The organism is Aromatoleum toluolicum (genome assembly GCF_012911005.2).
In the GTDB taxonomy this organism is placed as follows: Bacteria; Pseudomonadota; Gammaproteobacteria; order Burkholderiales; family Rhodocyclaceae; genus Aromatoleum; species Aromatoleum toluolicum.
Genome location: NZ_WTVS01000020.1, coordinates 1 through 89,211, shown reverse-complemented (window position 1 = coordinate 89,211; position 89,211 = coordinate 1). Strand labels below are relative to the sequence as shown.

78 protein-coding genes are annotated in these 89,211 nt (G+C 65.8%); 50 read left to right on the top strand and 28 right to left on the bottom strand.

All coding sequences use genetic code 11. The annotated features are described in order from the left end of the window. The first annotated feature begins 146 nt into the window (after positions 1-146). The 7 genes from GPA27_RS11365 to GPA27_RS11340 all read left to right on the top strand — a co-directional run bounded on the left by GPA27_RS11365 (position 147) and on the right by GPA27_RS11340 (position 7,796). The gene (locus GPA27_RS11365; RefSeq protein ID WP_169140511.1) at positions 147-1,256 is read left to right on the top strand and encodes a polysaccharide pyruvyl transferase family protein; all 1,110 of its coding nucleotides are present in this window, start codon (positions 147-149) and stop codon (positions 1,254-1,256) included. An 86-nt stretch (positions 1,257-1,342) separates the two neighbouring features. Beyond that, positions 1,343-2,323 carry a glycosyltransferase family 4 protein gene (locus GPA27_RS11360; RefSeq protein ID WP_169140509.1) on the top strand — a complete coding sequence of 327 codons (981 nt, stop codon included), beginning with the start codon at positions 1,343-1,345 and terminating at the stop codon, positions 2,321-2,323. Positions 2,324-2,384: 61 nt separating this feature from the next. Further along, positions 2,385-2,777 (top strand): glycosyltransferase family protein, encoded by a 393-nt coding sequence (locus GPA27_RS11355; protein WP_211164944.1) that lies wholly within the window; start codon positions 2,385-2,387, stop codon positions 2,775-2,777. Further along, complete coding sequence (locus tag GPA27_RS29475) at positions 2,774-3,256, top strand: glycosyltransferase (protein WP_169140505.1); 483 nt, start codon at positions 2,774-2,776, stop codon at positions 3,254-3,256. Before GPA27_RS11355 ends, GPA27_RS29475 begins: the two co-directional genes overlap by 4 nt. 35 nt (positions 3,257-3,291) lie before the next feature. After that, a complete protein-coding gene (locus GPA27_RS11350; RefSeq protein WP_169140503.1) occupies positions 3,292-4,356 on the top strand; it encodes a hypothetical protein in 1,065 nt (354 codons plus the stop codon). Positions 4,357-4,429: 73 nt separating this feature from the next. Then, entirely contained in the window at positions 4,430-5,752 is a 1,323-nt protein-coding gene (locus GPA27_RS11345; RefSeq protein WP_169140501.1) for a UDP-glucose dehydrogenase family protein, read from the top strand. A 145-nt stretch (positions 5,753-5,897) separates the two neighbouring features. Then, on the top strand, positions 5,898-7,796 hold the full coding sequence (locus tag GPA27_RS11340; protein ID WP_169140523.1) for a SurA N-terminal domain-containing protein: 1,899 nt from the start codon (positions 5,898-5,900) through the stop codon (positions 7,794-7,796). 134 nt (positions 7,797-7,930) lie between these two features. Here GPA27_RS11340 and GPA27_RS11335 read toward each other — a convergent pair whose 3' ends face one another. Continuing rightward, a complete protein-coding gene (locus GPA27_RS11335) occupies positions 7,931-8,722 on the bottom strand; it encodes an enoyl-ACP reductase FabI (RefSeq protein WP_169140499.1) in 792 nt (263 codons plus the stop codon). Positions 8,723-8,851: 129 nt separating this feature from the next. Between GPA27_RS11335 and GPA27_RS11330 the strand changes: the two genes are divergently transcribed. The 4 genes from GPA27_RS11330 to GPA27_RS11315 all read left to right on the top strand — a co-directional run bounded on the left by GPA27_RS11330 (position 8,852) and on the right by GPA27_RS11315 (position 15,066). Continuing rightward, positions 8,852-11,023 (top strand): ABC transporter substrate-binding protein, encoded by a 2,172-nt coding sequence (locus GPA27_RS11330; protein WP_169140497.1) that lies wholly within the window; start codon positions 8,852-8,854, stop codon positions 11,021-11,023. Then, a complete protein-coding gene (locus tag GPA27_RS11325) occupies positions 11,023-12,000 on the top strand; it encodes an ABC transporter permease (RefSeq protein ID WP_169140495.1) in 978 nt (325 codons plus the stop codon). The genes GPA27_RS11330 and GPA27_RS11325 overlap by 1 nt, the downstream gene beginning before the upstream one ends. A gap of 3 nt (positions 12,001-12,003) precedes the next feature. Continuing rightward, the gene (locus GPA27_RS11320) at positions 12,004-13,425 is read left to right on the top strand and encodes an ABC transporter permease (RefSeq protein WP_169140493.1); all 1,422 of its coding nucleotides are present in this window, start codon (positions 12,004-12,006) and stop codon (positions 13,423-13,425) included. An 81-nt stretch (positions 13,426-13,506) separates the two neighbouring features. Continuing rightward, on the top strand, positions 13,507-15,066 hold the full coding sequence (locus GPA27_RS11315; protein WP_169140491.1) for a protein adenylyltransferase SelO: 1,560 nt from the start codon (positions 13,507-13,509) through the stop codon (positions 15,064-15,066). 1 nt (position 15,067) lies between these two features. Here the strand turns inward: GPA27_RS11315 and smpB are convergent, their stop codons facing one another. Then, the gene (gene smpB / locus GPA27_RS11310; protein ID WP_169140489.1) at positions 15,068-15,514 is read right to left on the bottom strand and encodes an SsrA-binding protein SmpB; all 447 of its coding nucleotides are present in this window, start codon (positions 15,512-15,514) and stop codon (positions 15,068-15,070) included. Positions 15,515-15,627: 113 nt separating this feature from the next. On the opposite strand from smpB, the gene GPA27_RS11305 reads away from it, so the two are divergent. Both GPA27_RS11305 and GPA27_RS11300 read left to right on the top strand, forming a co-directional pair. Next, positions 15,628-16,065 (top strand): type II toxin-antitoxin system RatA family toxin, encoded by a 438-nt coding sequence (locus GPA27_RS11305; RefSeq protein ID WP_169140488.1) that lies wholly within the window; start codon positions 15,628-15,630, stop codon positions 16,063-16,065. 2 nt (positions 16,066-16,067) lie between these two features. Next, the gene (locus GPA27_RS11300; protein WP_169140521.1) at positions 16,068-16,388 is read left to right on the top strand and encodes an RnfH family protein; all 321 of its coding nucleotides are present in this window, start codon (positions 16,068-16,070) and stop codon (positions 16,386-16,388) included. A 39-nt stretch (positions 16,389-16,427) separates the two neighbouring features. Here GPA27_RS11300 and GPA27_RS11295 read toward each other — a convergent pair whose 3' ends face one another. Next, entirely contained in the window at positions 16,428-16,976 is a 549-nt protein-coding gene (locus GPA27_RS11295; protein ID WP_169140487.1) for a DUF4124 domain-containing protein, read from the bottom strand. Between the two features lie 83 nt (positions 16,977-17,059). Here GPA27_RS11295 and guaB point away from each other — a divergent pair, with 83 nt between their 5' ends. Both guaB and guaA read left to right on the top strand, forming a co-directional pair. Further along, positions 17,060-18,520, top strand: coding sequence for an IMP dehydrogenase (gene guaB / locus GPA27_RS11290; protein ID WP_169140486.1), 1,461 nt, complete (start codon positions 17,060-17,062; stop codon positions 18,518-18,520). A gap of 71 nt (positions 18,521-18,591) precedes the next feature. Next, complete coding sequence (gene guaA, locus GPA27_RS11285) at positions 18,592-20,157, top strand: glutamine-hydrolyzing GMP synthase (protein WP_169140485.1); 1,566 nt, start codon at positions 18,592-18,594, stop codon at positions 20,155-20,157. Positions 20,158-20,533: 376 nt separating this feature from the next. On the opposite strand, the gene GPA27_RS11280 is transcribed toward guaA, so the two are convergent. The 3 genes from GPA27_RS11280 to GPA27_RS11270 all read right to left on the bottom strand — a co-directional run bounded on the left by GPA27_RS11280 (position 20,534) and on the right by GPA27_RS11270 (position 22,490). Then, on the bottom strand, positions 20,534-21,796 hold the full coding sequence (locus GPA27_RS11280; RefSeq protein WP_169140484.1) for a cysteine desulfurase: 1,263 nt from the start codon (positions 21,794-21,796) through the stop codon (positions 20,534-20,536). A gap of 83 nt (positions 21,797-21,879) precedes the next feature. Then, complete coding sequence (locus GPA27_RS11275; RefSeq protein ID WP_211164943.1) at positions 21,880-22,221, bottom strand: hypothetical protein; 342 nt, start codon at positions 22,219-22,221, stop codon at positions 21,880-21,882. A 56-nt stretch (positions 22,222-22,277) separates the two neighbouring features. Then, on the bottom strand, positions 22,278-22,490 hold the full coding sequence (locus GPA27_RS11270; protein ID WP_169140483.1) for a hypothetical protein: 213 nt from the start codon (positions 22,488-22,490) through the stop codon (positions 22,278-22,280). A 272-nt stretch (positions 22,491-22,762) separates the two neighbouring features. Here GPA27_RS11270 and GPA27_RS11265 point away from each other — a divergent pair, with 272 nt between their 5' ends. The 25 genes from GPA27_RS11265 (at position 22,763) to GPA27_RS11145 (ending at position 52,870) form a co-directional block, all read left to right on the top strand. Continuing rightward, the gene (locus tag GPA27_RS11265) at positions 22,763-23,632 is read left to right on the top strand and encodes an FAD binding domain-containing protein (protein WP_246261041.1); all 870 of its coding nucleotides are present in this window, start codon (positions 22,763-22,765) and stop codon (positions 23,630-23,632) included. A gap of 32 nt (positions 23,633-23,664) precedes the next feature. Continuing rightward, on the top strand, positions 23,665-24,177 hold the full coding sequence (locus tag GPA27_RS11260) for a (2Fe-2S)-binding protein (RefSeq protein ID WP_169140482.1): 513 nt from the start codon (positions 23,665-23,667) through the stop codon (positions 24,175-24,177). Beyond that, on the top strand, positions 24,174-26,552 hold the full coding sequence (locus GPA27_RS11255; protein ID WP_169140481.1) for a xanthine dehydrogenase family protein molybdopterin-binding subunit: 2,379 nt from the start codon (positions 24,174-24,176) through the stop codon (positions 26,550-26,552). The genes GPA27_RS11260 and GPA27_RS11255 overlap by 4 nt, the downstream gene beginning before the upstream one ends. 346 nt (positions 26,553-26,898) lie before the next feature. After that, complete coding sequence (locus tag GPA27_RS11250; protein WP_169140479.1) at positions 26,899-27,864, top strand: WD40/YVTN/BNR-like repeat-containing protein; 966 nt, start codon at positions 26,899-26,901, stop codon at positions 27,862-27,864. Between the two features lie 9 nt (positions 27,865-27,873). Next, entirely contained in the window at positions 27,874-30,249 is a 2,376-nt protein-coding gene (locus GPA27_RS11245; protein ID WP_169140477.1) for an efflux RND transporter permease subunit, read from the top strand. A 34-nt stretch (positions 30,250-30,283) separates the two neighbouring features. Next, the gene (locus GPA27_RS11240; protein ID WP_256222902.1) at positions 30,284-32,290 is read left to right on the top strand and encodes a DUF1302 family protein; all 2,007 of its coding nucleotides are present in this window, start codon (positions 30,284-30,286) and stop codon (positions 32,288-32,290) included. 19 nt (positions 32,291-32,309) lie between these two features. After that, positions 32,310-33,608 (top strand): DUF1329 domain-containing protein, encoded by a 1,299-nt coding sequence (locus GPA27_RS11235; protein WP_169140475.1) that lies wholly within the window; start codon positions 32,310-32,312, stop codon positions 33,606-33,608. A 187-nt stretch (positions 33,609-33,795) separates the two neighbouring features. Further along, positions 33,796-36,411 (top strand): molybdopterin-dependent oxidoreductase, encoded by a 2,616-nt coding sequence (locus tag GPA27_RS11230; protein WP_169140473.1) that lies wholly within the window; start codon positions 33,796-33,798, stop codon positions 36,409-36,411. Continuing rightward, positions 36,411-37,025: a 4Fe-4S dicluster domain-containing protein gene (locus tag GPA27_RS11225; RefSeq protein WP_076600583.1), complete on the top strand. Its 615-nt coding sequence runs from the start codon at positions 36,411-36,413 to the stop codon at positions 37,023-37,025. The genes GPA27_RS11230 and GPA27_RS11225 overlap by 1 nt, the downstream gene beginning before the upstream one ends. An 11-nt stretch (positions 37,026-37,036) precedes the next feature. Then, entirely contained in the window at positions 37,037-37,936 is a 900-nt protein-coding gene (locus GPA27_RS11220; RefSeq protein WP_169140471.1) for a DmsC/YnfH family molybdoenzyme membrane anchor subunit, read from the top strand. Between the two features lie 22 nt (positions 37,937-37,958). Next, positions 37,959-38,921, top strand: coding sequence for a formate dehydrogenase accessory sulfurtransferase FdhD (gene fdhD, locus GPA27_RS11215; protein WP_169140469.1), 963 nt, complete (start codon positions 37,959-37,961; stop codon positions 38,919-38,921). 10 nt (positions 38,922-38,931) lie between these two features. Next, entirely contained in the window at positions 38,932-39,720 is a 789-nt protein-coding gene (locus tag GPA27_RS11210; RefSeq protein WP_169140467.1) for a cyclase family protein, read from the top strand. Between the two features lie 10 nt (positions 39,721-39,730). After that, positions 39,731-40,303: an NADH-dependent phenylglyoxylate dehydrogenase subunit gamma gene (gene padE / locus GPA27_RS11205; RefSeq protein WP_169140465.1), complete on the top strand. Its 573-nt coding sequence runs from the start codon at positions 39,731-39,733 to the stop codon at positions 40,301-40,303. Further along, positions 40,300-40,602, top strand: coding sequence for an NADH-dependent phenylglyoxylate dehydrogenase subunit delta (gene padF / locus GPA27_RS11200; protein ID WP_169140463.1), 303 nt, complete (start codon positions 40,300-40,302; stop codon positions 40,600-40,602). The genes padE and padF overlap by 4 nt, the downstream gene beginning before the upstream one ends. Then, a complete protein-coding gene (gene padG, locus GPA27_RS11195) occupies positions 40,599-41,894 on the top strand; it encodes an NADH-dependent phenylglyoxylate dehydrogenase subunit alpha (protein ID WP_211164942.1) in 1,296 nt (431 codons plus the stop codon). The genes padF and padG overlap by 4 nt, the downstream gene beginning before the upstream one ends. Beyond that, entirely contained in the window at positions 41,895-43,157 is a 1,263-nt protein-coding gene (gene padH / locus GPA27_RS11190; protein WP_169140461.1) for an NADH-dependent phenylglyoxylate dehydrogenase subunit epsilon, read from the top strand. 4 nt (positions 43,158-43,161) lie between these two features. Continuing rightward, complete coding sequence (gene padI, locus GPA27_RS11185) at positions 43,162-44,544, top strand: NADH-dependent phenylglyoxylate dehydrogenase subunit beta (protein WP_169140459.1); 1,383 nt, start codon at positions 43,162-43,164, stop codon at positions 44,542-44,544. 241 nt (positions 44,545-44,785) lie between these two features. Further along, positions 44,786-45,796 (top strand): AraC family transcriptional regulator, encoded by a 1,011-nt coding sequence (locus GPA27_RS11180; RefSeq protein ID WP_076600590.1) that lies wholly within the window; start codon positions 44,786-44,788, stop codon positions 45,794-45,796. Positions 45,797-46,053: 257 nt separating this feature from the next. Next, positions 46,054-46,293, top strand: coding sequence for a hypothetical protein (locus GPA27_RS11175; RefSeq protein WP_139335884.1), 240 nt, complete (start codon positions 46,054-46,056; stop codon positions 46,291-46,293). Between the two features lie 60 nt (positions 46,294-46,353). After that, positions 46,354-48,324, top strand: a complete 1,971-nt coding sequence (locus tag GPA27_RS11170) for an oxidoreductase (RefSeq protein WP_169140457.1) — start codon at positions 46,354-46,356, stop codon at positions 48,322-48,324. Positions 48,325-48,473: 149 nt separating this feature from the next. Continuing rightward, positions 48,474-48,866: a RidA family protein gene (locus GPA27_RS11165; protein WP_169140455.1), complete on the top strand. Its 393-nt coding sequence runs from the start codon at positions 48,474-48,476 to the stop codon at positions 48,864-48,866. Positions 48,867-48,875: 9 nt separating this feature from the next. After that, on the top strand, positions 48,876-49,268 hold the full coding sequence (locus tag GPA27_RS11160) for a hypothetical protein (RefSeq protein ID WP_169140453.1): 393 nt from the start codon (positions 48,876-48,878) through the stop codon (positions 49,266-49,268). Positions 49,269-49,366: 98 nt separating this feature from the next. Then, positions 49,367-51,166 carry a methylmalonyl Co-A mutase-associated GTPase MeaB gene (gene meaB / locus GPA27_RS11155; protein ID WP_211164941.1) on the top strand — a complete coding sequence of 600 codons (1,800 nt, stop codon included), beginning with the start codon at positions 49,367-49,369 and terminating at the stop codon, positions 51,164-51,166. Between the two features lie 202 nt (positions 51,167-51,368). Further along, positions 51,369-52,451, top strand: a complete 1,083-nt coding sequence (locus GPA27_RS11150; RefSeq protein WP_169140451.1) for a molybdopterin-binding protein — start codon at positions 51,369-51,371, stop codon at positions 52,449-52,451. Continuing rightward, a complete protein-coding gene (locus tag GPA27_RS11145; protein ID WP_169140449.1) occupies positions 52,448-52,870 on the top strand; it encodes an iron-sulfur cluster assembly scaffold protein in 423 nt (140 codons plus the stop codon). The genes GPA27_RS11150 and GPA27_RS11145 overlap by 4 nt, the downstream gene beginning before the upstream one ends. Positions 52,871-53,179: 309 nt before the next feature. Here GPA27_RS11145 and nucC read toward each other — a convergent pair whose 3' ends face one another. The 4 genes from nucC to GPA27_RS11125 are packed head-to-tail and all read right to left on the bottom strand — an operon-like array spanning position 53,180 to position 56,339. Then, positions 53,180-53,905, bottom strand: a complete 726-nt coding sequence (gene nucC, locus GPA27_RS11140) for a CBASS effector endonuclease NucC (protein ID WP_169140447.1) — start codon at positions 53,903-53,905, stop codon at positions 53,180-53,182. Beyond that, on the bottom strand, positions 53,906-54,853 hold the full coding sequence (locus tag GPA27_RS11135) for an AAA family ATPase (protein ID WP_169140445.1): 948 nt from the start codon (positions 54,851-54,853) through the stop codon (positions 53,906-53,908). Beyond that, positions 54,853-55,368 carry an HORMA-1 domain-containing protein gene (locus tag GPA27_RS11130; RefSeq protein WP_169140443.1) on the bottom strand — a complete coding sequence of 172 codons (516 nt, stop codon included), beginning with the start codon at positions 55,366-55,368 and terminating at the stop codon, positions 54,853-54,855. The genes GPA27_RS11135 and GPA27_RS11130 overlap by 1 nt, the downstream gene beginning before the upstream one ends. Before the next feature lie 5 nt (positions 55,369-55,373). Then, positions 55,374-56,339: a CBASS oligonucleotide cyclase gene (locus GPA27_RS11125; RefSeq protein WP_169140441.1), complete on the bottom strand. Its 966-nt coding sequence runs from the start codon at positions 56,337-56,339 to the stop codon at positions 55,374-55,376. A 199-nt stretch (positions 56,340-56,538) separates the two neighbouring features. Here GPA27_RS11125 and GPA27_RS11120 point away from each other — a divergent pair, with 199 nt between their 5' ends. Both GPA27_RS11120 and GPA27_RS11115 read left to right on the top strand, forming a co-directional pair. Continuing rightward, on the top strand, positions 56,539-56,862 hold the full coding sequence (locus GPA27_RS11120) for a helix-turn-helix domain-containing protein (protein WP_096453112.1): 324 nt from the start codon (positions 56,539-56,541) through the stop codon (positions 56,860-56,862). Beyond that, complete coding sequence (locus GPA27_RS11115) at positions 56,859-57,728, top strand: ImmA/IrrE family metallo-endopeptidase (RefSeq protein ID WP_169140439.1); 870 nt, start codon at positions 56,859-56,861, stop codon at positions 57,726-57,728. The genes GPA27_RS11120 and GPA27_RS11115 overlap by 4 nt, the downstream gene beginning before the upstream one ends. 305 nt (positions 57,729-58,033) lie before the next feature. On the opposite strand, the gene GPA27_RS11110 is transcribed toward GPA27_RS11115, so the two are convergent. From GPA27_RS11110 to GPA27_RS11045, 14 genes are all read right to left on the bottom strand, one after another. Further along, positions 58,034-59,239: an NnrS family protein gene (locus GPA27_RS11110; RefSeq protein WP_169140437.1), complete on the bottom strand. Its 1,206-nt coding sequence runs from the start codon at positions 59,237-59,239 to the stop codon at positions 58,034-58,036. 253 nt (positions 59,240-59,492) lie between these two features. Next, on the bottom strand, positions 59,493-60,641 hold the full coding sequence (locus tag GPA27_RS11105) for an ABC transporter substrate-binding protein (RefSeq protein ID WP_211164940.1): 1,149 nt from the start codon (positions 60,639-60,641) through the stop codon (positions 59,493-59,495). A 157-nt stretch (positions 60,642-60,798) separates the two neighbouring features. Continuing rightward, positions 60,799-61,995 (bottom strand): phenylsuccinyl-CoA transferase, encoded by a 1,197-nt coding sequence (iaaL, locus tag GPA27_RS11100; protein WP_169140435.1) that lies wholly within the window; start codon positions 61,993-61,995, stop codon positions 60,799-60,801. Further along, the gene (locus GPA27_RS11095; RefSeq protein WP_169140433.1) at positions 61,992-64,400 is read right to left on the bottom strand and encodes a xanthine dehydrogenase family protein molybdopterin-binding subunit; all 2,409 of its coding nucleotides are present in this window, start codon (positions 64,398-64,400) and stop codon (positions 61,992-61,994) included. The genes iaaL and GPA27_RS11095 overlap by 4 nt, the downstream gene beginning before the upstream one ends. Positions 64,401-64,410: 10 nt before the next feature. After that, positions 64,411-64,884 (bottom strand): (2Fe-2S)-binding protein, encoded by a 474-nt coding sequence (locus tag GPA27_RS11090; RefSeq protein WP_169140431.1) that lies wholly within the window; start codon positions 64,882-64,884, stop codon positions 64,411-64,413. Next, entirely contained in the window at positions 64,868-65,731 is an 864-nt protein-coding gene (locus GPA27_RS11085; RefSeq protein ID WP_169140429.1) for an FAD binding domain-containing protein, read from the bottom strand. The genes GPA27_RS11090 and GPA27_RS11085 overlap by 17 nt, the downstream gene beginning before the upstream one ends. 189 nt (positions 65,732-65,920) lie before the next feature. Beyond that, positions 65,921-67,534, bottom strand: a complete 1,614-nt coding sequence (locus tag GPA27_RS11080) for an acyl-CoA mutase large subunit family protein (protein ID WP_169140427.1) — start codon at positions 67,532-67,534, stop codon at positions 65,921-65,923. Beyond that, the gene (locus GPA27_RS11075) at positions 67,531-67,947 is read right to left on the bottom strand and encodes a cobalamin B12-binding domain-containing protein (RefSeq protein WP_076600605.1); all 417 of its coding nucleotides are present in this window, start codon (positions 67,945-67,947) and stop codon (positions 67,531-67,533) included. Before GPA27_RS11075 ends, GPA27_RS11080 begins: the two co-directional genes overlap by 4 nt. Continuing rightward, positions 67,944-69,077 carry a benzylmalonyl-CoA dehydrogenase gene (gene iaaF / locus GPA27_RS11070; RefSeq protein WP_169140425.1) on the bottom strand — a complete coding sequence of 378 codons (1,134 nt, stop codon included), beginning with the start codon at positions 69,075-69,077 and terminating at the stop codon, positions 67,944-67,946. Before iaaF ends, GPA27_RS11075 begins: the two co-directional genes overlap by 4 nt. Then, the gene (locus GPA27_RS11065; RefSeq protein WP_169140423.1) at positions 69,074-70,771 is read right to left on the bottom strand and encodes a hydantoinase B/oxoprolinase family protein; all 1,698 of its coding nucleotides are present in this window, start codon (positions 70,769-70,771) and stop codon (positions 69,074-69,076) included. Before GPA27_RS11065 ends, iaaF begins: the two co-directional genes overlap by 4 nt. Continuing rightward, the gene (locus GPA27_RS11060; protein ID WP_169140421.1) at positions 70,768-72,894 is read right to left on the bottom strand and encodes a hydantoinase/oxoprolinase family protein; all 2,127 of its coding nucleotides are present in this window, start codon (positions 72,892-72,894) and stop codon (positions 70,768-70,770) included. The genes GPA27_RS11065 and GPA27_RS11060 overlap by 4 nt, the downstream gene beginning before the upstream one ends. Next, the gene (locus GPA27_RS11055) at positions 72,894-74,426 is read right to left on the bottom strand and encodes an acyl-CoA synthetase (protein WP_169140419.1); all 1,533 of its coding nucleotides are present in this window, start codon (positions 74,424-74,426) and stop codon (positions 72,894-72,896) included. The genes GPA27_RS11060 and GPA27_RS11055 overlap by 1 nt, the downstream gene beginning before the upstream one ends. A gap of 187 nt (positions 74,427-74,613) precedes the next feature. Further along, the gene (locus GPA27_RS11050; RefSeq protein WP_076600610.1) at positions 74,614-75,822 is read right to left on the bottom strand and encodes a thiolase family protein; all 1,209 of its coding nucleotides are present in this window, start codon (positions 75,820-75,822) and stop codon (positions 74,614-74,616) included. A gap of 55 nt (positions 75,823-75,877) precedes the next feature. After that, the gene (locus tag GPA27_RS11045; RefSeq protein WP_076600611.1) at positions 75,878-76,561 is read right to left on the bottom strand and encodes a GntR family transcriptional regulator; all 684 of its coding nucleotides are present in this window, start codon (positions 76,559-76,561) and stop codon (positions 75,878-75,880) included. A gap of 234 nt (positions 76,562-76,795) precedes the next feature. Between GPA27_RS11045 and GPA27_RS11040 the strand changes: the two genes are divergently transcribed. From GPA27_RS11040 to GPA27_RS11015, 6 genes are all read left to right on the top strand, one after another. Next, entirely contained in the window at positions 76,796-77,710 is a 915-nt protein-coding gene (locus GPA27_RS11040) for a TetR/AcrR family transcriptional regulator (protein ID WP_076600612.1), read from the top strand. Positions 77,711-77,945: 235 nt separating this feature from the next. Further along, positions 77,946-79,961 (top strand): 3-hydroxyacyl-CoA dehydrogenase/enoyl-CoA hydratase family protein, encoded by a 2,016-nt coding sequence (locus tag GPA27_RS11035; protein ID WP_169140417.1) that lies wholly within the window; start codon positions 77,946-77,948, stop codon positions 79,959-79,961. 87 nt (positions 79,962-80,048) lie between these two features. Then, complete coding sequence (locus GPA27_RS11030) at positions 80,049-80,612, top strand: acyl-CoA thioesterase (RefSeq protein WP_244551589.1); 564 nt, start codon at positions 80,049-80,051, stop codon at positions 80,610-80,612. Beyond that, positions 80,602-81,093, top strand: a complete 492-nt coding sequence (locus tag GPA27_RS11025) for a hypothetical protein (protein WP_076600614.1) — start codon at positions 80,602-80,604, stop codon at positions 81,091-81,093. Before GPA27_RS11030 ends, GPA27_RS11025 begins: the two co-directional genes overlap by 11 nt. Further along, positions 81,090-81,305, top strand: coding sequence for a cysteine protease (locus GPA27_RS11020; protein ID WP_169140415.1), 216 nt, complete (start codon positions 81,090-81,092; stop codon positions 81,303-81,305). Before GPA27_RS11025 ends, GPA27_RS11020 begins: the two co-directional genes overlap by 4 nt. Positions 81,306-81,334: 29 nt before the next feature. Further along, positions 81,335-84,013, top strand: coding sequence for a LuxR C-terminal-related transcriptional regulator (locus tag GPA27_RS11015; protein WP_169140413.1), 2,679 nt, complete (start codon positions 81,335-81,337; stop codon positions 84,011-84,013). Positions 84,014-84,199: 186 nt separating this feature from the next. Here the strand turns inward: GPA27_RS11015 and GPA27_RS11010 are convergent, their stop codons facing one another. Genes GPA27_RS11010 through GPA27_RS10995 form a run of 4 tightly spaced genes read right to left on the bottom strand, consistent with a single transcriptional unit; the run spans position 84,200 to position 87,463 of the window. Then, positions 84,200-84,757 (bottom strand): PaaI family thioesterase, encoded by a 558-nt coding sequence (locus GPA27_RS11010; RefSeq protein WP_169140411.1) that lies wholly within the window; start codon positions 84,755-84,757, stop codon positions 84,200-84,202. A gap of 40 nt (positions 84,758-84,797) precedes the next feature. Then, the gene (locus GPA27_RS11005; RefSeq protein WP_169140409.1) at positions 84,798-85,121 is read right to left on the bottom strand and encodes a hypothetical protein; all 324 of its coding nucleotides are present in this window, start codon (positions 85,119-85,121) and stop codon (positions 84,798-84,800) included. A gap of 45 nt (positions 85,122-85,166) precedes the next feature. After that, positions 85,167-85,928: an SDR family NAD(P)-dependent oxidoreductase gene (locus GPA27_RS11000; RefSeq protein WP_256222899.1), complete on the bottom strand. Its 762-nt coding sequence runs from the start codon at positions 85,926-85,928 to the stop codon at positions 85,167-85,169. A gap of 29 nt (positions 85,929-85,957) precedes the next feature. Beyond that, positions 85,958-87,463: an efflux transporter outer membrane subunit gene (locus tag GPA27_RS10995; protein WP_169140405.1), complete on the bottom strand. Its 1,506-nt coding sequence runs from the start codon at positions 87,461-87,463 to the stop codon at positions 85,958-85,960. Positions 87,464-87,581: 118 nt separating this feature from the next. Here GPA27_RS10995 and GPA27_RS10990 point away from each other — a divergent pair, with 118 nt between their 5' ends. Continuing rightward, a complete protein-coding gene (locus GPA27_RS10990; protein WP_169140403.1) occupies positions 87,582-88,199 on the top strand; it encodes a TetR/AcrR family transcriptional regulator in 618 nt (205 codons plus the stop codon). Positions 88,200-88,283: 84 nt separating this feature from the next. Continuing rightward, positions 88,284-89,211, top strand: a 928-nt coding sequence (locus GPA27_RS10985) for an efflux RND transporter periplasmic adaptor subunit (protein WP_169140401.1), incomplete at its 3' end; no start/stop codon positions are given.

Here is an 89,211-nt window from a genome sequence, read left to right as displayed (position 1 = left end):
AGGCGTTCGAGGTCGGAATGGCCTCGGAAATCAGCGGGAAAATCGGAAAAATCGATCATCGGAGTCGGCTCAGACAGTAGGCTTGGGTGCGATTGCTCGAAACGTCAATTGATCAGGGATTCCTTAGATATTATCTGGACAGACCGATGGATATACGCGCTGCATCGATATTTATTCCAATGATTGGGCAGTACGAGAATATTGGCGACATTATTCTCAGGCGCCCGCTGCTGGACTGGCTTCGGCCGCTGGGAACTTTACATATCTACGTGGGACACGCGCCCGAAGGGTACGAGAAGGGGCTTGGTGTGCAACCGGGCGATCATGTGTATCGATCGTTTGGCCGTTGGTACTTAGCGGGTTTGAAGTCGGCTGCGTCGGGCTCCGCGCACTATGCATTCAAGCCTGGCGAGATTCAGTTGAGTGTGAAGGGGCTTAAGGAGCATTTGAGCGTTCTGCCCTTGATTTCGATGATGCGGATTCGTGGCGGAAAGGTTGTTCGCGTTGGCTCCGGTGCGCGTAATTTCTCGCCTTTACCTCGGGCGTTGATGACGCCATCGGTTCTGCTGTCACATCTCGTTATGTGGCGGGATGCGCGCACAGCGGCCTATATGGGAGTTGGCGAGGTGATGCCGGATCTTGCCTTTGCCGAAGGTGATTGCGTATCAGCGCACGCGCCATGGGCGACCCGCGATGTATTGGTTGTTTCCATGCGCGGCGACCGTGATCACAGTTCTGATAATTGGCAGAGAGCCGTGCGCGCTTATGCGAGCGCGAGAGGGCTGAAGGTCTGGGTTGTTACGCAGGTTCGGCGCGACGCTGGGTTATCGAAAGCACTGGCGGTGAGTTTGGACGCGGAGTTGCTTGACTGGGATGGTGCGGCGCACGACCAACATGAGGCTAAGTTGCGCGCCCTTTATCGCCGCGCTCATGGGGTCGTGAGCGATCGCCTTCACGTCCTTATTTCTGCCTACAGCCATGGCGCCTTGCCGGTCGGACTGATGGCGTATCCCTCCGACAAGATTGAGCGACATTTTGCGGCGGTAGGCGTTAAGGGCATTGCACTAGAGGTTTCGGGTTTGGGGGTGGAGGTAATTCTTGAGCACATGATAGGCGTTGAATCGAAGCGCGATGAAATCCTTGCTGCGCTCCCGATCGCGCGCCAAAGGTTGATCGAGATTCGCAGGCGTTTGGAAAATGTTGTCGTGCCAGGGTACGTCGGGGCATATCGGGTAGCGGGGAGGATTCGGGCGTGATCAATATCGAAGCTTCACCTAAGTCCGTTGGGTCTTGCCGGCCTGTCGCATGGCAGGTGGGGCGTCATGGGGAGGTTGCGGGGGGTATGACTCAGGTCGTCAACGGCTATCTGGGTTGGCAGTTTTCGAACTTTGAAGTGGGCGTGATTACGTCTCGCGATGGCTCTAAAGGGTTGCGTTCAGTAGTCCTGTTCCTCCGGGCTTTTGCCACTATCTTCAAGTTACGCGATGCGAAGAAGAACGTATTTGTGGTGCACTTATCGCAAGGCGGTTCGTTTGTTCGCGAGGGGTTATTGCTTCTTCTTGCCCGAGCCAGAGGGTTTGGGACAGTTGCACATATGCACGGCAGCAGTTTTGTTGATTTTTCCAGTCGACGTCCTTGGCTGGTCGAGAAGGTGTTGTCGGCTGCTACAAAGGTAGTCGTGCTTAGCCGAGCCACCCAGGATGCAGTTTGCCGGTTTGTTCCTGCGATGCGTGTGGAGTTGATTCCCAATGCGGTGCCGGAAGGGCTGCCAAAGGAAAAGGAACGATTGGTGGTTTTCGGTGGGGGCGTGTCCAATCGGAAAGGCGTGGATGTGCTTGCGGAAGCGTGGCGACGAGTTGGGGTAGGCCGCGGCTGGAAACTGGTTATCGCGGGGCCGGTAATTGATCGGGAGGTTGTACCCGATTCGCTTGATGATGCGGAATTCGTTGGTTCCATCGACCATCGGTCCTTGATGCACCTTCTTGAACGCTCCTCTATCGCCGTTTTGCCCTCCCGTGATGAGGCAATGCCCATGTTCATTCTGGAAGCGATGGGGCGGAATAATTGCGTTATTTCTACTAGGGTCGGGGGTATTCCCGCCGTTTTGGCGGATGGCCGTGGCTTACTCGTTGATGCTGGTGACCCCGCACAACTTGCAAGTGTGCTCTCGAAGGCGATGGCTGACGATGCATATCGCGAGGCTACTGCACGTGTCGGACGCGCGGCGTTTGATCAAGGGTTTTCGGCCAAGACTATTTACCCGCGGGTCGAGCATCTGTGGTGGGATGTCTTGAATACACCTCTACCGGCCACCGACCATTGAGGCTGAAATCGTGACGAGAGTTCTTGCGGTGGCTTCTGGTGGGGGGCATTGGGTGCAACTCATGCGACTGCGCGGGGCGTTTGCGCGTTCCGATGTTGTTTGGATTTCCACCCAAAAGGACTATGTTAAAGACGTGGAAGGAGAGTTGCACGTCGTTCAGGATGCGAATTTATGGAACAAAATGGCGCTTGCGAGGATGTTCCTGCAAGTGGCCTGGCTAATGGTCAGGATTCGTCCTGACGTGGTGGTAACGACTGGTGCAGCTCCTGGATTTGCGGCCATCTTATTTGGTCGGCTGTTTGGTGCGCGAACCGTTTGGATCGACAGCATCGCAAATTCGGAGACACTCTCTACCTCCGGGGCCAAGGTGGGGCGGTGGGCTCATGTGTGGCTTACTCAGTGGGAGCACTTGGCTAAGCCTGAGGGGCCACATTATTGGGGGGCGGTGCTGTGATCTTCGTAACTGTTGGAACCCAGCTGGCCTTCAATCGATTGGTTGAAGCAGTCGATAAGTGGGCTGAAGCAAACTCGGACGTTGAAGTGTTTGGACAAATCGGTCCAAGTGGCCTGCAGCCTCGAGCCATGACTCATGCCGATTTCTTGCCGCCCGCTAAAGCGGATGAGCTTATGCGTCAAGCTGACCTGATTGTGTCTCACGCGGGGATGGGTTCGATTCTTACGGCGCTACGCTACCAGCGTCCCATTCTGATCATGCCGCGAAAAGCCGGGTTGGGGGAACACCGCAATGACCATCAGTTCGCGACAGCGCGCTGGTTGGATGGCCGTCCGGGCGTTAGTGTCGCCTGGAGCGAGGACGAGGTTGCAGCTAGGTTGGATGAGCGGCACCGATTGTCTGTGGGGCCTCAGCTAGCGGAGTTCGCAAGTGGGCAGTTGATTGAAAGGCTCGACGCGTATATTCGTGCATCTAGATGACAGGTCGGTATACGTTATATTTCGGCAGCTTGGTCGTGGCAGACAGGCATTATCTCAGACGTTTTAGAAATTCGATCTATATCGCAATTTTATTTCTGTTAAGTGGCTTTGCGCCAGCGATAGCTAATGATGGAGGCGCGCATCGGGACGCATGGTTTGCTCCTTGTATCGAACGGGCGAGTTCTCGGTTTCGAACCGGGTTTGATGGTTCTGTTCGAGTTCGCGACGACGTGGCGGGGAAACGGGGCACATTCGAAGGCTGGGCGGGTGAGCAGTTGTGCGCACAGACCGCAGAGGTTAAAGGTACTTCAGCCACTAAGTTTGGTCGCGCCATAATTGAGTTTGAAGGCGGAAGCGAGGACGAACGTGGTGCTGACATCGTGCAATCACCTGCTGAGGCTTCTAATCGGGTGTTGCGGTTCTGGATTGCGAAACCAAATGTAATTACGGCTGCTAATCGTCCTGTGAAGGGGCGGGTGCAAATGAGCGTGCATGGGAGCAAAGGAGTACGGGAACTGGGGGTGTCGGTCCGCATGTTTCTGCATTCCGATTTCAATATTGTTCGCTCATTCCCGGGGACTTTTGATTGGCTGACCGTATCGGAGTGGTGGAACAATGCCAGTTGGACTGGTGAAGGATTTCCGTTTCGGATTACCGTTAATCTTATCAAGGATATGCCAGGCTCCAATGGGGTAATTTATTTTCAGGCTCATGCGCAGACCTTGAATGTCGATAATAACCGCTGGAAATCAGCGATTTGGTCAGAGATAAACCGGGAATTTGTTGTTCCTGTTGGAAAATGGGTGACTCTCGATTATGGATTTGTGGAAGGGGATGAAGAGAAAGGTCGCTTTCTTTTGACTGCTACCGTTGAGGGTGAAAAGAAGAAAATCATTTTCGATGTTAAGGGTCATACCCATCACCCCGACGACCCAAAGCCTGGCGGGCTTTCTGAGTTCAACCCAATAAAGCTTTACACGTCGAGTCGGTTAATCGATTTCGTTCGTGAGAGGGGCGGAACCATGCAAATCATGTGGGACGACCTTGAACTCGCCGCCTGTCCTGGGTGTGCAGCACGTTTTGTGGAACGCGCACAATAATCGCAATAGTCACGTGGAGTTTCGCGTGTTTCGGCGCGTTATTATGAATACGGTCTAATTGTGTAGGAAGAAAATGAAGGTCACAGTAATTGGCACGGGCTACGTAGGCTTGGTAACCGGCGCCTGTCTCTCTGAAATGGGCAACGATGTGGTGTGCCTCGATGTGAATGCTGACAAGATTCGGGTGCTCAACGAGGGGGACATTCCGATCTACGAGCCCGGCCTGAAGGAGATTGTTCAGCGCAACGTGGGGGCGGGGCGCCTCAAGTTCACGACGGACGCTGAACAGGCTTGTTCGCACGGCACGATCATGTTCATCGCGGTGGGTACGCCACCCGATGAGGATGGTTCGGCGGATCTGCAGTATGTGGTGAGCGCAGCGCGCGACATCGGTCGACGAATGACGGACTACAAGGTCGTGGTCGATAAGTCGACCGTGCCGGTGGGTACGGCTGACAGGGTGAGGGCGGCGATTCTGGAGGAACTGGCGAACCGTGGGGTGAGCGTGCCGTTTGCGGTGGCCTCGAATCCGGAGTTTCTCAAGGAAGGGGCTGCGGTCGAGGATTTCATGCGACCGGATCGGATCATCGTCGGTGCGGACGATGAGCAGGCGATTTTCCTGATGCGTGCGCTGTATGCGCCATTTGTCCGAAACCACGACCGGATGCTGGTAATGGATGTTCGCTCGGCGGAACTGACGAAGTACGCGGCGAACGCCATGCTCGCAACCCGGATCAGTTTCATGAACGAGCTGGCGAATCTGGCCGAGACGGTCGGGGCGGACATTGAATCCGTGCGAGTCGGTATCGGATCGGACGCTCGCATCGGCTATTCCTTCTTGTATGCGGGCTGCGGCTATGGCGGCTCGTGCTTTCCGAAGGACGTCAAGGCGCTCGTAAAGACGGCGAGCGAGCATGGAAGGGAGTTGCAGGTGCTGACTGCGGTGGAGCGTGCGAACGAGGCGCAGAAGCGCGTGCTGGCCGAGAAGGTGAAACGGAGGTTTGGCGAGGATCTCCGTGGCAAGCACTTTGCCCTTTGGGGGCTGGCCTTCAAGCCTGATACGGACGACATGCGGGATGCGCCGAGCCGGGAGCTTGTGATGGAGCTTGTCGAGGCGGGCGCTACCGTCGGCGCGCATGACCCGGTTGCAATGGAGGAATCGCGGCGTGTGTTCGCGGGGCTCGGTGGCGTGTCGTACGCACCGACGCCACTCGCGGCGTGCGAAGGCGCCGACGCGCTGATCGTCGTGACGGAGTGGAAAGCGTTCCGGAGCCCTGACTTCGCGGCGATTCGGACCCAACTGCGTCAGGCAGTGATCTTTGACGGCCGGAACGTATTCGGGGCGGAGCTGCCGCGGCGACATGGATTCGAGTACCACGGCATCGGACGTTGTTGACGGGTTAGCTGCGCCGGCTAGGGCGGAGTTGTTCCGCATCGCGTGGCGCGTTTGGCCAGCAAGCCTGCGCAATGCGATAATCCTACGCCTATGTCCGCGGCGCACGCCGCCTTGCCATCCTCCAGGGAACTCACGGAACTCAACGATGCTGGAATCAGTTCGCAACAACAAACGCGTGGCGCAGATCATCCTTGCGCTGCTGATCGTCCCCTTCGCTTTCTTCGGGCTGGATTCGTATTTTCAGGATGGGCCCACCGGGATGGACGTCGCGACGGTCGGCAAGTCGAAGATTTCCACTGCGGAGTTCGATCAGGCCTTGCGCGAGCAGCAGGATCGGCTGCGGGAGTCGATGGGTGGGGAGGTCGATAGGGCATTGCTCGATTCGGAGCCGATCCGTCGTTCGGTCGTGGAGAACCTCGTGAATCAGCGTCTGCTGGCGCTGCATGCGGCCGACAGTCGGCTCATCGTGACGCCGCAGCAGTTGCAGCAGGTGATCGCTGGAGTGGACGCGTTCCAGCAGGACGGGCGCTTTTCGATCGAGCGCTACGAGGCGGCGGTGCGGGCGCAGGGCATGACTCCGGCCATGTTCGAGTCCCGACTCGCGCAGGATCTGCGTATGCAGCAGGTGGCCCAGGCCGTCGGCGACTCGGCGTTCACTTCGCGTGAGTCGATCAGGCGCTTTCTGACGGCGCAACTCGAGGAGCGGAAGATCAGTGAACTGCAGTTTCCCGCGAACCGTTTTGTCGAGGAGGTGAAGCTGGCCGACGACGCGGCAAAGCAGTACTACGACGCGAACGGGGAACGCTTCGAGCGGCCGGCCCGGTTGCGTGCGGAGTATGTGGTCTTCAACCAGGACGCGGTTCTCGATCAGGTAAGCGTGTCGGACGATGCTGCCCGCAAGTTCTATGACGCGAATGCGGAACGTTTCAGCCAACCCGAGGAACGCAGTGCACGGCATATCCTGATCGGGGCCGCGGCGGACGTGTCGGCGGATGCAGTTGCGAAGGCGGGTGAAAAGGCTGCCGGGATCCTGAAGCAATTGCGCGCCGATCCGAAGCGGTTCGCAGAGCTGGCGAAGTCGGAATCGGATGATCCGGGTTCTGCTTCGCGCGGGGGAGACCTCGGATTCTTCGGGCGGGGTGCGATGGTGAAGCCGTTCGAGGATGCCGTGTTCGGCCTCGACAAGGGACAGATCAGCGACGTCGTGCGGTCGGACTTCGGATTCCACATCATCGAAGTCACGGACATCAAGTCGGCTCACGCCCGGCCGTTCGATGAGGTGAAGGGCGAGATCGTCGAAGAACTCAAGCGTCAGGAAGCGAGCAAGAAGTTCGCGGAGCAGGCCGAGGTGTTCTCGAACACGGTGTACGAGCAGTCGGACAGCCTGAAACCGGTGGCGGACGCGCTGAAGCTCCAGATTCGCACGACCGACTGGATTCAGCGGGTTGGCGGTGCAGTGGGCGACTACACCAACGAGAAGCTGTTGAATGCCCTGTTCTCGGATGAGGCGGTGACGAAGCAGCGTAACGTCGAGGCCGTCGAGGTATCGCGTGGAACGCTCGTGTCCGCGCGCGTAGTGGAGCATCAGGCGGCACAACGGACACCTTTCGAGCAGGTAAAGGGTGCCATCGAACAGCAGCTCAAGACGGAGCAGGCGGCAAAGCTCGCGGCCGAACGCGGGGAGGCTGCACTCGCGTTGCTGCAGAAGGGCGAATCGGTGCCGGGCGACTGGAGCGCGGCGCGCACTGTGCAGCGGGCGAAACCGGAGTTGCCGCAGGCAGCGATTTCTGCGGTATTCGGAGCACCGGGAACGAAGCTGCCGGCTTACGTCGGGGCGCCGATGCAGGGGGGCGGATATTCCGTCTACCGCATCGAGAGCGTGAATCGGATCGAAATCGCGAAGGACGATCAACGCCTCAAGGCGCTGGAGGGGCAGTACCAGCGCCTGGTTGCGGAACGCGATTTCAACGCATTCCTCACGTCGCTGCGCGGTCGTTACGCCGTGAACATCAATACCGCTGCGGTTCGGCCGCAACAGCAGTAAGCGACGACACAGGGGCGCGCCAAGGCGTTGCCCCCTTGTCGCTCGCACAAACAAGAACGCCCGATGCTGACGCATCGGGCGTTCTTGTTTTGACTAACGGCCGCGCGCCGAGCGGCTCGCCGAGAGGCTTGGCGTCAGGGCTGTTCCGAGTTGCCGAGCGCGGTGGTGTTGAAGCCGCCGTCAACGTACATGATCTCGCCGGTGACGCCGCTTGCGAGATCCGAGCAGAGGAAGGCCGCAGCGTTGCCGACTTCCTCGATGGTGACGTTGCGACGCAGCGGGGCGTTGTGCTCGTTGAACGACAGCAGCTTGCTGAAGCTGCCGATGCCCGAAGCTGCCAGCGTCTTGATCGGGCCCGCGGAGACCGCATTCACACGGGTGCCTTCCGGGCCGAGGCAGACGGCCATATAGCGCACCGCGCTCTCGAGGCTTGCCTTGGCCAGGCCCATGATGTTGTAGTTGGGCATCGTGCGCACGGCGCCGAGGTAGGACATCGTCAGGAGTGCGCCCCTGCGGCCCTTCATCATCGGGCGTGCTGCCTTGGCGAGCAGCGGGAAGCTGCCGGCACTGATTTCCTGGGAGATGCGGAACGCTTCCCGCGAGAAGCCTTCGAGGAAGTCGCCTTCCAGGGCATCGCCAGGTGCAAAGGCGATCGAATGGACGAGGCCGTCGAGGCCATCCCATTTCTGCGCCAACTGGTCGAACAGCGCGGTGATTTCCTCGTCGTTCTGCACGTCGCACGAGAAGATGAGGTCCGAATCGAATTCGGCAGCCATCTTGGCTACGCGGTCCTGGAAGCGTTCGTTCTGGTACGTGAAGGCGAGTTCCGCACCTTCACGGTGCATGGCTTTGGCGATGCCGTACGAAATCGAGCGATTGCTGAGCAGTCCGGTGATCAGAATGCGTTTTCCGGCGAGAAAGCCCATTTTCGGTAATGCTCCGTCTTGATGGTCGGCGGATTATAGCCGATGGGCGCCGATGGTCGACGTGCGCAACCACGATCGTATCGCTTCGAGGCGCGAAGCGTGCCGGCTTGCAGGTAGAATCCTGCTGCCATGTTGCGCCGTTTCCCGCTCCTGTTGGTGTTTTGCACCTTTCTCGCTGCCTGCGGGCCGGTGTGGAACGACCCCTATCCGGCGTCGGAGCAGGGACGCAACATCATGTACTCGGCATTCACGGACCGCCCGAAGCACCTCGATCCGGTACAGTCGTACAGCGAGGATGAGGCCACTTTCCTGTATCAGATCTATGAGCCACCGCTTCAGTATCACTACCTGAAACGGCCGTACACGCTGGTTCCGGGCAGCGCGGCGGCGATGCCGGTGGTGCGGCGCTATGACGAAGGCGGGCGCGAACTGCCGGTGAGCGCCCCGGCGTCGCAGGTGGCGATGAGCGTCTATGAGATCCGCATCCGGCCGGGGATCCTTTACCAGCCGCACCCGGCGCTCGCCCGGCGGGCGGACGGCACTCTGCGCTATGCGGCCCTGTCGGCGGCCGATCTCGAAGACGTGCGCGTCCTCGCCGATTTTGCCGAGACGGGCACGCGCGAGCTGGAGGCCGGCGATTTCGTTCATCAGATCAAGCGGCTCGCGCATCCGCGGCTGCACTCGCCGATCTTCGAGCTGATCGCCGAGTACCTGCCAGGGCTCAAGACCTTGCAGAAGGCGCTCGCCGCGGAGGCTGCCCGGACATCCGGTGCGCTGGATCTGGAGCGCCATACCGTTCCGGGCATCGAGATCGTCGATCGCCACACCTATCGGATCACGCTGAAGGGCGCTTATCCGCAGTTTCTGTACTGGCTGTCGATGCCGTTCTTCGCCCCGGTGCCGCCGGAGGCCGACCGCTTCTTCGGCCAGCCGGGCATGGCCGAACGCAACCTGACCCTCGATTGGTGGCCGATCGGTACCGGCCCGTACATGCTGTCGGAGAACAATCCGAATGCGCGCATGGTGCTCGCGCGCAATCCCAATTTCCGCGGCGAGGGTTTTCCGTGCGAAGGCGAGCCGGGCGATCGGGAGGCGGGCCTGCTTGCGGATTGCGGCAAGACGATGCCCTTCATCGACAAGGTGGTGTTCACGCGCGAACGGGAGGGCATCCCGTACTGGAACAAGTTCCTGCAGGGCTATTACGACGCGTCCGGCGTTTCGTCGGACAACTTCGATCAGGCCGTGACGATGACCAGTCAGGGCGAAGTGTCGCTTTCGGACGACATGCGTGACCAAGGCATTCAGCTGCTCACCTCGGTCTCGCCGTCGATCTTCTATCTCGGCTTCAACATGCTCGACAGCGTCGTCGGGGGTGGTCCCGATGCGGAGGCGCAGGCACGGGCGCGCAAGCTGCGGCAGGCGATCTCGGTCGCGCTGGATATGGACGAATTCGTGTCGATCTTCCTGAACGGGCGCGGGGTGACGGCGATGCATCCGATTCCGCCGGGCATCTTCGGCGCGCGCGAAGGCGAGGCCGGGATCAATCCGGTGGTGTATGAATGGCGCGACGGGCATGCCGTGCGGCGCAGCAAGGACGTGGCGCGCCGCCTGCTGGCCGAGGCGGGGTACCCGGACGGGCGCGATGCGAGGACCGGGGAGCCGCTGATCCTGAATCTCGACACGACGCCCGGCGGTCTTGGCGACAAGGCGCGCTCCGACTGGCTGGCCAAGCAGTTCCGCGAGCTCGGCGTGCAGTTCGTCGTGCGCGCGACCGACTACAACCGTTTCCAGGACAAGATCCGCGAGGGCAATGCGCAGTTGTTCTTTTTCGGCTGGAATGCGGACTATCCGGATCCGGAGAACATGCTCTTCCTGCTGCACGGCGCCCAGGCGAAGGTGAAGGAATCGGGCCAGAACGCGGCCAACTACGTGAACGCGGAGTACGACCGTCTGTTCGAGAAGATGAAGAGCATGCCCGATGGCGCCGAGCGGCAGGCGGTCATCGATCGCATGGTCGCCATCCTGCAGCAGGATGCCCCGTGGATCTTCGGCTTCCATCCGAAGGCGTATTCGCTGCAGCACGGCTGGGTGCTCAATCGCAAGACCGGGAGCATGGTGCGCAATACGCTGAAGTACCAGCGCATCGACATCGAACGGCGCGACGCCGCACGGGGGCAATGGAATCGGCCGATCGTGTGGCCGCTGATGCTGCTGGCTGCGCTCGCGGCCGCGGCGATTGCGCCGGCGTTCGTCCATTACCGGCGGCGCGAACGCGCGACGGCATTAGGAGGCGGCCGCTGATGTTCGCCTACGTGCTGCGCCGGTTGCTGTATGCGCTGCCCATCCTGATCGGCGTCAATCTCGTGACCTTCGCGCTGTTCTTCGTCGTCAATTCGCCCGACGACATGGCGCGCATGCAGCTTGGCGTGAAGCGCGTGACGCCGGAAGCGATCGAGCGCTGGAAGGTCGAACGCGGCTACGACCGGCCGCTCTTCTTCAATGCCGCGGCGCAGGGGAGTGGGCAGGTCACGGAGACGATCTTCTTCCAGAAGTCCCTGCGGATGTTCACGTTCGATTTCGGGCGTGCCGATGACGGACGCGACATCGCGCAGGAGATGCGCGACCGGATGGGGCCCTCGCTTGCCCTGGCGTTGCCGACTTTCATCCTGGGCCTGTTCACATCCGTCACGTTCGCGCTGATCCTGGTGTTCTTCCGGGCGAGCTACCTGGATTTCTGGGGCGTCGTGCTGTGCGTGGCGATGATGTCGATCTCGAGCCTCTTCTACATCATCGGCGGGCAGTGGCTGGTCTCCAAGCTGTGGGCGCTAGTGCCGATCTCCGGCTACGCGCCGGGTCTCGACGCCGCGCGCTTCCTCGTGCTGCCGGTGGCGATCAGCGTGATCGCCGGGGTGGGTTCCAATGCGCGCTGGTACCGGACGATCTTCCTCGAGGAGATTTCGCGCGATTACGTACGGACTGCACGTGCGAAGGGGCTCTCCGAGCGCGTCGTGCTGTTCCGGCACGTGCTGAAGAACGCGATGATCCCGATCCTCACGGGTGTCGTCGTGGTCATTCCGCTGCTATTCATGGGCAGCCTGCTGGTCGAGTCGTTCTTCGGCATCCCGGGCCTGGGCAGCTACACGATCGACGCCATCAACGCACAGGACTTCGCCGTCGTGCGGGCGATGGTGTTCATTGGTTCGGTGCTGTATATCGTCGGCCTGATCCTGACCGACATTTCCTATACGCTGGTCGATCCGCGCGTGAGGCTGGAGTAGGCGATGGGATTCCTGCCCGTTCTGCTGTGGACCGATGTCCTGTTCTTCCTGCTGCTCGCGATCGGGGCTGCAACGATCGTCCATGTCCGCCGCGAGGCCCCGCTGCGCGCCGCCTGGCGCCGGGTGGGGAGCCGTCCCAGCGGCATGGCTTCGGCGGTGATCCTGCTCGCTTTTCTCGCCGTCGGCATCATCGACAGCTTCCATTTCCGTCCGCAGCTGCCGGTTGCCAATGGCGCGGCGGAGAATGCGCCGGCTGCCTACTCGTCCGAGGTGCTGAGCGCACTGGATGTCCTCCTCGCTCCCTTGCGTACGCGCGTCGAGAAAACGTATTCGGCCCCCTTCGCGACGGAGCTGTATGCGCGCGAGACCGTCGAACTGCCCGGGGGAGGGCAGGCGCGCATCTATCCGCGGCTTGCGTGGGGCGGATCTCATCTGGGTGAAGCGACCGGCGAGCGCGATGCCGACGTCGCAAGACGCATCGCGACCGGCGTTGCCGGCGCGATGGAGGCCTGGCTCGCAGTGGTGGCAATCCTCGTCGTCATTCTGGCGCGCAGGCGCAGGCGCGGGAGCGGGATGCTGGAGGCCGCTCGCGCCCTGTGGCGGGGCGAGACGCATCTGGCGTGGCGGGCTGCGCTCGTCACGTTTGCCTGCGTGCTGGTGGTGACGATTCTGGCGATCAAGCTCGCGCCGCACTACCACGTCTTCGGCACCGACAAGGTCGGGCAGGACGTGTTTTACCTGTCGCTCAAGAGTGTGCGCACCGCCCTGATCATCGGGACGCTGACGACGCTCGTGATGCTGCCGTTCGCGGTCGCGCTTGGCATCATGGCGGGGTATCTCGGAGGCTGGGTCGACGACGTGATCCAGTACGTCTATACGGTTCTCAATGCCATTCCCGGTGTGCTGCTGATCGCCGCCGCGGTGCTGATGATGCAGGTGGTGATCGACACCCATCCGCAGTGGTTCTCGACCGCTGCCGAGCGCGCCGACGCACGGCTGCTGGCCTTGTGCCTGATCCTCGGCATCACGAGCTGGACCGGGCTGTGCCGGCTGCTGCGTGGCGAGACGCTGAAGCTGCGCGAACTGGAATACGTGCAGGCGGCGCGCGCGTTCGGCGTAGGCACCTCGGCCATCCTGCGTCGTCACGTGTTGCCCAACGTAATGCACATCGTGCTGATCGCGCTGGTCATGGATTTTTCCGGTCTCGTGCTCGCCGAAGCGGTGCTGTCCTATGTCGGGATCGGTGTCGACCCCACCACGATCAGTTTTGGCACGATGATCAACATGGCGCGGGCGGAGCTCGCGCGCGAGCCCATGGTGTGGTGGTCGCTGATGGCCGCCTTCGCCTTCATGTTCGTGCTCGTGCTGTCGGCGAACCTGTTCGCCGACGTCGTGCGCGACGCATTCGATCCGCGCCGCTCCTGAGCGCAACTGACGGCGTCAGCGAACCAAGCACGGCCGCTGTCGTCTCATACGGGCAGCCCCCAACCCCAGGCATCGCCCATAATGAAAACCCTTGATTTCGATAACCGCTTCGTGCGTGAACTGCCGGGCGACCCGGAAGCGTCTCCGCATATCCGCCAGGTGCATGGCGCCTGCTACTCGCGCGTGATGCCGACCCCGGTCGCGGCTCCCCGCCTGCTCGCCTGGTCGCCCGAGGTCGCACGGCTGGTCGGCTTCGACGAGGCCGACGTCCGCTCGCCGGAGTTCGCACAGGTCTTCGGCGGCAACATGCTGTTGCCGGGGATGGAACCCTATGCCGCATGCTACGGTGGCCACCAGTTCGGCAACTGGGCGGGGCAGCTTGGTGACGGACGGGCGATCACGCTCGCCGAAACCGTCAACCCGCGCGGCGAGCGATGGGAGCTCCAGCTGAAGGGAGCCGGACCGACGCCTTACTCGCGCCGGGCGGACGGCCGCGCGGTGCTGCGTTCGTCGATCCGCGAGTTCCTGTGCAGCGAGGCCATGCATCACCTGGGCATCCCGACCACCCGTGCCCTGAGCATCGTCGCCACGGGCGAGGAGGTCGTCCGCGACATGTTCTACGACGGGCGGCCACAGGCCGAACCGGGTGCGGTCGTGTGCCGCGTGGCCCCGTCGTTCATCCGTTTCGGCAACTTCGAGATCTTCACCGCACGCGGCGACCAGGACGTCCTGGAACGGCTGATCGACTTCACGATCGCGCGCGATTTTCCCGAGACGGGCGGCGACACGGCGACGCGGCGGGTCGATTGGTTCCATGCCGTGTGCGAACGCACGGCACGGCTCGTCGCCCACTGGATGCGCGTGGGGTTTGTGCATGGTGTGATGAACACCGACAACATGTCGATCCTCGGACTGACGATCGACTATGGTCCCTACGGCTGGATCGACAACTTCGATCCCGGATGGACGCCGAACACAACCGACGCGCAGGGTCGCCGCTATCGATTCGGCAACCAGCCGCAAATCGCACAGTGGAACCTGCTCCAGCTGGCAAACGCGCTGTTTCCCGCCTTCGGTGCCGTCGAACCATTGCAGGACGGCCTGTCACGCTACGCGGCCGTGTACGAAGCTGAAAGTCGCGGCATGCTTGCCGCAAAGCTCGGCCTCGAGGAGCTGCGCGAGGAGGACGATGGCCTCGTCGAAACCCTGCACGAGCTCATGACCGGGGCGGAAGTCGATATGACGATCCTGTTCCGCGAACTCGCCCGTGTCGACGTGGAGTCGCCGAGCCTCGCGCCGCTGCGCGAAGCGTTCTACGCGGAGGACAAGTTTCGCGAGCACGAGGCGGCATTCGCGGAGTGGCTGGGGCGCTACGCCGCGCGGGTTCGCGCGGAAGGATTGCCCGCGGATCGGCGGCGGGCACGCATGAACGCGGTCAATCCGCGCTTCGTCCTGCGCAACTACCTCGCGCAGGAGGCGATCGACGCGGCGGAGCAGGGCGACGATTCGCTTGTCTTCGAACTGCTGGACGTGATGCGCCGTCCATACGACGAGCAGCCCGGCCGCGAACGTTTCGCGGCGCGCCGCCCGGACTGGGCGCGCAATCGCGCAGGGTGCTCGATGCTGTCGTGCAGCTCGTAGCTCAGACCCTGGTCTTCATCAGGCGCGCCTTGTCGCGTTCCCAGTCGCGCTCCTTCGCGTCCTCGCGCTTGTCGTACTGCTTCTTGCCTTTCGCAAGGCCGATCAGCGCCTTGATGCGCCCCTTCGTATAGTGAAGGTCGAGCGGCACGAGCGCGTAGCCGGCGCGTTCGACCTTGCCGATCAGCTTGGAGATCTCGCTGGCATGGAGAAGAAGCTTGCGCGTGCGCACGGGGTCCGGCGTGATGTGCGATGAAGCCGCGGCCAAGGCCGTGATGTGCATGCCGACGATGAAGATTTCCGCATTGCGGATGACCACGTAGGCTTCCTTGATGTTCGCGCGTCCAGCCCGGATCGCCTTGACTTCCCAGCCCTCGAGCACGAGCCCGGCTTCGTACTTCTCCTCGATGAAGTAGTCGTGATAGGCCTTGCGGTTGTCGATGATGCTCATGCGGTGTCAGGATCCTGTGCTCGCGCCGGCTCCGCGGGAAGCGGCCGTTGGCGGTGCGTTGCGGTAGAATCGCGCATTTTAGCAGGTCGGCAAAGCGCCGGTCCCACACGCACATGGCAGAAGTCAGGAAGCAGGTTCTGATCGAGTTCACTCCCGCGCAGATGTTCGAGCTCGTCGACCGTTGCGAAGAATATCCGCAATTCCTCCCTTGGTGCGGAGGGGCGGAGGTGCAGGAGCGCACGGAAAACAAGGCGATTGCGACCCTGCACATCAGCTACCACGGCATCAAGGCGAATTTCACGACCGAGAACGTGAAGGAATTTCCGCGCCAGATGAAGATCGGGCTGCGTGAAGGTCCATTTACGCACCTCGACGGCTTGTGGCGATTCACGCCCCTCGGCGATACCGCGTGCAAGGTCGAGTTCAATCTGCACTACCAGTTTTCGAGCAAACTGCTCGAAAAGGCGCTCGGCCCGGTGTTCAGCCACATCGCGAACACATTCGTGGAATCGTTCATCAAACGCGCGCAGCAGGTGTACCCGAAGGGATGACAATGACCGCATTCATCGACGTGGAAGTCTCCTACGCATTGCCTGCGAAGCAGGAGCTGATCAAGGTCCGGGTAGCCGAGGGCGCGACGGTGCGCGATGCGATCGAGGCGTCCGGGCTTCTCGTGAAGCATCCCGACATCGAACTCGATGGACGCAACAAGGTCGGCGTGTTCGCCAAGCTGACCCGTCTCGATACCGCACTGCGCGACCGCGACCGGGTGGAGATCTACCGGCCGCTCATCGCCGATCCGAAGGCGGTGCGGAAGAAACGTGCCGAGGAAGGCAAGGTGATGAAGAAGGGTGGCGGTCCGGCCGAGGAATGAGGGCCGCGCGTCTGACCCGGACGAATCCGGGCATGGCGCTTACTTGCAGTTCTCGTCGATGTAGCGCTGCGAGCGCTCGATCTCGGCCGTGCGTGCGGCATCGTCCATCAGTTCGCGCTGACCTTCGCTGTTGAAGCGCGAGACGCGGCGGCTGTTCTTGAGTCCGACGATCTGGCTGCGCGCCTGGTCGCAGTAGCGCGCGAGTTCGGCCGCCTTCTGGCGTTCCTTTTCGGCCTTGGCTTCGGCCTCCGTGGCGGCCACTTTGCGCTGGCGGAATTCGGTTTCCTTCTCTGCCATGGTCTTCGGCTTGGCCGGATCGGCCTTTTCCTTGGCCTGCTTGCCCGCTTCGCCCGTGGCGCCGTCAGTCGCGGGCGTCTGCGCCGCCGCCTCTGAGGATTCATCCGGGACAGCTTCATCGGCTGCAGGCGTCTTGGGCGGGCTCGCCGGCTTGACGGTCTTCACGGCGCCGGTAGGCGGGGGCGAATCCGAGTAGTTGATCCGCCCCTGCGCGTCGCGCCATTGATACACCTGAGCTGCTGCAGGCAGTGCAAGGATCAGGCTTAGAACGAGCAGGCTAAGACGACGCATCAGTCGGACTCCATCGAAAAGCGCCGCTTACCATGATTCCGCGGCATCTGTATAATACGGATTTGGCCGAAAGGATAGAAGCCATGCGAGTGATTCAGAAGGCGCTGACGTTCGATGACGTCCTTCTCATCCCCGCCCACTCAACAGTTCTCCCCCGCGATGTCAGCCTGCGGGCACAGCTGACTCGCAACATCCGCATCAATATTCCGCTGGTATCCGCCGCAATGGATACGGTGACGGAATCCCGCCTGGCGATCGCGCTGGCGCAGGAAGGCGGCATCGGCATCATCCACAAGAACCTTCCCGTCAAGCAACAGGCGGGCATGGTCGCAAAGGTGAAGCGCTTCGAATCGGGCGTCCTGAAGGACCCGATCACCATTCCGCCGACGATGAGCGTCCGCGAGGTCATGGCGTTGACGCGTCTGCACAAGTTCTCGGGCCTGCCTGTTGTCGAGGGCAAGCGCGTGGTCGGTATCGTGACGAACCGTGATGTTCGCTTCGAGACGAATCTCGATCAGCCGGTTTCCGCGATCATGACGCCGTTCGAGCGTCTGGTTACGGTGAAGGAAGGCGACAGCCTCGAGGAGGCACGCCGCCTGATGCACAAGCACCGCCTCGAGCGGGTGTTGGTGCTGAACGACGCGCGCGAGCTGCGCGGGCTGATCACCGTGAAGGACATGATGAAGTCCACCGAGCATCCGCTGGCCGCCAAGGACGACTTGGGCCGGTTGCGCGTTGGTGCGGCACTCGGGGTTGGCGCCGGCACGGAAGAACGTGCCGAAGCGCTGGTCGAGGCAGGCGTGGATGTCGTCGTCGTCGATACGGCGCACGGCCACTCGCAAGGCGTGCTCGATCGCGTGAGCTGGGTGAAGAAGAACTTCCCGCATGTCGAAGTGATCGGCGGCAACATCGCCACCGGGGCGGCGGCGCGCTCGCTGGCCGATGCGGGGGCGGATGCCGTGAAGGTCGGCATCGGACCGGGTTCGATCTGCACGACACGTATCGTTGCCGGCGTCGGTGTGCCGCAGGTGACAGCCATCGACAATGTCGCGACCGCCCTTGCAGGCACGGGCATTCCGCTGATCGCCGACGGTGGTATCCGTTATTCGGGTGACATTTCCAAGGCGATCGCCGCCGGTGCGAACGTCGTGATGCTGGGCGGCCTGTTCGCCGGTACCGAGGAAGCACCGGGCGAAACGGTGCTGTACCAGGGCCGTTCGTACAAGTCGTACCGCGGAATGGGTTCGCTCGGCGCGATGCAGCAGGGCGCTGCTGACCGTTATTTCCAGGAATCGGACGGCAATGCCGACAAGCTCGTTCCCGAAGGCATCGAAGGCCGCGTCCCGTACAAGGGGGCTGTCACGGCGGTGATCCACCAGCTCGTCGGCGGTCTGCGTGCCTCCATGGGTTACCTCGGTTGCGCGACGATCGATGAAATGCACCGCAGGGCGGAGTTCGTCGAGATTACTTCGGCGGGCGTGCGCGAATCGCACGTGCATGACGTCCAGATCACCAAGGAAGCGCCCAACTACCACGTGGATTGATCCGATCCCGACACCGAAGGCGGCCCGTTCGGGCCGCCTTTCCTTTTTTCGTACGTCCCGAGAGCGTTGCCATGGCTCATCAGAAAATCCTCATCCTCGACTTCGGTTCCCAGGTTACCCAGCTCATCGCGCGTCGCGTGCGCGAGCAGCAGGTGTATTGCGAACTCCACCCCTTCGACGTGTCGGAAGAGTTCGTGCGCGAGTTCGCCCCGGCCGGCGTGATCCTGTCGGGCGGGCCGAACTCGGTGTACGAGGCGCTGGAGTGGAAGGCCCCGCAGGCCGTGTTCGAACTCGGCGTGCCGGTGCTCGGTATCTGCTACGGCATGCAGACGATGGCGCAGCAGCTTGGCGGGAAGGTCGAGAGCTCCGGCAAGCGCGAATTCGGTTATGCCGAGATCCGCGCGCGCGGGCATTCCGAGCTCTTCCGCGGCATCCAGGACCGCACGAACGACGAGGGCCATGGGCTGCTCGACGTATGGATGAGTCACGGCGACAAGGTTACCGAGCTGCCGCCGGGCTTCAAGGTCATCGCGAGCAACGAATCCTGCCCCGTTGCGGCAATGGCAGACGAGGCTCGCAGGTTCTATGCGGTGCAGTTCCATCCCGAGGTGACGCACACGATCAAGGGCAAGGAAATGATCGCCCGCTTCGTGCATGAGATCTGCGGTTGCGGCCATGACTGGAACATGCCCGATTACGTCAACGAGGCTATCGCGAAGGTGCGCGCCCAGGTCGGCGACGAGGAGGTCATCCTCGGCCTGTCCGGCGGTGTCGACTCCTCGGTGGTCGCGGCGCTGCTGCATCGCGCGATCGGCGAGCAGCTGACCTGCGTGTTCGTCGACAACGGCCTGCTGCGCCTGAACGAGGCCGAGCAGGTGATGGAGACCTTCTCGCGCAATCTCGGCGTCAAGGTGATCCATGTGGATGCCACCGAGCAGTTCATGGGGCATCTGAAGGGTGTCTCTGATCCGGAAGCGAAGCGCAAGATCATCGGTCGCGAGTTCGTCGAGGTCTTCCAGGCCGAAGCGAAGAAGCTGCCGAATGCGAAGTGGCTGGCGCAGGGGACGATCTATCCCGACGTGATCGAGTCGGCGGGCTCTAAGACCGGCAAGGCGCACACGATCAAGAGTCACCACAACGTGGGCGGACTGCCCGATACGCTGAATCTCAAGCTGCTCGAGCCGCTGCGCGAGTTGTTCAAGGACGAAGTGCGCGAACTGGGTATCGCGCTGGGCCTGCCGCACGACATGGTGTACCGCCATCCGTTCCCCGGCCCCGGCCTCGGCGTGCGCATCCTAGGCGAGGTGAAGAAGGAATTCGCCGACTTGCTGCGCCGCGCGGACGCGATCTTCATCGACGAGCTGCGCGCGGCCGACTGGTATGACAAGACCAGCCAGGCCTTCGCGGTGTTCCTGCCGGTGAAGAGCGTCGGCGTGATGGGCGACGGCCGCACCTACGAGTACGTCGTCGCGCTGCGCGCGGTGCAGACGCAGGACTTCATGACCGCACACTGGGCCGAGCTCCCGCACAGCCTGCTGGGCAAGGTGTCGAACCGGATTATCAACGAGGTACGCGGCATCAACCGGGTCGTGTATGACATTTCCGGCAAGCCGCCCGCGACGATCGAGTGGGAGTGACGTGCGCGGAAAACAGTATAACTATCAATCAGATAGATGATAGTTGTTGATGATGCGGAACGAATTGTCAACGAGCAGAAGCCCCGGTGAAAGCTGGGGTTTCTTGCTTTCTGGCCCCTGCAAGGCGTCGAGGCGAAGTGGCGCGAACGGACGGTATTCTTGACGGTATACGCCGGGCGTTGTCAGGGAATTGCTCGTTTACCGTCAGCACCCATATCGCATATTTGACGGTAAGCGGCGGCGCGATCCCAGGCCCGCGAAGCGTTTCGGGAGATTGCCCGCAGAGGCGCTCTGACGGTGAACCAGACCGGTGATCAACGATGAATCATGATGCTCCGCTACGGTAGATGACGTTTAGACGCGATCTGTATCGAACTCATGAGCGGAGCGTGGCGCAGACCCGCCGAATGCCCGCAACGAGCCGGTCCACATCGTCGTGCGTGTTGTACAGCGCAAAGGATGCGCGTGCGGTGCCGTCGACGCCGAGGCGCTGCATCAGCGGCATTGCGCAGTGGTGGCCGGCGCGGATTGCGATCCCGGAATCGTCGAGCATCGTGCCGATGTCGTGAGGATGGATGCCGGCGAGCGTGAAGGACAGGATGCCCGCCTTTTCCGCAGCGGTCCCGACGATGCGCAACCCTGGAATGCCGGTCACCTGTCGCGTCGCGGAGTGCAGCAGTTCGCGTTCGTGGGCGCCGATGCGTTCGATGCCGATCGAGGTCACGTAGTCGAGCGCGGCGCCCAGTCCGACGACGCCCGCGATGTGGGGCGTGCCGGCTTCGAGCCTATAGGGAAGCTCGTTGTACTCGGTCGTCTCGAAGCTGACCGAACGGATCATGTCGCCGCCGCCTTGGCACGGCGTCATCGCCTGCAGGTGCGCCGTCTTGCCATACAGCACGCCGATGCCGGTCGGGCCGTACAACTTGTGTGCGGAGAACGCATAGAAATCGCAGTCGAGCGCGCGCACGTCGACCGGCAGATGCGAAACCGCCTGTGCACCGTCGAGCAGCACCGGCACCCCGTGGGCATGGGCGAGGTCGATGATGCGCCGAACCGGGTTGATCGTGCCCAGCGCGTTGGACAGATGGGTCACGGCCACGAGGCGCGTGCGTCCGTTCAGCAGCGCCGCATACGCGTCGAGGTCGAACTCACCCGCATCGTCGATGGGAACCACGCGCAGCACGGCGCCAGCGCGCCGGCACGCCATCTGCCACGGCACGATGTTGGAATGGTGTTCCAACGCGCTGACAATGATTTCGTCGCCGGCGACGAGGCGCGGCAGTGAAAAGCCTTGCGCGACGAGGTTGATCGCGTCGGTCGTGCCGCGCACGAAGATGATCTCGGCATCGGCACCCGCATTGATGAATGACCGGACCTTGTGGCGCGCACCCTCGTAGGCGTCGGTGGCTCGCTGGCTCAGGGCATGCACGCCGCGGTGCACGTTGGCGTTGGCGTTGCGGTAGAAATCCGCCTCGGCGTCGATGACCGCCTCGGGTTTTTGGGTGGTCGCCGCATTGTCGAGGTAGGCCAACGGTTTGCCATGCACGCGGGTGCGCAGTATGGGGAAATCGGCGCGAGCTTGCGCGAGATCGCGTTGGACAACGTTCGGATTGCGGGATGCTTCGGTTCGGCTGGTCATGTGTTTCCCTGCTGTGATTCTCAAGGGCGCGCGTCCTTTCAATTCATATCACGCGAATGCCCGGGCCGGTGATCGCTTCCCGCTCACCCCGCCGGCGTGAGCTCGACCCGGCGCGTCAGGCCGTGGTCGCGCTCCTTGGCGAAAGTCTCGTTGATGGTATCCAGCGGGCGCCGTTCGATGAAGTCGGCGACCCTGATTTTGCCGGACAGGACCAGATCCAGCGCCCCCGGATACAACTCGGGCGGGCAGCCCGTCCTCGTCCACCGCACACAGCCCCGCGGCCGGCACCCGCACATGCGTCGCGAAGCCGCCATGGATATGGTTGCCGGGCATCCTCTGGGCGCGGCAGCGGCTCCGCCGGTGTCCATCGCCACCTTCGTCATCGCCTGTCCGCTGCCGTGCATCACCCAGCGATATGCGCGCATGGCTCTGTCCCCCCTGTGTGTGTAGTCATTCCCAAGCCGACGCCGGCCGTGTCGAGCTAGGCGCGGCTGGCGGGGGCACCGCCGGCGGTCCGTTCAGCCGTGCTGCGGATGAACGCCAGCACTTCGCCGAGGAACGAGTCGCCGTCGAGCACGGGCGGGAAGTCCAGGGGCGTGGCGCAGCGCTGGGCGGGGAACGGAATGCCGGCCACGTCGGTGTCATCACCCTCGGGTTCCATCACCGGGACCATCGGAGCGTATCGGGAAGCCATGGCGTTTCTCCTCGTTTGAATCGACGCATCGTCGAATGCGGTGGAACGTGAGGTGAATATAGCCATGCGCTGCCGTCCGGATCCCCCCCACGCGGTATGGGCGGCCTCACGCCGTGCGCATCGGCCGGCGGACCGAACTTTCCGAACTCCGGGGATAGGCGCCGCACGTGCCGGATAGTCGGCGCCGTCCCGCCGCAGTTTCAATACGGGAATTCGGGGCCCACCCGTGCCGTCCGATCCCTCCACCTTGCGTCTCGCGAAGGAGTGACTCCATGAGCAGTCGAATATTGCCGGATTTTGACCTGTTGCTGCCGCAGAGCGTCGCCGAGGCGGTCGAGCTGCTGTCGACGCATCGCGATCGCATCACCGTGATGGCCGGTGGCACCGACGTCATGGTCGCGATGAAGTTCGCGCAGTCGCCCGCGCAGTTGATGAGCCTGGAGAATGTTCCGGGCCTCGCCTACGTGCTGTTCGACCCGGAGAAGGGGCTGCGCATCGGCGCCAAGGCGACGGTCGCCGATCTGCTCGCGCAGGCGGAGGTGAAACGGCATTACCGTGCACTGTGGCATGCCGCGCAGACCTTCGCGACCGGTCAGGTGCGCAACACGGCCACCGTGCTCGGCAACCTGTTGCGCGCGTCGCCCGCCGGTGACTGCAGTTGCGCGATCTACGCGATCGGGGGCGTCGTCGTGCTGCAGGGATCGTCCGGCCGACGCGAAGTCGGCATCGACGACTTCTGGCTGTCGTACGGCGTCACGGCGCGGCGGCCGGACGAGCTCGCCGTCGAACTGATCCTGCCGCCGCCCGCCGCCGGCTCGCGCTCCGCGTTCAAGCGCATGACGCGTGTGAGCGAGGACCTCGCGAAGCTCAACGTCGCGGTGAGGCTCGAAATGTCGGGCAACACCTGCATCGATGCCCGCCTCGCCATGGGCTGCGTCGCGCCCACGCCGCTGCGCCTGACCAGGACGGAGGCGCTGCTGAAGGGCCGGGAGCTCACGGCGGAGGTGCTGCAACGCGTCGCCGCGTCGGTGCCGGGGGAGATCAGCCCCATCGACGACAAGCGCTCCACCGCGGAATACCGCAAGCAGGTGTCGGGTGTGCTGCTGAGGCGCGCAATCCAGGAAGCGTGCGGCGCAGCGTGAGCGACGCGGCCCAAGAATACAAGGAGACGAGAATGAAGAACCGGGACATCACCCTCCATATCAACGGCGAGGAGTACAGGCTGAACGTCGCCGTGAATCGCACCCTGCTCGACGTGCTGCGCGACGAGCTCGGCATGACGGAGACGAAATACGGCTGCGGCACGGGCGAATGCGGTGCCTGCACGGTACTGGTTGAGGACAAGGCGATCAATTCCTGCCTGACGCTGGCCGCGACGATGGACGGCAAGCGCATCACGACAGCTGCAGGGCGGGCCGATTTCGGCCGGCTCGACCATATCCAGCAGGCCTTTGTCGACGAGGCCGCGATCCAGTGCGGCTATTGCACGCCGGGCATGGTCATGAAGACGGCGAGCCTGCTCGCGAAGAACCCCGATCCGAGCGAGGCCGAGATCCGCCACGCGCTGGAGGGCAACATCTGCCGCTGCACCGGCTACGAGAAGATCGTCAAGGCGGTGAAGAAGGCGGCGCAGACGATGCCGGGCCGAGCGGCGGTTGCCGAACGCTGCAAGGAGGCTGTGCAATGAGCGAGCAAGCGATCGTCGGCACCAACGCGCCGCGCGTGGATGTGCGCGACAAGGCGACCGGGCAGGCGCAGTACGCGGGCGACATCCAGCTGCCGGGCATGCTGTACGGCAAGGTCGTGCGCTGCTGGGAACACGCCCACGCGCGCGTGAAGCGGCTGGATCTTTCGGCGGCGGCGGCTTCACCGGGTGTCGTGCGCGTGATCGGTCCGAAGGACGTCACGCCGAAGCGCTACAACTCGTCGGTGCTGGACCTGATGGTGTCCGAATCGATGCATGAGATGCTCGGCGACATCGATGACCAACCGATCTTCACCGACCACGTGAAATTCCAGGGCGATGCGATCTGCGGGATCATCGCGCGCTCCGAGGAGGCGGCCGAGCGCGCCGCGGCGAAGGTCGTCGTCGAATACGAGCCGCTGCCGGTGTATCTGACCGCGGAAGCATCGCGCGCGCCGGGGGCGGTGCAATTCACGCCGGAAAAGCCCGGCAACCTCGCCTTCCAGTTGCCCGAGGCGATGTTCCCGAACCACGCGCTGGGCGGCGGCGATGTCGAGGCGGCGATGCGCGAGGCGGACGTTGTCGTCGAGGACGCGTTCTACGTACCGAAACAGAAGCAGTGCCAGATGGAGCCGCACGCCTACGTCGCGAAAGTCGACAGCGGCGGGCGGCTCACCTGCTGGACCTCGTCGCAGATGCCGAAGCTCGTGCAGCGCAAGCTCTCGAAGCTCTTCGACCTGCCGATGAACCTCGTCAAGATCGTTCCGACGGTGATCGGTGGTGGCTTCGGCACGCGCCTCGGCATGATCTCGGAGCCGCAGGCCTGCGCGATGGCGCTGGCAGTGCCCGGCCATCCGGTAAAGCTTCAGACGCTGCGCGAGGAGGACTGGGTGATCTCACCGAGCCGCCATCCGGGCAAGTACTGGATGAAGATCGGCTTCAAGCGTGACGGATCGCCGCTCGCGTGCGACGCGCGTTTCGAGAACTACAAGGGCGGTTACTACCTCGACGCTTCCGGCACCGCTTTCACGGCCGGCGCCTGGCTCGGTGGCATGTACCGCTTCCCGGCGCTGCGCTATCGCGGCGAGTCCTACTTCACGAACCAGGGGCTGACAGGGGCGTACCGCGGCTACGGCAACCCGCAGACGAACTTCGTGCTGGAGCAGCTGATTGACCGCGCCTGCGCTGAGCTCGGGGCGGATCCGGTTGAGTGGCGCAAGAAATGGCACAAGGGCGTCGGCGATGACGGCTGGTGTCCAGGCGTGACCTATCCGTCGTGTGCGCTCGACGAATGCCTCGACCGCGGCGCGGCTGCGATCGGCTGGACCGAGAAGCGCCGCAAGTACGCCAAGCAGGAGGGGACGATCCGGCGCGGGGTCGGCGTTGCCGTGATGAACCACACCAGCGGCGCGATGCCGATGCTGCTGGAGCACACGGCCTGCACCGTGAAGCTCAACGAGGACGCGACCGCGGAGATCCTTTTCGCGTGTTCGGACATGGGGCAAGGCTCGCACACCGCGCTGAAGCAGATCGCCGCCGAGACCCTGGGCTTCCCGTTCGAGCACGTGCAGCTGTCGGGCGGCACGTCGGATGTCGCTGGCTTCGACATCGGCGCCCACGCGAGTCGCACGATCTACGTCGGCGGCGCGGCGGTCAAGAAGGCGTGCGAGGAGGTCAAGCGGCAACTCTTCGAGCGCGCTTCGCTGCAGCTGGGGGTGCCGGCCGAAGAGCTCGACGTCTGCAACAAGCGCATCTTCGTCAGGGCCGATCCCGCGCGCGGTATCGAGGCCGAGGCGATCACACGAGCGGGGGTGTACCACTTCGTCGATCCGATGACCGGTGAGCCGGGCGGGGTGCCGGGCCAGATCCAGGGTTACGTGAGCTTCTTCCCGCCGCACAATTCTCCGCCCTTCGGTGCATCCTTTGCCGAGGTCGAGATCGATACCGAGACCGGCGAGGTGCGCGTCCTCGAGCTCGTCAATGCTCATGACATCGGTCGCGCGATCAACCCGGCGGCGGTCGAAGGCCAGCTCGAAGGCGGCATCCAGCAGGGCCTCGGCTTCGTGCTGAGCGAGGAGATTTACTACGACGCCAATGGTCGCGTGCAGAACAACAGCTTCACCGACTACAAGATGTTCGGCCCCGAGGACATGCCGAAGATCACGACGATACTCGTCGAGGATCCCGACCCGATCGGCCCCTTCGGGGCGAAGAGCGTCGGCGAGTCGGGCCTCGTCAGTCCGGTCGGTGCGGTGGCGAACGCGATTTTCCACGCGATCGGAATCCAGTTCACCGAGGCGCCGATCACCCCTGAGAAGGTGTTGAAGGGGATCCTGGAGAAGGGCGTTCGCGATTACGGCACGCTTCGCCGAAGCTGACATCCCGCGTTGCTGCCTCGACGGCCGCCTCAGGGCGGCCGTTTCGTTTCGGCGCAAGGCGATCTGCCGTGGCTGACACGCGCCTCCGCGACCCCTCGCAAAACGATCCGCAGTTCCCGGATATGTGCCGCATTCCCCGGATAGCGACGTCCCCCGGAAGTCCTTAATTTCCCTACATCGCGCGACGGCGGGAAGCCGCTGCCCGACTAGAGAGCCGGAACCGGATCGGCCACGGTCGCATGATGCGTCCCTCGCAGGCTGGGCCTGCGTTTCGGGACATCCAACCCCAAACGACGGATTCGCTTTCCCGCACAGGGGAAGCCATTGCTGACCGCAAGGGGACCTCATGACTCGGATTCACCGCTTACTTACCCGGATCGTGCCGCTCGCGCTCGCGCACGCCGGGCTCCTCGGTTGCAGTGCGTCGGCGAACCTCGCCGACGTCGTCGCGACGCAGGGCGCGTCCGTTCTGCGGTCCGACCAGTTCCAGTCCGCCGTGGCGAATTCGAACGTGCTCGTCGCGGTCGGCGCGAATGGCGTCGTCGTGTCGTCGGCGGATGCCGGCAAGAGCTGGACGCGGCAGGTCGTCGATGCCGGGGCATCGCTGATCGGCGCCGCCGTGTGTCCGGACGGCGGTTTCGTCGCCCTCGATTTCGGTCGGCGCGTGTGGATCGCGGACGCTGCGGCCGCCGCCTGGACGGCGCGTCCGATAACGACGCAGGCGACGCCGCTCGCAGTCGCCTGCGATGCAAAAGGCCAGCTGTGGGTCGTCGGCAGCGAAAGCGCGATCCTGTCGAGCGCCGACCGTGGCGCGACGTGGCGCGACGCGTCGCTCGGCGAGGACCAGATGTTCACGACGGTGCAGTTCGTCGACGAGGTCCACGGCGTCATCACTGGCGAGTTCGGCAACTTCCTGACGACGCGGGACGGCGGCGCGAGCTGGCAGCCAGGAACGCCGATCCCCAACGACTTCTATCCGTACAGCGCGCTGTTCACCGATCCGCAGACCGGCTGGGTCAGCGGGCTCGCCGGCACGATCCTGCACACCACCGACGGCGGCGCGAGCTGGCGCAAACAGCCGAATCCGACGGGCGCCCCGATGTACGGGCTGGCCCGCCACGAGGACCGTGTCTATGCCCTGGGCGCGAACGGACTGGTGCTCCAGCTCGCCGATGGGCAATGGCAGCCGGTCGAGGGCCGGGCCGCGCCCTATCTGCGCAGCGGCTTCTCCCTGGAGGGGCGCGGACTCCTCGTCGCGGGCGGCGCCGGCACGCTCGACATCGTTTCCCCGACCCCTGCAACGTCGAAGTAAGGAGAGGCTGTGCGACATCACTTTACCCACGCGCTGCACGAGCTCGAGCTGAAGATCTTCGCCTTCCCGCGCCTCGTGCTCGCGGCGATCCTGACGGTGACGGCGTATTTCGCGCTGCAGATCCCGGCGCTGAAGATGCACACCGAGTTCGGCGACCTGCTGCCGCAAGGCCACGCGTTCATCCGGCTGCACAACGAGATCCGCGATACCTTCGGCGGCGCGAACCAGGTCGTCGTCGCGATCGAGGTCGAGGACGGCACGATCTTCACGAACGACACGCTGGCGCTGATCCACCGCGTCACGCAGGCCGTCGACAGCCTGTCGGGCGTGAATCACAACCTCGTCTCCAGCCTGACGCACCGCACCTCGCGGAAGATCTGGCTGACCGAGGACGGCGAGATGCGCTCGCAACCGTACTACGACCCGCAACGTCCCGGGCTGTCGCTCGAAGACCTCGATGCGCTGGGCAAGGAGGTGCGCGCGAACCCGCGCATCTACGGACTGCTCGTGTCGCCCGACGCGAAGGCGGCGATGATCAAGGCGCAGATGAACGAGGCCGGCGCGATCGACTACGAGAAGATCTTCGCCGAGCTGCAGGCGGTGCGCGCGAAGGAGCAGGTCGCGGGCACAAAGATCCATGCGACCGGCCAGCCGGTGCTGATCGGCTGGGTCTACACCTATCTGCCGCAGATCCTGCAGATCTTCCTCTACACGCTGCTGCTGATGGTCGGCCTGCTGGTCGTGTATTTCCGCCGCTTCTACGGCGTCGCGCTGCCCCTCGTCGGCATCGCGCTGTCGTCGATCTGGGGGCTCGGCTTCGTGTCGAAGATGGGCTGGAACCTCGATCCGCTGTCGCTCGTGATCCCGTTCCTGATCGCCGCGCGCGCGATGTCGCACAGCATCCAGCTCGTCGAGCGCTACTACGCCGAGCTCGCGACGAGTCGCGACGGCCGCATCGCGGCGCGCGCGGCGTTCGAGGACCTGTTCCGCCCGGGGGCGTTGGCGATCTCGGTGGATGCGATCGGCATCGCCGTGCTCGCGCTCGGCGCCGCGCCGATCAACACCAAGCTCGGCTACTACGCCGGTTTCTGGGCGTTCTCGGTGTTCTTCACGGTGCTGCTGGTGGTGCCGCTGCTGCTTTGGCTGCTGCCCGCGCCGCGCGATACCGAGAACCGCCGTGGCTGGGCGCATGCGGCGGTCGAGCGGGTGTTCGGCGCGGTGGCCGGCCGCCGCACGGCCGCGGCGGTGCTCGGGCTCGCCGCGGTGCTGCTCATCGTCGGCGGCATGCTCGCCGCGCGCGTAAAGATCGGGGAGGCCGAGGCCGGTTCGCCGCTGCTGTATCCGGACCACGACTACAACGTGTCGTCGCGCGCGATCAACGCGCGCTTCCCCGGCTCCGAGGAGCTCTACATCGTCGCGCGCACCGAGGAGAAGGGCGGGCTGAAGCGGCCCGAGGTGCTGCGCGCAATCGAGCAGTTCCAGCACCACATGCTGCTCGATCCGGCGCTCGGCGGCACCAAGGCGCTGTCGGGCCTCGTGCGTGCGGTGAATGGCCTGATCCACAACACCGACCCGCGCTGGAACCAGATTCCCGAGTCGGCGTCGGCGGTCGGCGGGCTGCTTTTCGCGTACATGGCGGCGAGCCCGATCCCGGGCGCGCTCGCCGAATTCCTCGACGCCGACGAGCGCGACGCGAACCTCGTCTTCTACTACAAGGACAAGCAGGCCGACACGATCCGGCGCGCGGTGCAGGTGGCCGAGCAGGGCATCGCCAAGGTCGGGGCGGTGGAGGGCTTCGAGCTGCGCCTGGGCGGCGGCGCTATCGGTGTCAATGCCGCGATCAACGACGCCGTCGACGACGACAACCGCCTGATCGTGCCGCTCGTGCTCGCGCTGGCGTTCGTCTTCGTGACGTTGTCCTACGGCTCGCTCCATGCCGGCTGGCTGATGGTGCTGCCGATGCTGTTCGCCACGGTCATGACCTACGCATACATGGGCGCCATGGGCATCGGCATCAACGTCAATACTGTGCCCGTCATTGCCGTCGGCATCGGCGTCGGCATCGACTACGCGATCTACATCATGAACCGCATCCGCGAGGAAACGGCCGCGTGCGGCGACCTCGGGCGGGCGGTGCGCATCGCGGCCGGGACGACGGGCTTCGCGGTGGTGTTCACCGCGGTGACCCTGATCGCGGGTGTGATCATGTGGGTCCTCCTGTCCGATCTGCGTTTCCAGGCGGATTCCGCGCTGCTGCTGACCCTGATGCTGGTACTCAACGCGCTCGCCGCGATGCTGCTGATGCCGGCGTGGGTCGTGATGTTCAAGCCGGCCTTCATCACGACGGCACGGCTCGACGAAGACGGCGTGCTGCAGATGGCTTGATGCGGCGGCCGACAACAACGAGGGGAGGACGAAGGTGAGGAAAACCGCAACGAAGGATCGCCGCAACACGCCGCTTGCGGCCGGCATGCTGACGCTCGCCGTCGGCGTTGTGCACACGGGCGGCGCCGCGGCCGGCGACATGCCGAACGAGGAGGCGCGCGTCGACGTGGTCTATGAGAACGCGACGTTCGCGCGCCGCGACGTCGGGCTGTCGAAGTTCCGCAACACGCTCAAGGTCGACATCGACCGCCAGCTCGGCCGGCGCGGCGCGTTCGACGACGTTGGTGTGAACCTGAAGCTGCGCGGCACGTTCGACGGCGTCTATCGCCTCAACGAAGACACCTACGGCAACAAGGCCGGCGGCGCGGTCCGGCTCGAGAACACCGTCGGCATCCCGGGTTCGAGCGTGGCGCACGGCGACGGCCTCGGCAGCCCGACCAACCCGCTGACCGCCGGGCTCGCGGGGCTGCCCGGCGGCGGCGCCTTCGGCTTCAACTCGACCGACCCGTCGGCGCCGCGCTACAACCCGAACGAGGGGATGGCCGTGCTCGGCGAGCATCTCCACCGCACCGACGGCGGCGTCGCCTTCGCGGTGCCGGTGCGCCCGTGCGACAAGGACTCGCGCGGCTGCATCAAGGACTACCTCGACGCGACCCGCCAGGAGCTCGAGTCGCCCGAGTTCAACGACCGCTGGGACTTCATCCGCGAGGCCTACGTGACCGGCTCCGTGCCGTTCGACGACGGTTCCGCCTTGTTCATGAAGGTCGGCAAGCAGCAGGTCGTGTGGGGCCGCACCGACCTCTTCCGCGTGCTCGACGTCATCAACCCGGTCGATTACTCGCGCAACAACATCTACGACGAACTCCAGGACATCCGCATCCCGATGTGGATTATGCAGGCGGAGTACCGGGCGGGCGCGACGGAGACCTTCGACGATCTCAACTTCGCCGTCGTGTGGAACTTCGACAAGTTCCGGCCGCACAACATCGGCCAGTGCGGCAGCCCGAACGTGATCCTCGACGCGGGCTGCTTCATGCGCGGGATGAAGAACCTGTGGGACAACGGCGGCACCGTCGCGAACTTCGCGAACCTGGGCCTGCCGGGGCTCGCGGCGACCGACTTCGGCCCGAACCAGATCGGCATCCGCAAGGCGCATCTGCCGAGCTGGTCGCTGTCGAACACGCAGCTGGGCGTCAAGCTCGAAGGCCAGAAGAGCGGCGTCGGCTTCTCGCTGAATGCGCTGACCTACCGCTCGCAGCTGCCGTCGCTGCGCGGCGGCATCCCGGCGAACAACCCGTTCGACCCGGTCGGTGCCGTCGACACGCAGCCGCAACCGCATCCGTACCCGTACCTGATCGCCTTCGACGTGCATTTCCCGCGTGTAAACCTGATCGGCGGGTCGATGGACCTGCAAGTCGATGCGATCAAGTCGGTATTCCGGCTCGAGGCGGCGCTGACCGAGGGCGAGGAGTTCCCGAACGGTTTGCGCAAGCGCCTGTTCTCCGAATCGCGCGTGTTCCGTTACGTGGTCGGCTGGGATCGCCCGACCTTCATCCCGTTCCTCAACAAGACCCGCGCGTTCCTGATTTCGGCGCAGCTGTTCGGCCAGCACCTGCTCGACCACGAGCTGGAGGACCGTCCGCTCGGCAAGGTCGGCATGCCGGACTGGAAGGACAACAACATCTTCACGCTGCTCCTCAAAGGCTTCTACATGAACGACCGGCTGAGCCCGCAGGTGATCATGGCGCACGACTTTCGCGGCGAGGCGACCACGATCGCGCCGTCGATCGACTGGCTCGTCAGCGACAACCTGAAGCTCACGGTCGGCGCGAACGTGAAGGTCGGCCGCGGCGCACGCAAGTTCGACGACTGCCGCACCTGCAACCCCTTCCATCCGTTCTCCGCCTCGCCGGGGCAGGGGCCGAACGACGGCTCGCTCGGCCTGGGCGGATTCGAGCCGCTCGGCCGCTTCCGCGCCGGCCCGATCGGCATGGCGCAGGAGGAAGACGAGTTGCAATTCGTACTGCAGTACAAGTTCTGATTCCCGGAGGAGGACGACGATGAAGATGAAGACAATGACATCGATGCTGTTGGCGGCCGGCGTGATCGGCACGGCGCAGGCCGCGACCGAGGCCGACGTCGACAAGAGCTTCGGCCCGTACAAGAGCGGCGTGCCGACGGTCGCCGGCGTCAAGCCCGGCATGGTCATCGACAAGAGCAACGTCGAGGCCGCGAAGGCCGCGCTGATCCCGAGCATGGCGCAGTTCATCAAGAGCGGGCAGACGACGCTCGCGGTGGGCGAGACCTACTCGTTCGGCATCAGCAAGAACTACATCGATGCGACGCGCAAGAACCTCAACAAGGTGTCGCTGGGCCCCAATGTCGGCGATCTGGTCGGCTTCGTCGCCGGTCGGCCGTTCCCGCAGGAGCCCGACGCGAAGGACCCGCGCGCCGGCGAGAAGGTGTTCTGGAACTTCCAGCACAACAACCGCATCGGCGATAGCTACACGATCTGGCCGTGGCACATGGAATACAAGAACATGGCGAGCGGCAAGGTCGAGCGCACGCTGAAGCAGGAATACCACATCATCCAGTGGAAGCACCGCGTCGACCAGGATCCGCGCCCGGAGGTCGAGCCCAACCCCTCGCAGCTGCTGCGCTCGGGCTACCTGAAGGTGCATGAGCCGCAGGATCTGAAGGACACGCAGCTCCTGATCAGCCGCTTCTCGGACGACGCGAAGCTCGACGAAGTGTACCTGTACCTCGGCTTCCAGCGCCGCGTGCGCCGGCTCGCGTCGAACCAGGTCACCGACCCCTTCCTCGGCTCGGACCTGATGGTCGAGGACTTCGAGGGCTACAACGGCCGCATGCGCGACATGAAGTGGGAATACAAGGGCACGCGCGACCTCCTCGTGCCGTTCTACGCCCACAACAAGCAGAAGCTCGCCGAGGAACCGAAGGAGCCCGACTTCAAGTTCATCGACTTCGGCGGCGAAGGCGCGTGCTTCCCGAACGTCACGTGGCAGCTGCGCAAGACCTACGTCATCGAGTCGGTGCCGGTGAATCCGGATCACGTGATCAGCAAGCGCGTGCATTACGTCGACGCCGAGACCTACGCGCTAAGCCTGAACGAGATCTACGACCGCAAGGGCGAGCTGTGGAAGACCTTCGTTATCGCGTACACGGATTCGGAGAGCCACATGCCGAAGAACGCCGGACGCGGCGTGGCGATCAACGACGGCTTCAGCATCATCGACGTGCAGGCGAAGCATTGCACCACCGGCAAGTTCAAGGTGCACCTCGACCAGGAAATGAGCCCGACGAAGCTGTTCTCGGTGCAGTACATGCGGGGGAGTTGAGACCGCGGCGCGAGGCCGACGGAGGGCGCCGCAAGGCGCCCTTTTTCGTTGCGGCGCGCTCGCCCGACGCCCGCGCAAAACATCGGCACTCCGCGGATAGGCGTCGCAATCGCGGGATAGTTGGCGCGGCCGGCCTCCCGTAACTTTCTAGCTCGAAGCACGCGCGCAATTCCACCGAGGAGCGGCAATGGAGACTCTCACGCAGCCGGTGCAGAACTCGATGAAACCGGGCAAGTGGCTCAACTCGAGCTGCAAGATGTGCATCCACTCCTGTACGACGCGGATCCACGTCACCGAAGACGGCGTCGTCAACAAGATCGAGGGTAACCCGACGAGCCCGAGCAACAACGGCCGGCTGTGCCCGAAGGGCAACGCGGCGATCATGCGGCACTACGATCCGGCGCGCTTCCGCACGCCGCTGCGGCGCACGAACCCGGAGAAGGGGCCCGGCGTCGATCCGAAGTGGGTGCCGATCGGCTGGGACGAGGCGCTCGACATCGTGGGTCGCGAGCTCAGGAAGACGCTCGATGACGACCCGCGCAAGCTGATGCCGGCGATCAACGACTTCCAAAAGCTCTTCCTGTGGGCCTGGCCGGCGGCGCTGGGCAACGCGAACTACCTGTCGTCGGTCGGCAACTTCTGCGGCGGTGGCTACCACCCGATGAACGGGTTCATCCATGCCGCATTCGCCGCGGCGAACGACGTCAATTACTGCAACTACTGGATCAACAACGGCGGCGGCGACGGCTTCTCGTCGCACCTGCACACCGCCGCTCAGGCGAACCACGTCGCGAAGGCGCGGGTCGAGCGCAACATGCGTGTCGTCGTCGTCGAACCGCGGCTGTCGATCGGCGCCGCGAAGGCCAACGAATGGGTGCCGATCCGCCCGGCGACCGATCGCCAGTTCGCGTTGGGCCTGTGTCACGTGCTCGTCGCGGAGAAGCTCTACGACGTGAAATTCCTGAAGAAGGACACGAACGCGCCTTACCTCGTCGGTCCCGACGGGTATTTCGTACGCAACGGCGAAGGCAAGATCTGCGTGTGGGACGCGGTGGATAACTGCGCCCGCCTGTGGGACGACCCCGAGCTCAAGGACTTCGCGCTCGAGGGCACGTACACCGTTGACGGCAAGCTCTGCCGTCCGGCGTTCCAGAAGTTCAAGGACATCCTCGCCGACTGCTCGCCCGAGCAGATGGAGAAGTTGACGACGGTGCCTGCGACGACGACGCGGCGCATCGCGCGCGAGTTCGCGAAGGCCGCGCAGATCGGCTCGTTCATCGAGATCGACGGCCGCGTGCTGCCGCTGCGTCCCGCTGCGTACAACTACTACCGCGGTGCGCAGGGGCACAAGTACAGCGCGATGGCGAACCACGCGTTCAAGCTCGTGAACTTCCTCGTCGGCGCGATCGACACCCCCGGGGGTCACGTCGGCGTCACGCTCGACGACCAGATGCAGGACATCCGCGGCGGTTTCGGCGCCATACGGCCCGGCGAGAACGGCATGCTGCAGACGATGCCGCACCAGCTCCATCCGGAGGTGCCGTTCTCGTGGCCGCCGAACGAGACGCACCTGATGGGCTTCTTCCCGATCGGCGTCGATCCCGGGCACCTGACGCAGCACACGCTCGCGAACGCCGACAAGTTCGGGCTCGACTACCAGCCCGACACGCTGCTGATGTGTCACTCGAACCCGCTGTGGAACCTGCCCGGCGACCGCGAGCAGTGGTACGCGCTGCTGCGCGGGATGCGCTTCATCGTCGCGATCGACATCCTGCCGAACGAATCCAACGAGTGGGCCGACGTGATCCTGCCGTCGCACGACCTGCTCGAGTCGTGGAACATGACGATGATCGAACCGCCGCATCACGAGGGCATGTGCCTGCGCCAGCCCGCAACGCCGCCGCTGTACGACACGAAGAGCGAGGAGGAGATCTTCTACGAGATCTCCGAGCGGCTGGGGCTGCTCGAGACCTGGAACGGCATCCTCAACTTCGTCAACGGCTTCCACCAGAAGCCCGAGCTGCTGCTCGAGCCGAACCGCAAATACAGCGACCGCGAGATCGCCGAGCGCAAGGGCAAGCTGTGGAACGGGCAGGGGCTCGACTGGTACGTCGAGCACGGCCACGCGGTGACGCCGCGCCGTCCGGACAAGTGGTACCGGCCGTGGGACGGGATGCGGCTGCACTTCTATCTCGAGGACATCGTCCGCGCGCGCGACACGCTGCGGCAGAAGATGGAGGCGGCCGACGTGCCGTTCCGCCACGAGTGGGAGTGGGGCGACTACCAGCCCCTGCCGACGGCGGTGCCCGACCCGGTGCATCTGGAGCCGGCCGACTTCGACCTCTACGCGATCACGTTCAAGGACATCCAGATCAACTTCGGCGAGAGCATCGGCAACCCGTGGATCAACGACATCGTGTTCAAGGACCCGGTGCATACCGCGGTGCTACTGAACCCGAAGACCGCGCGCGAGAAGAGGCTCGACGACGGCGACGTCGTGCGCATCGAGTCGCCGTACGGTGCGATCGTCGCGAAGCTCGCGCTGTCCGAAGGCGTCCATCCCGATGCGGTGTGCGTGTCGAACGCGCTGTCGCGGGTCGCGACGCAGAACACCGGCGTGCGCCACGGCGGCGGCAACTTCAACCAACTGCTGCCGGCGAACCTGCGGCACACCGACGCGTGCAGCGGCCAGCCTGAAACGGTCGCCAGGGTCAGGCTGATCAAGCTTGCCGGCGTGCCGACGGATATCGCCGCGGGCAACTCGGTGTTTGGGCAGATGAGCGGCAAGGGGAGGGCGCACTGATGGCCACGTGGGGGATGGTTTTCGATCTGCGCCGCTGCATCGGCTGCAACGCGTGCGCGGTCGCGTGCAAGCAGGAAAACAGCCTGCCCGACGGCGTGTTCTTCACGAAGACGCTGTCGGAGGAAGTCGGCGAGTATCCCGACGTCACGCGCAGCTATGTGCCGACGATCTGCAACCACTGCGAGGACGCACCGTGCGAGAGCGCCTGCCCGACCGGTGCCACGTACACGCGCCCCGACGGCATCGTGATGGTCGATCGCAACAAGTGCATCGGCTGCGGCACCTGCATCGTCGCGTGTCCGTACGACCAGCGCACGCGCCTCGAGCCGGAGATGCTGCACGAGGGGCTTTTCGGGGGCGGACGGCTGACGCCGTTCGAGGAGCAGGGCATCGGGCGCTTCACCGTCGGCACCGTCGTCAAATGCACCTTCTGTCATGAACGCGTCGACGCTGGCCAGCTGCCAGCGTGCGTCGCGACCTGTCCGACCGAGGCGCGCATCTTCGGCGACTTGGACGACCCGGCGAGCCGGCCGCGGCAACTGATCCTGGAACGCCGCGGGCGCCAACCGTTGCCCGAGAAGAACACCAACCCGCGCGTCTTCTACATCGACTGAAGGAGATTCTGATGATCGCGAGCAACCGCATCGCGGACGGGACGTTCCGCGTCGGCGTCGGCCTGCAGAAGGCGTGGGGCGTGCAGATGGCCACCGCGTTCTTCTTCGGCGAGGCCGGCGCGGGGCTGTATTTCGTGGCGCAGTTCTTCGACTTCGTGCTCGGCATGGTCGCCGGCCTCGTCATGGTGCTGTTCGGCAAGGCCGGCGGGCACGTGCTGCACCTCGGCCAACCGCTGCGCGGCTGGCGGGCGCTGACGAAAGTGCGCACGTCGTGGGTGAGCCGCGGGCTCGCGGCGATCCTGGCGTTTGCTGTTGCGGGCTCACTGCACGTCGTCGACGTCAGTGCCGGCGTGCTACCGGCCGGGGTGTCGCAGCTCGTCGCAGCGGTTGCGCTGGTCGCGTGCTTCGTCATCATGGTCTACCAGGGCTTCGCGATGTCGCATTCGACGGCGATCGCGCTGTGGAGCGGCGGACTGATGCCGGTCGCGAGCCTGACCTACGCGCTGTTGAACGGCGTGCTGTTGACGCTCGTGTTCGGCTTCGGCGAGCCCTTCCTCGCGGAGCGGCCCGACAGCGTGCGGCTGCTGCAGGTCCTCGCGGTCGCGCTGATGCTGTACGGGCTCGTCACGGTGCTGAGCCTGCTGCACGGCGCGCGCCACGCATCGGAGGGTGGGCGGTTGTCGGTCGCGATGCTGCTCGAGGGCAGCTTCGCGCGCTGGTTCGTGCCGCTGGTGATCGGGGCGGGCTTCGTCGTCTCGGCGCTGATGATGCTCGCCGCGCCGCCCGCGTTCGCGTGGATGCTCGCGGTCGCCGGCCTCGAACTCACCGGCTATTACGCGTTCCGCGTGCTCGTGTTCAAGGCCGGCAGCTACGACCCGGCGCTGAGCCTCGCGTACCGCTTCCGGCACTGACCTGCCGCGAAGGAGACACCCGATGCGTACGAGCATTGCCCCGCAGTGGCGGGCGAGCGGCAGCCGTGTGGTGTCCGCGCTCCGGCTGACCGCCGGGGACGCGCGCGGCGAGGCGACCTGCCGCGTCATCGACGAGGACGCGCTGACGATCGACGTCGAAGGCGTCGGGCGCTACACGCTGATGTGGACGCCCGCCGAGGGTGACGAGGGCGCCGACGGCGCCGCCGGCTTTGTTGCCGGGGAGGGCGTGCTTGGCGACGGAACGGTGCCCGAGCGGCTCGCGCTCGCGGCGGGCTTCGCGTATTCGGAGGGGATCATCAGCAGTGTCGACGATATCGCGACGATGGCTGTCTGCCCCGATCGGCGGGACGTCGTGCGCATGCGCCTGGTCGCGCCCGAACGCGCCGCAGCGAGGCGGCGCGACGTCGTCGTCGCGAGCTCGTGCGGCCTGTGCGGCGGACGCGACGCGATCGAGGACGGTTTCGACGACTTCGCTCCGGTCGCGGCGCGGCTCCGCCTCGCGGCCTCCGAGCTCGCCGCGCTGATGGCGGCGATGCAGCGCCGGCAGCGCCTCTTCCGCACGACCGGCGGAGCGCACGCCGCTGCGGCGTTCTCGCCGCGTGCCGGGATCGTCGCCGTCGCCGAGGACCTCGGCCGCCACAACGCGCTCGACAAGGTCATTGGCGAATGCCTGCTGCGCGAAGTGCCGCTCGCCGGCTGCGGTGTCGTGCTGTCGTCGCGGCTGAGTTACGAAATGGTCGCGAAAGCCGCGCGCGCGGGCTTCGAACTCGTCGCTGCGGTGTCCGCGCCGACCTCGCTCGCGATCGCGCTCGCGGAACGCGTCGGCATCACGCTGTGCGGCTTCGTCCGCGGCGCTTCCGCGACCGTCTATACCCATCCGCAACGCATCCGCGACGGCGCCGGCGGGCACGAGTCCCCGCGCGCGGCGGGTGCCGCAGTGGTTCCTTTCACGCTCGAAGACTGAGGAGAAAAGCATGACCGCCAATGGCAATGTGTTGACGCAGCTCGCCGCGGAGCTCGCCCGCGGCTCGATCAAGGTCGTCGACCTGACACAGCCGCTCGGCCCCGACACGCCGGTACTAGCACTGCCGCCGCCGTTCGCGAACTCGCCGGGCGTGAGCTTCGAGACGATCTCGCGGTACGACGACAAGGGGCCGGCGTGGTACTGGCGCACGATCCGCATGGGCGAGCACACCGGCACGCATTTCGATGCGCCGGTGCATTGGGTCAGCGGCAAGGATCGCGCCGCCAACACGCTCGACACGATCCCGGCCGGGCGCTTCGTCGGCCCCGCCTGCGTCATCGACATCAGCCGCGAGGCGGCGACCGATCCGGACTTCCTGCTCACGCGCGACGCGGTGCTCGCGTGGGAGGCGAAGCACGGCCGCATCCCGCCGAAGTCATGGGTGCTGCTGCGGAGCGACTGGTCAAAGCGCGTGGGCGTCGCCGAGTTCCTGAACTGCCGCGACGACGGGCCGCATTCGCCGGGCTTCGACCGTGGCGCGACGGAGCTCCTCGCGCTGGAGCGCGACGTGCTCGGCGTCGGCGTCGAGACGGTGGGCACCGACGCGGGCCAGGCGCACAGCTTCGATCCGCCGTTCTGGACGCACCACATCATGCAGGGCAACGGCAAGTTCGGGCTCGCGAGCCTCACGAACCTCGACCAGCTGCCGCCGACCGGGGCCGTCGTCGTCGCGTCGCCGCTGAAGCTCGTCGGCGGCTCCGGCAGCCCGTTGCGCGTGCTCGCGCTCGTGCCGGCCTGACGGAGGCGTCATGTTCGAGATGCGATTGCACGGACGCGGCGGACAGGGAACCGTGCTCGCCGCCGGAATACTCGCGAAGGCGCTCGTCGCCGAGGGAAAGCACGTCGTCGCGGTGCCGCAGTTCGGCTTCGAGCGTAGAGGTGCACCGGTCGCGGCCTACCTGCGCGCGTCCGAGACGCCGATGCGCGCGATGACGAACATCTACACGCCGGACTGCGTCGTCTGCATCGACTCGTCGCTGCCGCGCGTCGTCGACATCTTCGCCGGGCTGCGCGCCGGCGGGATGCTGGTGCAGGCGAGCAGGCTCGCACCGCAGGACATCGCGGTGCCGCCAACGGTCGCGACGGTCGCCGTGTGCGATGCGGTCGGCATCGCGCGCGAGGTCTTCGGGCGGCCGATCACCAATACCGTGATGCTCGGCGCCTTCGCGCGCGCGACCGGCCTGGTGTCGCTCGAGGCGCTCGACCGCGCACTGGAGGAGACGAGCTTTCGCGACGGCGGACTTGTGCAGAACCGGCGTGCGCTCGCGCTCGGCCATGCGCGCACCGTCGTGCATCGCATCGGTCAGCGGGAGGCAGCATGAAGAAGCAGGCGGTTCCGCTTTTCGATGCGAGTGCGATCCCGAAGACGCTGTGCCCGATCGCGACCGAGTACAGCCGCATGCTGCCGGGCGACTGGCGCTCGTTGCGCCCGGTCGTCGACCGCCGCAAATGCGTGAAATGCGCGGTGTGCTGGCTGTACTGCCCGGTGCAGTGCGTCGTCGAGCGCGCAGGCTGGTTCGACATGAATCTTGCCACCTGCAAGGGCTGCGGCATCTGCGCGCGCGAATGCCCGCAGCGCGCGATTTCGATGGTCCCGGAAGAGGATGAGGAAATGACATGAACGAGGTCGTCGAGATGACTGCACCGGTCGCCCACGCCGCGAGCGGCCGGATCGCGCCGGACCACGACGCGGTGGTCGCGAGAAAGGAACCGAAAATCCTCGTTTGCGACGCCAACGAGGCGGCGGCGTGGGGCGTCGTGCTGTCGCGACCGGACATGGTTGCGGTGTACCCGATCACGCCGCAATCCTCGCTCGCCGAGTATGTCGCGCAGTTCGTCGCCGACGGCGTGCTCGACGCCGAGCTCGTCGAGGCCGAGGGCGAGCACAGCGTGCTCTCGGTGCTGCACGGCGCGGCGCTCGCCGGCGCGCGCACCTATACGGCGAGCTGCGGTCAGGGGCTCGCGTTCATGTTCGAGCCGTACTTCCGCACGCCGAACCTGCGCCTGCCGATCGTCATGTCGATCGTCAACCGCGACGGCATCACGCCGCAGTGCGTCTGGGGCGGGCAGCAGGACGCGATGACGGTGCGCGAGGTCGGCTGGGTGCAGCTCTTCTGCGAGACGGTGCAGGAAGTGCTCGACACCATTGTCATGGCCTACCGCATCGCCGAGGACCGCTCGGTGATGCTGCCGGTGAACGTCAATCACGATGGCAACTACCTGTCGAACGGCATCGTGCGCATCGAGCTGCCGGAGCAGGCGGAGGTCGACGACTTTCTCGGTGCGCCGGACGTGAATTGGCACGCGGCGCTCGACCCCAAGCGGCCGATGGGCGTCGATCCCTTGACCGGGGGGGCGACGGGGCCCGGGCCGGCGCTCTTCGTCGGCTACCGCCGAGGGCACTGCGAGGGCATGCAGAACGCGCTGCGCGTGATTGTCGAGGTGCACGAGGAGTGGGCGCGCCGCTTTGGCCGCCGTTACGCGCCGCTCGTCGAGGAGTACCGGCTCGACGACGCCGAGTACGCGCTCGTGACGATCGGCAGCATGGCGGGCGCCGCGAAGGATGCCGTGGATGCCGCGCGCGAGCGGGGCGAGCCGGTCGGGCTCATCCGCATCAAGACACTGCGGCCGTTTCCGCTCGATGCGATGGTCGCGGCGCTCGACAAGGTGCGCGCCGTCGGGGTCGTAGACCGCGCCGTGTCGTACGGCTGGAACAGCGGGCCGGTGCATCAGGAGACGCTCGCGGCGCTGCAGTATTGCCCCCACCGCGTCCCGTGCCTGTCGCTGATCGGCGGCCTCGCGGGGGCGGACCTGACTCAAGCGCATTTCGAGCGCGCGATCGCCGAGACCGCGAGGCTGCTCGTCTCGCCCTGCCCACGGGAGCCGGTGTGGCTCAATGCCGAGGATCGATGAATGGAACAGTTCGACTATGTCGTGCTCGGCGCGAGCCACGCGGCTCTCGAAGCGCTGCGTGCGATCCGCGCCCACGATTCGGATGGCAGCATCGCCGTGCTCGATCGCGAGGCGCGGCTCCCGGTGTCCCCGACGGTGCTGCCCTACGTGGTGTCCGGCAAGCGCCCGGAGGATCGCATCGCACTGCGTGAGCGGGGCTGGTTCGACGACCTGCGGGTCGACTACCGGCAACAGGCCCACGCCGCCGCCCTCGACAGCGCGCATTCGCGGCTGCGCCTCGCCGACGGCAGCGAGATCGGTTACGGCAAGCTCTTGCTCGCTACTGGCGCCGCGCCGGCGGTTCCTCCGATCGCGGGCCTGTCGGACGTGCGCTTCCACGTGCTGCGCACGCTCGACGACGCGCTCGCGCTGCGCGAGGCCGGGCGGTCGGCCGGGCGCGCGGTCGTCCTCGGCGCGGGGCTCGTCGGCATGCATGCGGCGGAGAATCTGGCGCGCGCCGGGGCTCGCGTGACGATCATCGAGATGCGCGACCAGGTGCTGCCCGGCTACTTCGATGCGACCGCTGCGGCGCGCATCCAGGCCGCCTTCCACGACAACGGAGTCGAGGTGCTGACCGGTCGCCGTGTCGAGCGCGTCGCGCCGCGTGCGGGAGGCTGCACGGTGCAGCTCGACGGCGGTGATCCGTGCGACGCGGACCTGCTGCTCGTCGCCGCAGGGGTGCGGCCTGAGGTTTCTTATCTGGCAGGCTCCGGCGTCGCGGTCGAGCGCGGCGTCGTCGTCGACGCGTTCATGCGCAGCACCGCAGCGAACGTCTGGGCGGCGGGCGACGTCGTGCAGACGCCGAGCTTCTTCGGCGATGCGACGCCGGCCGGCGGCATCCTGCCCGACGCGGTCGAGCAGGGCCGCACTGCTGGCATGAGCATGGCCGGCGACCCGGGCGTCCAGGCCTATCCCGGCGGGGTGTCACTGAACACGTACGGGTTCTTCGGTCGACGCGCGCTGTCGGTCGGGCGGGACGCTCCCCAGCAGGGCGGAGCGGATTGGGAGGTGCTCGTGCGCGGCGGGGAGGGCAGTGACGCCTATCTCAAGATCGTGCTGCGCGACGGCCGGCTGCAAGGCGTTTTCGGCGTCGACGTGCTGTTCGACCCCGGGATCATGTGGGAGCTGATCCTGCGCCGCGTCGAACTCGGCGCGCGGGCCAAGGCCCTGCTCGAGGACCCGCAGGACGCTGCACGTGCCCTGATGTCCGGACTGTGGAGATGAGTCGATGAGCGCAACCCCTACGATCGCCTTCGACGCCGCGCGCTGCGACGGTTGCGGACACTGCATGAACGCCTGCGTGAGCGCTAAATCTTCGGATGCGCACCGGGCGCAGCCCCGGATACAGATACTGCGCGACGACGAGAGCGGGCGCTGGGGCATCGCGCAGTGCCGCCAGTGCGGCGACCCGCGCTGCGCGTCGGTATGCCCCGCAGCAGCGCTTGAAAAGGGCGACGATGGCATCGTCGCGTGGGACGGCGAGCGCTGCGTGAACTGCCTGATCTGCACCGCCGGCTGCACCTTCGGCGGCATAGCGTTCAGCGCCGCAGAAGGCCACGTGGTCAAATGCGACCAGTGCGAGGGCGCGCCTCAATGCGTCGCGGCCTGCACGCGGGGGGCGCTGCGCTACGTCACGACGGCCAACCTCTACAACCGCTGGGGCGATCTCGAGGACCTGTTCGTGCCGGGCCTGGGTGGCTGCCAGGGCTGCAACACCGAGCTCATCATGCGTCACACGCTGCGCCGCGTCGGGTCGAACACGGTGCTCGCGACGCCCCCCGGATGCATTCCCGGCATGGGCTCGGTCGGCTACAACGGCATGCTCGGCTGCAAGGTGCCGGTGTTCCATCCGCTGTTGACGAACACCGCCTCGATGCTGACCGGCATCCGCCGCCAATACAAGCGCAAGGGCCGCAACGTGACCGCGCTCGCGCTCGCAGGTGACGGCGGCGCGGGCGACGTCGGTTTCCAGTCGCTGTCGGGGGCCGCGGAGCGCGGCGAGCAGATCCTCTTCATCTGCGTCGACAACGAGGGTTACATGAACACCGGTGCCCAGCGCTCGGGCAGCACGACCTACGGTGCGTGGACGGCGACGACGCCGATCGGTGAGAGCGCGCGCGGCAAGACCCAGGACGCCAAGAACCTGCCCCTGCTGATGATGTGGCATGGCTGTGAATACGTCGCGACCGCCTCGACCGCGTTCATGGAGGACTTCTACGCGAAGCTCGAGGCGGCGCTCGACGCGTCGCAACGCGGCTTCGCCTACCTGCACCTGTATTCGCCCTGCACGTCCGGCTGGCGTTTCCCCTCGGCGAGCAACATTGAGGTCGCCCGCAAGGCCGTCGAGACCAACTTCGCCGTGCTGTGGGAGTACCGCCGCGACCAGGGATTGAAGCTGTCGCGCGACATCGAAGATCCCGCTCCGGTTACCGAATACCTGAAGCTGCTCGGCAAGTTCCGGCATCTCGACGCCACGCAGATCGCGCACATCGAGCGACACGTCGCGGAGCAGGCGCAGGTACTGCGCGAACTGGCGCGAATGCATCCGCGCGAGGGTCGACAGGTAGTTGGGCATCAATCTGATTTGATGGCAGTTGACCTGGATCAGTAACCGTCCCCGCGCCTGGCCCTACTATGCACAAGGATATACAGGGATACTGTATACATTGACCGATTTCCCTCGGGCCCGCCGGGGTCCAGGTCGGTGCGGCCACCTCACAAGAAGGAACAGGAGGTTCGACAATAGACGCTGAATAGGACGCGTACGACGGCGCAGACCGCGCGTGTCCGAAACGATTCCGAGGCCTGGCAGCAATAAGAAGGCACGGAATCCACACCGGAGGAGGAAAACCATGACCCAGGCGTTGATGACGTCGCTGGGAGGGCGCGACGCGCTTTCGCGCTTCACGCTTTTTCATACCCGTGACCTCGACGAGGCCCGGGACCGTGTGGCGGGTGTGTTCTGCCCGCACGACTTGAAGTTTGCGGGCTGCGACAGCCGCGTGAATACCCGCATGCAGCATGCGCCGATCCGCGGCGTGTCGGTGAACCGCCTCGGTTATGGCGCGACCGTCGCGATCGACGCGGGCTGTCTGCACGATTTCCTGCTCGTGATGATGCCGCTCACCGGACACGCCGACGTGCGCTGCGGCGAGCAAGCAATCCACTCGACGCCCGAAGTCGCATCGGTGGTCACGCCGACGCTGCCCTTGACGGAGATGATCTACGACGAGTGCGACCAGATCATGGTCAAGATTGACCGCGCGCTGCTCGAGAACGTCTGCGCGCAGCATCTCGGCCACCCTTTGCGCAAGCCGCTGGAATTCGGGCTCGGATTCGAGATGTCGAGCCAGGGCGGCGTCAGCTGGCAGGCGCTGGTGTCATATCTGGTATCGGAGTTCGAGCATCAGTCGCCGACGGTCACATCGTCGCTTGCCACGGCGCAGATCGAGCACCTGCTCGTCAGCACGCTGCTCATCGTGCAGCCGAACAACTATCGCGACGAACTCCTGAACCCGTCGCAGTCGATCGCGCCACGCCACGTGCGCCGGGTCGAGGAATACATCGACGCGCATGCCGATCAGGATCTGACCGTCGGGGACCTTGCCGCGTACGCCAACGTCAGCACGAGCGCGCTTTTCGCGGGTTTTCGCGAGTTCCGCAACACGACGCCGATGGCGTATCTGAAATCGGTGCGGATGCAGCGGGTGCATGAGGAATTGCGCGACCCCACATCCGCCGAAAGGACCGTGACCTGTATCGCGACCCGCTGGGGATTCCACCACCTTGGTCATTTTGCGACCGCGTACAAGTCGAGATTCGGCGAGTCGCCGTCACGGACACGGGAGAAGGCGCTGGCCTGAAACCGGTCTGCGTATCGTGAGGCAGTTTGCAGGCTCGAGCTTCACGTCAAAAACTTATATGGGATATGCGTTCAGGGTGATTGACGCTGAACGGGGAATTCGTTTGCCCGCGCCGCTTAGACGTCTTCACGGGATTTTCGCGGCAGCTCCTTCAAACCCATACCGGGTGGGGGGGGAACTGCAGGAGGCGGCCCGATACATTGACTCCACGTGCAACGGTTTGGGTGATCCAGGCCGATTCGTTCGAGGAGAACAACATGACAGCTCTCGGGAATGTGATGGCATTGGTGCAGGAACTTCAGGAAGAGAAGGCCTTCGTGTCCGAAGAACCGCTCGGCCCCGGCGGCTTCGTGTTCCCGGCGGCATGTTCCTGCGTATGCGGGTCCTCGCTCGGCGACGTCCTCGGGTGCATCCGCGACATGCAGGGCGAGAGCCTGCGTGAATTCATTGCGACGCTGCCGCCCGTGCAGGGACCGCGTAGCGCCGTCGCTGCCTGAGACGGCCGACCGAAGATTCAAACGAAGTTCCAGCCAAAACGAATTGACGAGGAGACAACGATGAAGCGACCCGGCGAGCTCAAGCTCCCCCACCTGTTCAAGCCCGGCAAGATCGGCAAGTACGAGACCAAGAACATGGTCAAGTACGGCGCCTGCTGCGTCTCGAACTACAACACGCGCGACGGTTACATCACGCCGCGCGAGCTCGCACGCACCCGCGTAATCGCCGGCACCGGTGCCGGCATTATCACCAACCAGGGGGCATACCCGGACCCCCTCGGCGAAGGCAAGGCCTACTTCCGCCAGGTCGCGATCTTCGACGACAAGTTCCTGCCGCAGTTCGAGACCATCGCCCAGTACATCCACGACAACGGCGCGGTCGCGATCCAGCAGATCCTGCATGCCGGCCGTTACGGCGGCATCGACCTGGGCTACTGCATCCAGCCGTCGGTGGTGCCGCAGACGCTGCCGCACTTCCGCCCGCCGCGCGAGCTGACGAAGGAGCAGATCCGCGCGATCGTCATGCAGCACGCCGACGCCGCCAAACGCGCGATTCGCGCCGGTTTCGACGGCACCGAAGTCACGAGCTTCATGGGCTACCTGCTCGCGAACTTCAACTCGCGCTTCACCAACCAGCGCACCGATGAATACGGCGGGTCGATCGAGAACCGCGGCCGCTTCATGCGCGAGCTCATCGACTCGATCAAGCAGGCCACCCCCGAGCATCCGCTCATCGTGCGCCTGAACGGCGCCGAGCTGATGGACCGCTGGGGCGGCAACAGCGAGGACGAGTGCTTCGAGCTGATGCAGCAGGCGGTCGACTGCGGCGTCGACATGATCTCGGTGACCGTGGGCTGGCAGGAGGCGCCCGAGTCGTCGATCGGCCGCGACGTCGCGCCGGGGCATTGGAACTATTTGTCGGCGAAGGCGAAGAAGCTGTTCCCGAACACGCTGATCACCTTCGGCAACCGGCTACCCGACCCCGTCATGGCGAACCAGTGCATCGCCGACGGCATCTTCGACTACTGGGAAGTGTGCCGCCCGATGCTCGCCGACCCGGAGCTGCTGCACAAGGCGGCCGAGGACCGGCTCGACGAGGTGCGCCGCTGCATCGGCTCGCTGAACTGCCTGTCGCGGCTCTTCCGCGATCTGCCCTACACCTGCGCGATGAACCCGACGCTGGGTCACGAGGTCGAGCCGGAGTACCACGTCACGCCCGCCGCGGTGAAGAAGAAGATCATGATCATCGGCGCCGGCCCCGCGGGCATGGAGGCGGCGATCACCGCGAAGCGGCGCGGCCATGACGTGACCGTGTTCGAGAAGGGCGAGCGCATCGGCGGCAGCCTCGTCGGCTACGCGTCGAACGACCTCGCGCGGCCCGACGACCTGATGTCGGTCGTGCGCTACTACGAGACGATGGCGCGCAAGATGGAGATCGACGTGCGCTTCAACACCGAGGCCAACGCGAAGTTCATGCGCAGCATCCTCCATCAGTACGACGTTTGCATCGTCGCGGCGGGCTCGCGCACCGACATGAACGCCTATCGGCACATTCCGGGCCACGACAAGCTCGTCGATGCGCTCGATGTGGCGACCGGCAAGGTGCAGCCCGGCAAGCGCATCGTCATGGTCGGGGCGGGCAAGATCGGCCTCACGCTCGCCGAGTCGCTGTGCAAGCAAGGCCACGAGGTGGTCATCGTCGAGGAGGACAAACGCATCGCCGGCGACGTCATGCCGTCCTTCAAGTGGCGCCACTCGGCGTGGATCGAGGAACTCGAGATCCGCACGCTGACCTCCTCGGTACTCGCCGGAGTCACCACCGAGGGGGCGATGGTGCGCAGCGCGAAGGGCGAGGAGACCTTCGTCGAGGCCGACACCGTGATCGTGTCCGGGCCGCGCAAGGCGAACCACGACCTCTTCCACGAGTTCCAGTGGATGGTGGACGAGCTGCACGGCGCCGGCGACGCGGTCATCGCGCGCGGCCTCGATGCGGCGATCCACGAGGGCTACCGGCTGGGCGTGCGGATCTGAGGCGTTCCCATCAACCCGTTCCACCTGTAGCGATGGCAGCTCGAGTGGGACGCATTTTCTCCCTCCCCTTCAAGGGGAGGGTTGGGGTGGGGATGGGTCAAGCCTCCGTGGCATAAAACCGAACCACCCATCAACGAGGAAAACGAGACATGCAATTCCTGCAACCGCCCGGCTGGGTTCGCCCGAAAGGCTATTCGAACGGCGTCGTCGCGAGCGGCCGTATGGTGTTCGTCGCCGGCCAGGTCGGCTGGGACGAGAACGAGAAGTTCCAGACCGACGACCTCGTCGGCCAGGTCCGCCAGGCGCTCACCAACATCGTCGCGATCCTCGCGCAGGCCGACGCGCGCCCGTCGAACATCGTGCGCATGAACTGGTACCTCGGCGACGCGGCGGAATACAACGCGCGGCTCCCCGAGATCGGGGCGGTCTATCGCGAGCTGATCGGCAAGCATTTCCCGGCGATGACGGCCTTGCAGGTCGCCGGCTTCGTCGAGCACGGCGCGAAGGTCGAGATCGAAGTGACCGCAATGTTGCCGGCGTAGGGGCAGGCGATGGAAACGGCCGGAACGGCGCTCGATTGCGCGGCATGGAAGGCGATGCTGGATCGCGAAGGGCTCGCCGCGGCGGACGCCTCCGTCGGCGTGCTGACGAAGGACGCGTTTTCCGCCCGTCGCGGCCGGGTCCTCGTGTGGCGGGGAAGCTCGGGCGGCGCGAGCGTCGCGCTGCGCGATTTTTGCGGCGACTTCGATGCCGACGTCGCGATGCTGCTCGTCGCCGATGACGAGGCTCTGGCCGCGGTGGTGGAGCAGGGCCTCGCGGAGGTGCCGCAGCTCGTGCGACGCGGCAAGCTCCATCCGTACATGCTCAGGTCGCTCGACGGACTGGAGGCCGCTGGCCTCGCCGACTTCGTCGAGGATTTCGGGCTGGTGTTTCCCCGCCATTGACCCGGCAGGCTGGCCAGGAATGAATCTGATACACGGAAACTTCCCCGAACACCCGACTGCGCAAGAGAATGGGATCTCCCACTGATTGAGGGCGTCCAATGCATCCGCCAAGCCCGCTCCCCGACGAGATCGCAGCCGGTTCGCGCCCGGCGCTCGCCCGTGCATTGACTGCGATCGAAAACGATCTGCCGGGCGCCGACGCCCTGCTCGCATCGCTTGCCGGCCGAACGGGCCGCGCGCATGTTGTCGGCATCACCGGGGCGCCCGGCGTCGGCAAGTCGACCCTGATCAACGCCTTGCTCGGCGAACTGCTGCAACGTGGCAAGCGTGTCGCCGTCGTCGCCGTGGATCCTTCGAGTCCGGTCAGCGGCGGCGCCTTGCTTGGCGACCGGGTACGCATGGGCACGCACGGCAGTGACGAGCGCGTCTTCATCCGCTCGCTGTCGTCGCGCGGCCAACTCGGCGGGCTGTCCCGGACAAGCTCTCGGGCGGTGGATCTTTTCGACGCGGCCGGCTTCGACGTCGTCATCGTCGAGACCGTCGGCGTCGGCCAGTCCGAAGTCGAAGTCGCACGTTTGGCCGACACGCGCGTCGTCGTGTGCGCGCCGGGGCTCGGCGACGAGGTGCAGGCGATCAAGGCCGGCGTGCTCGAGATCGCCGATATTCTCGTCGTGAACAAGGCAGATTCGCCGGTCGCCGCGGCCACGGTCCGCGACCTCGAAGCGCGCGGCGAAGGCTGGGAGGTGCCGGTGCTGACCACGGTGGCGACGAATGGCGAGGGTGTGGCCGCGCTGACGGACCGCATCGATTCCCATGCGCGGGTTGCGGGCGTCGGTCGACGCCTCAAAACCCGCAGCGCTGCGCCAGCGCCCACACCGTCCGCGCCGGCGACGGACGACCAGCTCTTCGCCCAGCTCGAACAATGGCGGGCGGAGGGCCGCGGCGTCGCGCTCGCAACCGTCGTCCGCACCTGGGGATCGTCGCCGCGCCCCGAGGGCAGCCATCTCGCGGTGGAGCAGGGCGGCGCCTTCGTCGGTTCGGTCTCGGGCGGCTGCATCGAGGGCGCCGTGATCGGCGAGGCGCAGGATTCGATCGCCGACGGCAAGGCGCGGCTGCTGGAATTCGGCGTCAGCGACGAGCAGGCGTGGGAAGTGGGGCTGGCGTGCGGCGGTCGCGTGCAGGTGCTCGTCGAGCGCGTCGATGACGAGCTCTTCGGTCCGCTGCTGGCGGCGCGGCGTGCGAAACGCCCGGTCGCGGTTGTCTCACGGCTCGCGGACGGCGCGCACGGGCTGGTCTTCGACGACGCCGTGGCAGGCGTGCTCCCCCTCGATGACGCCCAGCTCGCCGAGACGCGCGCGCGGCTCGCCGCGAACCGCAGCGGTGCACTCGCCACGGATGAGGGGGCGAATGAGGCATCGCTCTTCGTGCGCTGCCACGTCGGCGCGCCGCGCATGATCGTCGTCGGTGCGGTCCACATCACCCAGGCGCTCGCGCCGATGGCCGCCATCGCCGGTTTCGACGTCGTGGTTGTCGACCCGCGCCGCGCGTTCGCGACGGCCGAACGGCTGCCGAACGTCGAGGTGTCGACGGAATGGCCCGACGAGGCCCTCGAACGCCTGCAGCCCGACGCCCAGACCGCCGTCATCACGTTGACGCACGACCCCAAGCTCGACGACCCGGCGCTGACGATCGCGCTTGCGAGCCCCGCGTTCTACATCGGCTCGCTCGGCAGCACGCGCACGCACGCGAAGCGGGTCGCACGGCTCACCGAGGCAGGACTGGGCGACGCGATTCCGCGCATCCGTGCGCCCGTCGGCCTCGATCTGGGCGGTCGCGCGCCCGCCGAGATCGCGGTCGCGATCCTCGCCGAGGTGATCCAGGCGAGGCACCGCCGATGATCGACGTCGCCGAAAGTGGGCTTCATCGCGTGGATGAAATGATGAGCGATCTCCCTGCTGCAGGACTGCCGGCCACAATCCTGGCTAGACCGGTACCGGCTCGAACCCTGCTCGGCGAAGCGGTGCTGTTGACCCCCGAATCCGTCTTGCTGGCCAAAGCGTCGCGCCCGAATGGGCCGCGACGCGCCCCGAGGAGTGTCGGATGATCTTCGACGAATTTCCCCTGACCGCCGCCGAAGGCGTGATGCTCGCCCACACGCTGAAGCTCGGCGGACGGACGCTGAAGAAGGGTCGCGTGCTGTCCGCGCTCGATCTCGATCTGCTCGACGACGAGGGTTTCTCGACAGTCACCGGCGCGCGCCTGGGGCCGGACGACGTCGCCGAGGACGTCGCCGCGGCCGAACTGGCGGCGCAGCTCGTCGGCGCGAACATGGAGACGCGCCCTCCGCGCGCCGGCCGCGGGAACCTTCACGCGCTGGCAGCCGGCGTGCTGCGGATCGACGCCGAACGCATCCACCGGATGAACCTGCTCGACGAGGCCATCGCCATCGGGACCCTGCCGCCGCATGCGGTCGTGCGTCCCGGTCAGGTCGTCGCCACCGTCAAGATCATCCCGTTCGCCGTGCCGCGGCGCCTGCTCGACGCGTGCCGCGCCATCGCCGCCGGCGCCCCGCCCATCGCTATCGCCGAATTGAAACCCTGCCGCGCGGCACTGATCCAGACCGAACTGTCCGGCATGAAAGACTCGATCTTCGCGGCGACCGCGAAGGTCACGCGCGAGCGGGTCGAGGCCCTCGGCGGCCGGCTCACACTCGCGCTGCGCGGCCCCCACCGCCGCGACGCTCTCGAATCCATGCTGCACCAGGCGCTCGCTACCGGTTGCGAACTCGTGATGATGTGCGGCGCCACCGTCGCCAAGGACCGCAACGACATCGCCCCCGCCTCCGTGACGGCCGTCGGTGGCACGATCGAACATTTCGGCATGCCCGTCGAGCCCGGCAACATGCTCGTGCTCGGACGCATCGGCGCCGTGCCGGTCGTGATCCTGCCCGGCTGCGGCCGCTCGCGAAAGAGCAACGGCCTCGACCTCGTGCTGCCGCGCCTGATGGCCGGCATCCCCCCGACGCGGGAGGACATCATGCGCATGGGCGTCGGCGGCCTGATCCGCAGCGCGCCGGACGAGGGGGAGGACGCGAACCTCACCGACAACGACCGCGCCAGCGACCTCGCATCGCATGCAGCCGCTGCCGCTGCCGACCGGCGCGTAACGACTTCCCGCGTATGATCGAAGCCCTCTACAACAAAGGCATCCGCGAACTCGCCGACGCCGCCCACGGCGCTGGCCGCCTGACCGCCCCGACGGGATCGGCGCTGCGTGACAGCCCCATGTGCGGCGACCGCGTCCGGATCGACGTCGAACTCATCGACGGCCGCATCGCGGCGATCGCGCACGAGGTCAAGGGTTGCCTCCTGTGCCGCGCGTCAGCGTCGCTGCTCGGGCTGCATGCGCTCGGCCGCACGCCGCCCGAGGTCGAACGGTTGCGCGCGGGTATGGCGGCGATGCTGGCCGCAGGGGAGGTGTCCGGCATGTCCGAAGGGGCCGACGAGGTCGCCCTATTCGCGCCGGTGCATGGCTATCGCAGCCGGCATGGCTGCGTGATGATTCCCTTCGAAGCCCTGACGATCGCACTCGCCGCCGGTTGACTCGCTCGTCTGGTGCGGGAGGGGCAGGTGGTCGGCCTTTGCTGTCGCTCAGAAAGCACGGCCCGGGCGGCAGCAGTGCCGTCCACACCCGCCCCTCGGTGCTCAGTTTGAATGACCGGAAGGCCTCCAGTCGCTTGACAGTGGTGTCGCCCCTATGCCCTCAGCTGACACGCGGACTGGATGAAGTCTCGAAACGACCCGATCCGGTCGAACAGGTATAGACGGTTACAGACGAGCGACTAGATCGCGGCTGCCGGGCTTTGTCCGATTGCGTCTCCGGAAGACCGTGCGACTTGATGAGCAGACGCACTATCGCGTGAGCCACTGCCCATACGCCTCTACATCGATCATGGGAACTGTCCCACTGAACTGAAGTTGGGAAATCAACTTGAAAAGAAAGGCCGTCGCTGGTTTGTTCTCGTTGATAAAGCTGTAGCTACCCGCAGCATGGTCAAAAAAGAAATGGCCGTGAGCAGCTACGCACCCGATGTCCAGCCGCCCCTCTCCTAGGTCGGCGGTCAGCGCTCGGTCGAAGGATTTCCCCAGCGCAGGGCTCCATTCACTCTCAAAGGTAAGTAATCCGCCCAAAATGGGAATGAGAGGCTTGGGAGGGTAAGTCCCACCCGCATGAGGAATTGGCAAGCTGGTCCGATGCAAGCTGCGGACGCTAGCAATCTTCTGCTGTGCATAAGTCACCAAACTGGCGTCTGCCGTCTGCTTGGCCTCGAACACGGCGTATACGCTCTCGGCCGGGATGATGGTCTCGTTCTCGTAAGTGAAGATGAACGGAGAGTACTGCCGATCGAAGATCACCACATCGATCTGCTGGCTGAAATTCCCAAGGCTGTCCACCACATGCGCCTTGGCGGCCTGATAACGCTTCGGCAAGTACGTGTCTAGCATGCTGATCCAGACGTTTTCACTTCCGTCGCCTTTCGTTCCTGGATGGCCAAACGACTTCCGAACAGTAGAAAGGCGCTGTTGGATGTCTTCATGCAAAGACGAAAGAAGCTGGGAGAGCGACCACTGAGGCATTTAATACCCCCTTGCGGTGGAGTCTTTGAACGGCGGAGTCGGCGCCATCGCGTGGGCCAGTTCGATCGCACGAGACGGCTTGATGGGCCCCTGAGGGTAGGCGTCCAGCACGATCGCGGGCAGCAGGCGCTGCGTGAGGTCCGAGTAGGTGAAACCGTAGGGGCGTTTGGCCTGCTCGCCGGTAGCGGCCACCAAGGCCTGCAGATCGGCCTTACTGAAACCAGCGTCGCCTAGACGCCGGTGAAGGAGCTCAAGTCGCTGTACTTCGTCAGGACGCTCAAAGACCAGGATGTCGGCTGCGCGCCGGCGCACAGCCGGATCCAGCGCGTTGAGGCGATTGGTGCACATCAGCACGGCGGCTGGCAAATCTCCGCTGGCCAAGCGATCGATCCCTCGGATAAATGCATTCACTCCGGCGCGGTCTTCGTGATGCATCTGATCGGCCTCCCGGGACTGCGCCAGCGCGTCGGCTTCATCAACCAGCAGGATCACGCCGCCGCGCGCGCGGCTACTCCTCGAGGACTTGAACTTGCTGGCCTCATGGAAGGCGTGGTCGAACGCTGCGGAGACCAACTGCGTCATCTCACCGACGCGGCCCTGCCCACGAGACGAGAGGCTGAGCGGCAGCAGTGTGATGTCGATCCCTTCTTGCCGTGCCACCATGTCCCCGATGGTTTCTGCGAGTTCGGTTTTCCCGGAGCCGACGTCACCCGAGAGCACCACCAGTGGGGGCCGGCGCAGCACAGCATCGAGCAGTCCCGGTGCATGGGCGTGGTGCTGGTCCAGCCATTTCTGGAGTCCAGCCGGGTTGATTAGGACAGCGAGAATGTTGCTCAGGCGCCGGATCTTGTCGTCCATTCCGACCAGTCGGGCCAGACGGCCTTGGGCATCCGTATCGGGCAGGGTGATGGGGCGTTCGAATAGCCCCGGCGTGTTGGTGGTGGTCATCAATAGCTCCTGACACTGGCGCGGCCCAAGGCGCGTCCGCCGGATGAATACGTCTTGTCGTCGGCGAAGTAGCCTCCGCTGACCGAGGGCTCGGGAGCCCCCGTACGCTGGACAGGCAACTGCTGTTCGATGGCCTCACGCTGCGCCGACGGGAGTGCATACCAAGCAGAGCTGTAGGTGAGATAGCTGTAGAACGACGCTCCCGTCACGTTAGCGCCGGGACGCACACGCCCTGGATCGTCATCCATGCTGTCACCGGCCAGTTCCCTGGCCGTGTATCGCAGGGTTGGCTCGATCCAGTCACCGTTGCGCTTGAATCCATAGGTAACCGTGCCGAGGTACCCCTGGCGCAAGAGCTCTGTGATCTCGCCTTCGAGCCGCTCGATGTGGGCATCGTCCGGGGCATGGTAGAAGCGCTGCATCCGCTTCAGATCCGCCGCCACCTTCGCGGCCAAATGCCTGGCATGCGTCAAGGTGAACGTCTTGGTCTCGGTGATGGTGTAGGCGTAGCTCAAGTTGTTCACCCTTGGAAAGCGGAGCCGAAGACTTTCTGCCAGTAACGCACGGTCAGCTCTTTGGTCGGCGCCCTCAAGGCGGCATCGATGGCATCGCCCGCGTCCAGGGCTGCCTCCACGATCGCACCAGCGTTCTGGTCGGTGTACAGCCGCGCAACATTGTTGGTGGCGTTGATCGGATCGATGATCTGCACCCGGTCCGCGCAGGGAGCAACCTCCGATGCCTTGTAGTGGTCCTCGAACACGATGCGCTCGCTCAGATTGCTGTTGGCGACGTACGTGAAGAACGCCTGCAGCGCCTCGGGATAGTCCGATAGATCGGTTCCGTCGTCGGCGAGCTTTGCCAGGATCATCTCGATCATGAACGACTTGAAGCGGAACCCATCGTGCTCCTGCTTCATGCGGCGCGCCCAGAATTTGACCAAGCGCACGATCTGCGCGAAGTGCGTGGGCTGAGCCTGCTTACGCTTGCGTGCGAACTCCAGGTGCAGCGGAATGCTGGTTTCCAGGAACGACCCATCGTCCTGGCTGACGAGGTTGCCTCGCCAGTCAGGCAGGCCCGCGTACAGCACGGGCACGACATCCACATTCAACCCGGTCCCGCGGAAGTTCACGGTGACCGAGTAGGTCTGGGGCTGCACCTGTTCGGGGCTGAAGTTGGGGAATGCCTTGCGCAGCCTCTCGGCAAGGTAGTCCAGCAGGGCCTTCACGTCGTGCGGTGCATCGGAGCCGCTGACGTAGATGGCCACGTCGATGTCGTTCAGCGAGCGCAGCGCGGTGCCCTTGGCCAGGCTGCCCGAGAGCTGCATCTTCTTCAGCGCGAAGTCCGGATGGTCCGTCAGGTAGGTCTCCAGCTTCTCGCGCAGCCGGCGCGCCTGCGCCCGGAACTCATCGGCCTTTTCCTTGGGCAGATTGACCCGTTCTTCGGCAAAGCGAACGAGGTCGCGGTGATCGACGTGGGTTCTGGACATGCGGACATGCTCCTTGGGTCGTTGACGGGGGCTGCGCGATCAGGTCCCCCGTGATCGTCGTTCTTGGAGGCCTAAAAATAAGTTCGGAATAGCGAACTCGAGGCAGATGTTACACCGTCTTTCTCGGTTGTCAAACAAAAAGTTCGGTATCGTGGTAATCTTCAGGCTTGCAACGCATGACTGAACAGGAGACGAGACCATGGCGACCCGTCTCGGAGAGAAACTGCGCGAACTGCGAAAGGCGCGCAACCTGACCCTCGAAAAGCTGGCCGACGCCGCTGGCTTGAGCAAGAGCTATCTCTGGGAACTTGAGAATCGGGAGTCCCAGCGGCCGTCGGCAGAGAAGCTCACCGCGCTCGCTGACGCGCTAGGCGTGGCGGCGTCGTATTTCATCGAGGAAGATGTACGCGCCCCGGAAGAGCGGCATTTGGACGAAGCGTTCTTTCGCGGCTACCAGAAGCTGGAGCCTGAGGCCAAGGAGCAGCTTCGCAAGATCCTCGAAACCTTCAAAAAGACTTCATGACGGACGGCGGCTGGACGCCTCAGCGCGCAGCCAACCGCCTCGTCAAGGTGGTCGAGGCCGTCAGCGTGGCGCATGGGATTGACCGGTTTCCGGTGGACGTGCCGCAGCTTGCGCTGGAATGCGCCCATATCTTCAAGTGGCCAGATCCGATCACGAAGGTCCAGGCCGCGGCCATCAAGGGCTTCGACGGAGCCTTGTTCGCGGGAGAGGGCCGAAAGGAGTGGCTGCTCCTCTACAACGATGCGGTGACCTCGCCAGGGCGGATGCGTTTCACGCAGGCACACGAACTGGGGCACTACATCCTGCATCGGATGCAGCGAGAGTCCTTCCAGTGCAGTGATGCCGACATGCTGAACTGGTCCCAGGACGAGCGCGACATCGAGGCCCAGGCTGACTTATTTGCCTCGTACCTGCTGATGCCTCTGGACGACTACCGCAGGCAGGTCACCACGGACGTCGACATGGACATCCTCGGCGCATGCGCGGAGCGTTACGGTGTGTCGTTGACGGCGGCGGTCCTTAAGTGGTTGCAGTACACCGATGAGAAAGCCGTTCTGGTGATGTCCAACGACGGGTTCATCAATTGGGCTTGGTCGAGCGAGCCCGCGGCACGCGCCGGCGCGTTCTTCCGTACCCGCGGCAACGTCATTCCTCTACCAGAAGGCTCGCTGGCAGCAAATCCAGAAATTCTGCATGATCGGCACGGCACCAAGATCCCTGCAACCGTCTGGTTTCCACACGCCGACCCTCATATTCCGCTGCGTGAGATGAAGATACACGCGGCACAGTACGATGCCACGCTAAGCCTCTTGTGGTTACCTCGATCTGCCGAGGTTTGGCCGCCGCGCGAAAGACTGGAAGGGTAACGAGCCTGAAAGCCACCGGTTAATCGTGGGCTTACTTTCTTTGCTGCCTTCGCCTCCGCACGCACCGAATGAACGCATGATGTCGAGTCAAATATGGTTCCATGCCAAGTGGCTTCGAGGAACGGTCTTGCGATTAGGTGTCTGCCGCTCGTCAGTGTTGTGCTTCATGCGGCCGGTGTACTTTGCATTGCGGTCGCCCAGCCTGGGGCAGATGGGCGTCCGCATAGGCCGACGACTTGCCAGCCGCGCTCAGTTAAGAAGAACGACAGCTCCGCCCAACTGAATCCGATTGCGCGTTTTCGACGTTATTTGTTGAGAACACCGTTCTTGCGCGGGAGGCTCGGCACGGCCAGCAGCGAGCCGAACCTGGACACGTAGATCACGAAAGCTGCCGCCCAAAGCACCGCGGTGACGGTGAGGGCCACCGGGCGCAGGTCGGGCATCGAGAGCGCGAGCCGCGCGATGGCCGCGGTGAAGACGAGTGCGCAGGCGACGCGCATCGCGGCCGGCAGCTTCAGGGGACGGCCGGTATGGCGAAGGCTCACGCGCGTCATCAGGCCGAGCATCATCATGCCGAGGCTTCCGACCGTGAAGGCGTGCAGCCACATCGTGTCCGGAACGAGGCCGGTGAGCGCCGCGAGTGCCTTGAGCGCGAAGGCGAGGATCAGCCAGGCGAAGCCGAGATGCATGACGAGGAGGAGGGGGACGTCGGCCACGCGCCAGCCTTGCCAGCGGCCGACGCGCCAGGCGTGGACGAGGGTGCAGGCGAGGGCGGCGAGGCCGACCCAGCGGGCCGGGGCGCCGGTGAGGTCGAGCGCGGCGAGGGCGATCACGAGGCCCACCGCGATGACGTCGAGCCCCATCCGGAACGGTGTCTGTTCCCCGCGCCCCTTCTCGCGCAGCGCGTTGCCCGTGAAAACCGGCGTCAGCACGCCGCCCTTGAGCACGTACAGCGTGAGGATCGTGTAGACGCCGCCGTGCAGGGCGATCGTGGCGAAGGCGGGGTTGCCCGCGCCGATGCCCAGATGAAAGGCGAGGTTGGCCGCGAAGAAGGCCGCGAGCACCGGCAGCAGCAGCAGGTACAGCCGGTTCTCCACCTGCAGCAGTTGCGGCGCGAGGGTCGCGAACACGAGCGGAAACAGCAGGCAGTCGGCCACCGCTGAGATGCTAGCCGGCAATAGAGGCAGCGCCCAGAACGCGAGCCGGCCCGCGAGCCAGGCGGCGACGAGCAGCGCGAGGCGGGCGCCGTGGATTTCCTCGGTGCCGGCCCAGCTCGGCAAGGCGGTGAGCACGATGCCGAGGATGATCGCGGACGAGAAGCCGAAGATCATTTCGTGGCCGTGCCACAGCGCGCCGGGCATGTCGCCGACCGGCCCGCTCCACCATCCGAACCCCGCGCCCAGCCACGCGCCGATCAGCAGCGGGGCATACAGCGTGCCGAGCAGGAAGAAGGGGCGGAACGCGCTCACCCATAGCGCTGCCGGGAACAATCGGGACGCGATCGTGGACATTTAGTTTGCCGTGAAATTGTTTGAACGGCTTCAGTCTAGGGTCGATACGGGTCGGAGTTTCTGTCCGGCGTCAAAGGACGCGACGGTCGCGGCGAAAGTTTCTTCCGCTACGGATGATCCTTGCTGCGCAGGCGTTCGCTTGCGGGAGCGCGAGGTTTTTTGCGGGCCGGACGACGACGGACCCGCGCACGGTCGTTCCGTGACGCGGGCCCGTTTGTAGCGCGGCTTCGCGGCGAGAGGCGGGGTCCGCCGCTTACTTCGCGAGCGTCCAGCCGCCGTCCCTGACGGCGATGAGGACGCGGCCGCGCTCGTCGAAGCCGCTGTGGTCGGTGGCGCTCATGTTGTAGATGCCCTGGGTGCCGACGAGCTCGCGGGTCTGCTCGAGGCTGTCGCGCAGCGCGGCGCGGAACTCCTTCGTGCCGGGTTTGGCCACCTTCGCCGCCGCCGGGATCGCCTGCTGCAGCAGCAGGCCGGCATCGAAGACGTTCGCGCCGAAGGTCGCCGGTTTCGTGCCGTGCGCCTTCTCGTAGGCGGCGATGTAGTCGGCGGCGATCTTCTTCGACGGGTGGTTGTCGGCGATCTCGGGCAGCACCAGCATCAGGCTTGCGGCGAGGACCGTGCCCTCGACCTTCTTGCCGCCGAGCTTGAGGAAATCGGGCAGCGCCGCGCCGTGCGTCTGGTAGATCTGCCCCTTGTAGCCCTGCTCGACGAGCGTGGTATGCGGGAGCACCGCCGGCCCGCCGGCGGCGGCGACGAGCACCGCGTCCGGCGCGGCGCCGAGGATCTTGAGGCTCTGGCCGGTGACCGACGCATCCTGGCGCTGGAAGCGCTCGTTGGCGACGATCTTCATGCCGTTCTTGTCCGCGAGCGCCGAGAACACCTTGTACCAGTTCTCGCCATAGGGGTCGCCGACGCCGATGAAGCCGACCGTCTTCACGCCCTTCCTCACCATGTGCTCGACGAGCGCCGTGGCGATGATGTCGTCGTTCTGGGTGGTCTTGAACACCCACTTCTTCTTGTCGTCCATCGGGGTCACGACGGCCGCCGTGCCCACCGGCGCGAGCAGCGGCACGCCCGCGTCGGCGACGAACTGGATCACCCCCATCGCGTTGGGCGAGCCGGAAGGCCCGATGATCGCGTCGACGTTCTGCTCCGAGATCAGTTTCTTCACGGCGGTGACCGACGCGGTGGGATCGCTTGCGTCGTCGAGCGCGATGTACTCGACGTTGAGATCGCCGATCTTCGCCGGCAGCAGCGCCACCGTGTTCTTCTGCGGAATGCCGACCAGCGCGGTCGGCCCGGTCGCCGAGGACACGACGCCGATCTTAACCTGGGCGTGCGCCGACAACGACGCCGCCAGAACGAGTCCGGACAGCGCCAATCGAATGCCAAGCATCTTCATGTTCTGATGTCTCCTACGGTGTGCACCACAAGGACCTCTTGTCGCGCGTGCGGATCGGGTCCGCGCGCTCCTCTCGCCGTCGATGGTTTCCGGGGTTCGTGAATCGGGGGCGGCGCCCCTCCCGGTGGGGCGCTGCATGACGATGCGGTGCCGGGGCTCAGCTGGCGACGATCCCTCGCGCGTGCAGCAGCGCGATCTCGTCGTCGCTGCATCCGGCCTCGCGCAGGACGGCATCCGTGTGCTGGCCGTAGCGCGGCGCGAACGCCAGCTCTCCGCCATCGGCACCGGCAACGTCGACCGCCATCGGCTGCATATGCACGAGTTTGCCGCCAGGCATGCGCGTGGTCGTCAGCCGCTGGCGGATGGCGTCCATCTCGCGCACTGCCGGGATGTCGTGGATCGGTGCGTGCGGGATCGTGCCGTCGCGGAAATCCGCGGCGATCTCGCCGGTCGGATAGCGGCTGGTGACGGCGGAGACGTCGCGGTGGATCGCCTCGCGCTCGCGATGGCGCCCTTCGTTCGTCGCGCGCGCGGAGTTACCGATCGACGCAAACTTCGGGATCTCGCACAGGCGCTTCCACTGCACGTCGCTGCCGATCGCCATGTAGATGAATCCGTCGGCCGTCGGATAGACGTTCGTCGGGATGAACTTGCGGTGTTCGTTGCCGCAGCGCGTGATCTCGGACGGCTGGCAGTCGAAGTCGAGCAGCGGCAGCGTCGTGATGAGCCACGACGCGGCGGCCTGCAGCATGGAGACGTCGATGCGCGTGCCCTTGCCGCTCTCGGCGCGTTCGATCAGCGCCATCATTACATTCGCATAGACCTCGTCTCCCGCCTTGAGGTCGATGATCGGCACGCCGGCGAGCGTCGGCGGCCCGTCGGCCGCACCGGTGAGTTCCATGTAGCCGGCCATCGCCTGGATCACCGGATCGTAGCCGGGCGCATCCGGGTAGTCCGGTCCCATCGCCGAAATCCCCGCCCAGATCAGATCCGGCTTCGCCGCGGCGAGCGTGCTGTAGTCGATGCCGAGCTGTTTGTAGCGACGCGGCACCGTGTTGCAGCAGAACACGTCGACGTCGAGCTCGACCAGCAGACGCCTGAGCAACGCCTGGCCGTCGGGCTCCTTGAGGTTGAGCGCGATCGCCTCCTTGCCGACGTTGGGTGCGATGAAGTAGGTGCGCCGGTCGTCGTCGGCGACCTTGCCGCCGATGTAGCGGTTGGGATCGCCGGGCAGGCCATCGCCCGATGGCGTCGATTCGAGGCGGATCACGCGCCAGCCGAGCTGCGCGAAGCGCAGCGTCGCGTAGGGCATCGACAGCGCCTGCTCCATGGAGAGTACGGTGCGCGGCTTCATTCCGGTTTCCACGCGGGCCAGTGAGGCTTGTCGGACTTGCCGCGGAGGGCCCGGTACACCGCTTCCGGGGTGAAGGGCAGGCCGAAGATGCGCACCCCCGTCGCGTTGTGGATCGCGTTCGCGGCGGCCGCGGCGATGCAGATCGCCGGCGCCTCGCCAACGCCCTTGGCGCCCTGCGGACCTTCTCCGTCCATCGACTCGACGAAGGTGATGTCCATCTCGGGGATCTCCGGCGCCGTCACCAGCTTGTAGTCGCGGAAGTTCGGGTTGCGCGTGACGCCGTTCTCGACGATCAGGTTCTCGGTCAGCGCGTAGCCTTGGCCCATGACGACGCCGCCTTCGATCTGGCCTTCGAGGCCGAGGCGGTTGAGCACGCGGCCGACGTCGTGCGTGCCGGTGACCTTCGTCATCTTCACGATGCCGGTCTCGGTATCGACCTCGACCTCGACGACCTGCGCGGCCCACGCGTAGGCGGCTGACACGTCGCCCTTGAAGGCCTTGTCCTGATGGACGCTCGGCGGCTCGTAGTAGAAGGTCGTCATGACGAGCTCGGCCTTGTCGGAGAAGTGCAGGTTCCGCATCAGGCGCGCCAGTTCGACCACGGGCTCACCCGTCTCGGCGACGACGACGAAGCCGCCGCGCAGGTCGAGCGCCGCCTCGCCGCAGCCGTGCTTCTTCGCCGCCGCCGCGAGGATCTTCGCCTTCGCCTTGCGCGCCGCGCCGATCGCCGAGTTGCCGGCGATGAATGTCGTGCGGCTCGCATGCACACCGACGTCCCACGGCGTGATCGCGGTGTCGTTATTGACCACGGTGACCGCCGAGATCGGCAGCCCCAGCTCCTCGCAGACCAGCTGCGACAGGACCGTTTCCGAGCCCTGGCCAATCTCGGACGCGCCGGTGATGAGCGTGACGTTCGCAAAATCGTCGAGCTTCAGGATCGTGCCGCAGCCGTCCGACGGATAGATCTTCGCGCCGCCGCCGACGTGCAGCATCGACGCGATGCCGATGCCGCGCTTCACCGGCCCGCGCGCGTTGCGGTTCGCGATGTTGTCGGCGTGCTTCTTCCGGTAGTCGCTGCGCTCGGCCGCAGTCGTCAGGCATTCCTTGAAGCCGCAGCTCTTGAACTCCATGCCCTGGCCGGTGACTTCGCCGACGTCCTGCGCATTCTTCATGCGGAAGTCGAGCGGGTCCATGCCGATCTTCTCGGCCAGCATGTCCATGTGCTGCTCGATGGCGAAGGTCGCCTGCAGGTTGCCGTAGCCGCGGAACGAGCCGGCATAGGGGTTGTTCGTGTAGACCACGGTCGTGTGATAGTCGCACGCCGGCACGCGGTACAGCGACGAGAAGGTCTGCATCATCACGAAGGGCGTCGTCGCGCCCCACGACGTGTAGGCGCCGTTGTCGTGCAGCGTATGCACCTGGCGGAAGGTCAGCGTGCCGTCCTTCCTGCAGCCCGAGCGCAGCGTCAGCAGCACCGGCTGCCGCGTCGGCGAGGCCAGAAACTCTTCTTCGCGTGTAAAGACCATCTTGACCGGGCGCTTTGCGGCGCGCGCGAGGAAGATGCAGATGACTTCGAACGGGTAGATGTCGAGCTTCGATCCGAATCCGCCGCCGATGGGCGGCTGGATGATGCGCACGCGGCTCGGATCGATGTTGAGGTATTCGGCGAACTCGCGCTTGTGCAGGAAGGGCACCTGCGTGTTCGAGTACATCAGCAGGTTGCCGGAGGCGTCGAACTCGGCGATGACGCCCGACACGCCCATGCAGCAGTGCGTCACGTAGTGCAGCTGGAAGCTGTCCTCGACGACGACGTCGGATTCGGCTTCGGCCTGGGCGATGTCGCCGTGCGTGTAGTCGAAGCGCATCGCGATGTTGTCCGCCTTGCCGGCGAACGCGATCGGCGTTTTCGGCGGCAGCGACTGCGGGCGGCCGTGGGCGTCGAGCGGGGCGGGGTGGATCAGCGGCGCGCCCGGCTTGATCGCGTCCTCGGGCGTGGCGATGACCGGCAGGTCCTCGTATTCGACGCGGATCAGTTTCAGCGCGGCTTCGGCGATCTCGTCGCTGTCGGCGGCCACCGCAGCGATCTCGTCGCGCAGGCTGCGCACGCGTTCGCCCTTCAGCGGCAGGTGGTCGCGCGCGACGCCGATCGGCTGCTGGTCGGGCACGTCCGCCGCTGTGAGGACGACATGAACGCCGGGCAGCGCCTTTGCGGCCGAGGTGTCGATGCTCTTGATCTTCGCGTGCACGCGGCTCGAACGCAGGATCTTTGCGTGCAGCATGCCGGGAACGACCATGTCCTGGATGTAGCGCGTCTTGCCGGCGGCCTTTTCGGGCGCGTCCTTCTTCTGGATGCGCTGACCGATCAGCGAGGCGGCGGCGATGACGGGTTTTTCAGCAACGTTCATCCTGTCCTCCTCAGCGACCGCCGCAGCACGCGGACTCGACCGCGTCGACGATCTTCTTGTAGCCGGTGCAACGGCAGAGATTCCCTTCGATACCGCGCTTGATCGTCTCCGCGTCGGCGTTCGGGTTCGTGTCGAGAATGTGCGATGCCTGCATCACCATCCCCGGCGTGCAGAAGCCGCACTGCACCGCGCCGTGCTCGACGAAGGCTTCGCGCAGCGCGTCCGCCTTCGGGTCGGCGGCGAGGCCCTCAATCGTCACGATGTCGCGGCCGTCGAAATCGACGGCGAACATCAGGCAGGAATTGCGCGTCTCGCCGTCGACGCGGATCGTGCACGCGCCGCACTCGCCTTCGCCGCAGCCGTACTTCGTGCCGGTGAGGCCGACGACGTCGCGCAGCATGTCGAGCGCGGTCATCGCGACGTCGACGGTGACGCGCTTCCCGACGCCATTCAGCGTGAATTCGATGTCATGCTTTAGCGACATGATCGAGCATCCTTCTGGTCATGTTGTGGATGAGTTCCTTGCGGTACCACGCGGTGGCACGGACGTCGTCGATCGGGCTGACCTCGTCGCGCGCGGTGTCTGCGGCGGCGGCGATGGCCTCGGCATCGAGGGGACGGCCTTCGAGCGCGGCTTCGGTGCGCGGCGCGCGCACCGGCGTCGGGGCGACTGCGCCGAAGGCGACGCGGATGTCGGTGAGCGCACCGTCGCGCTTGATGCCGGCGATGCCGATCGAGATCGTCGAGATGTCGAGCGCGGGGCGCGTGCCGAACTTGTAGAAGCGCGCGACGTGGCCCGGTTGCGGTAGCGGGACGCGCACCGCGGTGAGCAGCTCGTTCGCGGCGCGCTTGGTCCTGCCGGGGCCGGTGAAGAACTCGGCGAGCGGCAGGCGCCGCGTGGTGACGCTGCCATTGGGCTTCGACGCGAGCTCGACCTCGGCGTCGAGCACGATCAGCGGCACCAGGGTGTCGCCCGCGGGCGAGGCGTTGTTGATGTTGCCCCCGAGCGTGCCCGCGTTGCGGATCTGGTCGCTCGCGAACTGATCGCAGGCCTCGGCCAGTACCGGCGCGTGCTGCACGACGAGCGGATCGCGGAGGAGCTCGCTGATCGTGGTGAGCGCCCCGATGCGCAGGTACGCGCCGTCGAGGCTGACCCCTTTCAGTCCCGCGACGCGGCCGATGTTCATCAGCGTCGGCTTGAACGCGATGCGGCCGGCTTTCGTCTGCGGCATCAGGTCGGTGCCGCCTGCGAGGATGGTCACCTCGCCCTGCTGCAGGATGCCGAGCGCCTCGTCGAGGCTCTGCGGCGCGGCATATCTTTCGATGGTCATCGTTAGTATGTCCTCATTGACGCAATTCGTGGTGCAGTCGGGCACGTATGCTCCCTCCCCTTCAAGGGGAGGGCTGGGGTGGGGATGGGTTTAGCAGGCGTGGTGGAAACCCATCCCCCTCCTAACCTCCCCCTTGAAGGGGGAGGAACAAGGTGCCCAAACAAATCTCATATGTTTGCCTGGCGATCTCTAAAAGCGGATCGGTTCCTGGTACCGTCCGAACACTTTCACCAGTTCCTGCGTGATCTCGCCGATGCTCGCGTAGGCCTTCACCGCCTCGACGATTGCCGGCATGACGTTGGCGCCCGCGCGCGCGGCCTCGCCGACGCCCGCGAGCGTGCGGGCGACGCGGTCGGCGTCGCGCTCGGCGCGCACGCGATTCAGCGACTCGATCTGCACGCGCGCGTCGTCCTCGTCGTAGGGGTGGAAATCGACCTTGTGCTCGTCCTCCTGGTCGTTGCGGTAGCAATTGACGCCGACCTTGGGGAACGCGCCGCTCTCGATGTCGCGCTGCATCTTGTACGCCTGCGCCGACACCTTCGCCTGGATCGCGCCTTCGGACACGAGTTTGACGATGCCGCCCTGCGCGTCGGTCTCGGCGATGATCTCTTCCATCTTCTCGCGCATCTGGTTCGTCATCGTCTCGACGTAGTACGAACCGCCGAGCGGATCGACCGTCTCGGTGAGGCCCATTTCCGCGATGAGGATCTGCATGGTGCGCAGCGAGATGCGCGCAGAATACTCGGTCGGGATGGTGTAGGCCTCGTCGTACGAGCACAGCGCCATCGTCTGCGTGCCCGAGAGCGCGCTGATCAGCGCGTAGTAGGCGCCGCGCACGATGTTGAGCTCGGGCTGCTCGAAGGTGAGCCCGCCACCGCCGCCCGCCGCGATCATGCGCAGCCACATCGAGCCCGGTTTTTCGGCCTTGTACTCCTCCTTCATGATCTTGGCCCACAGGCTGCGCCCCGCGCGGAACTTGCACACCTGCTCGAAGAGGTTGCCGAAGATGTTGAAGTTGTACGACAGCCGCCCGGCGAACTCGTCGACGTGGAGACCGCGCGCGATGACCTCATCGGCATAGGCGCGGGCGATGCAGAAGGCGTAGGCCATTTCCTCCGCCGGCGTCGCGCCCGATTCGCGGATGTGGTAGCCGCACACCGAAACCGGGCTGTACTTGGGCGCGTGCTCTGCGCAGTACTCGATCGTGTCGCCGACGAGCTTGATCGAGGGCTCGACCGGGAAGATCCAGGTGCCGCGACCGATGAACTCCTTCAGGATGTCGTTCTGCGCGGTGCCGCGCAGCTGCTTCACGTCGTAGCCGCGCTTCTCGGCCATCGCGAGATACATCGCGATCGCGATCGCCGCGGCACCGTTGATCGTCATCGACACGGTGATCTTGTCGAGATCAATGCCGTCGAACGCCACCTCGAAATCGCGCAGGGTGTCGACCGACATGCCCACGCGGCCGATTTCGCCCTGGGCGAGCGGGTCGTCCGAGTCGAGGCCGATCTGCGTCGGCAGGTCGAAGGCGACATTGAGCCCCGTCTGTCCGTTCGCGATCAGATACTTGAAGCGCTGGTTGGTGTCGGCCGGATTGCCGAAGCCCGCGTACTGGCGCATCGTCCACGGCTGCTTGCGGTACATCTCGCGGTGGATGCCGCGCGTGAAGGGATATTCGCCGGGCAGGCCGATCATCGCGTCGCCGCTGCTCGCCGCGACGTCGGCGGCGGTGTAGAGCGGCTGGACTTCGAGGCCGGATTCGTTCGTGACGCGCTTCAGCGTCGGTTGGGCGCGGTCGTTCATGCGACGTTCTCCCGGACATTCTCACGGATGTAAGCGACGATCGCGTCGAACTTCGAACCGGTCGGGAAGATCCCCGTGAAGCCGAGGCTGCGCAGCGCGTCGTGGTCCTGCGCCGGCAGGTTGCCGCCGATCATCCACAGCTTGTCGCCGAGGCCGTTCGCTTCGAGCAGCGGCTTCAACTTGCGGCAGAAGGGCAGGTGCGAGCCCGCCATCGACGAGAGCGCGATGACGTCGACGTCCTCGTCGAGGGCGATGCGGCTCACCTGTTCGGGTGTCTGCCGCAGGCCGGTGTAGATGACCTCGAAGCCCGCGTCCATCATCGCGCGCGCGACGACTTTCGCGCCCTGGTCGTGGCCGTCGAGGCCGGGCTTCGCGAGCAGCACGCGGATGCGGCGTTGTGCGGTGTCGTTCATGCGCTCACCTCCTTCGCAATGACGAGTTTGAGGATTTCGCTGGTGCCGCCGCCGATCAGCGTGAAGCGCACGTCACGGAGATACCGCTGCACCGGGTACTCCATCGCGTAGCCGTAGGACGCGAGCACGCGCGCGGCCTGGTCGCAGATCGATGCGGCGGTTTCGGTCGCGAAGAGCTTCGCCATCGCGGCTTCCTTGTGGTGCGGACGCTTGGCGTCGCACAGCCACGCGGCACGGTGGACGAGGGCGGTGGCGGCCTCCAGCCCGGTCGCCATCTCGGCGAGCTTCAGCTGGATCGCCTGGAAGCGGTTGATCGGTTTGCCGAACTGCTGGCGCTCGCCGGCGTAGCGCACTGCCTCGTCGAGCGCCGCGCGCGCGACGCCGAGCGCCATCGCGCCGGTGATGATGCGGATCTCGGCGAGCGTCTTCCTCAGGTGCCCCTCGCCGTCGCCTTCCTCCTTCGACAGGCGGTGGCTGTCCGGCACGAAGCAGTCGTTGAACGCGACTTCGGAGGTCGGCAGCGCCCACACGCCCATCTTGTGGATCTCGCGCCCGACGACGAGGCCCTTGAACTCCTTCTCGACGAGGAAGATCGTCAGCTTCTTTTCTTCACCCGCGCGCGCAAAGACCGTGAAGAAGTCCGCGACCGGGGCGGACGTGATCCAGGTCTTCTGGCCGTTGAGGACGTAGCCGCCGTCGACCCTGGTCGCGGTGGTCGCGATCGATTCGAGGTCGGAGCCCGCATTGGGCTCGGTCATGCAGATCGCGCCGATCCTGTCGCCGCAGAGCGCCGGCTTGAAGAGGCGCTCGACGATGTCGGCGTTGCCGAGGAGCTGCAGGAACTTGGTGCCCATCAGCGACTGCATCGCGACCGCGCCGGCGAGCGACATCGAGCCGCGCGCGACCTCGGTCAGCGCGAGACAGAACTCGGTGAGCGCGAGCCCGGTGCCGCCGACCGATTCGGGATAGCGCATGCCGAAGAAGCCGAGCTCGGCGAGCTCGCGGAACAGCGCCCGCGGGAACGCGCGTGCCTCGTCGAGCGCAGCCGCTTGCGGCGCGATGCGCTCGTCGCAGAAGCGCGCGAACGTGTCCCGGATCGCGCGTTGTTCGTCGGTGAGATCGAAGTTCATCCGGTCACCTGCCCGGGCTCGAACCCGTACAGCTCGCGCGCCGCCTGCTCGGTGATCACGCCGTTGCGGATCTCCTCGGCGAGGAGCTTGCGGTCGCGCCGCTTCGGATCGCCATAGCCGCCGCCGCCGCTGGCGACCTGGTGGTAGATCGTGCCCTTCGGCACGCCGGTGATCAGGTCCTTGTTCTTCGGCACGACCGTCTGCCCGTCCGGATAGTGCAAGCGGATGAAGTTCAGGCCGCCGTCACCGCCGCCGAAGAGTCCGAACGCCGGCTCGAAGTCGCCGTCGCCGAAAGTCACGAGCTGCGTGTCGTCCGAGCCGATCTCGAAGATCGTCTCGACGCCGAGCCCGCCGCGCCATTCGCCGGCGCCGGCCGAGTCGGCGAGCAACTCGTGACGGATCAGCCGATGCGGCGTCTGCTGCTCGAACATCTCGTAGTCCTGGTCGAGCACGCCGCCGGAAGCGTCGATCATGCCGATGTGGTCGTAGCCGTCGGTGCCCAGCATCGCGCCCGAGCCGCCCTTCAGGCCCATGAAGCCGATGTCGACGTATTTCTCATTGGTCTTCGGATCGATGCCGGTGGTGAGGCTCGCGAGCAGGTTGTTCCAGCCTGCCGTAACGCGCTCGGGCATCACGGGCGCGAGCGCGCGCTGGATGGCGTCGGCATTGGGCGGACACAGGTGGTTGCCGAAGGTCGTCGCCTTCGGGTAGGCCGCGTTGAGGATCGTGCCCTCCGGGATCACGATCTCGATCGGTTGCACCATGCCCTCGTTGTGCGGGATGTCGGGGTTCACCATCTGCAGCAGGGTCAGGATCGTCGCCGACGCGCTCGACGTGAAGGTGCCGTTCACGAAGCCGTTGGTCTGCGGATCGGTGCGCGAGTAGTCGAAGCGGATGGACTTGTCCTGCACCTCGATGTCGACGCGGATCGTGAATTGCGAACCGACGTGGCGCCCGTCGTAGAACACCTTGCCTTCACCCGAGTAGCGGCCGTTCGGGATCTTCGCGATCTCGGCTTCCATCATCCGGCGGGTTGCGTCGAAGAGCGCCTGCTTGTGCGCGTCGTAGCTCGCCACGCCATACTTCGAGATCAGCTCGAGGAAGCGCCGCTCGCCGACGGTGCAGGCCCCCATCTCGGCCTTCATGTCGTGCTGCACGATGTCGAGGCGCACGTTGGCGAAGATCAGGTTCCACACGTCCTTGCGCAGCTTTCCTTTCTCGACGACCTTCACCGGCGGGATGCGCAGCGCCTCCTGCCACACCTCGACCGCGTTCGGGTTGTAGCCGCCGGCGACGTTGCCGCCGATGTCGGCCTGATGGCCCTTGACCGCGGTCCAGGCGACGAGCTTGCCTTCGAAGAACACCGGCTTGAACACCGCGACGTCGTTGTTCTGGTTGCCCAAGCTGAACACGTCGTTGTGGAAGATCACGTCGCCGGGATGGAGATCGTCGCCGAAGTAGTCCTTGATGTACTTGCACACCGGCGCCAGCGAGAACGCGAGGATCGGCAGGTTCTCGGTCTGCTCGAGCATGTTGCCGTCGCCGTCGTAGAGGCCCGTCACGTAGTCCTTGGCCTCGCACAGGATCGGCGAACGGGTCGTCTGCTCCATCGAGATGCTCATCTCGTCGGTGATCGAGCGGAAGGTCCGGGCGTACACGGACAGCAGGATGGGATCGATTTTCGCGTTGCTCATACCAGCGCCTCCTTCATGTCCTTGATGCACGACGCCACGAGGTCGGCGCGGCCTTTCTGGTACAGCGCGAACGAGCCGAGCGCATCGACGACGCAGTCGAAGGACGCCGACACGAAGATCGCCGTCGTCTCCTGCTCGATCATCGCCGGCCCCTCTATGCGGTTGCCGTGTCGCATGCGGTGGCCGTCAAAGACCGGCACTTCGCGGAATTTCCGCGTCTCGGGGATATACACGGCGCGCCGGCCCTTGAGCGCGTGCGCCGCATCCTCGCCCGCCCAGGACTCGTGGCGCGCGACCGGCTTGTCGGTGACGCCGATCGCCTGCACGCGCACGTTGATGATCTCGACCGGCGTGTTCTCCGCTTCCAGCGAGTAGCCGTACAGGCGGTTGTGCTCGGCATGGAAGTCGCGTGCGATGCCCTGCGCGTCGCCGGCGGCGATCAGGGCCTGCGGCACGACGAAGGAGACCTCGTGGTACTGCTTCACGTAGCGGCAGTCGAGCTTGACGTCGAAACGGCGGCGTCCCTCGGGGATGCGCTCCTCGTCGAGCTGACGGGCACCGTCGGTGGCCATCGCGGTGATGATGCCCTCGAGCTTCGTCCAGTCGGCCGCGTCGAGCCGCGACACGAAAGTGCGCACGAAATCGTGCTTGAGCTCGCTCATCAGCATGCCGAACGCGCACAGCACCGAGGATTCGCGCGGCACGACCTGCAGCGGGATCTCGAGCTCCTCGCAGATCAGGCACGAATGGATCGGGCCGGCGCCGCCCGCGGGGATGAAGGGGAACTCGCGCGGATCGAAGCCGCGCTTGATCGTCACCTCGCGCACGCCCTGCGCCATGTTGTTGCACGCGACGCGGTACATGCCGGCCGCGGCGTCCTCGATCGAAAGCCCCATCGGCTTCGCGATGTGCTCGAAGATTGTCGCGCGCGCGGCCTCGACGTCGAGCTTCATCTTGCCGCCGGCGAAGAACTCCGGGTCGAGGTAGCCGAGCACGACGTTGGCATCGGTCGTCGCCGGCAGCCGGCCGCCCTTGCCGTAGCAGGCGGGGCCGGGGTCCGCGCCGGCGCTCGCCGGGCCCATGCGCAGCAGGCCGCCTTCGTCGAGCCAGCCGATCGAGCCACCGCCGGCTCCGATGGTGTGGATGTCGAGCATCGGCAGCGCGATCTTGTGGCGCGCGATCTCGCCGTCGTTCTTGATCATCGGCGCATCGACGGCGACGGAGGCCTCGAAGCTCGTACCGCCCATGTCGGTGATGATGCATTTGTTCTGGCCATGCACGCGCACGTAGTGCAGGCCCGCGCCCGGGCCGCCCGCAGGGCCCGACAGCAGCGTCAGCGCCGCCTTTTCGCGCGCGAGCTGCGGCGAGATCACGCCGCCGTTCGACTGCATGATCAAGAGCAGCCCGTCGAAGCCGATGCCTTTCAGGCGGCCGACGAGCTGGTCCAGGTAATGGTTCAGCTTCGGACCGACGTAGGAGTTCAGCGCCGTCGTGCTGACGCGCTCGTAGAAGCGGATCGACGGCAAGAGATCCGTCGATACCGACAGGTAGGCGCCGGGCAGCTCGCGGCGCACCATGTCGGCCGCGGCCTGCTCGTGTGCGGGGTTGGCGAACGAGTTCAGGAAGCAGATCGACACCGCCTGCACGCCTTCGGCGCGGAAGAGTTCGATCGCGCTTCGCACCGCGTCGAGGTCGAGCGCCGCCGCCTCGTTGCCGTCACGGTCGACCCGCCCGGGGATGCCCGCCCGCAGGTAGCGCGGCACCAGCGGCTTCACGTTGGTGTAGCGGTTGTTGTATTGCTCCTCGCGCACGCCGCGGCGCATCTCCAGCGCGTCGCGCACCCCTTCCGTCGTCAGCAGGCCGCTCTTCGCGCCGCTGCCCGTCAGGGTTGCGTTGGTCGTCACCGTCGTGCCGTGCACGATCGTGGCTATCGTCGGCGCGAACGCTTCGAGCGTCATCGGCGGATGCATGCTCGCGGCGATCTCGGCAAGCCCGTTGACGACCGCGATCGAGGGGTCGGACGGCGTCGACAAGGTCTTGAAGATGGCCGGTTCGGCACCGTCGCGGGTAACGACGAAATCGGTGAAGGTGCCGCCGACGTCGATTCCGATTTTCAAAGTCATCAGATGTGCTCCATGAACGTTTTGCGTGCGACCAGACGCCGCACTTCGTCCTTGCGGACCTTGCCCAGCGCGGTGCGCGGGAGTTCGTCGATGAACAACACTTCCTTGGGCAACTTGTAGCGGGCGATGCGGCCGTCGAGGAGCCCGAGCACGCCGCCGGCATCGAGGGTCGAGCCTTCGTGCGTGACGATGACCGCCACGACGCATTCGCCCCAACGCTCGTCCGGGCGCCCGACCACGGCGACTTCGGCGATGTCGGGCGACTCCATGAGGAGGTTCTCGATCTCGGCTGGATAGATGTTCTCGCCGCCCGAAATGATCATTTCCTTCTTGCGGCCGTCGACCCACAGCCAGCCGTCGGCATCGAAATGGCCCATGTCGCCGGTGTGGAACCAGCCGTCACGCAGCGCCTCGGAGGTCGCCTGCGCGTTGTTCCAGTAGCCCGCCATCACGTTCGGCCCGCGCACGAGGATCTCGCCGCTGACGCCCGTCTTCGCGTCCGCGCCGCCTTCGCCCGAAACGCGAACGCTGCAGTGGCGCGCCGGACGTCCGGCCGAACCCGCGTGCGCGTACGCGTCCGCAGCCTTCACATAGGCCGCGATCGGGCTGGTTTCGGTCGAGCCGTAGATCTGCACGAGGGGAATGCCGCGTTCGTGCACTGTGCGGAAGAGCCGGTCGGGCACCACCGTCGAGCCGGTCGTGATCATCCGTAGGCGCGAGAGATCCGCGGTCGGCCAGCGGGGATGTGCCACCATCGCCTCGATCTGCGCCGGCACGAGGACGGTCAGCGTGATGCGCTCCGCCTCGAGCGCGTCGAAGGTCTCATCGACGTCGAATCGCGGATGCAGGACGACGGTGGCGCCGCGCGACAGGGCGGGGGTGGTCTGGTTGTTGAGCCCGCCGACGTGGAACAGCGGAAGCGTCGTCAGCACCCGGTCGTCACTCGTGAGCCCGTGCAGATCGGCGCTGTTCGCGGCGTTCCACGCAAGCGCGTCCTGGGTCAGGAGCGCGCCTTTCGCCTTGCCGGTGGTACCGGACGTGTAACAGATCAACAAGGGCGTGTCGGGGCCGACGCGCGGGTCATGCGCCACGGGCTCGCCGCCGCGCTCCATCAGCTCGTCGAAGGCGATCCAGCCCTGCGGCGGGGTGGCGAACGCAACGAGCGTCATCCCATCGAGCTCTTCCCGGAAGGCGTCGATCTGCCCGACGAAGCGCGGTTCCACGAGCAGCACCTTCGGCGGACAGTCGGCGAGCAATTGCCGGTGCTCGGGGCCCGCGAGGCGCCAGTTCAGTGGCATGAAGAGCGCGCCCAGCCGAGCGCAGGCGAACAGCGTCGCGAGCGTTTCCGGACGGTTGTAGGCGAGAAACGCGACGCAGTCGCCGCGCTCCACGCCCGACACGCGGAGCGCCGACGCGAGCCGATCGATCTCGGCGGCGAACGCCGCGTACGTCAGGTCGCGCTCCGGAAAGCGGATCGCCGTCCTGTCGGGCGCGAGCCCGGCCTGACGGACGATCCATTCGGACAAGTCCATCCCCATTCCTCCTCCAGGTTCGGTCACGGACGCTTTGCGCGCCTCTTCTGACTCGTTTGAATCCGGTTGGGGATGCTGCATCCGGGCGCTTTTGCGCCTCTCGTGTCTCCCTTTGGCGGGGAGGCGGTGATCCTTTCCTGCCGTGCGCCGCGCCTCCCTTCGAAAAGGGGCGCGGCGCTTGCAACGCTTACCGGTCGCCGACCTCGATGACGACCGCCATCGCCGTGTCGCCGGCGGCGCATCCGGTGAAGAGGCCGAGGCCACCCCCACGCAGCGCGAGTTCCTCGATCAATTCGATGATCGCGCGCGTGCCCATGGGTGCCTGCGGATGACCCCAGACGAGCGAGCAGCCGAAGTTGTTCATCGCATCGAGCTTCGCGCCGGTCTCGCGCGCAAAGACGATGTCGTTGACCGCGAACGGGTTATGGGTCTTGATCGCCGTCATGTCGGCGACGTCGAGTCCGGCCTGGCCGAGCGCACGGCGCGCGGCGGGGATCATCGCCTCGGGCATGTACGCGAGCTCTGTGCGGGCGAGGCCGAAGCCGCGAAGCCGCACGGCGATCGCCGGATCCTTCGACAGCGCTTTCGCCTGCTCGGGCGTGGTCACGACGATCGCCGCATTGCCGTCCGCCGGATGCGTCTGGCCGCCGAAGGTGACCGTTCCACCTTCCATGACGGGCTTCAGCTTCGCGAGGCCGGCGGCCGTCGAGTGGGACACGCCCTCGTCGCCGTCGAGCGTGCCCGCGATCTTGCGGAAATCGGCGCTCGGCACGTCAAAGGGCAGGGTCATGAAGCGGCGCAGGAAGGCGGAGTCGTCCTTCAGCGCGTCGGCGTATTGCGCCTCGCGTCGCAGCACGAGTTCGTGCTGCTGCGAGGTCGCGACGCCATGCCTCGCGGCGACGTTCTCCGCCGTCTGCACCATTGAGTGGCCGCCGAGCGGGTCGCAGCCGAAGTTGTCGAGCACCCAGTCCTCGGACGAACCGGTGCCGCCGGGGCCGCGCGGATTCGGGTAGTAGAGATGCGGGCCGTTAGACGTGCGGTCGCAGTTCACCACGAGCGCCACCTCTGACAGACCGGCCTCGATCTCCTGCGCCGCGGCGAGCAGCGTGCGCACGCCGGTCGCGCACGCCTGCATCATCGTCGGCCCGCCCGCGCGGGTCGCGCCGATCAGTCCCGCGAGCCAGGGCAGGCCGTAGAACGCGTGCTGCTGCGGCACGGAGAATCCCAGGACGCCGTAGTCGATCGTCTGCGAGTCGATGTTCCGTTTCGCAAGCTCGTTCTTCGCCACATGGGCGGCGAAGCGAACGCTGTGCAGCGACGCGAAGCTGCCCTGCCAGCGCGCGAACGGCGTGCTCCAGTAGGCACCGTACGGGATTTCTGCGGTGTAACGGGTCATCGTCTGCGGTCTCCGGGATTTTTTCTGTTAGCGCCCGAACAGCCGGCTGGCAGGATCAGGCCGGGCCGTCTTCGTTGAGGCCGACGGCGGCGATGAACGCCCGCTTCGCCTCGACCAGATGTTCGAGCATGGCCGTGGCAGCAGTGTCGCCGTCACCGGCGGCCAGCGCGGACGAGATGCGATTCAGGCCGCGCAGCACGATCGTGCGGATCTCGGGATCATCGAGCGTCAGCGTGCGGATGCGCTGCATGTGGTCGGCGTACTGTTCGACGATCCGCACGAGCCGCGGATTCGGCACCAGGGCGAGCCATGCCGCACGGAAGCAGATCGTCGCTTCACGGAAGGCTGCGGCGTCCCCGGCCTTGTGGGCGCGTACGATTGCCGCGAGCGCGTCCTCGATGCCACGGCGGAGCTCGGGCGAGCGCGTCAGTGGTGCGATGCTGCGGATTGCGGCCGGTTCGATGAGGAAGCGGATCTCGTAGATGTCGTTGACGTCCTGCAGCGTCAGCGACGGCACGACGAAGCTGCGGTTGTCGGAGACGAGCAGTCCTTCGCTTGCGAGGCGCCGCAGCGCTTCGCGTACGGGGGTGCGCGAGACGCCGAGCTTTTCGGCGAGCTGGACTTCCTGCAGCGGCTGGCCGGCGACGATCTGACCGCTTCGAAGGTGATCGCGCAAGGTGTGATAGACCCGTTCTCCGAGAGCGAGGGGGCGTTCGACGGGCTGAAGCGTGGAGACCATTTTTCTGGAGCCTTTGATGTTCGTTGTTTGCAGCGGCTTTCGAGTTAATGTGTACTGTATACAGTATTTTTTAGGGTGTAAAGTGTTCTTTGCGTCATCGGACGGGGATAAGCTTCCGCCGGGAATTCTCGGATCCGGCGATCGAAGTCCGCCGACGCTGGAAGCCGTTGCAGCAGTTTGCCGCCACGGCGACGGCTTGGCTATGATGGATATCCAATCAATCGGGTGACGCGCATGAGCCTGGATGCCTGCCATGAAGAAGAGCGCCGCGGCCCGGACGTCGAGGCCGCGATCCTCCGCCTCGCGCGGGAGGAGCCCGGGCTGGGCCAGGCCGCGGTCTCCGCGCGCCTGCGGCGGGAGGGATTTGCCATTTCCCCGTCGGGGGTGCGTTACATATGGCAGAAGCACGACCTCGAGACCGCCGTGAAGCGATTGCGGATGATCGCGCAGTCGTCCCGCGAGGGCGTCGGGGCGCTTACCGATACGCAGCGCGGATTGCTGGAGCGGGGGGCTGTCGCCGCGCAGCTCGTGGCCGGTGACGCCGCCACGGTCGGCGAGCCGCTCGACCGTCGTCAGGTGATCCTCGACGCGGCGGCGGCGCTCTTTGCGGAGCAGGGCTACGACAGCACTTCCATTCGTGACATCGCCAGCCGGGTCGGTCTTTTGCCCGGGTCGATCTACCACTATTTCGCGTCGAAGGATGAGCTCTATCTCGCCGTGCACGGGGAAGGCTTCCGACGCCTGATGGCCGCCGTCGCCGAGGCGTTGACCAGTGCGAGCAATCCATGGGAGCGACTCACCCGCGTTTGCCAGGTCCACATCGCGGCGATCACCAGCGGCACCTACATCGACCGCGTCACCGGCCACAGCCTCGCAATGACGGGCAACGCGGAACTCTTTGCAAAGATCCGGCCGATGCGCGAAGCCTACGAGAACGTCTACCGCGGGCTCATCGATGAGTTGCCGCTCGCACCGCATGCCGACCGCAGCCTGCTGCGGCTGATGCTCCTGAGTTTTCTCAACTGGATTCACGTCTGGTACCGCCAGGGCCGGCGCTCTCCCGACGAGATCGCCGCGGCCATGGTGGATACGCTGCGGCGTGGGGTGGAATCGCCCGGCGCTGCGATGAAATCTCCATCGTCTTCCTGAAAGTAGCTGTCGATCGTGTCACGGCCCCGTGTCATGCGGCCCCGGAAGCGGTTGCTTTTTTTCATGAATACACTGGATACTGTATACATAAAAAGACAAACGGCGGCAGGACTGCGCCGATCGCCCTGAACGGGTGCCCCAGAGGAGTTCGCCGGCCGGTGCCGTATGGCCGACCGATAAGGATGCGCGCCGCACCGACGGCTCGCCGCTTGAGACTACCGAAGGAGGCTCCCTGATGGTCACCCGTTTCGCCAATCCTCTGCTCGCCACGCCGCAGCGTCCGCTGCCGCGCACCGTCGCAATAATCGGTGCCGGCACGATCGGTCCGGATATCGGCTATTACCTGAAGAGCGCGCTGCCGGATTTGAAGCTGATCCTCGTCGACGTCGCCCAGGCGGCACTCGACCGTGCCTTGCAGCGCTTCGCCGATTACGCGGCGAAAGCAGTCGCGAAAGGGAAGATGAGCGAGGCCGAAGCCGCGGCGGCCACGGCCGGGGTCGTCGGCACGCTCGATTATCGCGACCTCGCGGAGGCCGACTGGGTGCTCGAGGCGGCCACCGAGAACCTCGCGTTGAAACGGCGCATCTTCGCCGACGTGGAGGCGGTGGTCCGCGCGGACGCGTTGATCACGTCGAACACGAGCTCGCTGCCGGCCGCGCAGATCTTTTCCGACTTGAAACACCCCGAGCGCGCGACCGTCACGCACTTCTTCGCGCCGGCTTGGCGCAACCCGGTCGTCGAGGTCGTCCGCTGGGGGCGCACCGACCCGGCCGTCGTCGAATACCTGCGCTGGGCCTTCTGCACGACCGGCAAGGTTCCGCTCGTCACCGACGACGTCGCGTGCTTCATGCTGGATCGCATCTTCGACAACTGGTGCAACGAGTCCGGATTGCTGCTCGACCGCGCGACCGCGGCCGAGATTGACAGCGTCGCGGGCGAGTTCGTGCATGCGGGGCCGTTCTTCGTGCTGAACCTCGCCAACGGCAACCCGATCATCACCGAGACGAACACGCTGCAAGCCGAACTCGAAGGCGAGCATTACCAGCCGGCGCCGGTGTTCCGCTCGGTCGACCGCTGGCTGACGGTGCCCCCCGGCAAGCCCGTCAAGGTCGCGGACGACACCGCGGTGACGGTGCGTGAGCGTCTTCTCGGCGTGCTGTTCTCGCAGACGGTGGACATCCTCGACCGGGACATCGGCGAGCCGGCCGACCTCGATTTCGGCTGCCGTCAGGCGCTCGGGTTCAAGAAGGGGCCGCTGGAACTGATGCGCGACCTGGGCGACACCGACGCCGGTCGCATGCTCGCGCGCTTCTGCGACGAGCGGCGCGGGATGCCGGGCGCCCGGAAGCCGCTCGGGGATTACCAGGGCTTCCTGCGCCATGTGCTCGTTGACGACATCGGCGACGTCAAGGTCATCACGCTGCGCCGCCCCGAAGCCCTGAACGCGCTCCACGACGAATTGACCGACGAGATCCTGTCCGTCATTCGGCGCTTCGAGCAGGATCCAGCCGTGGCCGGCTTCGTCCTCGTCGGCTACGGCAATCGCGCCTTCTGCGCCGGCGGCGACATCGGGCGCTTCGTGAACATGCTCGGCGACGCGCCGGCCTCCGCGCAGTACGCCCGCGACTGTTCGCGCTTGCTCGTGCACCTCGACCGCATGAAGAAGCCGGTCGTCGCCGCGATCAACGGCATGGCGCTGGGCGGCGGCTTCGAGCTGGCGATGCGCTGCCACGGCATCGTCGCGCTGGCGAACGCATGGATGCAGATGCCCGAAATCACGCTCGGCATCGTCCACGGCATCGGCGCGATGGTCGTGCCCTACCGTCGCTGGCCGCAGGCGTCGGCCGAGTTCCACGGCATGCTGCGCCGGGCCGAGCGCCTGAAGGCGACGAAGGCGTTCGAGCTGGGCGTCGTCGACGGGCTCGCCCGCGACTATCCCGAACTCATCCAGGCGGCCGTCGCGCGGGTGAAGGCGCTGGACGGCAAGGTGGGGGGCATCCCTGACGGCGCCGTACAGATCGCGCGGCTCGACCCCATCGCCCCGGTCGCCGCCAGCGGTCAGCCGCTCAGTGCCGAAGTCATCGGCATTCTCGAGCGGGCCGTGGAGGCCGCCGCCGCCGCGCCGACGTTCGAGGATGCGCTGGAGATCGGCTACCTGGCATGGGGCGACAGCGCCTGCACGGCCGCGGCACGCGAGGGCATCAGCGCCTTCCAGGAGAAGCGCAAGCCGGATTTCACGAAGACGCCGTGACGAGCTGAGCCATACCGGGTGGGGGGGGCGCCTGCAGCGGCGCGTGGATACATTGAGCCCATGACCACGCGCACAGGAGACACGACGATGACAGACCTCAGCAATGCGATTGCGTTCGTCGGCGACGTCGGAGCGAAAGCATCCGCTCCGGCGCGCCCGGCGATGTTCGAGCGCGAGGTGCTTGTGCGCTTCGCGCATTGCGATCCCGCGGGGATCGTGTTCTATCCGCAGTACTTCGTGCTCCTCAACGGGCTTGTCGAGGACTGGCTGACGGACGGGCTCGGCACGTCATTCGCGGACATGATCATGAGGCGGCGGCTCGGAATTCCGACGGTGCGCATGGACTGCACCTTCACGCGGCCGAGCACGCTGGGCGACACATTGGTGCTCGGGCTCACCGTCACCCGCATCGGCGGGCGCTCCATCGGTCTCGACGTGCAGGGACGGGTTGGCGAGGAACTGCGCCTGCGGGCCAGGCAGACGCTCGTCACGCTGGACCTCGAGACCATGAAATCGGTGCCGATCCCGGCCGACATCCGTGACCGTCTCGGGCGCTACTGCCAGCCGGTGCCGGAGATCGCGCCCGAATCCCTTTCCATGCCCGCCGATGGCATCCGGCGGGAAACTGACGGAGGCAAACATGCAGATTGAAATGGAAGCCGATGAACTCGCTACCGCCGAGGACCCCTTCGGCGAGCTCGCGCCATGGCAGGCCATGCTCGACCGGTACAGCGTGCTCTTCACCGACATGGTCGAAGGTTCGTCGGTCGGCTTCGTGCCGCGGAGCGGCTCGGGGATCCAGCCGGGCAAGCACGTCGCCGGACTGGTCGAAGCCGCGGGCGAGGTGCCGATGTTGAAATGGACCAACGACGGCAACGGCATGTCGGCCGGCGTCATGCGCTATCCGGGCTTCCAGGAAGCGCGCGTCGATCTGCTCTTCGTCGCCGACGACGCCGCGCTTGAAGCGATGCGCGCGAGCCTCGCCGGCGACACCTTGTCGCTGATCAAACGACTGATCCGGCAGGGGCATATCATGTTCTTCGTGCTGCGCACGAAATTCGAACTTCAGGACGCGGGCTACGAGGAATTCCTCGATACGCTCGGCCTCGCCTTCCTCGGAGCCTGCCGATGATCTTCCACAATCCCGCCGGCGCGCCCGAGCTCGCGTGCGAGCAATGCGGCTGCCGCTGGTTCGACCGCATCAACGACACCTGCTACGAATGCGGCACGAAGGTCAGCGCCGAATCGATCGCGGAGTTCAAGCTCGCAGTCGAGCACTTCCGGGCGCGCGAGACGGTGCGCGCCGACGAGCCGAGGGCTGCCGGCACTCCGACCGTCCGCTAGAATCCGCCCCCGAAGCGTCCCGAAGGCCGATGAAGAAGACTGCTCCCGACGTCCCGTATCGTCTCGCCCTCAAGACGATGCCCCCGCATTCCGCGCGCCAGGCAGTGGCCCCGCCGCGGCTGATCGCGCGGCTGCGCGAGGCCGTCGAGCAGCCGCTCGTGGCCGTGACTTCGCTCGCGGGCTTCGGGAAGACGTCGCTGCTCGTGCAACTGCGCCGCGAACTCCTCGCGCCTGGCGCCGCCGTCGCGTGGCTGACGATCGAGGCCAGCGACGACAGGTCGGTGGTCGCGCCCGCGGTCATCGCGTCGTTGATCACCGCGCTCGGGCTCGAATTGCCCACCCGCGCATTCAACCAGGTGGGGCAGGCAGGTGCGGAGTTGTGGGCCGCGAGCGAGCTGCTCGTGCAGATGCACGAGCTCGCTCGCCCGACCTGGCTCCTGATCGACGACCTGCACCAGCTCGCCGACCGCGACGCGATCGACTTCATCTACTACCTCGTCACGAACGCGCCGCCGAACTTCCACGTCGTCGTCAGCTCGCGGACCGACCCGCCGTTCCCGGTCGAGGAACTCCGCGCGCACGGGCTCTACACCCAGTTCGTCACCGAGGACCTGCGGTTGCGGCTCGAGGACACGGTCGCCTTCCTGCGCCGGCGGCTCGGCGACGAGGTCGACATCGAGACCTGCGCGCGCCTGCACGAGCGCACCGAAGGCTGGCCGATGGCGCTGCAGATCGTGACTTCGGCGATGGCCCGGCGCAGCGACATCGCCGGTACGGTGGCGAGCCTGTCCGGCGCGACGGGGGACGTGGCGCGCTATTTCTCGCAATTCGTGCTCGAAAGTCTCGACGAACGCGCGGTCGCGATGCTCGTCCGCGCGTCCCTGCTCGAAACCTTGCACCCGGGGCTGTGCGCGGCGTTCGGGGGCGGCGTCGAGGCGGCCGAGATTCTCGCCCGGCTCGAGCAGCAGACCGGGCTGGTGACATCCGTCGATGGCGGGGACGTCTATCGCATGCATCCGCTGTTCCGCGAGTACCTCGCAAGTCTCGCCGCGGAGCTGCCGGCCGGCGAACGCACCGCCCTGCATGCGAAGGCCGCCCAATGGTTCGCGGCGCACCACATGCTCGAGCACGCCGCCGAGCACGCCTTCCTCGGCGGACTGCGCGCCGAGGCAATGGACTGGATCGAGAAACGCGTGCGCTACCTCGGTGTGCAGGGACGCATCGTCGAGGTGCTCGCGTGGCTGGATCGCCTTCCGCCGGAGGAGATCGCGCGGCGCGAGGGCATCCAGCTCACCGCAGCGTGGGCGTGCGCGCTGTGCTACCGGCCGCAGGACGCGGAACGGCTCACCGACGTGATCCTCGCGCGGCCCGGGGTGACGCCCGAGGTGGTGCTGCAGGCGAACATCGTGCGTTCGGCCGCGGCGATCCATTGCGACGACTACCAGCGCGCGCGCGGCTGCATCGACACCTACGACCCCGCGCTCGGTCCGCTCTACTGCAACACGCTGTCCTTCATCGCGATCCACAGCGGTTTTCCCGAGCGCGCGCGCTACTACCAGCAGATCTCCGACGGCCACGGCCGTGTGGCGCGCAGTTTCTACGATTCGATCTACGGCGCGTTCGCGGTCGGCCTCAGCTATCTGATCGAAGGTCAGGCGAAGGAAGCCGCAGGCGTCTTCGGCGCCGCGCTTGAACGCGCCGAAAGCGTGACGGGATGGCGTTCGATGCCGGCCGCGATCCACGCCGCAGGGCTCGCCGCCGCGCACTGGGAGCTCGGCGCCGAGGACGAGGCGCGCGCGCTGCTCGCGAATCGCCTCGACCTGATCGAGCAGGCTGCGCTACCGGACGCGGTGATCCTCGCCTACCTGACGCTCGCGCGCTACGAGAGCCAGAAGGGCAGCGAAGGCAAAGCCTTCGACGCGCTCAACAGCCTGGCCGCGATCGGCGAACTGCGCGGCCAGCCGCGCCTCGTCGCCGCGAGCCTCGGCGAACAGGTCCGCCAGCACGCGATCCGCAACCGGCTCATGTCGTGCCGGATGCTGATGAATGGGCTGGACGCGATCGTCACCGACCCCACGCGTGACGATCGCGGGCTCGAGGCGGAATTGCGGCTGATCCGCGAGACCGCGGCGGCGCGCGTCGCCTTGCTCGAACATGATGACAGCGTCGCATGCGCCGGGCTGGATCAGGCTGCCGAGATCGCGGCACGGCTGCGGCGCGGTCGCGATCAGATTGCATTGCGCATCGTGCGTGCAAGCAGCCTTCGCGACGACGACGAAGGACCGCGTCTGCTCGCCGAAGCGCTGAGCCTCGCGGAATCCTTCGGTCTCGTGCGCGTGCTCGCCGACGACTGGCCGGCGGCACTCGACGTCTTGCCGGAACTCGACCGCTCGGGCTGTGGTGACGCCGCCGGCGTATCTCCCGCCTTCATCGAACGCGTCACCGAGCGTTGCCGCGTCGGCTGGGTGCCCAAGTCCGCTGCACCGAGAACCGCCACCGGCAATCAGCGCCCCGCCCAGCTGTCTGCGCGCGAAATGGAAATCCTCGCCGCGCTTGCCCATGGCCGCACGAACAAGGAAATCGCGAACATCCTCGACGTCGGGCCCGAGACGATCAAGTGGCATATGCGGAACCTGCTGGCCAAGCTCAACGCCGCGAACCGCCGGCATGCCGTCGATCGCGCGCGGCTGCTGGGGATCCTGGATTGAACTGCGATGCGCACGCGCACCACGTGGGGGAGGTGCATCAAGAGGCTGCGGAACGTACGAATTATCAACGAGTAGAAGCCCCGGCAATTGCTGGCCGAGCGCGGCAGTCCCGGCGTCGATCAAGGGTGCTGAGTGTGCCGGCGCGAAGGCGCTGTTCGATGGCGTGTCGGCGCAGTTGCTGAAGAGTCATCGCAAGGCCTGGTCGAATACCAGGCAAGTTGTGCTCGCATGGGCATAGAGCTTGCCGTCCGGTCCGACAAGGCGGCCTTCCGCGGTCGCGACCTGGCGGCCGCCGTGAACGAGGCGGCCTTCCGCACGGACCAGCGGAACCGCGTCGGTGATTGCGCGGACGAGGTTGAGCTTCAGTTCCAGGGTCGTGTAGGCCTTGCCCGCCGGCAGCGTGGAATGCACGGCGCATCCCATGGCGCTGTCGAGCAGGGTCGCGAACCAGCCGCCGTGCACCGTGCCCATCGGGTTGTAGTGCGTGAGGCCCGGTCGTCCCTGGAAAACCGCGAATCCGGGCTCGATGCGAAGCAGGGTGAAGTCGAGCGTGACCGCCATCGGCGGAGGCGGGATCTCGCCGGCGAGGAGTGCCTGGAATATCTGCAATCCGCTGCGCCCGGCGACCTGGGCGGGTGAGGCTACGCCGGGAGCCGTCTGGAGGCGGGCGCGCACGGCCGCTTCCTCGGCCCGCCAGCGGGCAAGCGTTTCGTCGGGATTCATCGTCTCGGTTGGTGGTGTCATGAAATCAAGCCCTTGATGTATGGGTATGGAGCTGGTTCCGCTACTCACCGGAGCTTCCCAGAATCGAGCGGCGCGCGTGTTCGTGTGGGTCGATCGCGGGCTGCGATTCCGTCGCGGGTGTGGATCGGGACGGGACGTCTGTCACGGCCGACGCGGCAATTCGCTGACGCGCGAGTTCATGCGGATCCGTCGGCGCCAGCGCCACGGTTGCCGTTGTGTCGCGGATGGCTGCTGCATGCTGTGTCACGCCCAGTATCGACTGCCGCGCCTGCTCGTGCGGGTCCAGTGGGCGACCGACATCGGCCAGTGCGGTGTGGGCGGAAAGGACGAGGGCGATGCCGGACAAGGCCAGAATCGATTTCATGATGAGTCTCCTGTTGGGGGAAGCAATCGGCGGGGGAAATGCGCGTCATCCGTTCATCGCGCGCGACAAGAACGCCTGGTGCAGCCAGCGTGGCGTCGCCCACGTGAGGATCACGAGGGCTTTGTTCGCCCAGCCCGGCACGACGCTGATGCGTCCGGCCTGCAAGGCGCGGATACCGGCGCGCACGACGGGGGCCGGCCGCATCATCAGGGGCTTCAAAGCGGGCGTGATCTTCATCTGCGCCGCGGTGGCGAAGCCGGTGTCCGACACGCCCGGGCAAAGCACCGTCACCGTGACGCCATCGCGCTTGAACTCGCGATGAAGCGCCTCGCCCAGACGCAATACGTAGGCCTTGGCGGCGGCATAGACGGCGAAGTTCTGCACGCCCTGGTAGGCCAGCAGGCTCGCGACCAGCAGGATCTTCCCGCGTCGCCGCGCCCGCATGTCCTGCGCAAAGACATGGGTGACCGCGGTCAGGCTCGCCACATCCAGCTGCACCATCGCCAGCGCCGCGTCCAGCTGGCTTTCCACGAACGGCCCCTGCAGTCCATGGCCGGCGTTGTTGATCAGGATGTCGATCGCAATGCCTCGCTCGTGGAGGCGCCGATGCAGTTGGGTGACCGCGGCAATGTCCGAGAGATCGACTTGCTCCACCACGATCTCGATGCGGTACTGCCGGCGCAGGGCCTCGGCGAGTGCTTGAAGCCGGTCCAGCCGGCGCGCCACCAGGACCAGCGAGTGGCCTTGCCCGGCATATTGGCGGGCGAACTCCTCGCCGAAGCCGCTCGATGCGCCCGTGATGAGCACCCATGAATGGTTTGTTGTGGCCATTTTGCTTACCTGCGGTCGTTGATGGAGAGGTCGTTGGTGGAAAGGTCGCGGTAGAGGCGGTCGCTGCCTGCATGCGGCGCATCCCATCCGCCCCCCAATGCCCGGAAGGAGGCAATGGCGGCGCGCGCAACCTCGGTTTGCGCCTGTGCCTTCGCGTCGCGCGCCTGCAGGAGATTGCTGTCGGCATCGAGCACCTCGATCAGGCTGACGACGCCGCCCTGGTAGGCGGCAAACGAGTTCTCGCGCGCACGGGCGAGTGAGGATTCACCCCGCGTCAGGATGCCGACCTGCGCCTCGCGTTTGACGAGGGCGGAGAAGGTGTTCTCGACATCCTCGGTCGCCCGCAACACGGCCAGCCGCCAGGTCGCTAGGGCTGCGGCCTCCGCGCCGCGCGCGGCGGCGATCTGCGCGTCGACGCGGCCGAAGTCGAACAGGCGCCAGCGCAGTCCGAGGACGCCCTGCGCCTGGCTCGCGGCCCCGGTGAAGAGGTTGTCGCTGGCGATCGCGGTGGCGCTGCCCAGCAGGGCGGCGAGCGAGAACTTGGGGTAGTACTCGGAGATCGCCACGCCGATGCGGGCATTGGCCGCCGCCAGGCGCCGTTCGGCGACGATGAGATCGGGCCGGCGCCGAATCATCTCGGCCGGGGTGCCGGTCCCGGCCAGGCCCGGCGCGAGCGGGACCGGCGCCACTGCGGCCAGCTCCGTGCGCCAGGTGCCCGGCTGCACCCCGAGCAGCACGTCCAGCGCGTTCATCGCCGAATCGAGACCGGCTTCCAGGACCGGGATCTGCGCCTCGGCCTGGGTGAGCGAACCCTCGGCCTGGTTCAGCTGGAGCTCGGCGGCGATCCCCTTCTCGTACTGGAGCTTGACCAGGGCGAGCAGCTGACGGCGGGTCTCCACCTGCTGTCTGGCGATCGCGATGCGCGCTTGCAAGCCCCGGATCGTGACGTACACGTCCGCGGTCTGCGCGGCCACGGCCAGCCGCGTCGCCACCGCGCCGGCTTCGGATGCTTCGTACTCCGCGCGTGCGGCCTCCCGCCCCCGTCGCAGACCGCCGAACACGTCGATCTCCCAGCTCGCACCGAGGTTGGCCTCGTAGGCGCTGCCGCTGCGATCGAAGCCGGGCGTGGCGTCGAGCACCTGCCCCAGCGGGGTCTCGACCGACTGGTAGGCTCTCGCAGCGCTTGCACTCACGCTGGCCGCCGGAAGTAGCGCCGCATCGGCGTAGCGCAGTGATGCGCGCGACTGGGCGACACGTGCCGCCGCTTGCGCGAGGTCCAGGTTCTGTTCCAGGGCCAGGGAGACGAATTGCGTCAGCAGGCGATCATCGAAGGCGGCCCACCAGACCTGGAGGTCTGCCGTGTGCTGAACCTGCCGGTGATCGACACCTTCTTGTCCGAGGAAGGTGGAGGACAGCGCGATCTCGGGCGGCCGGTAGGCGGGGCCGACGGCGCAGCCCGTCAAGACGCCGACGCTCAGAACAAGGGCGAGAGAGCGGGGGTGGGCGAGCATGAGGGTCCTTCGTGAGTTGAACTGGGGTGACTAAATGCCATAATAGTCACTCGTGTGTGACTGTCAACTGAAATAGTCACTAGTTGAAAAGATAGGGCATGTGAGGTATTGTTTTTTCATGAGCCAAACCCCGTCTTCCGCCCCCGCATCGCGCGGCCCCGCCGACCACAATGTCCGAGACCAGATCGTGGAGGCGGCGGGCGAGCACTTCAGCCACTACGGCTACGAGAAGACCACGGTCTCCGACCTGGCCAAGGCGATCGGTTTTTCGAAGGCCTATATCTACAAGTTCTTCGATTCCAAGCAGGCCATCGGCGAGGCCATTTGCGCCAAGACCTTGTGCGCCATCGTCGCAGCGGTCGAAGAGGCGGTGGCGGGCGCAGCCACGCCCACGGAAAAACTCCGCCGAATGTTCAAGACCTTGGTCTCGACCGGGGTGAGTCTGTTCTTCAACGATCGCAAGCTGTACGACATCGCCGCGTATTCCGCGGGTGAGGGGTGGCCGTCGGCCCGCGCCTACTGTGAGCGTATTCGGCAGATCCTGACGGAGATCGTCCGCGAAGGGCGGGAGAGCGGCGAGTTCGAGCGCAAGACGCCGCTGGACGAGACCGTGCATGCCATCGATCTGGTCATGCAGCCCTATGTGAACCCGCTCCTGCTCCAGTACAACCTCGATGTTGCCGAGGAGGCCCCGGCGCAGCTTTCCAATCTGGTGCTGCGCAGCCTGGCCCCTTAGCCGGTTCGAGAATTACGATAGTGACTATTGACACTAATAGTCACTAGATGGAGTATGGAGGCCTTCGCATCCCCGGAGGTCGCCATGCTTCAGCGCCGTACTATTCCCTTCCTCGCCGTCGTCGGACTCCTGCCCTTGGCCCTGGCAGCATGCAGCGACGCCACTTCTTCAATCGATCCGCGGACGCAGATTCCCCTGGTGCGCGTGGGGGCCATACAGGCTGCCGTCGAGGCCGAGCGTTCATTCACCGGCATCGTGGCGGCGCGGGTACAGAGCGACCTGGGTTTCCGCGTTCCCGGCAAGGTCCTGGAGCGCCTGGTCGATACCGGACAGGCCGTCAAGCGCGGCCAGCCGCTCATGCGCATCGACCCCACCGACCTGAAGCTCGCCACGCGGGCCCACGACGAAGCGGTTGCCGCCGCCACGGCGCGCGCGCGCCAGACCGCGGAGGATGAGGCGCGATACCGCGACCTCGTCTCGGCGGGTGCGGTGTCGGCCTCTACTTACGACAAGATCAAGGCCGCCGCCGACTCGGCACGGGCGGAGCTTAAGGCGGCCCAGGCCCAAGCCGACGTTGCCCGCAACGAAACCGGCTACACGGTCCTGCTCGCCGACGCGGACGGCGTGGTGGTGGAGACCCTGGCGGAGCCGGGCCAGGTCGTCGGTGCAGGTCAGGTTGTCGCCCGCGTGGCGCATGCCGGGCGCCGCGAGGCGGTCGTCGAGTTCCCCGAAACCATGCGCCCGGCGATCGGCTCCGCGGCGCGCGCGGCCTTGTATGGCAGCGGGCTGACGGGCGCCGCAAAACTGCGCCAGTTGTCGGATGCCGCCAACCCGCAGACGCGCACCTTCGAGGCGCGCTACGTGCTGGAGGGCCCCCTGGCGGACGCGCCGCTGGGCTCGACCATCTCGATCCACATCCCCCGGGACCGCTCCGTGCCGTCGCTGCAGGTACCGATCGGCGCGATCTTCGATCCGGGCAAAGGGCCCGGCGTATGGCTGGTCGAAGGGGAGG

Bases quoted from the DNA above. Each gene is read 5' to 3' on its own strand.
- GPA27_RS11230 (WP_169140473.1), top strand. From the start codon at position 33,796: ATGGAGACTCTCACGCAGCCGGTGCAGAACTCGATGAAACCGGGCAAG.
- GPA27_RS11250 (WP_169140479.1), top strand. From the start codon at position 26,899: ATGACTCGGATTCACCGCTTACTTACCCGGATCGTGCCGCTCGCGCTC.
- GPA27_RS11305 (WP_169140488.1), top strand. From the start codon at position 15,628: ATGGCAGAAGTCAGGAAGCAGGTTCTGATCGAGTTCACTCCCGCGCAG.
- GPA27_RS11110 (WP_169140437.1), bottom strand. From the start codon at position 59,239: ATGTCCACGATCGCGTCCCGATTGTTCCCGGCAGCGCTATGGGTGAGC.
- GPA27_RS11020 (WP_169140415.1), top strand. From the start codon at position 81,090: ATGATCTTCCACAATCCCGCCGGCGCGCCCGAGCTCGCGTGCGAGCAA.
- iaaL (WP_169140435.1), bottom strand. From the start codon at position 61,995: ATGAAGCCGCGCACCGTACTCTCCATGGAGCAGGCGCTGTCGATGCCC.
- GPA27_RS11270 (WP_169140483.1), bottom strand. From the start codon at position 22,490: ATGGCTTCCCGATACGCTCCGATGGTCCCGGTGATGGAACCCGAGGGT.
- padH (WP_169140461.1), top strand. From the start codon at position 41,895: ATGGAACAGTTCGACTATGTCGTGCTCGGCGCGAGCCACGCGGCTCTC.
- GPA27_RS11235 (WP_169140475.1), top strand. From the start codon at position 32,310: ATGAAGATGAAGACAATGACATCGATGCTGTTGGCGGCCGGCGTGATC.
- GPA27_RS11120 (WP_096453112.1), top strand. From the start codon at position 56,539: ATGGCGACCCGTCTCGGAGAGAAACTGCGCGAACTGCGAAAGGCGCGC.
- GPA27_RS11090 (WP_169140431.1), bottom strand. From the start codon at position 64,884: ATGTCGCTAAAGCATGACATCGAATTCACGCTGAATGGCGTCGGGAAG.
- GPA27_RS11010 (WP_169140411.1), bottom strand. From the start codon at position 84,757: ATGACACCACCAACCGAGACGATGAATCCCGACGAAACGCTTGCCCGC.
- GPA27_RS11105 (WP_211164940.1), bottom strand. From the start codon at position 60,641: ATGAAGATGCTTGGCATTCGATTGGCGCTGTCCGGACTCGTTCTGGCG.
- GPA27_RS11295 (WP_169140487.1), bottom strand. From the start codon at position 16,976: ATGCGTCGTCTTAGCCTGCTCGTTCTAAGCCTGATCCTTGCACTGCCT.
- padF (WP_169140463.1), top strand. From the start codon at position 40,300: ATGAAGAAGCAGGCGGTTCCGCTTTTCGATGCGAGTGCGATCCCGAAG.
- GPA27_RS11315 (WP_169140491.1), top strand. From the start codon at position 13,507: ATGAAAACCCTTGATTTCGATAACCGCTTCGTGCGTGAACTGCCGGGC.
- guaB (WP_169140486.1), top strand. From the start codon at position 17,060: ATGCGAGTGATTCAGAAGGCGCTGACGTTCGATGACGTCCTTCTCATC.
- GPA27_RS11115 (WP_169140439.1), top strand. From the start codon at position 56,859: ATGACGGACGGCGGCTGGACGCCTCAGCGCGCAGCCAACCGCCTCGTC.
- GPA27_RS11180 (WP_076600590.1), top strand. From the start codon at position 44,786: ATGACCCAGGCGTTGATGACGTCGCTGGGAGGGCGCGACGCGCTTTCG.
- smpB (WP_169140489.1), bottom strand. From the start codon at position 15,514: ATGAGCATCATCGACAACCGCAAGGCCTATCACGACTACTTCATCGAG.
- GPA27_RS11125 (WP_169140441.1), bottom strand. From the start codon at position 56,339: ATGTCCAGAACCCACGTCGATCACCGCGACCTCGTTCGCTTTGCCGAA.
- GPA27_RS11275 (WP_211164943.1), bottom strand. From the start codon at position 22,221: ATGCGCGCATATCGCTGGGTGATGCACGGCAGCGGACAGGCGATGACG.
- padE (WP_169140465.1), top strand. From the start codon at position 39,731: ATGTTCGAGATGCGATTGCACGGACGCGGCGGACAGGGAACCGTGCTC.
- GPA27_RS11065 (WP_169140423.1), bottom strand. From the start codon at position 70,771: ATGAGCAACGCGAAAATCGATCCCATCCTGCTGTCCGTGTACGCCCGG.
- GPA27_RS11225 (WP_076600583.1), top strand. From the start codon at position 36,411: ATGGCCACGTGGGGGATGGTTTTCGATCTGCGCCGCTGCATCGGCTGC.
- GPA27_RS11135 (WP_169140445.1), bottom strand. From the start codon at position 54,853: ATGACCACCACCAACACGCCGGGGCTATTCGAACGCCCCATCACCCTG.
- guaA (WP_169140485.1), top strand. From the start codon at position 18,592: ATGGCTCATCAGAAAATCCTCATCCTCGACTTCGGTTCCCAGGTTACC.
- GPA27_RS11170 (WP_169140457.1), top strand. From the start codon at position 46,354: ATGAAGCGACCCGGCGAGCTCAAGCTCCCCCACCTGTTCAAGCCCGGC.
- GPA27_RS11330 (WP_169140497.1), top strand. From the start codon at position 8,852: ATGTTGCGCCGTTTCCCGCTCCTGTTGGTGTTTTGCACCTTTCTCGCT.
- GPA27_RS11165 (WP_169140455.1), top strand. From the start codon at position 48,474: ATGCAATTCCTGCAACCGCCCGGCTGGGTTCGCCCGAAAGGCTATTCG.
- GPA27_RS11150 (WP_169140451.1), top strand. From the start codon at position 51,369: ATGATCTTCGACGAATTTCCCCTGACCGCCGCCGAAGGCGTGATGCTC.
- GPA27_RS11340 (WP_169140523.1), top strand. From the start codon at position 5,898: ATGCTGGAATCAGTTCGCAACAACAAACGCGTGGCGCAGATCATCCTT.
- padI (WP_169140459.1), top strand. From the start codon at position 43,162: ATGAGCGCAACCCCTACGATCGCCTTCGACGCCGCGCGCTGCGACGGT.
- iaaF (WP_169140425.1), bottom strand. From the start codon at position 69,077: ATGAACTTCGATCTCACCGACGAACAACGCGCGATCCGGGACACGTTC.
- GPA27_RS11005 (WP_169140409.1), bottom strand. From the start codon at position 85,121: ATGAAATCGATTCTGGCCTTGTCCGGCATCGCCCTCGTCCTTTCCGCC.
- nucC (WP_169140447.1), bottom strand. From the start codon at position 53,905: ATGCCTCAGTGGTCGCTCTCCCAGCTTCTTTCGTCTTTGCATGAAGAC.
- GPA27_RS11060 (WP_169140421.1), bottom strand. From the start codon at position 72,894: ATGACTTTGAAAATCGGAATCGACGTCGGCGGCACCTTCACCGATTTC.
- GPA27_RS11255 (WP_169140481.1), top strand. From the start codon at position 24,174: ATGAGCGAGCAAGCGATCGTCGGCACCAACGCGCCGCGCGTGGATGTG.
- GPA27_RS11160 (WP_169140453.1), top strand. From the start codon at position 48,876: ATGGAAACGGCCGGAACGGCGCTCGATTGCGCGGCATGGAAGGCGATG.
- GPA27_RS11095 (WP_169140433.1), bottom strand. From the start codon at position 64,400: ATGAACGTTGCTGAAAAACCCGTCATCGCCGCCGCCTCGCTGATCGGT.
- GPA27_RS11260 (WP_169140482.1), top strand. From the start codon at position 23,665: ATGAAGAACCGGGACATCACCCTCCATATCAACGGCGAGGAGTACAGG.
- GPA27_RS11085 (WP_169140429.1), bottom strand. From the start codon at position 65,731: ATGACCATCGAAAGATATGCCGCGCCGCAGAGCCTCGACGAGGCGCTC.
- GPA27_RS11015 (WP_169140413.1), top strand. From the start codon at position 81,335: ATGAAGAAGACTGCTCCCGACGTCCCGTATCGTCTCGCCCTCAAGACG.
- GPA27_RS11145 (WP_169140449.1), top strand. From the start codon at position 52,448: ATGATCGAAGCCCTCTACAACAAAGGCATCCGCGAACTCGCCGACGCC.
- meaB (WP_211164941.1), top strand. From the start codon at position 49,367: ATGCATCCGCCAAGCCCGCTCCCCGACGAGATCGCAGCCGGTTCGCGC.
- fdhD (WP_169140469.1), top strand. From the start codon at position 37,959: ATGCGTACGAGCATTGCCCCGCAGTGGCGGGCGAGCGGCAGCCGTGTG.
- GPA27_RS10990 (WP_169140403.1), top strand. From the start codon at position 87,582: ATGAGCCAAACCCCGTCTTCCGCCCCCGCATCGCGCGGCCCCGCCGAC.
- GPA27_RS11035 (WP_169140417.1), top strand. From the start codon at position 77,946: ATGGTCACCCGTTTCGCCAATCCTCTGCTCGCCACGCCGCAGCGTCCG.
- GPA27_RS11280 (WP_169140484.1), bottom strand. From the start codon at position 21,796: ATGACCAGCCGAACCGAAGCATCCCGCAATCCGAACGTTGTCCAACGC.
- GPA27_RS11210 (WP_169140467.1), top strand. From the start codon at position 38,932: ATGACCGCCAATGGCAATGTGTTGACGCAGCTCGCCGCGGAGCTCGCC.
- GPA27_RS11040 (WP_076600612.1), top strand. From the start codon at position 76,796: ATGAGCCTGGATGCCTGCCATGAAGAAGAGCGCCGCGGCCCGGACGTC.
- GPA27_RS10995 (WP_169140405.1), bottom strand. From the start codon at position 87,463: ATGCTCGCCCACCCCCGCTCTCTCGCCCTTGTTCTGAGCGTCGGCGTC.
- GPA27_RS11025 (WP_076600614.1), top strand. From the start codon at position 80,602: ATGCAGATTGAAATGGAAGCCGATGAACTCGCTACCGCCGAGGACCCC.
- GPA27_RS11345 (WP_169140501.1), top strand. From the start codon at position 4,430: ATGAAGGTCACAGTAATTGGCACGGGCTACGTAGGCTTGGTAACCGGC.
- padG (WP_211164942.1), top strand. From the start codon at position 40,599: ATGAACGAGGTCGTCGAGATGACTGCACCGGTCGCCCACGCCGCGAGC.
- GPA27_RS11360 (WP_169140509.1), top strand. From the start codon at position 1,343: ATGACTCAGGTCGTCAACGGCTATCTGGGTTGGCAGTTTTCGAACTTT.
- GPA27_RS11365 (WP_169140511.1), top strand. From the start codon at position 147: ATGGATATACGCGCTGCATCGATATTTATTCCAATGATTGGGCAGTAC.
- GPA27_RS11055 (WP_169140419.1), bottom strand. From the start codon at position 74,426: ATGGACTTGTCCGAATGGATCGTCCGTCAGGCCGGGCTCGCGCCCGAC.
- GPA27_RS11265 (WP_246261041.1), top strand. From the start codon at position 22,763: ATGAGCAGTCGAATATTGCCGGATTTTGACCTGTTGCTGCCGCAGAGC.
- GPA27_RS11325 (WP_169140495.1), top strand. From the start codon at position 11,023: ATGTTCGCCTACGTGCTGCGCCGGTTGCTGTATGCGCTGCCCATCCTG.
- GPA27_RS11220 (WP_169140471.1), top strand. From the start codon at position 37,037: ATGATCGCGAGCAACCGCATCGCGGACGGGACGTTCCGCGTCGGCGTC.
- GPA27_RS11320 (WP_169140493.1), top strand. From the start codon at position 12,004: ATGGGATTCCTGCCCGTTCTGCTGTGGACCGATGTCCTGTTCTTCCTG.
- GPA27_RS11075 (WP_076600605.1), bottom strand. From the start codon at position 67,947: ATGAACGACACCGCACAACGCCGCATCCGCGTGCTGCTCGCGAAGCCC.
- GPA27_RS11175 (WP_139335884.1), top strand. From the start codon at position 46,054: ATGACAGCTCTCGGGAATGTGATGGCATTGGTGCAGGAACTTCAGGAA.
- GPA27_RS11045 (WP_076600611.1), bottom strand. From the start codon at position 76,561: ATGGTCTCCACGCTTCAGCCCGTCGAACGCCCCCTCGCTCTCGGAGAA.
- GPA27_RS11030 (WP_244551589.1), top strand. From the start codon at position 80,049: ATGACAGACCTCAGCAATGCGATTGCGTTCGTCGGCGACGTCGGAGCG.
- GPA27_RS11355 (WP_211164944.1), top strand. From the start codon at position 2,385: ATGCGACTGCGCGGGGCGTTTGCGCGTTCCGATGTTGTTTGGATTTCC.
- GPA27_RS11050 (WP_076600610.1), bottom strand. From the start codon at position 75,822: ATGACCCGTTACACCGCAGAAATCCCGTACGGTGCCTACTGGAGCACG.
- GPA27_RS11335 (WP_169140499.1), bottom strand. From the start codon at position 8,722: ATGGGCTTTCTCGCCGGAAAACGCATTCTGATCACCGGACTGCTCAGC.
- GPA27_RS11080 (WP_169140427.1), bottom strand. From the start codon at position 67,534: ATGAACGACCGCGCCCAACCGACGCTGAAGCGCGTCACGAACGAATCC.
- GPA27_RS11300 (WP_169140521.1), top strand. From the start codon at position 16,068: ATGACCGCATTCATCGACGTGGAAGTCTCCTACGCATTGCCTGCGAAG.